The following is a 115,343-nucleotide window of genomic DNA, read 5'->3' on the forward strand; positions in this document are numbered from 1 at the left end:
ACGCGGCCCTGGTTGATGGTCCTGACGAGCGTCGCATTAAAGCGTTGCTAAACGTCTAGGGTCAAAAAAGACGCAGTTGCGTCTGGTTCAAGTTTCACCCGATTACGGGCTAAAAAGCGAAACGAAAAGGAATAGTACCTGATTGTTCCGCCCGTCGTCAAAAAACAAGTCATCTAAAATGCCACGTTCCGTCAATCACGTAGCCTCACGGGCGCGTAGGAAGAAAGTAATGAAGCTAGCCAAAGGATACTTTGGTCGGCGTAAAAATGTTTGGACGGTTGCCAAGAACGCCGTCGAAAAAGGTCTGGGCTATTCGTACCGTGACCGTCGTGCCAAGAAACGCGATTTCCGGAGCCTCTGGATTCAGCGGATCAATGCCGGCGCGCGTCTGCATGGTATGTCTTACTCCGCCTTTATGGGTGCCCTTAATAAATCGGGCATCGAACTCAACCGTAAAGTATTGGCCGATCTGGCCATGAATCATCCGGAAGCATTCGCTGCCGTTGTAGGACAAGTAAAGTAAACAGACCTTTTTAGTACCCGAAGCGGGGAGACAGTAACAGGAGCAGCTGACGTAGGTTGGTTGTCCGGTATTGTTTCCCCGCTTTTTTGGCTACGTCTGAATAATCTTCGTTTTAATACCCACTCGCTCGCCGTCGGTCTGGCGCCCCAGCAGGTACACATCCAGTTCGGCTTCACCCACCCGGAATACCTGGTGCAGCGTCAACGTACTGTCAATGGTTTCTTTCAGTTTCTGAAATCCGGCCGTCCGACTTTTTTCTGCCTCACCGTACCAGTCCTGTTCCGTAAGGACAGGCTCCCAGAAGTCGGCCTCGGGCATTTCCTCAACGTAAACAGCGGGCGGCAGCATCAGCCAGTCTTTGATCTGACTAACGGTGAGGGGCTGATCCTGTTTGAGGTAACAGTGCACGGTTTCGACAGGCTCATCGGACTCGCTGGGATACAGTAAATCGGGAAGTAAAGGATTGATCAATTCACTTGACGACGTATTTTTTAAAACCTCATCGCCACTTTTCGAGTTTTCGTTCGTCATAGGGGAAGTCAGGTTTTTCGCGCCTGGCCTGGCCATCGTTACCCAGTCCATGGAAAAGAACCGTGGCCTGATTAGGCGCGATAAACCTGAAAATAGATACACGTTAAAATTAACGGATTCGGCGGGAAGTATGCTGTTGAATCTGCCTAATTTTAAGGTCGACACCCGGTAATCCGGTTAAACAGACAAAATCATGTTAGAAACATTAATGAACCTGGTGAAGCAGCATGCGGGTCAGGCTGTCATCGACAACCCGGCTATTCCAAACAGCCAAAACGATAGCGTACTGCAAACTGTTGCGGGTAGCATCATGAGTGGTCTGGGTCAGCAGGCCCAGGGGGGTGGTTTGGGTAACCTGCTGGGCATGGTCGTCAACGGGGCCAATGTGCAGCAGAGCCCGGTCACGCAGGGCGTCCAGCAGCATGTGGAGCAAAGCCTGATGGAAAAATTAGGGATTTCGCCCCAGGTAGCCATGTCAATAGCCAGTGCCGTTGTTCCCATCGTGTTAAGTAAACTGATGCACCGCGCGTCGGATCCGAACGACGCCACGGTAGATGGTAATTCGATTCTTGGCGCGGCCACCGGAAAGCAGGGCATCGACTGGATGGGCATGGCCGGATCGGCTATGTCGGATGGCAAACTTGACATGAACGATCTGCTGCGTGTAGCGGGTCAGCAGGGAGGCAGTAGCAGTAACAGCGGTGGACTTGGCGGTATGCTGGGGGGGCTGTTCGGCGGCAAATAAGCGCCAACCGAGGGTTGATCAACAAGGCAGGCCACCCCAGGTCTGCTTTTTTTATCGGGTCAGGAACCACGTGCCCCAGCCATGACCGGGTAAAAGCCCACTCCGATAAAATGTCTGCCATCTATTTCCACTCGCTGGCTGATAAACGCCATTATGGCCCATTCAGGTGGATTATTATGACAATCTGACAGCAATTCCACCTTTTTTTCGGGCTGGCATTTGTATTGATAGATAGGTTATGTCTGTCAGTTTACAACCACAGCATTAAAGAAACTAAATCCAATTATGGGAAAAATCATTGGTATTGACTTAGGCACCACGAACTCGTGCGTGGCCGTGATGGAAGGCAACGAGCCGGTCGTGATCCCCAATTCTGAAGGAGCACGGACCACCCCCTCGGTAGTCGCGTTTATGGACAACGGCAACGGCGAACGCAAAGTAGGCGCCCCCGCTAAACGTCAGGCCATCACGAACCCGAAAAATACGATTTCCTCCATCAAGCGTTTCATGGGTAAGCGCTACAGCGAGGTAACGAACGAAATTAAAAACGTTGCTTACGACGTTGAAAACGGCCCGAACAGTACGCCCCGCGTGCGCATCGGTGATCGTCAATATACGCCACAGGAGTTATCGGCGCTGATTCTGCAGAAAATGAAGCAGACGGCCGAAGACTACCTCGGACAAACGGTAACGGAAGCCGTTATTACGGTACCGGCCTATTTTAACGACGCTGAACGGCAGGCTACGAAAGAAGCCGGGGCCATTGCTGGTCTGGATGTTAAGCGGATCATCAACGAGCCAACCGCGGCTGCGCTGGCCTATGGTCTGGATAAAACCAACCACGATCAGAAGATAGCCGTATTTGACCTGGGTGGTGGTACGTTCGATATTTCGATCCTGGAACTGGGTGATGGCGTGTTCGAAGTAAAATCAACCGACGGGGATACGCACCTCGGGGGAGACGATTTCGACCAGGTAATCATCGACTGGCTCGCCGACGAGTTCAAAAAAGACGAAGCCATCGATCTGCGTCAGGACCCAATGGCCCTGCAACGCCTGAAAGAAGCCGCCGAGAAGGCAAAAGTTGAACTGTCGAGTTCGAACTCAACAGAAATCAACCTGCCGTACATCATGCCGGTAAATGGTATCCCCAAGCACTTGGTCCGGACGCTGAGCCGGTCGAAATTCGAGCAGCTTGCCGATTCGCTGATCCAGCGCAGTCTGGAGCCCTGCCGCCGTGCGCTGAAAAATTCAGGTCTGTCGGCCAGTCAGATTGACGAAGTCATTCTGGTCGGTGGCTCAACCCGGATTCCGAAAGTTCAGGAAGAAGTAGAAAAACTGTTCGGTAAGAAGCCATCCAAAGCCGTTAACCCCGACGAAGCGGTAGCCATTGGAGCGGCTATTCAGGGCGGTGTACTAACGGGCGAGGTGAAAGACGTGCTTCTGCTCGACGTTATTCCCTTGTCGCTCGGTATCGAAACGATGGGTGGTGTGTTCACCAAAATGGTGGATGCCAACACGACGATCCCCAGCAAGAAAGTAGAAACCTATTCGACGGCATCGGACAACCAGCCCAGCGTGGAAATCAACATCCTGCAGGGTGAGCGCCCCATGGCGACCCAAAACCGCCAGTTAGGCCGGTTTATCCTGTCGGATATTCCACCAGCCCCCCGCGGTGTGCCTCAGATCGAAGTAACCTTCGACGTTGATGCCAACGGTATTCTGCACGTAACGGCCAAAGATAAAGGCACGGGTAAAGAGCAGAAAATCCGGATTGAAGCATCGAGCGGTCTGACCGACGCGGAAATTAACCGGATGCGCGAAGAAGCGAAAGCCAACGAAGCGGCTGACAAAGCCGAACGCGAAACGGTTGAAAAAGTGAACGCAGCGGACTCGATGATCTTCCAGACCGAGAAGCAACTGAAAGAATACGGGGACAAGTTGTCGGAAGGCAACAAATCGGCCATCGAAGCCGCGCTGGCAACACTGCGTACGGCCCATGGTAGCCGCGACGCAGCCGGTATCGACAGCGCGCTGGAAGGCTTGAATGCAGCCTGGGCAACAGCCTCGACCGAAATGTACAGCGCAACCAACGGTGCTGGCGCTAACCCGGCCGATGGTGCCGATTTCGCCGGAAACGCGGATGGGGCTGCCAACGGACAAGGTCAGCCCGCGGGCGACAATGTTTCGGACGTACCGTACGAAGAAGTGAAATAATTCAGGAACATCCTGATCATGATCATACAGAAGCCCTTACCGGAAACGGTGAGGGCTTTTTGTTTGCCGGCTCCGGATTGATGGGCCTGCTTCAGGTTGTCGTTGCGCTGGTGTCGGATGACGGAAAAAGGCGTACTTTCGCTCCACTCGACTGGTAAGCTGTCCCTAACGTAACGCTGATGGTAAAAACCAACCCTTATGCGCCTGCCCTGGCGGAGACAAAACCGCACTACAACATACTCGACGGATTACGGGGAGTAGCGGCATTGACCGTTGTCTGTTTTCACGTATTCGAGGCCTATGCCACCAGTCATGTAGACCAGACAATCAACCATGGCTATCTGGCGGTTGATTTCTTCTTTATCCTGTCCGGTTTTGTTGTGGGTTATGCGTACGATGACCGGTGGGAAACGATGACAATTAATGACTTTATCAACCGTCGGTTAATTCGCCTGCATCCTATGGTCGTCATCGGGGCCATAATCGGAGCCCTTCTGTTTTACTTTCAGGGCTGCGCTGCCTGGGACGTGTCGAAGGTATCTGGCATCAGGTTATTTATAGGGACTCTCCTGAATGCTTTTCTGATTGCGGCAGCTCCCGGCTCCGAAATTCGGGGCGTTGGTGAAATGTACCCGCTGAACGGGCCGAGCTGGTCTTTATTTTTTGAATACATCGGCACCCTTCTTTACGCGCTCCTGATCCGTAAGCTTCCGACCAGCGCTCTGGCTATACTGGTTTTGCTGGCCGGTAGCGGATTGGCCGCGTTTGCCATCTGGGGGCCCTACGGTGACCTGTGCGTCGGGTTTTCGCTGACCGAAGACAACATCCTGGGTGGTACGCTGCGTTTGTTGTTTTCATTCCCGGCGGGCTTGCTCCTATCCCGCGTATATAAGCCTGTTCCGGTGAAAGGGGCTTTCTGGATCGGTAGCCTGGCCATCGTTCTTGTTTCGGTCATACCCCGAATTGGTGGGAGTGAAAATCTGTGGATGAACGGGTTATACGACACGATCTGTGTTGTGGTGATCTTTCCGGCGCTCGTTTATCTGGGCGCTTCAGACAAGACAGCGGATCAACGAACGACCAGGACCAGCAAATTTTTAGGGGATATTTCGTATCCGCTGTATATGGTACATTATCCCTTCATCTACCTGTATTATGCCTGGGTTAAAAATGAAAACCTCAGCTTCGAACAGTCCTTCCCCGGTGCTTTAGCGCTTGTGGCTGGTTCGGTCCTATTGGCTTATGGATGCCTGAAACTATATGACGAGCCTGTCCGCCAGTGGTTAACGAAGCGTCTTCTACGCGTAGCGAGGTAGTTTGGGTGAAATCGCCAATAGTTACCGTTGGCGATTTTTTGTTTTCCAGCAGGCACTATGCACGGACTGATTTTATGTCTTTTATCGGAAATGAAAGAGAAGTGGAAAGAGAAAGGTTACGACAGCGGCCCATAGTCCGTAAATGGGTAGAAACGAAACAATACGCTGTTCAACCCGCTCCAGTTGGGTACGATCGTTTACTGTTTTGATCAGCCGGTAGGTAATCAGAACCAGATTGGTTAAAATGAGGAGGTTACCGCCCAGGATCGCCAGTTTGTTCGGCGTAAGTCCCCACGCCGAGATCCGGAACAGAATAGCGGAGAGGGCAATGCCGTTCAGAAGGATGGTCACGATGGCCAGTCCGCACAGCAGCAGGATAGTCAGTCGGCTCGACGACGTTGCAGCCGTCCCGGCAACCGAAAACAGGATAAGGGCCATCACGCCTACCAGGAGACCATTAAACAGCAACAGAAAGTCCCGGTTGTTGTAGGGGTCCTTGCCGGTAAAGACCACCGCAATCAGGTAAATGACCAGCGTGACAAATACCAGGGGCGTAAACACCTTCGCGATAACGGGGGAGACCATGTTGACCAGTTGCGGGTTTGACTGAACCAGGTAGGTGCCCACCATCGGCGCAGCTGCCAGCCCCCATAGGGCAATGTGCTGAAAATAGAAGGTTTCGATCTTCAGGTCAATCAGGTTAAAGAGGCCCAGCGTAATGGCCGTTAACCCGCCCCCGGCGATCAGAATAAGGGTGGTCATGACGACCAGATCGCCGTTGTATCGGAGAAAATGGAGCCGGCCCTGGTCGTTTTTCAGCTGGCCACCGGTGTAGGCAAAACCCAGCAGGGTCCACAAGACCAAGGGCAGATGAATACAGGCGAGTAGCAGGGTGTCACTGGTGTCATCGGCGGGCAAAACGTTCATGTAGAGGGCTGACGCCAAGATGACGGATGCCCCGATCAAGCGGTTAGGCAGGGAAAGTCGCTGTTTCCAGGCGAAGTAGGCCGCCAGAACGGGGAAGACAATAAACGCTATGTTTCGGGAATAGAAGTAATCGGGCCTGAGGGCGAAAAAATCGGGAAATTGGGCCAGCAATCCAGCCAGGAGAGAGGCAACCAGCACAACCATTAACTCCCGACCCGATCCCCAGGCTATAGCGTCTTTCTCGTAGTTTAACCGTTCGTGCCAGATCTGCGCGGTCCTGTTTTCCCGAATGTCGGTATACATACGATTGAACGCGCTCTTGAAGACTGCGCTGTTGTTCCGGTACAAGTGTTCAAGCTGTACGGGGTTCCCCAAATTATTCCTGATTTCTGCTTCCATCGCCGATCTGTGTTACGTTAAAAAATTATATCAATAAATTCAGGATTTTTTTAAAGTACTTTGTAAAACAAAGTAAAGAAACAGAAATCAGATAAACAACATCCTGTCAGGTGGTTATTCGTTTATGAACAAGTTTTTGGCCCCGGCCCGTGATCGGGGTTAAACAGCTGCAGGGGACCACTCCTCAAAAACTTGGTCTATTAGGTGGTCGATCGTAACAATATGCCTGTTATGCGGGTAGAGTAATACGAGCCGGTCATTTCGATACGGTTTACTCAATCAACCATAACTAGTATGACTGCGACAAGAGGCTATGCGGCTCAAACGAAAGACACTGAGCTGGCGCCCTGGGATTTTGACCGGCGAGAAGTAGGCCCACACGATGTTCAATTCGATATTACGTACTGCGGGGTTTGCCACTCCGATCTCCACCAGATCAGGGACGAGTGGGGCGGGGGCATTTTTCCGATGGTACCCGGTCACGAAATTGTGGGCAACGTAGTGGCCGTCGGCAGTGAGGTGACAAAATTTAAGGTTGGCGATCTGGCGGGTACCGGCTGCATGGTCGATTCCTGCCGGGTTTGCGACAGTTGCCAGCACGGTCTGGAGCAGTATTGCACCAACGGGAACACGCTCACCTACAACAGTCTGGAGCAGGACAGGAAAACCCCGACCTACGGCGGTTATGCCAATACGATCGTGGTCAATGAAGATTTCGTGCTTCATATTTCGGACAAACTGGATCTGGCCGCGGTAGCTCCGCTGCTATGCGCCGGCATCACGACGTACTCGCCCCTGCGGCACTGGAAGGTAGGAAAAGGACACAAACTGGCTGTATTAGGGCTGGGTGGTCTGGGGCATATGGGGGTTAAATTCGGGGTGGCGTTTGGGGCCGAGGTAACCGTACTCAGTACATCGCCCAAGAAAGAAGAAGATGCCCGCAAACTGGGTGCCCATAAGTTCATTGTCACCAGCGATCCTGACCAGCTGGCTTCCGCAGCGGGGTATTTCGACTTCATTCTGGATACTGTTTCGGCGGAGCATGACTACAACCAGTACCTGGCTCTGCTAAAAACCGACGGGGTCCATATTTGTGTGGGGGCTCCGCCAACCCCATCGGCGCTACTGGCCTTTAGCCTGATACCCGGCCGGAAAAGCATTGCCGGATCGAGCATTGGCGGCATTGCCGAAACCCAGGAGATGCTAGATTTCTGCGCCGAGCACGACATCGTATCGGACATCGAACTGATTGACATTAAAGATATTCAGCCATCGTACGACCGGATGCTGAAAGGGGATGTGCGGTACCGGTTTGTCATCGACATGGCAACGTTGTAGGGAAATAGCATAGGAGCGAACGGCAGGTACCAAGACAAGCGAATACACTATGGAATACAGTCGATTTGGCAATACGGGCCTGATGGTGTCCCGGATTTGCCTGGGGACAATGACCTACGGGACGCCAACCGAGCGGTGGCCCTGGGCCCTTGCTGAAGAACAAAGCCGCCCATTTATTCAGAAAGCACTCGAATTGGGGATCAACTTTTTCGATACGGCGGATGTGTACTCGGCTGGGATGAGCGAGGAAGTAGTCGGGCGCGCCTTACGGGACTTTGCCCAGCGCGATGAGGTGGTGCTGGCGACCAAAGTGTATAACCCGATGGGCCCCGGACCTAATGCCAAAGGGCTGTCGCGCAAGCACATCATGAGTGCCATCGATGCCAGTCTCAGGCGACTGGGTACCGACTATGTGGACCTGTACCAGATTCACCGCTGGGATAATAACACGCCCATTGAGGAAACCATGGAAGCCCTGCATGACATTGTGAAAGCCGGTAAAGCCCGTTACATCGGTGCGTCGTCGATGTCTAGCTGGCAGTTTGCCAAAGCGCAATATACCGCCGACCTCCGGGGCTGGACCCGGTTTGTGTCGATGCAGCCCCACTACAACCTGGTGTATCGGGAAGAGGAGCGGGAAATGCTGCCTTTCTGCGCCGACCAGCAGATTGCGGTCATTCCCTGGTCGCCCCTGGCGCGGGGCCTGCTGACCGGTGGACGGGGCAAGGCCCGCAACGAAACCGAACGGGCTCGAACCGATGCGTTTGGCAAATCATTGTACAGTGAATCGGACTTTACCATCGCCGATCGTGTTTCTGAGGTTGCTCAGCAGCGGGGTATCCCCAGTGCCCAGGTGGCGCTGGCCTGGATGCTGAGTAAGCCGGTTATTACCGCCCCCATCATCGGGGCCAGTAAACCGGGGCATATCGAGGACGCCGTAGCGGCCTTATCCGTAACGTTATCGGACGAAGAGATCCATCATCTGGAGGAACTGTATCAGCCCCACCCGGTACGGGGTATGTAAGCAGCCGTACACCACGTTAAAAAAACAAAACGGCATTGCCCGCAAGAACTAGCGTCCTAGTTCTTGCGGGCAATGCCGTTTTGTCGTTCTGCCACGGGTTAAATACGAAATTGAGCCGTATAAGCAAATTAATTGAGCCTTGTAAGCAACAAACAGGTATTCTGAGGTCGGATATTTGCCGTATGAAAAACAACGCAACAATTCAGTTGGGTCAACATGGCCCGTTCGTTTCCAAGCTTGGGTTAGGCTGCATGCGCATGTCGTCGATCTGGGGCGGTCCCACTCCTGACGAAGCAGAAAGTATAGCGACTATCCGTGAAGCCCTGGACAGCGGCATTAATTTTCTAAACACCGGCGACTTTTATGGGGCTGGACATAACGAACTGCTGGTAGGCAAAGCCATAAAAGGAAGGCGCGACGATGCCTTCATCAGCGTTAAATTCGGGGCCATCTTTCACAATGGTCAGTGGTTGGGCATGGATCTGCGCCCCATCGCCATCAGAAATTTTATCAACTATTCCCTGACTCGTTTGGGTATCGACACCATTGACCTCTACCAGCCCAGTCGAATGGACAACAGCGTGCCGGTAGAGGATATCATCGGAACGGTTGCCGATTTGATTCAGGAAGGTAAAGTGCGGACCGTTGGCGTATCGGAAATTACGGCGGATCAACTTCGCCAGGCCAACCGGGTTCATCCCATAAGCGCGCTGGAGATCGGTTATTCGCTGGCCGACCGTCAGATCGAACGCGAATTGCTGCCTGCCGCCAGAGAATTAGGCATTGCCGTCGTGGCGTTCGCCAATACAGCCGAAGGCTTGTTGACTGGTGAACTGAAGGCACCGCTGGCTGAAACCGATTACCGGGCTCATTTTTCGCGTTTTCAGGGAGATAACGTACGCTACAACCTGGAAAAAGTTGAGGTCCTGAAACAGCTGGCCAGTACCAAAGGCTGTACGCCGACCCAACTGGCCATTGCCTGGGTAAACGCGCAGGGCGATCTTATTATGCCGCTGGTCAGCATGAGTCGCCGGTCGCGCCTGCCCGAAAACAGGGCAGCGATGGCTATTGTCTTGACGCCGGACGAAATGAATACCCTGAATACTACCTTTGCCCTGGATGCCATCCGTGGCGGTACATACTTACAACGCTAAATGACCAGTCCAGCCGAAATTCTTCCGGGCGTGATCTTCTATTCGTACCTCTCTACTGAACGGAAGGAGAAAGTATGCTTCTGGAACCACCATACGTTCGTGCTGCAGGTTTCGGGTCAGTTCGTCATGGAAACCGCCGGGCAACAGATTTCAATGACGGGGGGCGGCATGCTGCTGATCGGTAGAAATCAGCTGGGTACGCTCACCAAAACACCGCTGCCCGGCGGGAACTATGAAACAATTGTGATCTCCCTACAGGAAGATCTGCTGCGCAAGATTGTCCTGGAAGAAAAGCTCGAAGCCGATCGGAAGTACGTTGGGCCACCCAATATCCTGATTCCACCGAATGAATTCCTGCAGGGGTATTTTCACTCGATTGTTCCGTACGCCCGAAACTCGGGGGCGGCCATGACAGACGAAATGGGTATTCTGAAGGTGAAAGAAATCGTTAAATTACTATTACTAACCCTGCCGGGACTTCGTAACTTTCTGTTCGACTTTTCACAACCGTATAAAATCGACCTGGAAAAGTTCATGCTCAGCAATTTTCAGTTTAACGTTCCCATTGAAAAATTCGCGCAGCTGACCGGCCGCAGCCTGGCAGGCTTCAAACGTGATTTTGTGAAAACATTCGGGGTTCCGCCCCGGCAATGGCTGCTGAATAAACGGCTGACCGAAGCCAAGCACCTCATCGAAACCAAACAGCAAAAACCTTCGGCCATTTACCTGGAACTGGGGTTCGAAAGCCTGTCACATTTCTCCCATTCGTTCAAGAAAAAGTTCGGCGTGGCGCCTACTGCCCTGGCTTCCGGCGTTACCCCTGGTTGAGAATATCGTTGGGCTGCGTTGCCCGCTGAACATCCGCCAGCGTAAGCCCCGCAACCTCGCCAATCACAATGATCGCCGGGTTGTCGATACCCGTTTCGCTGACCCGGTCAGTGATGTCCTGAACGCGGCCAATGACCTGTCGCTGATCGGCCAGGGTTCCATTCTGAATGATGGCCACCGGCGTTTCCGCTTTTCCGCTAGCGGCAAAAACGGCCATGATGTCCGCCAGTTTATGCATCCCCATCAGGATAACGACCGTTGCCGTGGACTGGGCGGCCAGGTGGAGGTCGGCGGAGAGCTGCCCGGCTTTGGTCGTTCCGGTCACGACCCAGAAACTTTCCGAAACGCCCCGGGTGGTGAGCGGGATATTGGCCGAAGCCGGGACCGCATAACTACTCGACAGACCCGGTACGACCTGGGTGTCAATGCCGTACTGGCGGGCAAACTCGATTTCTTCGAACCCCCGGCCAAACACGAACGAATCCCCGCCTTTCAGCCGGACCACGTGGCCGTACTGGCGGGCGTAATGCACAATAAGCGGGTTAATATCCTCCTGCATGCATGAATACGCCCCCCGCCGTTTTCCCACATACACCTTGAGGGCATCGGGACGGCAATAGTCGAGCAGGTCCGGGTGAACCAGGGCGTCGTACATCACCACATCGGCCTGCTGCAACGCCTTAATTCCCTTAACCGTTATCAAATCCGGGTCGCCTGGCCCCGCACCTACGAGTGTGAGTTTCATTTTTGAATGATTGAGTGATTGAATGCCTGAATGATTGACTGATGCCTCCGGATGGTATTCAATCACTCAATCATTCAGGCATTCAATCACTAGTTAACTGTCCTGTGCCTGGCTAAGCTCCTGGAGTTCGGGCGCACCTTCCTGGTCGATCTGTTGGGCGCGGTAGGCCTGCACGGCTTGCAGGAAAGCATCGGCCTGCGCCAGAAACCGCGTAGCGAAGGCTTCGGAGGGTTCTTCTTTATTGATGCTGAAAACCAGTCCCTTAAAGTCGCCTTCTGCTTGGTGAAAAACCGGGCCACCGGGCGACGGTTCGCCGTGTGACGGACCACCGTGCGACGGTCCGCCCGCAAAGGTTTTGTCGAAATCACTCACGATACCATGCTGGGTATTGGTGGGAATATCTCGGCTCATCAGCGCGGCCCGGGCTCCCGTAATAAATACGTTGTAGGTATGGTAGAGGGCATCGGCCCACCGGCTTTCGGCCAGCGCTTCCCGGGCCCAGCCTAGTTTTTCCGTGGCTTCGGTTAGGGTGGTCGCGACCAGGTCAATCAACACGCTGGCGCATTCGCCTATGCCTACTTCGGTCACGTACTGTTCGGTATGATCCCAGTCGATGTAATCGCTGTCCACGAGGGTTTTCAGGTCCGCGAGGGGTTTCAGCAATTGATAAAAGTAGTTTTTACCCTGGCGGGCGTAGTAATCGCTGTAGTATTCGCCATCGAACGCGTTGGCCTCGAAGTCGCGGAGTAAAAACCGCAGCGAGTCGGGGCCGCGTTTGGCCGGAATCTTAATGACTTTATCGGCAATCAACCCTTCTCCCTTGCCATTGAACCCCCCGCCCAGCAACACCTGCAGCGCCGGTAACACATACGCCCCATTTTTCAGGGAGGAGCCATGGTAACCGATATTGGCCACGGAATGCTGGCCGCAGCCGTTCATGCAACCCGAGATCTTGATCTTGATGTCATCGTTAAACACCAGGTCCGGAAACTCATCGTGCATCATGGTTTCCAGCGCCCGGGTAATGCCGTAACTGCTCGAAATGGCGAGGTTACAGGTATCCGTACCGGGGCAGGTCGTGATGTCAGCGGTCGTGTCGAACCCCGGATTGGCCAGGCCCAGCGCATCCAGCGCGTTAAAAACCGCGGGTAAATCTTCGGGACGGATAAACCGCAGCAGGTAGCCCTGGTTGACCGTTACCCGAATGTCGTCGGCGGCATACTGCTTCACCACCGCGGCCATTGCCCGGGCTGTATCCGAGTTCATATCACCCAGTAAGACCCGCACCTGCACGGCATACCAGCCCGGCTGTTTCTGTTCGAAAACGTTGGTTTTGAACCAGGTTCTGAATCGGGAATTGTCACCTTCGGCTGAGCCATTTTCTGGCTGAAAATTACTGACTTCGGGACGATCCGGGTAGCGCTCACTGACCGACGTGGGTAGGTGGTTCACCTGAACCGCTTTATTCTTCAACGCGGGGGTTTCTTCGGTTACCCGGTTGAGCAGTTCGTCCAGTCCGATGTCATTGAGCAGGTACTTCATGCGGGCTTTATGGCGTTTCTGGCGCTCGCCGTAGCGATCGAAGACCCGAATAACCCCTTCAATGAAGGGAATCACGTTGGCTTCTTCCAGGAATTCAGTTGCCGTCTGTGCCGAAAACGGTTGGGCTCCCAGGCCACCGCCCAGCATCACTTTAAAGCCCCGTTTGCCATCCTGCTCCCGTGCTACCAGGCCCACATCGTGCATGTAGCCATACGCCGAGTCTTTTTCGCTGGAGGAAAGGGAAATCTTGAACTTGCGGCCCATATCCTGACAAATCGGGTTGCGCAGAAAATAATCGAAGATATGATACGCGTGGGGCGTAATATCGAACGGCTCCAGCGGGTCGATGCCCGCCCGTGCCGACCCCGTCACGTTACGAACGGTGTTTCCGCAGGCTTCTTTCAGGGTAATACCGGCGTCTTCCAGTTCGGCCCAAAGCTGGGGCGAATCGGCTAGTTTGACGAAGTGTAACTGAATATCCTGCCGGGTGGTGGCGTGGAGGTTACCCGTTGCGTATGTATCCGACAGGTCGGCAATGCGCACCAGCTGATCGGCCGTAATACGCCCATGGGGTAGCTTGATTCGGATCATCTGAACCCCTGGTTGCCGCTGGCCGTATACGCCCCGCGTGAGTCGAAACTTACGGAAGGCCTCATCGGCAATGTCACCCGCGCGAAAAGAACTGATCTTCTGTTCCAGATCCAGTATATCGCGCCGGGCTGCCGGGCTAACGTTGTCGGTCAGTTGAATAGCCATGAGTAAGGTATATTGTCTATAGATTTAATCAACTAATTCAGTAAACCAGAACGCCGGTAAACCCCGGTGTTCTGGTTTATCTGCAAGTATAAGGATTTTTGCCGCTGGTTTAGTTCGGATCCTGCCCAACTTCTGGTTATCGACCATAATAGCGGGTTATGGAAAAATTAGAGTCAGGCCTGACGGGTGAGGTCGGAGGTAACTAGTAAAAAGCCATCGTCGAACCGATTGGCCGAGACCAGCTGGCGGCCCGGTTGGTCAGTCTGCTCAACGGGGAGCTCCAGTTGCAGGGGTGTCCCGGTATCAACCACCTGAACATACTGCGCAAACAGATCGCTTTGCCCGGTACCCCCGTAAAGCGCCTTATAACTGTTTTTGTACAGATCGGCCGCCGATTGTTTGTCGCGCTGGTTCAACTCACGGGTTAGCGGAATCAGCTGAAAATCAACGATGGTGCCGCGCTCATTTCGGATGGACTTAAATAGACGGATCGAAACGGGGGTCTGGGTGAGCACGCGTTGCAGAAAATCGAGCAGGCGTTCCACCTGCTTAGGCTGGGTAACGTCTTCGATTGCCAGCAGAATGGCCGTCTGGCCCTGAAGCCGGGTAACCTTGCGGGCGTTGATGCGGAGAATCTTCTCACCCAGTTCCGAAAACGAGTGGATGAGTTCATACCCCTGGATGAGGGTGTTTTCGGCACTGACCTGGTCGAGAAGTTGGCGCAGCGTCGGACTATCCCACTCCCGGTTATTCAGTTCGTAGATCAGGCGGCCGACCGTTTCTTCGGGTTCCAGCTTGAAGGTTTTGTAAAAGGCCCGGTTGGCACTGCGTACCCGTAGGTCTTTATCCAGAATGATAACGGTTTCGCGGATGGCCCCAAAAATAGTGTCGGAGTAGGCGTAGGCCTCCGATAGCTGATCGTTGCTCATCTGCAATTCCTGGTTGATGACCTGCAGTTCTTCGTTGTTGGACTGGATTTCTTCCTTGCTGGTTTCCAGTTCTTCGTTGATGCTCTGCAGCTCTTCATTTGAGCTGGTAATTTCTTCGTTGGCCGACTGTAGTTCTTCCCGGCCCGCTTCCTGTTCTTCAATCAGGGAACGCATATCATCGCGGAGCGTAGCCAGTTCGTCTTCCAGTTGTTTGATTCGTCGGCTGCGTACCTGGGCCGGTGCCGTGGGAGCGGTCACCGGCGGTGGAATTTCCTCAAAAAAAATCAGGGTGAAGGGTTCCTGGTTGTGGGTGATAAACGGAATCGCCTGGATGGCTACCTGATACGTCTGCTGCCGGACCTGAATCTGTAAACCGCCCTTGGCCACGGGCTGGCCGGTTTTGTTCGCTTTGCTGATGATGCTGCGCAGATCGAAAACCAGTTCGGGCCGGGCCATCTTCAGCAGGTTAAAATTCGCCTTGCCCGGTGCGGGTTCCAGAAACAGACTGGTCGCTCCCCGGAATCGAAGAATCTCCATGTCCTTATCGATCACGACGGAGGCCGGGGTGTACTGACTAACTAATTCATCGACCCGAAAGTCCAAATCGTCCGGATGGCCAGGTGTAAGCATAGAGACAGTAGGGGGAGTAGCCCGTTCGAACGCTTTAGGTTGATTGATTTTGGTGGGTTGATCTGGCGCGGGAGGACCAGCAGACGCTGGTGAAGCGGGGAACGGATCGGTTGTCGATTCGGGCTTCGTGGTCGGATCAATCCCGGCCCGGTTTCGGTCGGGCGGCTCCACCATGGGTATCACGGAGCGAATTCCATTGTTTTTGCGCAGGTAAATTTTGTGGTTTTTGATCACCTGGGCAAACAGGCCCGAAAACGAGCCGGCCGTTTCAGCTTTGCCCAATAACAGATAGCCCGTTGGGTTGAGGGCGTAGTGAAAGGTAGCAATGGCCTTGCGCTGTAAACTGGTGTCGGTGTAGATCAGCAGGTTCCGGCAACTGATCAGATCAATTCGGGAAAAGGGGGGGTCGACAAAGACGTTATGCGTGGCAAACACGCAAAGATCGCGAATGCTCTTGTTGATGCGGTAGCCGTCATGGTCTTTCATGAAAAAGCGTTTCAGCCGGGCGGGGGATACATCGGCCATCTGGCTGGTGGTGTAATGACCCATCCGGGCTTTGATAATGACCCGCTCGCTGAGATCCGTCGCAAAAATCTGAATCGGGAGGTGAAGGTTTCGGTTATCGAGTATTTCCTGGAGCATAATCGCCAGGGAATACACTTCCTCGCCGGTGGAGCAGGCCGGTACCCAAAGCCGGAAGGGCTCAAAGGGCGATTTGGTCTGCAGCAGCTGGGGGAGCAGCACCTGGCTCAGGTAATCCATCGTTTCGGTATCCCGAAAAAAACTGGTGACATTGATCAGCAGGTCATTGTAGAGCAACCCACTTTCTGCCGGATGCTTGCGGAGGTATTCGGTGTAGTCCCGCAGGGTTGGTATTTTATAGATGGCCATGCGCCTGACCACCCGGCGCCAGATCGTGGCCATCTTATAATGGCTAAAGTCGACCCCGATCAGTTTACGGAGCAGCTTTAGCAGGGTATTCAGGTCTTCGCGATCGGTACTGGCTTCGGTCGGCAGCGTCACGTCTTCGTCCGGTTCGGGCACGGCGGTTTGCTGGAGGAGGCCTTTCCGGCGGCTGAACCAGTCGATTTCCAGGGCAATAGCCTCCAGGGAAAGCACTTTATCGACTACCCCCTCACGGATGGCTGCCCGGGGTCTGTCAGCAACCCCGGTCGACTCGTCCTGGGCAACGGTAATCCCCCCCGCCGTTTTGATCGCCCGTAATCCCAGGGTACCATCCGGCGACGTGCCGCCGAGGAGGATGCCAAGGGGAGCCATCCGGCAGTGGTTAGCCAGGGAACTGAAGAACTGATCGATGGGGTGCGTGAGCGGGGTTTTGGGCCGGCGCCCTTTCAGCCGGAACACGCCGTTGATGATTTCGGCCGGTTGCTCGGCCGAAACGATGTAGACGTGATTGGCCCGGATAACGGTTTGGGGCCTGGCTTCCTGAACGGGCAGTTGCGTCGACTGGGTCAGCACCGCCAGCAACTGATCGGGCAGACCGGAGTCTGTGGGCTGGAGGTACACAAAGGCTAGTCCGGTGGTGGGGGTGAGGAGTTGAAGCAGACGGGACACGGCTTCCAGTCCCCCCGTCGATGCGCCGATGGCAACGATGGGAACGGGTGCATCGGCTGGCGGTTGCGGGTTGTGACTGGCTGGCTGATTCATGGTAGTTGGTACGGGGTACTGGGCTCTAAACGACCCCCTGATTCGCTCTAGGCGTCGACGTCATGCCGTTCCCCGGCTTCCTGCCAGTCTTGGTCCATCTCCTGAAATCGTTTGGCCACCTGGGTCAAAAAAGGTTCATCGAGCCTGTTCGGAACGGATTCGGGGTTCGTGATGTCCATTTCACTAATCTTATACGTCTGCTCATACGGTCCGGCTTCGATTTTGACGATATATTTGCCATTCCAGGCGTAAAGACCAATGCGGAAATAAGCGTGCGGGATGTCCTGAACGAAACGCATGACAATAAGGAGGACGGATTAATGATGAGTATTGATTTTATTTTAGCGATGGGGCCTGGTCGGTCCAGGGGAATGCAGCGATGCGTCCGGGTCATTTTCTGGTTACTCATCGGTCTGGCTGGCTTACCGATGGGTTTATCCTGTAAAAACGACACGACCGATGAAGCCGCCCAGTTCTTCCTGCGGGGCAATGGGCAGCTCCAGAAGCGCGAATATAAAGAGGCTATCCGATTTTATTCCGAAGCCATCACGAAAAAGCCGGACTTTGCCGATGCCTATAACAACCGGGGGCTGGCCAAGTTTCGGAACGACGATCGGGAGGGGGCACTGGCCGACTACACCCGGGCCATTCAGATTGACCCTGATTTTGGGACGGCTTACTTCAACCGGGCGGAGGTACTGCTCGAAACGGGGGATGCCGCCGGGAGTGTTGCGGATTTGCAGCGCATCGATCAGCAATACCGTGATTCGACCTTTTACCAGACTCGGCTGGCCGATGCATACGTGCGGCTCAATAACCCCTCGCAGGCGCAGCTGGCCTACGACAAGGCGCTCCGCCTGAACCCCAACAACGTCGAAGCCCTGACCAACCGGGCGGCTTTATACTATAGTCAGAAAGCCTATGCGCTGGCCAGCCAGGACATAAAGCGGGCCTTACTGCTTAACCCCAAACAGGATGCAGCCCTGAACAACCAGAGTTTACTGTTGGCCCACGCCGGCAACCTCCCCGAAGCGCTGACGTATGTTGAGCGGGCACTGGCTGTGCAGCCCCGCCAGCCTTATTACCTCAACAACAAAGCGTACTTGCTGCTCAAACTAAACCGACCGGCCGATGCCCTGCCACTGGTGCAGGAATCGTTGCAGCGGGACGACCGGAATGCCTGGGCCCACCGAACCCTGGGGTTGTATTACCTCGGTCAGAAGCAGGCGGCCCGGGCGCTGACGGCTTTCCGGCAGGCCGAAACGCTGGACGCTTCCGTTGACCAGCTTTATTATTACATCGGTACCGCCGAACGCTCCCTGGGCCACCAGTCGGAAGCCTGTGATGCCTGGTACCGGGGCGAAGCAGCGGGCGATGAACAGGCCAAGCGCGAACGGGCGCTGTATTGCCGGTAGCCCCCTCGAAGACGCCATTAACCGGGAAAAGCCCCGAAACAACCAGAACAAATAAGAATGGTTTCGGGGCTCGCGGCTAAGGTTTGTTAACTATAACTACAGGTTTAGTTTATTTGTATTGCTCCTGCTTTTTGTATCTGCGTTTTATAGGCCATGAACTGTTCCTGGTTCGCTCGCTTGTCGGTGGTGATTTCGAGTAGTCGGGCAGTGGTCCCGGACTGGAAGAAGTCGGGGAGGAGGGCCGTCAGGGTTTCCAGAGAATCGCAGTGGGTATAGACCAGGTTCGCATCGTCGGCGGTATTTTTGGCCGTGTAGCCGTGCGGGGTTTCAAAGAAGGTTTCCAGTTCGGGCTGGCGGGCGGGCCCGTCGATGATCCGGAAGATATGCCCACTGTCGTTATTAAGCAAGACGATGCGAAGGTTAGGCGGTACCGGGGCCGACCACAGTGCGTTGCGGTCGTAGAAAAAGGAAACATCGCCAATGAGTATCGTAACCAGTTGATCGGTCATCAGGGCTGCGCCAACGGCGGTACTCAAACAGCCATCAATCCCGCTGACGCCCCGGTTTGCGCTGACCGGAATCTGCTGGGCTTCGTTCAGCCCGCAGAGGTTGGCATACCGAACGGGCATACTATTGGCCAGGTGAAGCAACGACTGGGGTGGCAGGTGCTCCAGCGTAACTTGTACCGCCGACCAGTCGGTTAGTTGACCAGCCGTTGACAGTGTTTGGTTAATGAGTCGGCTGGCCTGCCGGTCGAGCGTTTGCCAGTGCTGGAGGTAGGCACGGGTCTCTTCGTCTTCATCGCCCTGTAAAAATCGCTGGTAGTCCAGGTCGGCGTAAAGTTTTTCGAGGAAAGATAGCGGGTCGGCAGGAATGAGTGTTGTCAGACTTTGTAGTGAATCATTGATCCGGTCGACGGTGGGCTGGATGTGCCAGTGTCTGTACGCCGGAAACCGCCGAAGAAATGTTTTCAGATTTCGGGTTAGAAACGAGTTCCCCATGGTGAGCAGCAAGGCAGGCTGGAGGGCATGCCCGGTTTGTTCACTCAGTCCAGACAGAATGGTATCGGATCGGGTAATGAACCGTTCGTTTCGGGCCATGTTGCTGACGATCTCACCCACGACCGGAATGCCCATCTCATCACTCAGTTTTCTCAACACGGCGAGCAGGGCCGGGTCGTACGGAATCTGACCAATGGCTATGAGTGTCCGTTCACTCTGTTCCCAGGCGGTCATCAGGTCACGCCAGGTGTCGGCCGACAGGGTGAGCTGGGCCGGACAGGTGTCAATGACCCGAACGGGCTCGGACACAAACGGTTCGTCGGGGCCGGGGTAGAAAGGCTCCCGGAGCGGGACGTTGATGTGGACCGGCCCCGGCGGATGCAGTTGACTGAGATTAATCGCTTCGTTGACCGAACGCTCCACAAACCAGCGGGCGTCCGGATGGGTGTAGTCGGCCGGAAGGTCGTAACTGCGTTTTACGTGCGAGCCGAACACCCCCACCTGGTTCATTGTCTGGCCGTCCTGTTGGTGAAGCCACTCATGGGGTCGGTCGGCGGTCAGGAGCAGGAGAGGAACCTGCCCGAAAAACGCTTCGACCACCGCCGGGGCCAAATTATACACCGCACTTCCCGAGGTACAGATCACGGCTACCGGTCGTCGGGTTTGCAGCGCCATCCCCAGGGCCACAAAGCAGGCGGATCGTTCATCCGCCATCACCCGGGTTTTCAGATGCGGATGACGCGCCACGGCCAGGGTCAGCGGAGCGGAGCGTGAGCCGGGTGAGATCACGACATCGGTAATGCCTTTACGATAAAGAAGTTCGGCAAGGTTGACGATTGGCTGTAAAACGGACATAGGGTAATTGCGACGGGATTCGGGGGTAAAATTCGTCTATTTCTTCCGGTTATCGTGGATATTATTGCAAATGAGGGGTGTTCACGACTGGTGTGCAGACAAGGCTGTTTAGCTGGTGTGGTTACACCGGTCGGCTATCTGTCGCAGATTTTCTGTTACTTTGTTTACTAAGCAGCTGCACATACTGATTCTGGTATAAACGAAGCCGCCGTTGTTCACGTTATAACGATGAAAAAATCACTGCCTGCATGAACCGGATAACCTTTGACAATGAGGATGAGATTCGGGTAAAGTCCTTCGTGGGCGCTTTACTCATCAATGTCCTGCTGGTGGCCCTGCTGTTCCTGGTCAACCTCTCGCACTCCGTGCCGATCCCGCCCCCCATTGAGTTTGTCGAAGTCAACTTCGGCACCGATGCCCGGGGCAGTGGTCGTATCCAGACGTACAATAAAGCGTCGGATTCGCCAAATCCGGTCGATGTGAAAGCGGCTGACAAGCGCCCCACCCCAAAAGTAAACACGACCCCCCGGCTCGAAAAGACCCGGGTTACCCCGTCGCCCAAAGTGGCGGAGGCCAAACCAGCCAAAACGGCGACGGAAAAGCCACTCATTACCAGCAAGGCCGAAAGCCCGGTTACAACGCCTGAGCGGCCCGAACCCAAACGGGTAGAATCGCCCAAAGCCACCGCCCCCGTCGAGCGGGTGGCTCCTCCTGCCCCGACGAAAAAAGTGGAAACGGTTAACAACGATGCTCTTTTCAAGAAGTCATCGGGTGGGGGTGGTTCGAACGGTACCGTCGGGAAAGCATCGGGGTCGGGCGGCAACAACAACGGCGATGACGCCAGTGGAGTCGGGGATAAAGGCAATCCAAATGGAAAGATCAACGCCAAGGAATTTTACGGAACCCCCGGAGGCTCCTCGTCCGGGGTGGCCTTCGATGTGTCGGGCTGGTCGATGGCGAGTCGACCCAGCGTGAATGACGATTCGGATGAAACCGGAAAGATCGTTTTCAAGATTACCGTTGATGACGGCGGAGAGATAACCCGGATTCAGCAATTGCAAAGTACCGTGAGCCCATCGGTGGCTGAGGTATACCGAAAAGCGGTACAGCGGTTACGGCTGCGTCCGAAAGGAGGAACTACTCCGCCCACTGCCACCGGTACCATTACGTTTATCATCAAGTCCAGAGATTAATGCAGTACGCGGAAGCGATCGACTACCTATACAGTCGGCTACCGGTTTTTCACCGGATCGGTGCCAAAGCAATCAAACCCGGTTTAGGGAACACCCTTCGCCTGTGCGAAGCGCTGGGCAATCCCCAGCAGCAGTTTACCAGTATTCACGTAGCGGGCACCAATGGAAAAGGCAGCACATCCCACATGCTGGCGTCCATCTATCAGTCGGCCGGGTACCGGGTGGGGTTGTATACATCCCCGCACCTGCGCTCGTTTACTGAACGCATCCGGATCAATGGCCTGCCCATTCCGGATGATGCAGTCGCCCGTTTTGTGGAGCAGCAACGGGACGTGATTGAGCGCATCGAACCGTCTTTTTTCGAAGTGACCGTCGCCATGGCCTTTGCTTATTTTGCCCGCGAAGCGGTAGACGTTGCCCTGATCGAGGTGGGGCTGGGCGGACGGCTGGATTCGACGAATGTCATAACCCCGGTGGCTTCCGTTATTACAAACATCGGGTACGACCACACCGATATACTGGGGGATACGCTGCCGCAGATTGCCGCCGAGAAAGCAGGGATTATCAAGCCTGGGGTTCCGGTACTCGTTGGGGAGACCCACCCGGAAACGGAAGGGGTATTCCGGGCCGTAGCCGAATCGGTACAGGCGCCCATTTTGTTCGCTGACCACGGTTACACGATCCAGGATACCGGCATTGCGCAGGGTTTACGGCAGGTTCAGGTGTCGACGGATAATCAGTCATCGTATACCCTTACGCTCGATCTGCTGGGGGGATATCAGGTGAAAAACCTCCCGGCGGTGTTGGCCACCATCGATGCCCTGCAAGCCCGATTCCCGGTGTCGCGGGCTGCCATTCAGGACGGCTTAGCCAGGGTGACGGCAGCAACCGGATTAAAAGGCCGGTTCCAAACCCTTCAGGAACGCCCCCGCGTCATAGCGGATACCGCTCATAATGGCCCCGGTCTGGAGGCCCTTTTTCAAACGATCCGGTCGATTCCCTATACTCATCTGCGGATCGTACTTGGTTTAGTCGCCGACAAAGATCGGGCGCATGTGCTGGACGCACTGCCCGAAACCGCTACCTATTATTTCTGTCAGGCGAACACCCCCCGTTCCTTACCCGCTGATGCGCTACAAGCCGAAGCGGCCCTGGTTGGTCGGTTGGGGAGTGTCTTTACCGATGTGAATACGGCTTTATCTGCTGCCATTCAGGAGTCATCGACGGATGATCTTATTCTGATAACCGGTAGTAACTACACGATTGCTGAGTTAACTAATTTATAACCCCCGTGACACGTAGAAAAACCCATCGCTTTCTGCAAAATGCAGCGAGTGCCAATGTAATTGAAGTTGGTAAACCCCTGTACAAAACCATTCGCGGAAACTGGCGAACGGATTATTTTAAAAACAATAACCCCATCGTTCTCGAACTGGCCTGCGGAAAAGGGGAGTACACCGTTGGCTTGGCCCAGGCTTTTCCGGATGTAAATTTTATAGGCGTCGATATAAAAGGAGATCGAATAGCCCGCGGGGCGAAGGCGGCCCAAACGATGGGCCTACAGAATGTAGCGTTTCTGCGGACGGACATTAATTTTCTGACGGAGTTTTTTGTCGCTGGGGAAGTGAACGAATTATGGATAACCTTTCCGGATCCGCAACCCCGCCCCAAGCAGGAGAAGCACCGACTAACCCATCCCCGGTTTTTGTCAACCTACCAACAGTTGCTGGTGGCTGGGGGCACGCTTCATGTAAAGACGGATAATCCGGAATTATTCGCTTACAGTCTTGACCAGGTTAAACAGGCTCAGGCAACCGATTTACAATTTACAACTGATTTATACAACTCCCCATTGAACGATATACATTTGGGAATTAAGACCAAGTACGAACAATTGTTCTTTGACAAAGGATTTACAATTAACTATTTACAATGTAAAATGGGTGTGATTTAATACAATCACACCCATTTGTATAGTTACTTATGTAATTTAACTATGTTGACGATTTATATTGAACTATGTGAATTTACAATAGGTAATCAGTCGTTAACATAGTAATTCTTGGTTAGCCTATTAAAACAGTTTTGCCATCAAGTCAGCTACCCGGCTCGAATAACCAAACTCATTATCGTACCAGCCAACTACTTTCACCAGGGTTCCATTGGCTGCTGTCAGTTTTGAATCGAAAATACAGGAGTGGGGATTGCCGACGATGTCGATTGAAACGATCTCGTCGGTATTGTACTCCAGAATTCCCTTCAGGGTCGTTTCCGATGCCTGCTTGATGGCGTCGTTGATTTCCTGAATGGAGGCTTCCCGCTTCAACACGACTGTCAGATCGGTTAAGGATCCGTCTGGAGTTGGCACACGCATAGCGTTTCCATCCAGCTTACCTTTTAATTGAGGTAAAACAAGGCCTACTGCTTTAGCGGCTCCCGTTGAGGTTGGTACGATTGACAAAGCTGCTGCCCGCGCCCGACGCAGATCCGAGTGGGGTGCATCCTGTAAGTTCTGGTCGGCGGTGTAGGCGTGGATGGTTGTCATGTATCCTTTCTCGATACCGAAAACATCATCCAGTACTTTGGCCATTGGAGCTAGGCAGTTCGTAGTACACGAAGCGTTCGAAATAATCGTTTCCGAACCGGTCAGCGTGTCATCATTTACACCCAGAACCACCGTAGGAATGTTTCCTTTAGCAGGCGCTGAGATGACTACCTTTTTAGCACCTGCCTGCAAGTGCATACCAGCACCGGCTTCATCTACGAAACGTCCGGTTGATTCCAGAACGACGTCTACTTTCAGATCACTCCAGGGCAATTGTTTTGGGTCACGTTCAGCATAAGCATTGATGCGTACGCCATTGACGGTTAAACTTTCGTTGTCTGATGTTACAGTGCCCGTGAATTTGCCATGAACAGAATCGTACTTCAGCAAATGTGCTAAAGTCGCATTATCGGTAAGATCATTGATAGCAACAACGTCAATGTTTTCTTTTTCAAGTAGTCTTCTGAACGACAACCGCCCAATACGGCCAAAGCCGTTAATTGCAACGCGTATTTTTTCCATGTACAGAGAAAATTGGTTTGTTTTCGGGGTCAAATATAACAGATAAAAAAGCCTTTTCTAGTTATATATAATTAGTCGATATCTTTAGTAAAGTAAGTTAGGGAATACTTTAGCAATTAGTAGATTAGTGAAAAAATTTAGTATTTGATAGTAATATACCAATGTTATGCTAATATATTGTAGTATTTAGGCGCGTATTCGCTAAAATCCTTAGTGTTTTGATACTGTTTTGCTAAATTTACCTGATCTTTGTTAGTATTTACTAAAATTTGTTCGTCTAATTACTAAAATAGGGGAAAAGGATTCTTGCTGTTCATCTTAGGATAGATACGTATTCATAATTAGCAAATACTAGCACCAACTACAGTGGACAAATCAATTCAGGTTAGTGAGCACCACAAAATAGTACGATCGTTCAACACTAACCGATTCCGATTAAAAAGCCTTTCAAAGTTAGTTTGACGAGTAGGAGGTATAGATCAATCTAAATAGCAAAATGTGGTTTGATAAGTAGGCCCATAAACCAGTCTGGGCAGCATTTATTGCATTGGTAATACTGTACTCTTAAACCGGAACTGTATGCTTCGTCTTTAAAAGAACAATTGAGTGAATATACTTGCTCTTTCATGAGCAGGAGGTAGGCCCTCTTTACCAAATGATATACAGCCAAAGCTGTCTACTCTTATTACCAGAAGACTATCGACTATCTCCTTAATACCACATAACTGTAGAATATATTCTTCACTGTAAGGGTACAACTAGCAAAGACATATTGACCTTACCCATTTTCAGAACACTAAATCGTGCCTATATTAATCACTGTGACTACTTCTCTTATTAAGCCCTGTTATCTACTTAAGTCGGCTCAGTTTTTGTCTTTTACTCATTGTACACAGGACGTGTATTTAAGTCTACAGGCATTACCTACTGAAGACAGCAATGTAAGGAAATTAGTGCTGATCTTTAGTAGCCGGGCTTAGATGATAAGCCAGATGGAGTAGGACCTAATACACAACAAAGACCAGGGTATGGAGCCTACTTAAGTCAGAACTAGACAAATAGTTAACAAACTTTTTATCTATACTGGAACACGCATTCAATAAAGGGCTAACAGTCATCTTTCCGGCATATAGAATTATTTCGGCTGTTATATTTCAACTATACATGACTTCGTATTACCTTTGAAAAAAGGAAATACCACCCGTTTATAATATCGTTATATAACAATACAAAATTTGGTTGAAAAATTAATTCACTCAAATCCAGATAGTTATATGATAGTTTATAAACTATTACTTTAATTAAATGAACGAAAAAATCGAAGAAATTTGGGCAAACCGCGAATTGCTTTCCAAGCCCGAATCCATTGAATTGATCAAAGACGTAATAAATCAATTAGATAGGGGAGAACTACGAGTTGCGACACCACCCGCTACGGAATCCGATAACTGGACAGTAAATGAATGGGTGAAGAAGGCCATTCTTCTTTACTTTGTTAGTCAGCAAATGAAAGCGGAAGAGGTAGGCATCTTTACATTCAACGACAAAATTCCTCTAAAAAATAATTTTGCCGAAGCAAAAGTCAGAGCTGTGCCACCAGCTGTAGCTAGGTTTGGTTCTTACCAGGCACCAGGTGTTATTTTGATGCCATCCTATGTAAACATAGGTGCTTACGTAGATGAACGGACAATGGTTGACACGTGGGCAACAGTTGGCAGTTGTGCCCAGATCGGGAAAGATGTTCACCTGAGCGGGGGCGTCGGAATAGGTGGGGTACTTGAGCCACCACAGGCTGCACCCGTCATTATAGAAGATGGTGCCTTTATTGGTTCGCGCTGTATTGTCGTCGAGGGTGCTCACATTGGTAAGCGAGCCGTACTGGGAGCAGGGGTTACCATTACAGGATCGTCAAAGATTATTGATGTGACTGGCGACAAACCCGTAGAGTATAAAGGCTTTGTTCCTGCTAACTCGGTAGTCATTCCAGGAAGCTATGCTAAACAATTTCCAGCGGGAGAATTCCACGTACCCTGCGCGATTATTATTGGGCAACGTAAAGAATCGACCGACCTCAAAACATCGCTCAATGACGCACTTCGTGAAAATAGCGTCTCTGTCTAATCCGGCAATACTACTTGTTAGTTTCTTAGCAAGTTGGTAATAATAAAAAATCCCCATATAGATCTATCCGTATGGGGATTTTTTATGTCCTGTATGAACAACCTCTGGCGCGTCGCTATTCACTATTTTTTCTGACAATACCCTTATCATCATTCATAAACTATACACACATGTAATTCACAGATTTATATAATTTACATACATAGAAATATCTGATTGTAAACAACAGTATATTTACATCAATACACCGACCACACTGCTTACTATTTTGTAAATTTATAAATGTAATCATAAATACATTTATATTTGTAACTATTAAATCCCCCTAATGACCGATAGTATGATGAATATAAATGACAAAATTAAACAGATACTACTCGACAAAAATTTAACACCGTCTTACTTCGCTGATGAGATCGGTGTTCAACGATCTAGTATATCCCACATCTTATCAGGACGAAATCGTCCAAGCTTCGATATTATTCAGAAGATCATCCGTCGCTTCCCGGAGCTTGGCTACGAATGGATCATGGAAGATGAAAGTCAACAAGCGAATCCATCCACTTCGTCGAGTTACGGCCGCCCTCAGTCACGGTCGGTTATTGAACGGACGGATCGCTTCAACTCAGTCCCGCCATCATCACCTGGCTCTTATCCAAATCAGTCGCCGGGTATACGAAGCCAGCGGAATGAGATTCCACCGGTCAACATAGCCGAACAATTCCCACCTGACCCATTGCAGGAGCAGGTCGAACCGACGACAAACACTACGAGTAACGTTGACAAAAAAGTGGAAAGGATTCTGATCTTTTATACCGACGGCTCCTTCAAAGAATACATGCCCTCTAATTAGATTCATGCAACGGTCCAACCCGTCTCGCTGTTGTCGTGTTACGTTTCTACACACGCTCAGTTAGCTATTAGGATGAATACTGAGCAGGCGTTTCGCATTCACAAATCGGAAAGCACTAAGCAGTTCCCAATTTGGCTTATCAAACAAGCTTCTGACTCCACCAGAGCCACCGTACTTTTTTTTAGACTAGACCCTTCCAATAGGCGGCAGGTTTGATGGCTCGTTTAGCGTAAGGTACAGACTACAACAGATTACAGTGGACAGAATCAGCCTTGTATCTTATAACTAGTTGGGTATGCTCGAATGGACTAGCTGATCATATCCGTTAATGCTGAACTTGAACGGCTAATCGATTCGAGTTCAGCATTCCAGTGCTACGTTATATTATATTTAATCTGTATGGGGTCAACACCAGCGACGAATCGTTTAGTATAAAAACAGCGTTTTCATGCATTCCAGGCCCTATTCAGCCTGATAATTACCTAACTCCCTGTAAAGCAATAGTTTAGTGTTCCACGTGGATACGTATTAACTAGTATATGAATTACTTCAGTTAGTTTGTTATATAATTTATATTATGTTAAGTAAAGTTAGTAGAAAATAGGGTCGGCGCTTAACAGCACCGACCCTATTCCCTTACTTGCTCTCGATGCAAACGATCTTCTTCTCTTCGTATTGCTTCAGGATGTTTGTCAGGTTCGTCAGGTTGTCATTTACTTCAGCCTCGTCTTTAATCGACTTCGCCTTGGTGAAGTATGGCAACGACTGCTTGAACTTACCACAAACTTTACCATCCAGTTCTTTACCATTCTTGCTGTACTCAGCCATGTCCATCCGGTCAACGCCACGCTTCATTTCTACCGCTTCATTGAAGATGAAAACAGCCGTATTGAAGTTTGCATCAAAGTTATTGGGATCAATAGCCAGTGCCTTGTCCAGATACGTTTTTTCCTGGGCCAGGTTTTCGGCCTTTGTCTGCTTGAGTTCGGTTAAGCGCTTTGCCCCGTCCGATGCACTAGCCGCATTGGCAGCCGCAGCTTTAGCATCGGCTTCCAGCTTAGCTACCTCGACTTTCTGTTCAGCCAAACGCTTCTGCACATCGGCCAGCTGGCGCTTTAATTCAGGCTTCGGCGTCTTTTTAATAGTGGCGCTCAGGCGGGCAATCTCGCTATTGTACGCATCAATGATGCTTTTGCCGTCCGCTAATTGCTTAGCCGTATTCCCGCCTTTTTTGCTGTCACCTTCCAGCTTTCTGATTTCCTCATCAGACTTACGTCCAATGTTATTATAGACAATCGACAGGTTCACCAGATTCTGTACGTTATTGGGATCTTTATCAACCATGGCTTTCATACCCGCGATCGCTTCGTCCATTCGGTTCGACGAGAGCATGATGTTGATCTTTTCGTTAGCCAAATCCTTGTTGGCTGGGGCTAGCGCAATTCCTTTGTCCAGGGCAGCCAGCGCTTTGTCGATCTCGTTGTCGCCCCGGTACAGCATCGCTAGCGAACCGTAGATAGCCGCGTCTTTCCCCCCACCGGCGATGTATTTCTCCAGTTGGGTTTTCGCCGTAGCGTTGTCTTTGATCTGCTGAGCCGCGATAGCAGTGTACAATGGCGCTAACGTATCCTTGGGGTTAATATCTCCCGCGATCGACATGGCTTTCATGGCATCGGCGTAGTTCTTCGACTGGAACTTGGCCACACCCTGTTGCATAAACGCCGTTGCCATAACGGGCGCTTTCAAAGCCTCTTCGGCTTCTTTGGCCAGTTTTCCGGGACCACCTTTCTTGTCCTTGTCCAGTTCGATTACTTTCTTGAAGGAATCATAAGCAACCGTGGCTGCCGCCGAATCTATTTTCATAAATCCACTGGAGGCAATGTTTTCGTAAATTTTAGCCCGATCCATCCAGGTACTGGCTTTGGCAGACGCTTTGGCGTCGGTAATATCCTTATCGCTTTTCTCCTTTTCCTTCTTCGAGGTTTCCATGGCGAGATCGGCCGCGGTATTACCTTGCTGTGCCTGAGCATATACACCTGTTGTCAGGAGACATGCAGCGAGAATGACAAAAACTTGTTTCATGTGTAAACTGGGGTTGTGTTTGCTTATTAAGAAACGAAATTAAGGAATCTGACTGTATAAGTATGCCCTTCCTTAAAATGTTTAAGCCGCCTGACTGATTGATTTTTCAGTACAGGCGGCTTAACTGACCGTATAAAAGCACTATTCCGCAACGATAGGGTCCGGTTCAGCCGCAATAAGCTCCTCTCCTTCTTCCCGTTTGATTTTTGTTACCGACGAGATTTCATCGCCATCGTTTAACTTAATGAGTCGAACCCCCTGGGTGTTTCGGCCAATGACGCTGATGGCATCCACCGGGGTGCGAATGGCAATGCCCGATTTGTTGATAATCATCAGATCATCGTTATCCGCAACATCCAGCACCGCCACCAGCCGGCCTACTTTCTCGGTTACTTTAAGCGTTCCCACCCCTTTTGCACCCCGGTTGGTAATCCGGTAACCATCAATGTCAGAGCGCTTTCCGTACCCGTTCTGTGAGACCACCAGCAACTGCGCGTCGGCCGACGCAATACAGACCATACCAATGACGTGATCGGTCGTGTCGTCCTCATCCAAGGAGATACCCCGTACCCCGGCCGCCGTACGACCCATTGGCCGAACCCGGCTTTCGTGGAAGCGAACGGCTTTGCCCGCGCTGGACGCAATGACAATGTCGTTGTCCCCGTTGGTCATGCAGACACCAAGCAGTTGATCGTCCTCGTCGATCGTAATGGCGATAATTCCATTCTGACGGGGACGGGAGTAAGCCTCCAGCATCGTTTTCTTGATGGTGCCCTTACGGGTACACATCACGATGTAGTTATTGTTGATGTAGTCCTCGTTTTTCAGATCGGTCACGTTAATAACCGCCCGTACTTTATCGTCCGACTCAATGTTGATAAAATTGGCGAGTGGCCGACCTTTTGATACCCGGGACCCTTCGGGAAGTTCATAAACGGGCAGCCAGTATAAACGCCCTTTCTGGGTAAACGCCAGCAGGGTGTTGTGCATGGTTGCCGTGAACAGGTGCTCCGTAAAGTCCTCTTCTTTCGTGGCAGCCGCTTTGGCCCCTACTCCACCCCGTCCCTGCGACCGGTACTCGGTTGTCGGGGTTCGTTTAATATACCCTTCGTGCGAGATGGTGATCACCATGTCCTCATCGGCAATCAACGACAAATCGCTGATGTTGCCATCCCCAAGTGGGTTGATCTCCGTCCGGCGCTCATCACCGTAGCGGGCGCGGATGTCGGTCAACTCTTCCCTAATCACCCGGCGCTTGCGTTCTTCACTGGCCAGAATCTCCTTCAGGTCAGCGATTTCGGTCATCAGCTCATCGTACTCGGCCTGTAGCTTGTCCCGCTCCAGACCGGTCAGCCGTTGCAACCGCATTTCCAGAATAGCTTTCGCCTGGAGATCGCTCAGGCTGAAACGCGACATGAGTCCGGTACGGGCTATTTCCGGATCGCGCGACGAACGAATCAAGTCAATAACCGCGTCGATGTTATCCAGCGCAATCAACAGACCCTCCAAGATATGCGCCCGTTTTTCAGCTTCGCGCAGTTCGTACTGCGTACGACGGGTAATTACCTCGAACCGGTGCTCGACGTAATACTTCATCATATCTTTCAAGTTCAGCATCATCGGACGCCCTTTCACCAGGGCGACATTATTGATACTGAAGGATGATTGCAGCGACGTATGCTTGTACAGGTTGTTCAGGACAACGTTCGGAATGGCGTCTTTCCGCAGGTCATAAACGACCCGCAACCCATCCCGGTCCGATTCGTCCCGGAAGGCCGTGATGCCTTCGATTTTCTTATCGTTGATCAGCTCAGCCGTTTTTTCGAGCATGACGGCTTTGTTGACCATGTACGGCACATCCGTAACGATGATCTGGGTTTTGCCCCGATTTTCTTCGATCGTAGCGTGTGCCCGCATCACAACCCGACCACGACCCGTCAGAAAAGCAGACTTTACTCCTTCCATCCCGTAAATGGTCGCTCCTGTCGGAAAGTCGGGGGCCTTAACGAACTGCATCAGTTCCTCAATGGTGATGTCGTAGTTTTCCAGATACGCCAGAATGCCGTCCACCACTTCCGTGAGGTTATGCGGGGCCATATTCGTGGCCATGCCGACGGCAATACCCGACGAACCGTTCAGCAACAGGTTCGGTAACTTGGCCGGCATAACGGTTGGCTCCTGCAGAGAATCATCGAAGTTCCCCTGAAAGTCAACGGTTTCCTTGTAAATATCGGTTAGTATTTCGTCCGCTATGCGTTTCAGCCGGGCTTCGGTGTACCGCATAGCCGCGGGTGAATCCCCATCAATGGAACCGAAATTACCCTGCCCGTCCACAAGCGGATATCGCAACGACCAGTCCTGCGCCATCCGAACCATGGTGTCGTAAACGGAAGAATCGCCGTGCGGGTGGTATTTACCCAGTACCTCCCCAACGATACGGGCCGATTTCTTATGGGGCTTGTTATAGTTAACCCCCAGTTCTGCCATACCAAACAAAACCCGACGATGAACGGGCTTCAGACCGTCTCGTACGTCAGGCAACGCCCGCGAGATGATAACCGACATTGAGTAATCAATGTACGCACCCCGCATTTCGTCTTCAATGTTGATAGGAATAATATTACTGGGAGTTTCGAGATCGGGAGTTTCGTCCGCCATGTGACAAATGAGTTTCGCAGAAAATTACTATTCCGGCTTACACACTGCGCGTAAACCGCTCTATAGACAAATATACAAAATTTTCAGGAGAAAACAGAAATAATCCCGCAAAACCGCGCTCCTTGGGCGTACGCCAGCCCCAAAAGGGTCCTGTTCCGGCCTAAGAAACAGCTTCTTCTGACAAGTGCATCATCTAAATGAAATACAATTCTATTTCAACTCAAACACACTACCGGTACGGGTTGGGAAGTACAGGGTTGTAGCCTACCTTATTCGGGGGCTGTCGGCCATCCGTAAACCATAAGCCGGTTTATTCTTTAATCCTGGGGTCGAAACTAAACGGCTCGGTTTGCCGCAAACGAATCCGGGAAAAATCGGGATGGGCGGGATTGAGCAGGTAATTGCACTCGTTGGGGATGATCGCTGACGGTACCCGCAAAACAGCGGACCGGCCACTCATCAGCCACTCCCCTCCTACTGGCTGACAGGTTTTGTACTGCTGGTAATCAGCCCAATCCGCAGGCAACGTTTCGGGGTCTATTGTTTCGATCGGTAAGGTATCCGGTATGTCAATCACCATCACCCGGAACAGACTCGCCAGGCCTTCACTCCCCCGGTGAACCACGTTTTCCAGGCAGGCTAAGGCCCGCGTGGCAGCGGTGTATATCACAAACTGGCCCCGACTGTTCCAACGGGCCGCCCCACCGGATGCCACCAGCCGGTCGGCGTAAACGGCTTTCGTAATTCGATAAACGAGCATTAAGCCAGGTCCCCGTAGTCAATTCGGGTCAGTTCGTCCATAACTAAGTCAATACCGCCTGAGGTATGCAACAGGTCGAAGGGAATCTGGTTACCCAGTCCATAGGCGGGCTTATCCATCCAGCGCCGAAAGGCATCAGCCGTACCAAAAACGGACTCGCCCGTTTGAAAGAGCACCATAATTTTGAGCACCTTTTCACTATCCTGGGGATTGAGGCTTTTTTTCTCGCGCTCGTACCGCTGAAACGTCTTGAGCGACGTGTCGAATACCTCGGCCAGGTGCTCCCGTTTGTAGCCGGTCAGATCGGCAATTTCAAAGAAACGGGTAGCCGGCACACCTTTCAGCGCCAGAAAAACGAGTGATATGCGATCAGGTAAAATCATGGCGCAAACATAAGAAATTTGTCCAAAGAACAGAGAATTTTGTCTAAAAATTCCAAACGCACGCTGTGTTCAAAACCTAACGGGCCAAAAATGGTTCTTACTGAAGATTCACTAAACATACATTACGTTATGAAAAAAGTAAGTTTGCTTCTGTTACTCGCCGTGAGCACCCTGAGCTTCCAGGCTTGCAGCGACAAGAAAAAAGAAAGTGACGACAGCGTTGAACACGCTGAAAACGTTAACGAGGCTAAAGAAGACGCCGGTACCGGTCAGTCTGAAGACACCAACGAGTTTGCCGTAAAAGCCGCCAACGGGGGCATGCTGGAAGTAGAGCTGGGTCGCCTGGCGCAGGAAAAAGGCATGAGCAGCGATGTCAAGGAATTTGGGGCAATGATGGTGAAAGATCACTCACAGGCCAATGAGGAACTTAAAACCATTGCTGCTACGCAAAACATTACCCTGCCCACGACCCTGGGTGAAGACGAGCAAAAGCACGTGAACGAGATGGCGAAACTAACGGGCGCTGAATTCGACAAAAAGTACGTGAGCATGATGGTGGATGATCACAAAGAAGACATCGACTTGTTCAAAAAAGCAGCCGAAGATGAAAAAACCAACCCAGCGGTTAAAAGCTTTGCGGCCAAAACATTGCCTACCCTCCAGAAGCACATGGAAAGCATCAACGCTATCGATAAAAAGATCGACTAATTCGTAAACAAATACACCAAGCCCCTGTTATGACTCAACCTCGTACAGGGGCTTTTTTTCAGTAAACGAGTAAACCAGCCAACCAATGAAAACGATTCTATCCGCAACGGCCTTACTTCTGACCATGGGCCTTGCGTTATCGGGACAGGCTCAGTCGACTACGGGTGGCCGTAGTGGCGGATCAACGGCCTCAACGGGTACAGGTTATCTGACGGAAGGAAAACGGCCGGCCGCATCGAGTGCATCCAGCATGACCATCGCCGATGAGGGAGCCTCCCGGGCCTATATGTACGTGCCACCCACCAGCCCGAAAAACCGGACGACCTCCCCAGACGGTTCAGGCGGCACATCGGTTAAAAATCAGTCTACGCCCAGGACTGGCTCGGCCAGCAAAACCGCGACGCCAGGCACCACACCGAAGAAAAAGACGAACTAGGCTGGCCGACGCATCGGTCATGAAACAACAATCGCCGGTATTTTTCTACTTTTGGGGTGATCACTCACCTGATTACTTACCGAATGAAGAAATACCTGGCCTTTGGCCTGACCTTGGAAACAGGCATCGATTTTACCGGGATCTTACAGGAATCGACCGCCGAAACCGACGTCTTTATCACCGAAGGCGTTCTTCCGCAACGGGCTAACCGCCCCACCCGGGTCCAGCGTCGGGGGGTACGCGCCAGAATCGGAATCACGCCAACGGGCTTTGTTCTGAACTGGGCAGGCATCGGCCGTTTTCATGTAGCGAACGGAAACCGGATTACCTACCAGAATGAAGGATCCGATGAAGGAACGCTTCGGCTCTTTCTGCTCAGTGAAGTCATCGGGATTCTCCTGTACCAAAGGGGATTTTTCCTGCTGCACGGAAGCGCCGTTCGGGTAGGCGACGAAGCGGTCGTATTCCTGGGAATTCCCGGCGCGGGTAAGTCGACCACCGCTGCGGCCTTCGGGAAAGCGGGGCATACTGTATTGACCGATGACCTGGTCGCGATACAACTCCTTGATACCAAACCCTTCGTTGTTCCCGCGTTTGGTCAATACAAGATCTGGAAGAATACGGTCGACGGACTAGGCTTCGACGAATCGGCACTGGCTCCCTCCTTCGAAGGTGCCACCAAATTTCTGGTGAATCAGCCACTGACTACGTTTCCCAGAAACCCGATTCCCTTACGGAGTATTACCCTGCTTTACCCGCAAAATTCTCGCAAAAAGAGCGAGCCAATCAGACCCCTGCTGGCCCCGGTCGAACTGCTGAAACATTTTCCCTTACCCGTTCAGTTACTAACCAGCCCTTACCTGCCGGTCCATTTTCAGCAGGCCCTGAGCATCGCCCGGACGGCTACGATCAATCAGCTGAAACGGCCGGATGGGTTTGACGCCTTAGCACACTTTGTGCAGACGTTTAACAAGGATTAACAGGCGCAATCATAAGACCCTTTAGTACGGTTTCCGCATGCTGCCTGGCCAAGGTGCTCAGGTCCGGGGCGTAGTCACCAGCGGCATCGAACACCTCATGGAATAGGAAAGCCATCACCATCGGGCCGATAATCGAGAACGCATGACCCCTGGGATCGCCGGGGCGCACCTCACCGCGGGCCTGTGCTTCAACAATCACGCCTGTTAACAGCGTCAGCATCTGTGATACAACGTTATCCTGCCAGATACGGGCCAGGTCGGGAAAGTTGCGACTCTCACTGATGACCAGCCGGGCCAGGGCTGGCACACGGCTTTCACTCATTCCCCTGGCTACACGCATGAGCAGGACCGGCACGAGTTCGCCAAGCGAACCCTGAAAAGCCGTTGCCACCTGCTCGATTCCCTGCAAGTGCATCTCGACGGCAGCCTGAACAACGGCCCGAAACAAGTCCTCTTTTGTGTCGTAATAGCGATAAAGGGTTCCCTTCACGATACCTGCCCGCTTTGCGACATCGTCCAGCCTGGCAGCGGCAAACCCGTATTCGATAAACACCTGCAAGGCAGCCTCAATGATCTCGGTCGGACGTGCCTCCTTACGCCGACTCCATTTAGGTTTATTGTCCGTCACATCCATTGTTGCTGATAGCCTTATGTTGTTGGATTGATTCCGCGTTCGTTGAAATACTGATTCAGCGTTGCCACTGATCCGGACGGGTCAGCCAGAGCAACATAGGTATCAGGCCGCAGCAGATAGGTTGCCCCCTGCGCAAATCCAGCTTTCTTGTGCTCAGGATGCCAGGCAAAAGCATGAAGTTGAAGCTGATGCTGGCTACACCATGTGGTTAGCTCGGCTGAAGGTTCTCCGTAGATGTGTACCTGCCAGCCAATTATTGAGAGAGGTTCGTAATTGTCTGCACCAGCGAGCGGCACCCAGGGTAACCGGTCTCCCCCCTGAACACTCCCAGCCTTACCGGCGCTTAATGGACTTTCGTGGTAGTTCAGCGTTGTTTGTGAAACAACCCGGAACATATACTCGCGGACCTGTTCGAGTTTATAAGCGACGCTGATAAAGAGCGGAGCTATACGATTGCGCACAAATTCAGCAAAACTGCCCTCCGCTGTCGCAAAAGCAAATAAGCGATCCGTGGTCTCCACAAGCGTGCGGGCAAACGCCTTTCGCTCCGTTTCATAGCTATCAAGCAGGCTGTCGGGCGCCTGCCCCTTTACTACAGCCTTAAGTTTCCAGGCCAGGTTGATGGCATCCATAATGCCCGTATTCATGCCCTGGCCACCGGCTGGACTGTGCACATGGGCTGCATCACCGAGCAGGAAAACGCGGCCTTTTCGGAAGTGATCGGTAATGCGATGGTGGACCCGATAGGTGGAGAACCAGTTCACTTGTTCGATGTTGATATTGAGGGCGTTGATGGCTTCCTGACCCACATCCTCGAAGGTGAGGCTTTCAGGATGCTGAGCGCGTTCGTCACGAACGATGCCAATTAACCGGTACTGATTTGTCTGCGTGTAGGGCATCATCAGGATGAATTCAGATTTTTCGAAGGCTAGCTGAGCTTCTCCGGCCGGATTAACCCCGCTCGCAACAACGTCAGCCACGTAGAATATCTGTTTGTAAGTGCCGCCTTCGAAGCCACTGCCGATTTGATGGCGGATCGGTGATCGTGCGCCGTCGCATCCCACCAGGTACAGGGCTTCGCAGATTTCCTCTTGCCCATCTTTGTGCTTTAACCGAGCGATAACTTGATCCCCTTTATCTTCGAAGGCTAGCAGCTCGGTCTGTCGCTCAACGTCAACGCCTAACGTCTGTAGCCGATCCACCAATAGGCGCTCGTGGCGATCCTGGGGATAAACCAAAACAAAAGGATAAGGCGAGATACGCTGGCCAGCATCCAATAGTTTGACCTGGGCCTGACGTTTACCACCTGCCCACATGTTCATGGCGGGGGTTTTGTAGCCAGCGGCCACAACGGCATCAGCCAGGTCAAGCTGACGGTAAAATTCGAGCGTAAGGGCCTGAACGGCCATAGCGCGTGAAGTCTCGCCGGGTCCGCGGCTCTTATCAATAATCCTGACGCGAATCCCTTGCTTCGTGAGCCACAAGGCATGAGCCAGACCAGTAGGACCAGCTCCCACAATAAGAATATCCGTATTTGCCATATCCGTTTCCTCTCTACTTAATGACTCAAAAGTCATTAATCGGTTAGTACGAGTTCTTAACCGGATGACGGACCCAAAAGTTCAGTTCGGCCATTAGTTAATGACTAAATAGTCATTAACTAATGGCCGAACTGAACTTTTGGGCAATTAACAAGATGTTACCGAGCTGGTCAGGCAGTTGCCGAGCCAGTAAGGCTGTCTCGTGGGGAAAGAATTCGGCGATGTATTAGGTCATAACGCCCGAAAAAGAAATAAAGCGCTGTTGACTAAATCAGCTGAACTGCTGCAATAACGCTTCTACCGTGAGTTTCCGCTGCTCGCCGGTAACCATGTTCTTAACCGTCAGAATACCGGTCTGCACCTCTTCCGACCCGATCAGCACCACAAATGGAATGGCTTTGGCATTGGCATAATCGAGCATCTTTTTCACTTTGGTCAAATCAGGGTACATCTCGGCGGCCAGGTTTGCCGTCCGAAGCCGGCGTAACAGGGGCAACGCAACCGAACGGGCATCAGCATCGAACGGAACAACGAGTACCTGCGTACCCTGCTCGGCACCCGACGGAAACAAATTCAGCTCGTCCATCACGTCGTAAATACGATCCACGCCAAACGAGATACCTACTCCCGACAGGCCCGGCATGCCAAAGGCTCCGGTCAGGTTATCGTAACGCCCTCCCCCGCTGACACTGCCCATGCTCACCCCATTGGCCTTTACTTCAAAAATAGCCCCCGTATAATACGACAGGCCCCGGGCCAGGGTTGGGTCAATCTCAATCTGTGCGGTAGCCAGACCGTACTGATCAACCAGTGAAAGCGTTTCGTTAAGCTCCGCGATGCCTTTCTGAGCAATCGCGGAGGTCGAAAGCCAGGTTTTTAACTGTTCCAGTACCTGAGTTACCCCCGGGGTGGATACCCCGGGGGTTGTAAACGAGAAAAGCGGCTCCAGCTTCACCGTTGTTTCTCGGGAGAAACCCCGTTCCATTAGCTCCTCCAGCACCTTTTCTTTCCCTATTTTATCCAGCTTGTCAATCGCCACGCTCAACGTGCCTTCCTGACCCGGCACCCCGATCACCTGGGCGATACCCGCCAGAATTTTCCGATTGTTAATCTTCACCGTAAAATTCTGAATGGTCAGATTCTGGAACACCTCGTGAATCATCAAGACAATTTCGGCTTCACACAGCAGCGAATCCGTCCCGACGACATCGGCATCACACTGGTAAAACTCGCGGTAACGACCCTTTTGTGGCCGGTCGGCCCGCCAGACGGGTTGCATCTGGTATCGTTTGAACGGCATCGTGAGCGCATTCCGATTCATGACCACGTACCGGGCAAAGGGTACCGTCAGATCGTATCGAAGCCCTTTCTCCGCAATTTTCGGAGTTAGCTTTTTCGAACCCGCAGCCAGATCGAGTTCTGTTACGCTGGCGGCAAAATCACCGGAATTGAGAATTTTAAACAGAAGCTGGTCCCCTTCGTCACCGTACTTACCCGTCAACGTCGACAGGTTCTCCATCGATGGCGTTTCCAGGGGTTGAAAACCAAAGCGTTTGAAGGTTTCCCGAATGGTATTGAGTATAAACAGCCGTTTGCTCATCTGCTCCGGGCCAAAATCACGGGTGCCTTTCGGCAGAGTGGGTTTTTGCATGCCGCAAAATTAATGGACAGGCGTACAGAATAGGCAGAAAATCGCGAATTTTGTCCCGTTCATGCCGCTACGCCCGTGTGTATGCCCTAAGGGAGCGGATGAGCGAGCAATTAGTCCGATAAAAATCGGAGCAAATGGACTATTCTGTCCGAAAAAATCGTATTTTTGCGCTCTGATTTTGAACTGACACGTTAAAAAGATACAATCATGGGAGTAACAGAACTAAAGCGGAAGGCTCGTCGGAACCGGGCCATTGCCAATAACAAGACCAATGCCATTAAACAGTTGCTGCGTAAGCCAACCATCAAGAACGTAGACGTAGAAGCCATCAAAGCTTCGTTTGCCGAGAAGAAAGCAGCGTAAGCGCACCAGCGTTCAGATCACCTACTGACGACTATTTAGCCTCACCCTTACTCGGTGAGGCTTTTCGTTTTGGGCGCAGACGAGCCCATTCACGATCGCGCTTCTTAAGTTCACGACGAACAAACCGACGATAATCCAACTGGGCCCGGTACCGCACGGCCTGGCCGAAGAGCAGCAGGCCACCATTGAACAGGATCAGGCTGTAAACACCCCACAGAAACCACTGCCGAAACGGGGCATCCAGATGCCTTGCCTGAACCGCTTCGCTAAACACACATAGACCAACACTACACAGGAGCAGGCCCAGTGGCGCGACAATCAGCCCCTTTGTTCGGGTACTCATGCGTTTTACTAATCGTTGGCCGGGTGGTTTAGCAAGTTTAGACATAATCTATAGATAGCGCGGGGATTCAGATAAATAACGTTATGAACGCGAATTTCGTTACCATCGCTCCCGTTTTACGTAACATCCAGTGGCATTAGGACGGATAATCGATAGAGGCTCCGGTCTCCCGAAAGTCCTTCGACTCCCGGAGTCGTTTCCAGCCCTCCGTGAGGAAGCCTATGCCATAGCCCAGCAATTGGACAAAGGCAGCGACGACACTCAACAACCCGACGGTCAGACTTTTCTCTTTGCGGGTAGCATCGATCAGGATAAGCAGCGAGAAGACCAGCAGAACCCCTGCCGCCACCCGGAACAGGCCCAAACTAATGAACGCCCACACGGGTACCGAGAGCACAAAAAGCGTAAATAAAGCCGGGAATGCGTGAACCAGCTTGAGTTCGGCGGGATAATACCGGGATATGTTGATGCGCGCCCGCCCGAAAAAGCGTAACTGGCGATAGAACTGCCCGAAGTTTGTCCGCCGTTTGTGGTAAATAAACGCGTCAGGTATCAACCTTGTCTGAAAGCCACGTTCAATGATGCGGATGGCAAATTCAATATCCTCACCCATCCGGCTCAACTTGTACCCGCCAATCGTTTCCCAGACGGTTCGGGACAGCCCCATGTTGAAGCTACGAGGATGATAGGTTCCCCCCAGGTTCTTTTTACTACCCCGAATCCCGCCCGTCGTAAACGGGGACGTCATGGAATAGCTGATCGCTTTTTGAATGGGGGTAAAATCGGGGTGAGCCGCGTCGGGGCCGCCGTAGGCGTCGAGCCAGTTGGTTTCCAGCCGCTGGGAAACGACGGAAAAATAATGTGCGGGAACCAGCGCATCAGAGTCAAAGATGACAAAATAATCACCCCGGGCCCGTTCGAAGCCATAATTCCGGGTAAACCCCTGCCCCGAATTTTCTTTAAAAAAATAGCGGATGTCGAGCTGATGCGCGAACGCAGCCACTACCTCATCCGCTTTGTCAACCGACCCGTCTTCAATCACCAGTACCTCAAATTGCTGGTAAGTCTGTTTGGTCAGACTTACCAGCAATTCGCGGAGTTCGTCCGGGCGATTAAAGACGGGGATAATGATCGAGAAAAACACGACAAATAGAGGATGAGTGATACATTGGGCCGGCCAGTCGCCAAACTAAGGATGCGTCGTTACTCCCCGTTCATCATCACGGCCAGGCTTTCTTCATTAGCCTGAATGATCTGGGCGACCAGGTCATCGGTCAGGGCAACGGACAGGAACAGGCTTTCAAACTGCGAGGGAGCCAGGTAGATGCCCCGCTCCAGCATGGCGTGAAAATAACTGCCGAACTGCGGAATATCGCAGGATTTAGCTTCGGTGAAATTAGTGACCGGCCGTTCCGTCATGAATAAGGTAAACATGGAACCGATGTGGTTGAGCGTATACGGCAACCCCACCTTCTGTAACCCTGCTCGGAAACCGTCGGTAAGCGTCTGCCCGATTTCGTCCAGACGCGTGTACACCTCCGGGTGCTCATTCAGGTGGTGCAGCATGGCTAATCCGGCCGACATGGCAATCGGGTTCCCCGACAACGTACCCGCCTGGTAGACCGGCCCCGCCGGAGCGACCATATTCATAATATCGGCCCGACCGCCGTAGGCACCAACGGGCATACCGCCCCCAATGATTTTCCCCAGGGTCGTCAGGTCGGGGGTGATCCCGAAACGTTCCTGTGCCCCCCCTTTGGCCAGCCGAAATCCGGTCATGACCTCGTCGAAAATAAACACGACCCCGTGTTTATCGCAGAGATCCCGAATGCCCTGTAAAAATCCGGGTTCGGGCAGAACGCAGCCCATGTTACCAACCACCGGCTCCAGGATGATGGCGGCTACCTGGTTGTGGTTTCTGTCGAGCAAGGTATCAACAGCGGCCAGATCGTTGTAGGGAGCGGTAAGGGTATCGGCAGCCGTTGCTTTGGTTACCCCCGGACTGTCGGGGATACCCATCGTCATGGCACCACTCCCGGCGGCAATAAGAAACGAATCGCCGTGTCCGTGGTAGCATCCTTCAAATTTGATAATCTTGTCGCGGCCCGTAAAGCCCCGCGCCACCCGAATGGCGGCCATCGTAGCCTCGGTACCCGAATTGACCATCCGAACCTTCTCGACCGACGGAACCATGTCGACAATCAACTCCGCCATCTCAACTTCCTTGCGGGTGGGTGCCCCAAAGGAAAACGAATGCTGGATCGCGTCGCGAACGGCTTTCTCCACCGGTTCAAAGGCGTGCCCCAGAATCATCGGCCCCCAGGAGTTGATCAGTTCGATGTATTGGCGCCCATCCTCATCGAAGAGATAAGGCCCTTTAGCTGACTTAATAAAGACGGGTGATCCGCCCACCGCCCGGAACGCCCGAACGGGCGAATTAACCCCACCAGGAATCAGGGTTTTGGCTTTTTCAAACAGTTGTTCGCTCGTTGTCATCTTCTGAAAGAGCGAAAGAGCGAAAGAACGAACGAGTGAACATGCCGGGGCCAATTCGCTCGTTCACGCATTCACTCGTTCACTCATTAATTTTAACAAACCGCCCGTCTTCGTATTTTACGATGGGTACGATCTGATTTTCGTTGTTCTCTGTATAATCAAAACCCGACAGCAGGTAATCGTCTGTATCGGAACGCAGGTTGATCCGGGTCCGGGGCGACAGGCCATTCTTAGCCAGTTGCCGCCCGAAAAAAAGCATCATGTCGTACCCTTCGCTCGCGAAAACGGAGGGAATCGTGTTGCGTTTCGCGATGTACTCCTCCTGAAACAGATTGACCGGCTCCCGGGTCGAATCGATAAAGTCGGGGTACAGTAAATACAACTCCCGACGCGTAAAGGTTGACATCGGATTCTGGTAAAAATTGAACGCAGACGCCGTAGCGATCAACGCCCCACTCACCTTCCGGCGACTTAATGCATCGAGCATCCGGGCACCGTCTCCCTCGTTGGCACTGACTAGGAAAACATGCCCGAGACTGATTCCCGCCTGGGTCGGCGCGCTGGCCGGGCGGCTAGCCGCTGTTGGCCCGCCAAACTGCATGGCATCGGCCATGGACTGGGCGTTGCCACCTACTTTCCGAAAATCAACGACCTGGTAATTTTGCCGCTTCATTTCCGCCTGGTAGGCACTGGCCAGCAGCGAGTCTTTGCGAGCCTGACCAAAATAAATAGCCACCCGCCGACCGCCGTTCAGGTTGCGCACCTGCTCGGCCACTTTTTGGGCCTGCTGATTCAGGGAGGGCTGCGCCAGAAAAGACATGGGCTGATTGGCCACCAGGTCACTGCTTGTCGCGATTGGGTTCAGCAGCGGGATATTGTTCTGGTTCGCGTAAGCCGATGCAATTCGGTTGGGTTCGGCATACAGAGGGCCAATGATCAGATCGGTCTGGGCAAAGGCGGGACTGTTCACCAATTCCAGCGCTTTGTTGGCATCATTGTCCAGATCGTAGGCAAAGAGATTGACCGTAATGCCTTCTTCCTGCAATTTGGCTTTGGCTAGTTTTATCCCATTGTACAGATCATACACGTACTGGTTGGCCCGCAGTCGCTTATCCCCGCTGAACTCCTCGACCCGGAAGGGAAACATAACGGCCACATTGTAATACCCTTTGGCCCGCGTGTTTCTGACCGGCTGCGTAACGGCCGTCGTCGATCGGGTACCGGATGCCTGGGCACTAACCGCGGCAGGCGCGGCCGTTTGTGCAGGGGGAACCCCGAAGCGGTTTGTTAGCCGATCCGACAATTCCAGGTCATCTTTATCGCTGGATGTCCGCTGGATCAGGTCAATTAGGAGCAGACCAACGACCCGGTCGCCTGGAAACGCTTTATTAAGTTGTTTGACCCGGTTGAGATCCGTTATACGCGGCAGAAAATGCTGTTCGAGTTTAGTGACTGAAGGCCGCAGGGCGGGATCACGAATCGGCTGAAGGATTGTCAGGGCCTCTTCGTACTGGCCCAGTTCCATATCGTTGGCCGCCAGCAGGTAGCTGGCTTCATCCATCTTGCGCCAGTCCGGAAACAACTCCATAAGCTGTTTGAGCATCAGCCGGGACTGGCTGTAGTTCCGTTGCCGAAATGTAGCCAGAGCATAGTAATAGCTGGCGTAAGGGGCTAAAACGCCACGTTGCTGAATCAGTCCGTTCAGATCTGGTTTAGCCCGTTCGTAATCGCCGGCCTTTACCAGCCGTACCGCCGTCGAATAGCGTCGCTGGTCGTCGGGAGCCCCCTGGGCCGTGGCGAACTGCCAGCTCCCCAGCCCCAAAAGGAAGATTGCCAGCTGCTTACACCAATAAAATTGACCGTTCATATTCAGTTGGGTTAAGACACAAAAGCAACGCTGACGCGTTGCTTTTGTGCATAGAGACAGGCTCATGCCATCAGAAAGCGGTCTCCTGCTCTACTTATTTTTTAGGTTTTGCCCGGCGCTGCGCTTCGTCAGCCTGCTTCCGGGCTTCTTCGGCAGCGGCCAGCTGTTTTTGCAACAGAGCCTGGAAACCACCGGGCTTCTTCCCTTCACCAGCGGCATTTTTACGCCGGTTTTCGTCCAGTACAGCTTTTATTTTATCTTCATCAACAAACCGGCGAATGAGCAACTGCTGCGCAATCGTGACCACGTTCGAGACAAAATAGTAAAATGTCAGACCGGCCGGATACGAGTTCAGGACAAACATGAACATGAGCGGGAATACATAGCTCATGGCTTTCATGTTCACCGGGCCCGGCTGGGTCGGGGTCGTCTGGTTGTTGTAGTACGCGTAAGCAATCGACGAAATGGTCATCAGCACCGTAAACAAACTAAGGTGGCTGCCAATGAACGGAATGGCGGGAAACTTGATGAACGCATCGTAGGTCGACAGGTCATTGGCCCACAGGAAGGACTTCTGACGCAACTCGATCAGGTTCGGGAAGAGCATAAACAGGGCAAACAGAATCGGCATCGTGGCCAGTACCGGCACACACCCGCTCAACGGACTGACGCCCACCTCCTGGTACAGTTTCATCTGCTCCGATTGCTGCTTGGCCATGTCGTCGCCAACCCGCTCTTTCATCTCATTCAACTCTGGCTGCAATACCCGCATTTTGGCCATACTGATGTATGACTTATAGGTTAACGGAGTCAGAATCAGCTTCACGAACACCACCAGCGCAATAATCAGCAATCCGTAGTTGGTGATGAATTTGCCCATAAAGTTGAACACCGGCACAAAAAAGTATTTGTTGATCGGCTTCAGAATGGAGTACCCGAGGTAAACGTTCTGATCGAACTCCGGTGCCACGTTGCCCAGCAACTGGAAATCGTTCGGACCGTAAAAGAACTTGTACTGACCCTTTCCGGCTTTGATATCGGCGATGGGCAGCGTCACGTCGGCAATGGCTGTTTTCACCACGCTGCTATCGGCCGGATCGACCAGGGCTTTAAAGCTGGCTTTCTGAAAAGGGCTGTTCTTAGCCACAAAGCCCGACAGAAAGTACTTATGCTTGATGGTAAACCATTGCACGGGCTCTTCCACCGTAGCTTCCTGGCTGCTTTCCCCTTCGGTAAGTTTCTCGAAACTTTCGTCGGCGGTCAGGTAGTTGATCGTAGCAGCTTTGCGGTTGTTTCCCAGATCATTTTCGTACTGCCGCATTTTATCCTCCCAGAAGAACTGAACATTTCCGTTGGCAACGGTATTGTTCAGCCCGTTCAGTTTCAGGTCGTAATCCAGCACATACCCTTCGGCAGGGATGGTGTACACCTGCTCCACCGATTGTCCGGGAGCAATTTCGGCCCGGAACACGATCTGCTGCGGTTGCCCGCTCACCGTTCCGCTCTGGGTCGTTGTCTGGTAATACAGTTCGTGAAGGTCAACCGCACCCCGATTGGTTGGCAGGTTAAGGACCGTCTGGCTGCTGTTCTCATCGATCAGCACCAGCGGCTTCTGATCAAATGTTTTGTAATCCTTTAAGATAACCTCTTTTACCCGGCCACCCCGCGTGCTGAAGGTAAGTTTGATGTCTTTATTCTCAATAACAATGTCCCGGTTCTGGCCGGTAGCGACGGCGGCAAAATCGCCGAACTGGGCTTTGACGGCGGCTGAGTCGATGGGCTGTCCGGCCGAATCACTCTGGCTGATGCCGGCTGTTGCGGACGAGGCAGTGGTTGGTTTGGTGGTCTGTGTTTGTGTGGCAGCCTGCTTGGGGGGTACAGGTTTTGGTACCAGTAACTGGTAGCCAACCAGCATCGCCAGAATCAGGACAATGCCAATAAGTTGATTACGATCCATTTTTTCGGTTTTCAGTATACGGTTTTCAGTTCAGGACTGCACAGATCGAGCATTTTCTTCGGCGAAAACCCATAAACTGAAAACCGTAAACCATATTAAGATGCAAAATTACGCCAATCTCCCCGCTTAATCAACCACCTCAGCGGTTTCTACACGTACGGTCGACAGATCGGATGTAGATTGGTTTGTGCGTTTTTGCTGGCTAAAGGCATGCGCGGCCTTCACAAACTGCACAAACAGGGGATGCGGGTTCATGACGGTACTTTTTAACTCGGGGTGAAACTGAACACCCACATACCAGGGGTGCCCTTTTAATTCGACAATCTCGACCAGACCGGTATCTGGATTGATGCCCGTTGGCCGCAAACCAGCTTTTTCGAAGGCCTCTAGGTAATCGTTGTTAAACTCATATCGGTGACGGTGACGCTCGCTGATCTGGGTTTTTCCGTAAATATGGTGCGCCAGCGAATCGCGCTTTAGCTTACAGGCATACGCCCCCAACCGCATGGTACCGCCTTTATCGGTCACGCTTTTCTGCGCTTCCATCATGCTGATGACGGGGTTAGGCGTCTGCGGCTCCATTTCGGTGGAGTGGGCATCCTGAATCCCCATTACATTACGGGCGTATTCGATAACGGCCATTTGCATACCCAGGCAGATACCCAGGAAGGGAATACCCTGCTCCCGGACGAAGCGGACCGCGTTGATCTTGCCTTCGATACCCCGTTCGCCGAAGCCCGGTGCCACCAGCACCCCGTCCAGTTCGCTCAGTACATCGGCGCAATGGTGTTCGTCGACCAGGGTTTCTGACTGAATCCACTTCAGTTGTACTTTGCATTCGTTGGCCGCACCCGCGTGGATAAACGACTCGGCAATGGATTTGTACGCGTCGTGTAGCTCGACATACTTACCCACCAGCCCAATCGTAACGGTATCCCCGGGATTTTTGAGCCGTCCTAAAAAGGCTTTCCAGGCATCCAGGTCCGCATCTTTATCGTTATAAAGGTCAAGGACGTAGAGGGCCCGCTGGTCGAGCCGCTCCTTCTGCATGAGTAGGGGTACATCGTAGATCGTTTCGGCATCGAGGGCTTCGATAACGGAACTTACCTGAACGTTACAGAACTGCGCAATTTTCCGGCGAATATCCTGCGGCAGCGGGTGCTCCGTCCGGCAGGCAATGATGTCGGGCTGAACCCCGTTTTCGAGTAACATCCGAACGGAGTGCTGGGTGGGCTTGGTTTTCAACTCCCCGGCCGACCGCAGGTAGGGCACCAGCGTCAGGTGAATGACCAGGGTATCTTTTTCACCCAGTTCAAATTTCAGCTGCCGAACGGCCTCCACGAACGGGAGCGATTCAATATCCCCTACGCAACCGCCAATCTCGGTGATCACAATGTCGTATTCACCCGTTTCGCCCAGTAACCGGATGTTCCGTTTGATCTCGTCGGTGATGTGGGGAACGACCTGTACAGTTTTACCCAGGAAATCGCCCCGGCGTTCGCGGGTGATCACGTTGTTGTAAATACGACCCGTAGTGATGTTGTTGGCCTGCGAGGTGGGCCGGTTCAGGAACCGTTCGTAGTGACCCAGATCGAGGTCCGTTTCGGCCCCGTCGTCGGTTACGTAGCACTCGCCGTGTTCGTATGGATTGAGGGTGCCGGGGTCAATGTTGATGTACGGATCGAATTTCTGAATCGTTACCGTAAGGCCCCGGGCCTGAAGAAGTTTGGCCAGCGAAGACGCGATAATGCCCTTGCCAAGTGATGAAGTTACTCCGCCGGTAACAAAAATATATTTCGCGGATTTTGGTCCCGTAGCTGCCATGATTAAAACCAAATTAGGTCGTTACGGGATGTAAAAGTACGAGAAAAAAGGCGGAATTGGCGAAAAAATAAGGGAAAAATTGACCGGCTTCGGGTAATCACTTGGTCATCAGGTCACTCATTGCGGAAATCTTTATCGGGTTATCGGAGATGTAGGCTATTTATCAGTACGCGTTGATTTTAGTAACTTTGTCTCATGCATAAGCCAGGGCATGCCCATCCCAACTGAATGCCACACCGGCCCAAGTTGCGCTGGCCTGGCTGCTGGCGCAGGGCGATGACATAGCGCCCATTCCCGGTACCAAACGGGTTGCCCGTGTCGGGGAGAATACAGCCACCGACCAGCTGGAACTAACCATCGACCAGCTCGACCGGCTGAACAGCCTCCCCCCGGCCTCTGGCGAGCGCCATGAAGAAGGGGCGATGAAATTCATTGATCGATAAAAATCGGCCTACAAAAAAGTCCCCGGTCAGGCTGACCGGGGACTTTTTTTACCTGAACAATCCCTTCACTTATTTTCCGGGCGTCAGCTCGCGTTCTTCGTAGGCTAGTCCATACTGCTTCAGAACATCGGCGGGTACGCCATCCCACTGGTTGGGAACGTTGCCCACATACCCCAGGTCTTTGATGCCCATCTGGCTGGTGAAGAAGCCCGTGGAAACCATATTCCGCATGAGGGTGAAGAACGATGCGCCCTGCGTCATGTCCGATTTGGCTTTGGCCGGATAGGCGATCTGTTCGACCATGTCGATCTGCTGGGCTTTGGTACACAGCACAAACGATTTGCCGTACCGTTTGGTGCAGGTGTTATCCAGCCAGCGAATCCCTCCGCGCATGGGGGTCTGGTTCTTGGGCTGATCTTTCATCATGAATTCGATGAAGGCCGGCACACCCGCCTGCGAGGCACTCCCCGACCGCTCATCGGCGGGCAGAATAATGTCTGACAGCACCGTTACGGTCTGTAGTTCATGCGGGGTAAAAAACTTTTCGGCATTCAGTTTGGCGTCGCGCTCGGCTTCGAACTTCTGCCGTCCGCCGGGTATCTTCAGGGGCTTGACGTCAGGGGGGGCGGGTACAGCGGCTTCAACCGGATTGACGGCCATGCCAAAACCAGCGAGCGAGAGGGCTTTTAAGGAATCTCTGCGTTTCATAAGTCGGTTCGGTTTTTGGTTTACGGTTTTTGGTTTACGGCGGTCCGTCGCTACGGTGCCGGTTCAGGGAAATCATCGATTAAATAGGCCATTTCAGGTTCATCTACTTTGTAGCGTAAACCGCACACCGGTGATTTTTTTAATGATTGAACCAACCCAAACAACATTTTACCAATACGATCAGTACGAGCACATCGCTCATTAAAACAGTCCGATGGTATATGTTGACGATCAAAGGCTCGATATAATTGAGATTTCACTTCGGTGCCAGAACCGGACGAGTAGCCCAGAAACAAAATAAATTCAGCTCGGTTAGCTCGCCCAAATCCTTCGGCAATATTGTCCATCATGGAACCGCTAGCCCGATTGATTTGATTTTTCAACTCAAAATCTTTCGAGAATGTCCCTTTCTGGGTTAGCCAGTAAATATCATCCGATAATTGACGAGCTAATTGCCAAACGTCCAACTCTTCGAATCGGTTTATCTTAGCCATGTTACTAACATATTCAGGTAAAGCCGACCCACCGAAAACCACATACCACAAACCTTATATATTCTTCTGTTTCACCTGATCAATCAAATATTCGCTGGTGCGCATGGAACTGGCGAGAATGGTCCAGGTTACGTTTTTGTCACCCTGCGATGGGAACGGAGCCGCGTCGACTACAAACAGGTTTTTCACGTCGTGTGCCTGCTGGTATTTGTTCAGCACCGAGTTTTTCGGGTCATTACCCATCCGGGCCGTGCCGACCTCGTGAATAATCTGCCCCGGCGAGGCCAGCCCGTAGTTATTGGCCGCGTTAGGCCGGTCACCCAGGGCAATCCCGCCCATCGAATGGATAATCTCCTCGAAGGTTTCCTGCATGTGTTTGGCCTGCTTTACTTCGTAATCCGACCACTTGTAGTTGAAACGCAGGACCGGAATACCGTATTTATCAACCACGTTCGGATCGATTTCACAGTAGTTGCTTTCGAGCGGTACCGGCTCACCCCGGCCGGCCATACCGACGTAGGCCCCGTAGAACCGGCGATAATCATCTTTCAGACTCGCCCCGTAGCCGCCACCCGGCTTCATTTTCCCATCCCGGCCGGGAATCATCCCGTTCATGGCTTCGATACCCCAGCCGAATCCGTAGGCAGGCATCCCCATGCCCCCCCAGTATTCGATGTGGTAACCGCGGGGGAAATCCAGTTTCTTGTTGTCGAGCCACCAGGGCGTAAAGACGTGCATCCCGCCAACGCCATCTTCGTTGTACCGTTTGCGATCCATCAGGGCCGGAATAAAGGCCGAGCGGCTGGCACCCGTGGAGTCATTGATGTATTTACCAACCACGTTGCTGGAGTTCGCCAGCCCGGTCGAAAAACGACTTGATTTCGAATTGAGCAGCAAGCGCGCTGTTTCGCCCGCGCTGGCCGCTAGGATCACCGATTTCGCCTTGACCGTCACTTCCTGCAGTGATTGCGTATCGACGTAACTCACGCCCGTAGCCAGTCCGGTAGCCGGATCAGTAAGCACCTCGCGGACCATGGCCCCGTTGATGAGGGTTACATTACCCGTTTGCATGGCGGGCTTCACCAGAACCGACGAGGACGAGAAATCGGCATAGGCCTGACAACCCCGGCCGCACTGGCTACAATAAAAACAGGAGCCACGTTCGTTATTGATCGGTTTGGTCAGAATGGACAACCGCGACGGAATAACCGGGATCCCGATACTCCGGGCCCCCTTCCGGATCATCAATTCGTGCAGACGCGGTTTAGGCGCGGGCAGAAAGATACCATCCGGTTCGGACGGCATGTTTTCGATGGAGCCGAAAACCCCGATCATCCGATCGACCCGGTCATAAAAGGGCTTAATATCGTCGTAACCGATCGGCCAGTCTTCGCCAACCCCGGTCATGCTTTTCCGCCGGAAATCATCCGGGGCGAACCGAAGGGAGATACGGCCCCAGTGGTTCGTGCGCCCCCCGAGCATCCGGGAGCGGAACCACTGAAAGTCAGACCCTTTGGCGTTGGTGTAAGGCTCTCCTTCAATATCCCAGCCACCCCAGGCGGCATCGAAATCACCGAATGCGCGGGTGGTTCCGGCTCCCCGGCGGGGCGACTCCCAGGGCCATTTCAGTTGGGTAATGTATTTCGGATCAGCTGGATCAAAATAGCCGCCTGCTTCCAGCAAAACAACTTTGGCACCGGCTTTTGCCAGTGTATAGGCCGCCATACCGCCCCCGGCTCCCGAGCCAACGATGGCTACGTCGTATTGAACCGGCGCTTTTTGAATCTGAAATGAATCCATGTACTAAATGAAGGTTAATTGACTAGTCGGGAGAACAACCCGACAATGACCTAATAAGCAAAAAAATTTAATAACTTCCGTCTAACTAGGATAAGCAGGAAAGCGCGTTTCCATACCTGCCTGGCGGGTAAAAATCAGTCAAATAAATACCAGTCGACCCCAAAGGCGAAGCCCCGGCGCATTTGCAGGTAATCGGGCGCAACGAAATAGCCGGGAGTAATCAGCCCCTGGTTGGCGTGGGTAAGTTTAACGAACAGCCGCGTCCGGTTAATCCGCAGGTTGGCGTATAGATCGGCCAGCACATACCCTTCTACCTGCTGGCGATTCTGGAGGTGGTATTGCTGGGTAAGGGGCATGTAGGCATCGGCATAATACGGCGATTTATAGTGCAGATCGACTCCCGTCTGAATGTAAAGCACCTTGGCGTACAGAAACTCGTACTGAATCCGGGTGTTGACGAAAACCGGCGGCATACGAATAACGTCCGGGCCTTCCTTGGCGGTATAATAGGCTTGCCCTGATACCAGAAACTTCCCGATCTGGAGGTGGTAGCCCAGCCCCGGTCGCACAATACTGATGGGCGATCGTTCCTGCTGCACATTCCCGTCGGTATCAAAATAAACGTAGTTTTTAACCAGGTAGTAATCCAGACTTGGCTCCAGCCGCAGGTTTTTGACGCGTACGTTCAGTTTTCCGTACGCGTACAGGTAGTTGCGCTTGGACAATGTCCCGAGCCCCCGGGTAGCATCCGGCCAAATATACACCTTGCTCTGGAAGCGTTCCTGAATAAGCGTGGGTTCTACGTTCAGGTAGGCTCCACCAGCCGTCAGAAACTTACTGTCTAGCTGCCCCTGAATGCGGTAACTCCCCCCGGCTCCCAACTCCGTTTCCGCCGTTAGCCGCGACAGGCTATCCGGGAAGTAATACCCCAGCCAGCCGCCAACAAACGTTTCGGTTCGGGTCGTTCCGTACGTGTTGTAATTGGTTCGCGAGGTGTTATAAAGCGATGACTGGACATAGTTTCGTACGCGGAGGTAAGCCCGGTAATTAAAGGATGCGCCTTTGTACTGGGCAATGCCTTTGAGGCCAACCTGGTTTTCGAGGAGCCGGAACCGGGCATGCTGCTCCAGGCGGGAGGTATCGCCAAAAATGGGCGGATAGAACGGCAGCGGTGTGGTGCTGCCCAGGGGCGTAATCGACCGATTTAGCTGCAGTGTATCATCCTGGTAGAAATTCTTCTGCACCTGGTAGTCGAACTTTTGGTAAAGCTGAAAGCCCTTGTCCAGTATGTATTCCTGGTAAACGTGCGTGTTGTTCCGAATCTCCCAGCCGTGGGGGCCCTGCGTGTTGGTCGTGCCGCTTCGCAGGCGGGAATCTCCGGTGTAGTTGTACGGGATGAGTTCACCACCGGCGGTCTGCCCCGGTAACACGCCCCCCTGCTCATCAACGCTGTGGTTCATGTTGATGAAATTAGCCAGCAGGGTATATTTGCTGTTTTTTGATCGGTAGTTGGTATGCAGTTGTACGCCCCAATTCTGAGCCAACAGCTTGTACGGGTCATTGTTGCCGCTCGTACCAAATTGCTTTTGCGCCGTAAACCGCTGAACATCAAACCCTACGTTCCAGCGGGGCGATATATTCTGGGCCATGTCAAAACGCAGAATGTTTTGGTTGTTGCCGCCCAGGGCAATGTACATGTCGGTATAGGGCGACTTGGTATCAAAATACTTTACATCCTGGCTCTGGTAGGCGTAGGGCGAGAACACGTAATAGCCCGATTGCGCACCCAGTTGCTGGGGCACCTGCAGAAAAACGGGTCGCATGGCCGTGCCGAGCTCGCCCAGATCCTGGTACATGTTTTTACTCCGCTGCACGTAGGTGAACCGATGCACCTCGTCCATGGTCGTATCGAGGGTATATAATTTCCGGCGGTTGTTGAAGATGTCATCTTCCAGCACGTACCGGGTCGATTTAGGGCCGTAGATGACCTTCGTCGAGTCGTCGATTCCGTTCGTACCGGTTGTTGACGTGGGCATGGCCTGCCGCCCCCCAAACCCGTTCGGGGTCGTGCCCGTACTACCCGGAAATTGCTGCGCCCAGGCGGTGAGCGACACACTTAAACTAAAAATCAGGGCAACTAAACTCCGCTTCATCAGGTCAAAAGTACATTAAAACGGCGGACACCCGCCTGTTTGGCTGGCTCCGTTAAGGATTTTTAAGGCGCGACCGGGTTAAAAACTGGTCAAACCCGGCTTCTTGCCCGGGCAGGAACTGCACCGCAACCGGCAGGTAGTACAGTGGCAAGGTAGCTCGTTCGTGGTCGGTCAGCAGCGTGTCCAGTTTCACCCAGTCTTTTTCCGTCGTTAACAGGGCTGTTTCGGGAGGGAGGCTGGTCAACAGGGTGTCGAGTTCCGTTCGGCTGTACGCGTGGTGATCGGGGAATCGCGCGTGGCGAACCAGCCGGTAGGTTTGCCGGACGTAGTGTTCCAGCGGGTCGGCATTGGCCAGCCCCGATACCAGAACAACCGGGCCGACATCCGTGGCGGCCTGCCGGGTGGCGAAGGAAACGGGCCGGTCGTAGTGTAACCCGGCAAAAAAGATGGGCACGCCGGGCCGGGTGTACGGCCGGATTTTTGCCAAAATCCGCTGCTGTTCGGTGGCAAATAAATCATGGGGGCACTTGGTGACCACCAGAACATCGGCCCGGCGGGCACCGTGCCTCCGTTCGCGCAGCCGACCCGCCGGAAACGGGTAATCGGTGTAAAACGGCCGATGGTAATCCATCAGTAAAATGGTCAGGTGTGGCCGAACGGCCCGGTGCTGGTAGGCATCGTCCAGCAAAACCTGGTCGGTTTCGGGGTGGAGCGCCACAATGGAGCGCAATGCATCGGCCCGCCGTTCGCCCACGTACACCCGGATAAGGGGCGAAAATTTGCGGTAAAGCTGCCGGGGTTCATCCCCAATCGTGGCCGCCGTATCGGTTTCGGAAGCCAGCCGGAACCCGGCCGTTTGTCGCCCGTAGCCCCGGCTCAGGGTAGCCGTTGTTCCGGCCGGACTGGGCGCACAGGCAACTGACCGTTTAATCAAAAATTCGATCATGGGTGTTTTTCCGGTGCCACCAACGGTTAAATTCCCTACACTTATCGTATAAACAGATGCCTGAAAGGATGACAATAAGTGACTGTTAAATAACCAATTACGAATGTCCATCAGTATCCCATACAGCCCGCTGAGGGGAAGGAGGAGCCACGTACCCAGTAAACGCTTCATTAATAATTTCGTAATATTGCCAGCTTGAGCAGTCAAAATTAGTACTTTTAGGACTGGGAAATCCCTTCCTCACCGTTTGGTACAATGAGTTTAAAAGCCGACTACCTGAAATACACGTTGCATTTTCGCTTCGAAGCGGGTACGTCACGCGGCACCCTGACGGAAAAAACGTCGTATGTGATCCGTATCTGCGACGACGACAATCCGTCCGTCATCGGCTACGGTGAGTGCGGGCCCCTGAAGGGACTAAGTTTTGATGACCGGCCCGACTTTGAGGAAATCCTCGATCAGTACTGTGCCGAATTTACGGAACTGGATCTGCAACTCTTCAGCTGGAACATCCCGATCATCCTCAACCAGTTGATCAGCCCGGCTTTCCCGAGTATCCTCTTTGGTTTCGAAACCGCCATGCTCGACTTTCTGTCGGGGGGCAACCGCCTGATTCGGGCCTCTGATTTCAGCGCGGGTCAGCGTTCGCTGCCCATTAATGGGCTAGTCTGGATGGGTAGCCAGTCGTTTATGCGGAAGCAGATCGAGGAAAAACTCCAGGCGGGCTACACAACCCTGAAACTGAAGATCGGCGCGATTGATTTCGAGCAGGAATGTGATCTGCTGGCCATGATCCGCAGCCGTTTCCCGGCCGATCAGATCACGCTGCGGGTCGATGCCAACGGGGCGTTCCAGCCCGCCGATGCCATGGCCAAACTCGAACGGCTGGCGGCTTTCGACCTGCATTCGATTGAACAGCCCATCAAGGCAGGACAGCCGGATCTGATGGCCGACCTGTGCCTGCATTCGCCCCTGCCCATCGCGCTGGACGAAGAACTGATCGGCCAGATGGAATACGTGCACAAATTTCGCCTGCTGAAGAAAATACAGCCCCAGTACATCATTCTCAAACCAACCCTGCTGGGTGGATTGCGCCATTGCGATGAGTGGATCGAGCTGGCCGGGCGGCTGAACATCGGCTGGTGGCTTACCTCGGCCCTGGAATCCAACATCGGATTGAATGCCATTGCCCAGTATACAGCTCAGTTTAAACACCTGTTGCCACAAGGCCTGGGTACGGGGCAACTCTATCACAACAATGTGGATAGCCCACTGGTTGTCGAGAAGGGCCAGTTACACTACGACCCAACCCGGTCCTGGAACCTCAGTCCGCTTTTGGCCGATGCGTCTCACTAATTACGCCCTTATTCATTGAATCTCCCTGCTGATCATATCCGCCTGTTGTTTGGCCTGAAACTTCGCCAGCTTAGACTTGACAAGGGTCTTTCGGTGAGCGAACTGGCCCAGCGATCGGGCCTGTCTATTTCGTACGTTACGGAAATCGAAAAGGGCCGTAAATACCCCAAAGCGGATAAAATTTCGGCTCTGGCCAATGCCATGCAGGTCGATTACGATGCCATGGTGTCGTTAAAGTTAAGCAAGAAGCTGGAGCCTATTTCAGACCTGCTCCGCTCGAAGTTCCTGACCGAAATTCCGCTCGAACTGTTCGGCATTGACCCATCCGATCTGCTCGAACTATTGGCCGAAGCCCCCGCCAAAGTCAGTGCCATGATTCGAACGTTCATGGATATTGCCCTCAGCTACAACATGAGCGTGGAGCGGCTGTACCTGACCATGCTGCGGTCGTACCAGGAAATGCACGACAATTATTTCCCGGAGATCGAAGCCGACGCGGATCGTTTCCTGGCCGAATTTGCCCCGAGTTCCGATCAGCCGGTTACCGAAGCATTACTGATCAATCTGCTCAAAACCCGATACGCTATCCGGATCGACTATTTTGACCCGCTCACGCAGCCGGAACTGGTATCGCTGCGATCGGTTTATCGGCCGGAACAACACACCCTCCACCTCAATGCCGGATTAACCGCTGAACAGCGCTCGTTCATTCTATCGCGGGAGGTCGGATTCCAGTTCATGGCCCTCAAGAACCGACCCTATAGCTACTCGTGGGTCGAAGCGGAGTCCTTCGAGCAAATCCTGAACAACTACAAGGCGTCTTATTTTGCCGGTGCCATTCTGATTCGGCGGGCGGCTCTGGTAGCGAAACTAACGGAGCTGTTTGCCCGTCCCACCTGGAGCAATGACGATTTTCTGACGCTCATCGGAACGTTTAACGCCACCCCCGAACAGTTTTTTTACCGGCTAAGCAACGTATTGCCCAGCGCCTTTGGCATTGATCAGTTGTTTTTCTACCGGTTTAATCATACCCCCGGCCAGAGTACGTTCCAGTTGACTAAAGAAATGCATTTATCGAGGCAACAGGGCCCCCGGGGTATTGTCGACGAGCATTTCTGCCGACGCTGGATTGCCTGGACAATTTTGCAGGAACTCCAGTTCATGCAGCAGAACAAAGGATTCAGTGGTACCCTATGCCGGGCTCAGATTTCCGAATACGCCGACTCGGGCCAGCAGTACCTGATTATATCGGTAGCGCATCCGTTTCAGGCCGTAGGTCACCAGAACATCAGCGTATCGATGTGTTTTGCGGTCAATGATGCCCTAAGAAGCAAGATGAATTTTCTGTCGGCCTCACCGGGCGACGGCCAGCACCCCGCCAGCGAGATCTCATTCCGAGTCGTGAACCAGGCCTGCGAACGCTGCGGTATTTTCGATTGCCGCGAACGGGTGGCCCCCCCCACCGTTTTGCAGAAGAAACGGCAGTTTGCCGCCATGAGAACGGCCATCGAAGCCCTGCGGTAACTCCCGCCAGTACCCCACCCCGGTGGCCGGATTAAACGTCCGATAAAAACCGAACAATCTGCGTTTACATCCGTTTTTTCACCACCTTATCGACCAACAAGCCGAAGTAAAGCCATTTTCTTTACTTTTGGGCCTACTCAACAAGATCAGGACACTCGGCGTACTTCAAACAGCATGACTAGTTCAGACAACAAAATTCTCATTACCGGCGGTGCCTCAGGCATTGGCCTGGGACTTACCGAACGGTTTATCCAGGAAAACAACACCGTTATTATCTGCGGACGACGCGAGGCTGCCCTGGCCGACGTAGCCGCCCGGTTTCCGTCCGTCATCACCCGCGTGTGTGATTTATCCAGTCCGGCCGAACGGCAGGCACTTTACCAGTGGATTCGGGACGAACACCCGGACCTGACGGTGCTGGTGAACAACGCGGGGATTCAGCAGTGGATGTCGGTTTCGGACGATGACTTTTTTGACCGGGCCCAGGCGGAAATTCAGGTCAATATCGAAGCGCCGGTTCATCTGGCTTCGCTGTTTATTAAGCTGCCCGCTCTTACCACGATCCTGAACGTAACCTCCGGGCTGGCCTTTGTGCCGCTTACCCGCGTTCCCGTTTATTCGGCGACCAAAGCGTTTTTTCACTCCTTTACGCTCTCCCTGCGGGCGTTGGTCAGGCCGAAAGGCATCGAGGTAATCGAGCTGATTCCGCCCGCCCTCAACACCGACCTGGGCGGCAAGGGGTTACACGACCAGGCTCCACCCGTCAGCGCGTTTATCGACGCAGTTTTCGCGCAATTGACGCAAGGCAAAGAAGCCGTAACGTTCGGGTTCAGTGAAGCGATGGCCAAAGCCTCGCCCGATGACCTGCGTGCCGCATTCGACCGAATGAATCCCGCCCCCAATCATCCATAGACGATTTCACTTTAAACCAACTCGATTCGTGACGTATTCATTGACCCGGCACCTGATGGTTGCCCTGTTCGGGATTCTCCTGCTTTCGTCCTGTCATCGGCCGACCGCCTATTTTCAGCCCGCTGCCGCTTACCGCGCGGATCCGCCCGCATCGGCACCCCTGAAAATGGCAACAGCCGACGATAAAGCGCCAACCGAACAACTGGTGCAGGCAAACGCGACGCTGGCACAGGTTGACGCGTATGTACGGAACGACCAGCAACTCGCCACCAACGAGCGGCTCACCCACCACCTGAACCGGGCCAGAAACATCCTGGCTTCGCCCCACAAAATCCCGGAACCGAACGCAACGAATGTGGCCGGCCCCTCGGCCCGCAACACCCTGATGGGGCGGTTGCTGGTGACGAAAATCAACCGGCAACTGGGAAAACGCCTGGCTCCCAATCATCCGGAAAAAACCATGCTTGCTCATCGGGGGCAATTGATCGGTGGGCTTGTTTTACTGATTGGCGGCCTCATTCTGCTGATAGCCGGTACCGGAACGGTCGCCTTTATTGGCCTGATTCTCTCCCTGATCGGTGCATTGGGTGTCATCCTGGGCTTTTTCGGGCAGTAATCCATCGCCCGACAACGCAGAATTCCTGACGAACCAGTTAATTCCCTTCGTTCGTCTAAACGCATTACACCATTCTTTTTGCTTTGAAAACAATACATTCCGCTGATAAACATCCCTTTCTGGCAGGTGGTGGCGAGATGGGTCAACTAACCCGTACGTTCGACTGGCACACAACCCCCATTGGCGCTTCTGATACCTGGCCGAATAGCCTGCGAACAACCCTGGGTATCGTGCTGCATTCGGCTTTCCCCATGCTGCTGTTCTGGGGAAAGGAGTTAACGTGTTTCTACAACGAAGCGTATCGCCTGAGCCTGGATAGCCGGGGAAAGCATCCGGCCCTCGGCAAACGGGCTCAGGAGGTGTGGCCCGAAAACTGGCCGTTTATTGGTTCTCTGATCGAGCAGGTCATGACCACCGGCGAGCCCGTCTGGTTCGAAGACCAGCTGTTGCCGGTATCCCGAAATGGTCGGCTGGAGGACGTGTACTGGACGTTCAGTTACAGCCCCGCCTTCGACGATGACGGCCAGATTGGTGGAATCCTGGTAACCGGCACGGAGACGACGGAACGTGTAAAAACGGTGACCAGGCTGCAAACATCGGAACGGCGCTTTCATACCCTTGTGCAGGAAGCGTCGGTCGGTATCGTTGTGCTCAGTGGCGAAGAGATGGTCGTAACGGTTGTCAACAATACCTACGCCCGGTTGGTCAACCGTAGTCAGCAGGAACTAACGGGCAAGCCGCTGTTCACCGTTATTCCCGAAGCGGAAGCGGCTTTCCGGCCCATCATCGAGGGTGTACGCACCAGCGGAAATCCGATTTACCTGTATGGCCAGCCCTATTTTGTTGACGGACACGGCGAAAAGATAGACGGCTTTTTAAACCTCATCTATCAGCCCCATCGGGAAACGGATGGCCGCATTACGGGGGTCATGGTGCTCTGCCAGGATGTGACCGCGCAGAAAAAGGCCGAACAGTCGCTGAAAGAAAGTGAACAGCGGTTTCAGGCCGCGGTTGATGCCGTGCAGGGTATTCTGTGGACCAACAATGCCGTGGGAGAAATGGAAGGCGAACAACCGGGCTGGGCAGGACTCACGGGGCAAACCTACGAGGAGTACCGGGGGTATGGCTGGTCGAATGTCGTTCATCCGGACGATGCTCAGCCGACGCTGGATGCCTGGACAGTAGCCGTTCGGGAGCAGCATCCTTTTGTTTTTGAACACCGATTGCGGCTTAAAGACGGCACGTGGGGCATTTTCTCCGTTCGGGCCATCCCCCTGTTCAATGCCGACCATACCGTTAAGGAGTGGGTTGGCGTTCATACGAACCTAACCGAGCAGCGCCGGATCGAGGTAGCCCTGCGCGAAAGCGAAGCCCGGTTCCGCAATTTGATTGATGTGGCCCCAATCGCTACGGCCATCTTCCGGGGTCCCGACCACATCATTGACCTGGCGAATGACGCGCACCTGACCCTGTGGGGTCGCCGGGCTGATGAGGTGCTGAACAAACCCCTGTTCGACGCCCTGCCGGAAGTCAAGGGTCAGGGCTTCGAGGAAATCCTGGCCCACGTGCTGGCTACCGGCGAACCGTTCTACGCCAACGAACTGCACGCCCCGATTGTGCGAAACGGGCAACTGGAAACCGTGTATTTCAACTTTGTGTACCAGGCCCTGCGGGAAGCCGACGGTACCGTTACGGGGGTCATTGTGGTCGCCAATGAAATCACGGATCAGGTAGGTGCCCGCAAGAAAATCGAAGAAAGCGAAGCGCGCATCCGAAGCCTGGTCGACAGTGCGCCATTCCCCATTGCGGCTTATGTGGGCCGGGAGATGCGGATTCAGCTGGCCAACCAGTCGATTCTGGACATCTGGGGCAAGGGTAACGATGTGATTGGCAAGTGCTACGCCGATATCCTGCCCGAACTGGAGAATCAGGAAATTTTCGCCCAGTTGGACAGGGTTTATACAACCGGCACGCCCTTTCATGCCAAACACCAGCGGGTCGATCTGGTTGTGGACGGTCAGTTGACGCCGTACTATTTTAATTACAGCTTTACGCCCCTGTTCGATGCCAGTGGTCACGTCTATGGGGTCATGAATACGGCGGCCGACATAACCGACCTGGCGCTGGCGAAACAGCGGGTCGAGGAAGCCGAGGCAACCCTGCGCGGAGCCATTGAACTGGCCGAACTGGGAACCTGGGAAATTGACCTGCAAACACGTACGCTTGACTATTCGGAGCGGCTTCGCGGCTGGTTCGGAATTGGCAACGACGAGATCATTACCCCCGAACGGGCTTACCGGCCTGTGCGGATAGACGATCGTCCCCGCGTAATGGCGGCCATTGCCCACGCCATCACGCCCGGCTCCGGCGGGATCTACGACATCGAATACGCCGTAAATCCCGCCGAAACGGGTCGGGAACGGGTGCTTCATATTCAGGGACGGGCGTTTGTCAACGATCAGGGCGAACCCTACAAAGTAAGCGGAACGGCGCAGGACGTTACCGACCAACGGCGGGTACAGTTGGAGCTGGAGCGACAGGTTCAGGAGCGCACCGAAGAGCTGGAAGCCACGAATGAAGAATTGCTGGCCAGCAGCGAAGAATTGACCGCCACGAATGAGGAACTGACCGAATCGAATCAGCTTCTGGTTCATTCCAATGAAAACCTGCAACGGTTTGCCTACGTAGCCTCCCACGACCTGCAGGAACCCCTGCGTAAAATTCAGCAATTCGGGGATCTGTTAAAGGCGGACTACGGCGATCGGTTGGGAGACGAACTGATTTACCTGGAACGAATGCAGTCCGCGGCCAACCGCATGTCGGTGCTGATCCGTGACCTGCTGAACTTCTCCCGCATGTCGACCCAGCGCGAAACCGGCGAACCCGTTTCCCTGAATCAGATCGTGCAGACGGTCTTATCTGATCTGGATTTAGTCATCGAAGAAACCAGCGCGCAGATGCTTATCGAGCCGTTGCCGACGGTGATTGGCGATGCCCTGCAATTAGGCCAGTTGTTCAGTAACCTGTTGAGCAACTCCCTCAAATTTCGTCAGCCGGGCGTAACGCCAGTCATCCGGGTGAGAGCCGACCAGATCGGGGTAGACCAGTTGCCAGCGGATGCCAGGCCTCTGCGCATGGCCCTGACCTACCATCGCATTCAGGTGGCGGATAATGGCATCGGTTTCGACGAAAAATACCTGGATCGCATCTTCCAGGTATTCCAGCGGTTGCACAGCCGGAGTGAGTTTGTTGGTACGGGTATCGGCCTGGCCATCTGTGAGAAGGTGGTTGTTAATCATGGCGGGGCCATAACGGGCACCAGCCAGCCCGGTCAGGGTGCTACATTCAGCGTTTATTTACCGGCTTAGCGGAGGTGGGTCAGGACTGATGTTGACCGCGTTAGCCCGTAACCTTCTTCCATTAATACATCAGAAAAGCAAAAAACACAGCAGGCTGTTTTCGGCCGTGATGTAGTTAAACGGATTCATACCTCATGCGTTTATTTCCCGTTCCAGCCGATCACCCTTACCTGGTGCCCATACAAGCCTGGTATGAAACCTCGTTTCCACCCAATGAACGTCGTCAATTTGGGCAATTGCAACAGCTCCTCGCCTGCCCCGACATGCACCTTTGCGGACTGGTTGACGGAGACGATCTAGTGGGGTTTATCGTGTACTGGCACTGGCCCGACATACTGTTTGTCGAACACATTGCCGTTGACCCCAACCAGCGGGGAAAGCAATACGGCCAACAGGCGATCGGTCAGTTGCTACGACTGGAAAGCCCGTACCATATTCTCGAAGTTGAACAACCGCAGGATACGATGAGTCAACGACGGATTCATTTCTATGAGCGGCAGGGGTTTATGCTGAACCCGTTCCCCTATGCGCAGCCTCCCTACCAGGCAAGCAATCCGGCCATACCCATGCATCTGATGTCGATCCCGGCCATTCCCGACCAGGAAACATGCAGCATCCTGAGCCAGCGCATTAAAGAGCGAGTCTATGAACGGTTTTATTAATGGCGCGATGATGATGGCGCGAGGCTCCAGCCTCGTGTCCATTATTACCCGGCCTCTGGCCGGAATAAATGAACAGATAATAAACACTATTTATTCGCTTCGGCCGGAGGCCGGGTAATAATGGACACGAGGCTGGAGCCTCGCGCCATCATGCATCACAAACTAGCTGAAACAAAAACAGCCCGACCGGTGGCCGAGCTGTTTTTGTTTTTATTGAACTACAACGCTTACGCGTTCTGCTTCATCCGAATGATGTTCAGGGCAGCACCCGCCTTGAACCATTCGATCTGACCTTCATTGTACGTATGGTTTACGGGGAATTCATCCGTCGTACCGTCGGCGTGGTGCAGAACGATCTCGAGCGGACGACCCGGTGCGAATTCGGTCAGGCCGTCGATGTCGATGACATCGTCTTCCTGAATCTTGTCGTAATCAGCTGGATTAGCAAACGTTAAGGCCAGCATCCCCTGCTTTTTCAGGTTGGTTTCGTGAATCCGGGCAAACGACCGAACCAGGATAGCCCGGACACCCAGGAAACGGGGTTCCATGGCCGCATGTTCGCGGGAAGAGCCTTCGCCGTAGTTTTCGTCACCCACCACAATCGACCCGATGCCCGCGGCTTTGTAAGCCCGCTGAACAGCCGGTACTTCACCGTATTCGCCGGTCAGTTGATTTTTTACGCTGTTGGTCTTCTCGTTGTAGAAGTTCACCGCACCAATCAGCATGTTGTTGGAGATGTTATCCAGGTGACCCCGGTATTTCAGCCACGGACCCGCCATCGAAATGTGGTCGGTGGTACACTTGCCTTTCGCTTTGATCAGCAGTTTCAACCCTTTCAGGTCGGTACCTTCCCAGGCCGCAAATGGGGCCAGCAACTGCAACCGGTCGGACGTTGGACTAACGATGACCTGCACACCCGAACCGTCTTCGGCAGGGGCCTGGTAACCAGCGTCATCAACGGCGTAGCCTTTCAGCGGCTGCTCAATGCCCTGTGGTTCGTCCAGTTTCACCTGCTCCCCATGTTCGTTGGTCAGCGTGTCGGTAATTGGGTTGAACGTCAGGTCACCGGCAATGGCGAACGCCGTTACGATTTCGGGCGAAGCCACGAACGCGTGGGTACTGGCGTTACCGTCGTTCCGCTTGGCGAAGTTCCGGTTAAACGACGTAATGATGGAGTTTTTGCGGGTTGGATCGTCCATATGACGCGCCCACTGCCCGATGCAGGGACCACAGGCGTTCGCCAGTACAACCCCACCGATTTCTTCAAAGGTATCCAGCAAGCCGTCGCGCTCAGCCGTAAACCTGACCAGTTCCGAACCGGGCGTAACCGTGAATTCGGCTTTTGTTTTCAGATGCTTTGTCGTTGCCTGAGCCGCTACCGACGCCGATCGGGTCATGTCTTCGTAGCTGGAGTTGGTGCAGGAACCGATCAAACCAACGTCTAGCTTGGCTGGCCAGTTGTTTTCTTTTACCGCTTTGGCGAAATTCGATAATGGCCAGGCCAGGTCGGGCGTGAACGGACCGTTGATGTGGGGTTCCAGTTCCGACAGGTCGATTTCAATCAGTTGATCGTAATAAGAAGCGGGATCAGCATATACTTCGGCATCGGCCCGCAGATTGGCTTTAACCGCATCGGCGGCTGCGGCTATATCGGCCCGGCTGGTTGCTTTCAGGTAATCGGCCATTTTCTCGTCGTAGGCGAAGATCGATGTCGTGGCACCAATCTCAGCACCCATGTTACAGATCGTACCTTTACCCGTTGCCGATAAACTTTCAGCGCCTTCGCCGAAGTATTCAACAATGCAGCCCGTTCCGCCTTTCACGGTCAGGATACCGGCTACCCGCAGAATCACGTCTTTGGCCGATGCCCAGCCGCTCAGTTTACCCGTTAGTTTAACCCCGATAAGTTTCGGCATTTTCAGTTCCCAGGCCAGCCCCGCCATCACGTCGCAGGCATCAGCCCCGCCAACACCAATGGCGATCATACCCAGACCACCCGCGTTTGGCGTGTGCGAATCGGTTCCGATCATCATACCACCCGGAAACGCGTAGTTTTCAATCACCACCTGGTGAATAATTCCCGCGCCGGGTTTCCAGAAGCCAATGCCGTATTTATTGGAAATAGAGGCCAGGAAGTCATATACTTCTTTGTTCTTATTTTTGGCAATGTCCAAATCCTGAACGGCCCCTACTTCGGCCTGAATCAGGTGGTCGCAGTGAACGGTCGACGGAACAGCTACTTGTGGGCGACCGGCCTGCATGAACTGCAGCAGCGCCATTTGTGCAGTAGCATCCTGCATGGCCACCCGGTCGGGGGCGAAGTCGACGTACGCTTTACCCCGCTCGAATGCCTGGGTCGTTTCGCCACTGAAGAGGTGACTGTATAAAATCTTCTCCGACAAGGTCAGCGGTTTGCCCACTGCCTGCCGGGCGGCTTCGACGCGTTTGCCGAGGTTAGCGTAAACGCGCTGAATCATGTCTAAATCAAAAGCCATAGCAAGTAGGAATAAAAAAAACGGATTACTGAAAGGTATACTCTCGTAGAAACAACCAACGAATCCGGAAAATGGATTCCGGTTATGGGGTCAAAATTAGAAGATTCTGACTCGTTTTGGAAATATTCCCACGAATGGATTATAAAGAGTGGCAAACTAAGGGAGAAATGACCTAAATAAGGCACATTTGCGCACCTAAGTAAAACCAACTAAATAATAAACTTATCTTGGCCGTTTAAAGCGCGTTACTCGGTGACCCAACTCTATTTTTGCGACGAAACGAGTACCGTATAGGCACACTTAATTATGAAAAAGAAAACGAGTATTCTCTCCCTGACGGCTCTGCTGGGCCTTGGCATGTTCATCTCCTCCTGCGGCAATGAGGAAAACCCAACCATTACCTCCACAACGACCCGACTCAGCGCTACCCTGAACGGGGCCAGTGAGAAACCAACATCGACGACCTCGACGGCAACGGGAACGTTTGTCGGAAATTTGAACACAACGACCCGTGTCCTGAGCTATACGGTTACGTATCAGGGACTAACCCCAATTGGTGGTCACTTACACAAGATCACCGCAGCCGACGGTACTGGCCCGGTCGATATTCCATTCTCGAGCCTGACTTCGCCGATTAGTGCCACAACCGCTGCGTTGCGCCAGGGTCAGGTTGACAGTCTGCTGGCGGGCTTATATTACGCCAACCTGCACACAAACGCCTACAAGAGCGGTGAGATTCGGGGCGACATAAAAAAACAATAAGGTGCTGTAATGCTTAATTCTCCCAAAGAGCATGGGCAAAAACCATACTACCCTTGGGAGAATTAGACAGACTAATGTGATGTCAGGGGTGGGACAGTCCAATCCGAATCAAACCGATTGTGGATTGATTGAACGCACTTACATAAAATCCTTCCAACGGACGTTTAATCAGCGGGGCTGATGACGCTACCATCGGAAGGATTTTTACGGTCTGTTTCCCATCAAACGGTTATTTTACCCCGTTCGTCAGGAATACAATTCAGTTGCTTACGCGACCGAAATTGTTTGAGCAGGCTTATTGGTCTCTGGATTTTTAGGCAACATCACCGTCAGAATTCCGTCGGTGTAGCTGGCCGAGATACGCTCCGTCAGAACTTTGTCATTGAGTCGAAATTGGCGCTCAAATGACCGGTTGCTGTGTTCCTGATAGGTGTAGTTTCCGGCGTTTACCGAGTCCGGGTTTTCGGCCGGGTCGCTACCCTGGTATGAAATGGTCAGGACGTCGTCTTTGACCGATAGTTTCACGTTTTCCTTGACCAGCCCAGCCGCAAATAAAGAGATCACGTAACTGGTTTCCGTCTCTTCGATATTGACGGGTGGCTGCTGAAAGCCGCCACCGTGACGACCGAACGCCTGCCCGGCCCAGAAGTTGCCGAATTTTCCCCGACCCCACGGACCACCAAAGCCCCGGCGACCCATTGATCCGCAACCGCCTTTAAACGCCGATTGATTAGCACCTGATTGATGCGCTTGTTTGTTATACATGGTTGTGTGTGTTTTTACGTCTTGTGTTTACGCGTTGTTTGTTATTTGTCCAGCTTAATTGATTGGAATGATCCGTTCTCCACGTCCCACACTCATGGGCGAATGATAGGCCGGATCGTCGATGGAAATGATTGATGCTGACTGCCATTCGTTGCGCCCGAAGCGGCCAGCTACCCGGCCCCCCAGCAAACGGGCACCCGCTACCCGAATGACCAGGGCCACGCCCAGTGCCACCAGCAGTACTTTCACAATGAGCGATACCAGAAACAGTACCAGCCCGGCTACCAGCGCTACGCCAGCAATTCTCCAGATGATGTTCATGTTGTGTCAATTTTACTAGTTTGCAAAGGCCTCTCTTCAGTTGCAACCTGGCGGTAACTACCAGTAGCCGCTTCGCTTGTCTGGGCCTTTGGTAAGGATGACGGAGAAAGGTTGCCGTTTACTTTAACCTGAAGCAAACTTTTTTCAGAAACATGGCGATTTGTAGCAACCAGGCCGAATAGTATTCGTTTTTTCATGGAGACATAAGGAAACAATTCCCTGATTATAAGCCACTTATTGTTTCAAAAAAAATTATTACTGAAATAGGATCTGTGGCGTCAGCCGGGTCGCTGGGGCGATTCGTAAACCTGACAGGCGAGGTTTCTCAAAGCCGGGTGATTCAACTAGCTGGTTGACCGGTTGCGACCTGGCCCGGAAAGGTTCGCGGCTTCTATTTGACCACAAGATTGAACAAGTACCCGTTTCTCCCCGATCGGGTCATTCCCTCATTATGCAGCAGCAGACGAAGCCGTAGCGCGCGGGCATACAATACGACCGACAACCTATCCAGATGAATAGTCAGTGGTGTGGTTCAAGGTCATTAAACGAACTGTCTTACCTGATGTAAATCAGCCGACAGCACTGCCAGAACGGGTGAATCTATTTGAGTTTAGCCAAAAAAATACGGACAATGACCAGGGGTCCGGTCAGGGCGCTCCTGCCAGTCGGAAGAATACTCATAATTGCCCAAAAACACGCTTTACTAGCTTATCTACAAGACTTTTACCGCCAAGCTCCGAACTGTAACCGAGTACGTGTTGTTACCTATACATAACCGCTCTGGTAACCCGACCATCCTCCAGTTTTATGTTGTCGCCGATAGTCTGTCTTGCATAAGTCAGTGCTTTTGCGTCTATATTTGGCCTGATTCGTGGTAAATGGCAGCGGAGACAGTTTCAATCTAAATATCGATTATGTCGAAAAACTTAGTCATAGTGGAGTCGCCGGCGAAGGCGAAAACCATTGAAGGCTATCTTGGAAAAGACTTTACGGTGAAGTCCAGTTTCGGTCACGTTCGCGATTTACCCAAAGATGGGTTGGCCGTCGATGTGACGAATGGCTTTCGGCCGTCTTACGAAATTTCGCCCGATAAAAAGAAACTCGTTAGTGAATTAAAAACACTGGCCAAGTCGGCAGAAGAAGTATGGCTGGCGACGGATGATGACCGGGAGGGGGAAGCCATTTCCTGGCACCTGAAAGAAGCGCTCGGGCTGCGCGATAATACGAAACGCATTGTATTCCGGGAGATCACGAAGAACGCCATCCTGAACGCCATCAAATCGCCCCGCACCATTGACGTCGATTTGGTAAATGCCCAGCAGGCCCGGCGAGTACTGGACCGACTGGTGGGATACGAACTGTCGCCCGTGCTTTGGCGCAAGATCAAAGGGGGCAGCACGGGCCTGTCGGCGGGCCGGGTGCAGTCCGTTGCCCTGCGACTGGTCGTTGAGCGGGAACGGGAAATCGACAAACACTCGGCAAAATCGTCGTTCAAGGTTACTTCGCAGTTTATTGTCGACGGCAACAAAGTCCTGAACGCCGAACTGGCCAAGAACTTTGCGACGGCCGACGAAGCCCGCCGTTTTCTGGAAGCCTGCATTGGTGCTACCTTCACCATCAAAAACCTGGAGACGCGTCCGGCCAAAAAAACCCCGGCTCCGCCTTTTACAACGTCAACGCTCCAGCAGGAATCGTCCAGAAAACTGAGTTATCCGGTGGATCGGACCATGCGGATCGCCCAGAACCTGTACGAAGCCGGTAAGATCTCGTACATGCGTACCGACTCAACAAACCTCTCGCAGGAGGCCATTGAGAAGGCCGTGGCCGAAATTGGCTCGGAGTTCGGTGAAAAATACATCCAGACCCGGCAGTTCAAGACCAAGAACGAATCCGCCCAGGAAGCCCACGAAGCCATCCGGCCGACCAACTTCAATGATCGGAACGCCGGTGGCGACCGCGACCAGAAACGCCTGTATGAACTGATCTGGAAACGGGCCATTGCCTCACAAATGGCCGATGCGCAACTGGAACGCACGACGGTAACAATCAGCATCCGGTTTGCGAATGGCGCAACGGCCACCGTTCAGACCCATGTAGATGATAGTCCGTTCGCCGAAACACCCAAAAGCGAAAACCGTAGTTTCCCCAGCGAGTTAGTCGCTCAGGGTGAGGTGATTAAGTTTGACGGATTTCTGCGGGTGTACCTCGAATCGAAAGACGATGAGGACGACGAAGACGCTAAAGGCATGCTCCCTCCGCTTTCCATTGGGCAAACGCTGAACCTGGGCCAGATGAAGGCGACCGAAAAATTCACCCGGCCGCAGCCCCGATACGCCGAAGCCTCGCTGGTGAAGAAACTTGAAGAAATGGGTATTGGCCGTCCGTCGACCTACGCCCCGACTATTTCCACGATCATCAACCGGGGTTACGTGACCAAGCAGGACAAACCCGGTATGGAACGTAAGTACATCGAGTACACGCTCCAGCAAAACCAGATCAGCGAAACCAGCGGAAAAGAGACGTACGGCTCGGAGAAAGCCAAGCTATTCCCCACCAACACGGGCGTTGTTGTGAGCGATTTCCTGCTGGAATACTTTCCCGACATTGTCGATTACAAGTTTACGGCTACGGTCGAAAAAGATTTCGATGAGATTGCCGATGGCCGCATGAACTGGCAAACGATGTTGCAGGGATTTTACGGTGATTTCCACAAGAACATCGAAGAAATTCAGGGATCATCGGGCGTGTCGTTCAAAACGGGCGAGCGGGTACTGGGCGCTGATCCAGCCAGCGGAAAACCCGTTTCGGCACGATTGGGTAAATACGGAGCCTATGTTCAGATCGGCGAAGCCAGCGACGACGAGAAGCCCCGCTACGCCAACCTGCGTGATGGTCAGTTGATTGAAACGGTTACCCTGGACGAAGCCCTGAACCTCTTCACTCTTCCCCGCGAAGTGGGCTTCTTTGAAGATAAGCCGATGGTCATTGCTATCGGCAAGTTTGGCCCTTACGTGAAGCATGACGACAAATATGTATCGCTGACCCGGGAAGACGATCCGTATACGATTGATGTGAACCGGACCATTGAACTCATTCAGCAGAAGCGGGCCGAAGCCATCAGCGAAGCCCTGGGCGAGTTTGAGGGCAAGATCGTGAGCACGGGCAAAGGCCGTTTTGGCCCTTACGTGAAGTTTGATGAGAAGTATATCTCGCTGCCCCGGAATGAATCCCTGGCTGGTCTGACGCTCGAACGGGCCATCGAACTGATCCAGGCGAAGCGCGTTGTGGAAGCCAACAAATACATCAAAGAGTTTCCGGAAAATCCGGCCATAAAGGTTGTCAATGGTCAGTACGGACCCTACCTGGCCGTCGGCAAGCGTAACGTCAAGATCCCCAAAGAGGTTGACCCCGCTACCCTGACGCTGGATGATTGCCTGAAGCTGGCCGGCGATGATCCGGCAGCCGCCAAGGCGCCCGCGAAGAAAGCCGCGGCTAAAGCACCCGCCAAGGCGAAGGCAACCGAACCGAAAGCCAAGAAACCGGCGGCTACGGCCAAAGCAACGACCGCTAAAAAATCAACAACGAAAAAATAAATGCGTAAACCCGAAACATACTCGTTTCGGGTTTTTTGTTGCCCTGTTGCTGCCCGATCGTGGGATAAGCCCCGGAATAGCCTTCTTCACCGGAAGGTTTTTGTTTTTAGCCCATTTCCATAAAATCATCACTAATTTGCCAGCTTAACCAACGCATCGTTGCTTTTGACCGCATGAAGTACCTTCTTTTTTGCCTTTTAGTATCCAGCACCGTACTTGCCCAATCTGACAATCAATACAATTTAATTCCGTTCCCGGCGCGATTCTCCGGTCAGAACGGCCAATTCAGCGTGTCGGCCAGCACGCGGGTGGTAGTGGCTCCGGCAACGGATGCTGCGGTCCGGGCGGTGGCACAAACGTTCGCTAGCCAGCTTAAAGCCGCCAATGGCCTGTCGCTCGGGGTCGCATCAACCAGTCCGGCCCTGGCCAAAGGAGCGCATATTTTCTTCTCACTGAACAAGAAGCTGAACTTGGGCGACGAAGGCTATAAGCTGACCGTGGCACCCGGCAAAGTACTGGCCGAAGCCGCTACCCCAAAAGGCCTGTTTTATGCCGCCCAGACCCTGCGGCAGTTGGTACCCGCCGGACCAGCCGCCACGGCGAGCCTGCCAGCCTGTGCCATCACCGATAAACCACGCTTCGGTTATCGGGGTCTGATGCTCGACGTGGGTCGCCACTTTATGCCGGTAGCCTTCGTCAAGAAGTTTATCGACCTGATGGCGATGCACAAACAGAATACCTTTCACTGGCACCTGACCGACGATCAGGGCTGGCGGATTGAGATTAAAAAGTACCCTAAACTCACCCAGATCGGCAGCAAACGAGCCGAGTCGATTGTGGGTCAGTATTACCAGAACTACCCCCAGCAATTCGATGGGAAGCCCGTAAGCGGTTTTTATACCCAGGCCGAAATCAGCGATGTCGTCCGCTACGCCCAGACCCGGTTTGTGACGATCATTCCCGAAATTGAAATGCCGGGGCATGCCCAGGCGGCTTTGGCGTCTTATCCGGAATTGGGCTGCGACCCCGCCAAAGGCTATCAGGTCTACACGAAATGGGGGGTTTCGGACGATGTGTTCTGCCCGTCGGAGAAAACGTTTGGCTTTCTTCAGGATGTGCTGACCGAAGTAATCGCGCTCTTTCCCGGCAAGTACATTCACATCGGGGGCGACGAATGCCCGAAAACGGCCTGGAAAAACAGCGCGTTCTGCCAGGAGTTGATGAAGAAAAATAACTTGAAAGACGAACATGAGTTGCAAAGCTATTTCGTTCGGCGCATGGAAAAATTCCTGAACAGCAAAGGTCGTTCGATTATCGGCTGGGACGAGATTCTGGAAGGTGGTCTGGCACCGAATGCAACCGTTATGAGCTGGCGCGGTACAGAGGGCGGAATTGCCGCGGCCAAGCAGAAACATACCGTCGTGATGACACCCGGCGGGTTCTGCTACCTCGATCATTATCAAGGCAATCCGGCTACGGAGCCGCTTGCTATTGGCGGCTACCTGCCCCTGGATAAAGTCTATAGCTACGAACCCATGCCGATGGAGCTGTCAGCCGCCGAGCAGAAGTTTATTCTGGGCGTGCAGGGCAACATCTGGACGGAGTATATAACCAACCCCGAGTCGGTGGAGTACATGGCGTTTCCGCGGGCCATTGCCTTGGCCGAAATTGGCTGGATGCAGGCGGGTCCGCACAACTTCGAGGATTTCGCCCAGCGGCTTAAAAACCATTTGCCCAAACTTACCGGCGTCAACTACGCCAAACGGTTGTTCGATATAACGGCCAGCACGCAGCCCAACGACCAGGGGCAGGTTCAGGTGGTCCTGAAGAAACTCGACACCGACAGCCAGATTTTTTACACGCTGAATGGCAAAGAACCAGACGAGCGCAGCACAGCCTATATCGGACCCATTACCCTCACCAAAACGACAACCATCCGCGCAATTACCCAGACCGGAGGGTCCCGGACTGGAGATTCCCAGACGGGCGGGCGTCTTACCCAGACCTTTACACTGCACAAAGGCAAAAACAAGCCTTACACTTATGCTCTGGCGCCGGACCAGGACAGCGACCCTAAACTGACGAAGCTAACAGATGGCGTTCGGGGCGATACCCCCCGCAGCCGTCGCGAATGGGTAAATTTCTCGGGGTCCGATCTGGACCTAACGGTTGATCTTGGCGAGGTAACGAGCGTAACGAAAGTGTCCCTTAACTTTCTGAAGGTTATTCTGGAGAAGGGATTCCCCCCTGCCTCCGTCGACATTGCGCTCTCAAAAGATGGTAATGAGTTTAAAGAAGCGATCGTCCAGCCCGTTACGTACGACCTGAATGGTCCCTGGGATATGGTGCCCGTCGTGGCCGACTTTAAAACAGCACGGGCACGTTACATCCGGATTCGGGCCAGGAACGCGGGCGTCTGCCCGCCCGGCCACCCCGATGCAGGCGCCAAGACCTGGCTCGCCACCGACGAAATTGTCGTCGAGTGACGCAGGGCCTGAGTAACGCAGGCAAGATGTCGGAATGCCGCATCACCGCGTTACTTAGGCACCCCTTTACAACGTATCTTAGCCTTTATGAAAACTCGCAAAAAAATCGTCGTTCTTTCCGGGGCAGGCATCAGTGCGGAGAGCGGCATTCCCACCTTTCGGGCGTCGGATGGCCTTTGGGAAAACCACCGTATCGAAGATGTGGCTACCCCCGAAGCCTGGAAACGGAACCCAACGCTGGTACAGGATTTTTATAATCAGAGACGCAAACAGGCTCTGAGCGTTCAGCCGAATGCGGGGCACCGGGCGCTCGTGACGCTGGAGGAGAAATTCGATGTGACCGTCATTACGCAGAACGTTGATAATCTGCACGAAAAGGCGGGTTCATCAACGGTTATTCACCTGCATGGCGAGCTGTTCAAATCCCGCTCGACGGTTGACGAGTCACTAGTTTACGATATCGAGGGCTGGGAAATAGAAACGGGTGCTGTTTGTGCGAAAGGATCCCCGTTGAGACCCCATATCGTGTGGTTTGGCGAAGCCGTTCCGATGATGGACATCGCCCTGGAAATAGCCGATCAGGCAGATATTTTCATTGTTGTAGGTACTTCCCTGAACGTGTATCCGGCGGCCGGGCTGGTTTATGTGGTTCGGGATGGAGTTCCGGTGTATGTAGTGGACCCAACTATCCCCGACATGCATAAAACGAAAAACGTTACGTTCATTGCCGAACCCGCCACAATCGGGCTGACACAACTGGCCGACAAACTGCTGGCTGAAGCAGACCAAGACTGATGCCCTGTGATACGCACAGCCCGATGTCAGTGGGCCGTGTGGTGGATTGGCTGGTTCTGCGCCAGTACATCGGCAGGTACGGTCAGTGACTTTTTCAGCACGTACTGCGCCAACACCGGAAAATGGTCGGAAAAAGAAATGCCCGATAACGTCTGGCAGGTTTTAATGTGCCAGTCGGCGCTGAAAAACTGCTGGTCTATACGCACACAGTACGGATGCCGGTTGAGGGTAAACCCGAGCCCCTGGCCAGCTTCTTCGAAGGCATTCCGGAAGTTCTGGCTAAGCTTTCCGTACGAGTAGCTAATGGGTGTTTCATTGAAATCGCCACAGATAATGACCGGATACCGGCTACCGGCTACGTAGGATTCAACCTCCCGAAGCTGTTCGTTCCGGTGCTCAAAACCTTCTTTCATCCGCTGAAACGTATCGAGTAGTTCGAGCGCAAAGCGACCCACATGGCCCGTTTTCAAGGCGTCTACAGCCTGGTTGGTCCGTACTCCCATCGACCACAAATGCACGTTGACGACCCGAATCGTATCAGTTCCGTAGGCAATGTCGGCGCACAGAAACCCGTTGATGTTCGGCGCTTTTTCCCGGTCCCAGATCCGGCTATACTGATTCACGATCGGGTATCTGGAAAACAGCGCCAGTCCTATTTCCCGGTTTTTATCGAAGCAGGTCAGCTTTTGCAGTTTATCGGTGTACTGATGCTCGATCTGGGCGTTTGGGGAGTACTCCTGAAAACAGGCAATATCAGCCTTCAGCAGCGATGCATCCAATCTATTCTCCCCACTGGTCGGAAAGGTTTCACTGTTGAAACTCAATACGTTCAGGGTCTGCGTCTGGCTTAAATCTTTATAACCATCCTGCGTACCCACCAGCCTTTTTACGACCACAAACGAGAACAGCACCCAGATGATACCAGCCGCAGCGATCATTTTCTGTTGCTTGTAAAACAGATAAATGCAGGCCGCCAGCCCGCAGGGCATGGCCAGGGGTAAGCTCATCATAATGAAGCCGGGCAGCCAGTGGTTTACGATTGGGTAATAACAAAAGGCCATCGACAGAAAGAGGTAAATGAGGGCGGTATAGGCCGTTGGAAACTGTCGGTATTTGTTGATGAAGCGACGTCCCTCCTCGTGCAGCGTCTTTAGCAGGGGCTGCAGAATAAATGAAAGATGCCCGATTAGTTTTATACCTGTTGACATAGTGTAGCAATTGAGGATAACGACACGGACGGCCCAAGCAGCCCGGTTTACTTGACGACGAAACGGCCATCGCCCATTCGGAAACCTTCCGTATACAATTCGACGGTATACGTACCTGGTTTGTAGGGAGCATCCCGCCGAAACAGGACATCGACCCGCTGGTCAGCGCCATCGAACGGCACCGTCTGACGGGTACTGTAGCCAAGCTCATGGCCCTCAAAAAGCATGACGCCACCCGTGCCGCTTTCGCTCACGACCGCGCCGTTCGCGTCCAGTATACGCACGTACACTTCTTTGCCTGTAGCCGAAGCCAACGGGTTGGCCAGCATCGTAAAGTCTATTTTTAACCGATCAATGCGCGACGCTTTGTAGGTACCTCCCCGGCGCTCTTTGCCGTTGTCGGCAACCGCCATAACCTCAACATTGATGGCTTTCATGGCCGAAGCCAGCGTCACTTTAGTCGTCAGATCGGCATTTTTAAGCGAGTAATCATCAACGGCTTTGGTTAAGGCTGCCCGTTCGTATTTCAGGCCGGTGTTCTCACTGAGAATACTTTCCTTTTCCTCTTCGAGCGCACGGGTCTGGCTGAGCAATGAACCGTTTTCAACTTTAAGCCGCTGGACGCGCGCGTCATTTTGAGCCAGGAAATTCTGGTAGTCCCTGATTTTCAGACTATACTGCTGCATCGAAAAGCTCAGGTCATACTTGAGCCGCTTCTTGTCGGTGATCAGTTGCTGCTTGATCCGCTCCAGCTCGGCAACGTTGCCGCCAAGCCGACGCACCTCCGTAATCTTGGCGTCCAGTACATTAGCGATGGAATCGAGCTTGATTTGCGTAGCAGCAAACTGTTCTACTTTGGCCGTCAGCAACTTCTGCACTTCCAGCGTTTCGTTTCGAGAGCCCAGAAACAGATAGGCTAATAGGGCCAGAATACCTACCAGGGCACCCACCGTTATATTTAGTACACCTTGCTTGTCGTTTGCTACGGTTGCTTCCATTGGCTCGAATGATCGATACAGTACAAAGCAACGACACGGAACTTAAGCACGACTTAAGCTGACCTTAAATCTACCTTAAAATGGAGCGATACTGGGAAGGGTCAGCGTAAAAGTGGTACCGTCGGGCGTTGATTGTACCGTAATATCGCCCTTGTGCAGTTGAGTTACCTGAGCGACAATGGCCAGCCCGACGCCATGGCCTTTACTCGACTGAGCCGTTGAATTACTCCGGAAGAAAGGCTGAAAAATATGAGGCAAATCGGTTGGCCGGATCTGGGCGCCTTCGTTAAAAACGGTTAGGGTTATCTTCCCCCGGCTGGATCGAAAGGTTACAACAGCCGTTTTTGTCGGCGAAAATTTACAGGCGTTGTCGATCAGATTCATGAGTAATACTTGCAATGAAGGCCGGTTTCCCTGAGTAATCAGGGCCTCCTCGTCATCGGGGAAGTCGGCAAAATCGAGTTGAATCTGGTATTCCTCCTGCCATTTCTGCAACTGCGTTTTCGTTTCCCACAGCAACTCATCCATCCGTACCGGTTCTGTCAGCAGGGTATTCGACTGAACCGCAGTGTTGGCCAGTTCCAGCAACGCGTTGGTCAGGTGCGACAGTGTCCGGGTATCTTCCTGTAGCGATTGAAGCGTTCGCTCGTAAATTTCCGGGCTGCGTTTCTGAATGAGGGCCACATCAATCTGCGAATTAATCTTGGTCAGTGGGTTTTTTAACTCATGCGATACATTGGCGATAAACATTTTCTGCGTGTTCAGGGCCTGCTCGATGCGGTCGAGTAGCTGATTGAAGGTGGTAACCAGCTGCCCGATTTCGTCGGCCCGATTCGGGTGCTCGACCCGTTTCTCCACGTTGGCCGGAAAAATAGCGTTGACCTGCTGAATTATACCCGACATCGGAGCCAGCGCCCGGTCGGCGAAAAGCCAGCCCGACATACCCAGCAACAGGATAGCGACCAGCATCATCACAATCAGTATTTTTCTCAGGTCATCCAGCGCTTCCCGACCCGCCTGGTCTATTCCGCTTACAATCACCCAGTTCCCCCCACTTGCCAAATGGATGGCCACAATCTGGTACTCATTTTTGTGCTGGTACCAGGTCTGGGTAGTTGACTTCAGTTGCGGGATAAACTGCTCATGAAACTGGGCGTTGGCCGGATTGGTCGAGAAGAGTACCTGCTTTGTTTTTTCATTATAGACCGAAATATTCTCGTTGAGCAGCGGTTCTTTACCGGCCGCGTCAATGAGTCGCAGTACGGTGCTGTCGGTCTGTTGCAAATCAAACAGGAGCGTCGTGGTCGTAATGGCCCGGTCCTGAAGGCGTTTGTAGAACCGTTTTTCGAGGTAAAGCCGGCTGAAGAAGTAAACCCCAAGCGAGAAGAGCAACAGAACCAGGGTAACGAGGAGAACGAATTGGTACGTGAGCCGGGTTCGGATGTTTATCATGACGACACTACCTTTACGACATAGCCCATGCCAATCTGCGTATGCAGCAATTTGGGCTCAAAGTCTTTGTCAATCTTTTTCCGCAGGAAATTTATATACACCTCAATCACGTTGGTGCCGGTGTCAAAGGTCAGATCCCATAGTTTTTCGGCCAGTTCGACCTTGGAGATGACCCGCCCCTGGTGGCGCAGGAAGTATTCGAGCAGCTGAAACTCCTTGGCCGTCAGCGCAATTTCTTTACCGGCCCGCACCACCTGCTTCGTGTCCGGATTTAATTCCAGATCAGCAATTTTCAGCAAATTAGCGGACTGAGTGACGCTGTTATTCCGACGGGTGAGGGCCCTGACCCGCGCCATCAGCTCCCGAAACTCGAACGGTTTAATCAGGTAATCATCCGCGCCCGCATCCAATCCGATAATTTTATCTTCGGTTGTCCCGAGGGCCGTGAGCATCAAAATCGGCGTCGATACGTTGGCGTCCCGCAGTTTCTGGCAGAGCTCAAGACCATTCATGCCGGGCAGAATGATGTCGGTTATGATCAGGGCGTAAGACGACCGGACAGCCAGTTGAAAACCCATTGCTCCGTCATAGGCAACATCCACATCCCATTGATGTTCCTCCAGTCCCTGCTTAATACTTTGAACCGTTTTTACTTCATCTTCAACAATTAGAATTCTCATGGCACTCCGTTTCTACAGTCGAATGTATGGAATTAATCCAATAGATGGACTTTTTGGGCCATAATGCTTGCCGACTCTATCGAATGATTTAACTTTATGACGCTCGTGCGTCGCCGGGCTACGGTTACCCATCCACCTTAAAAAAACATAGCCCGGCGACGCACGAACGTCATAAACTTGTAGACATGAAACACATTTTTTGGGGGCTCGCTGTGGGTATACTGCTTGTCGGCGTTGGATTTGCCCAATCAACAACACCGAAAACCGCTGGCTTACCCCGAATTGCCATAGCCGGACTCGGCATTGAGTCCAGCACGTTTTCTCCCGCCGTAACGAACGAGGAAGCTTTTCATGCCCGATACGGTCCTGAAGTGTTTAACGCCTACCCGTTCATGATGCCCGTGGCTCCCCTCCGGAAACAGGCCATCTGGCTACCGGCCATCGTAGGGAAATCGCTGCCGGGAGGGGCCGTGACCCGGGAAGCGTATGAGTCGCTGGTTAACAAAACGCTGGATTCACTCCGAAAATATGGCCCTTACGATGGGCTGTATTTTGACATACACGGGGCCATGAGTGTGGTCGGGCTGGACGATCCGGAAGGCGATTTTCTGACCCGTATCCGAAACGTCATTGGCTACAAAACCCTTGTCTCTACCTCCATGGATTTACACGGGAATGTATCGTGGCGGCTGGCGCAGAACTCCGATCTGATTACCTGTTACCGCATGGCCCCTCACGAAGATGCCATGCAAACCAAGGAACGGGCGGTCGTCAACCTGCTGGAGCGCCTTAAAACCGGAAAAGGCAAACCGGCCTACAAAGCCTGGATTCCCGTACCCATTCTGTTGCCGGGCGAAAAAACAAGTACCCGGATCGAGCCGGGCAAAAGCCTGTACAGCAACGTAGAACCCATTGCTGATCATGGCAACGGCATTATCGACGCGGCCATCTGGATTGGCTACGCCTGGGCCGACGAGCCCCGCAACCACGCGGTTGTAATGGTAACGGGCGAGGACAAGACCAAAGTGGGCCAGGCAGCGGAGAAGCTAGCCCTTGCTTTCTGGAATGTCAGAAACCAGTTTGGTTTTGTGGCGCCTACCGGCACGCTGGAAAAATGCCTGGCGAATGCCCTGGCGAGCCAGAAACATCCCTTTTTTATCAGCGATACGGGCGATAACCCAACCGCCGGAGGTGCGGGGGATGTTACCTGGACGTTGACCCAGATTCTGGCTCGGCCGGAGTTTCAGCGGGCGGATGGCCCCTCGTTGATCTATGCGTCCATTCCCGACCCGGAACTGGTCAAAAAAGCGATGGCAGCTGGCGTTGGTGGCTCGGTCGAGGGTGTGGCGGGTGCCCGCGTCGATGCCCGGTTTGCCCCACCGGTCAAGCTGAAGGGTACGGTGGAGTCAATCGTGAAAGGCGACAAAGATGCTGAAGTAGAAGTGGTGGTAAAGGTGGGTAGCGTACATGTCATTGTCACGCAAAAGCGCAAACCTTACCACAAGGAAATCGATTTTACCCGACTGAATCTTGCCCCGCGAAAATCCGACATCGTAGTCGTGAAAATTGGCTACCTGGAACCCGAACTGTACGCCATGCAGGCCGACTGGATCATGGCCCTGACGCCCGGGGGGGTTAATCAGGACCTGGCCCGGCTGCCCTACAAGCGGATCAAACGGCCCATGTTCCCGTTTGATACCACCATGAAACAACCCGACCTCTCGGCCCAGTTCGTTCCCGTATCCGGTGCAGCGAAATAATCCGCCGGGCGGTTGTCTCTACCCGAAAGCTGGTCCGTCAGTTGAACTCAAGAATGCCCATACCTAAGTCAGTGAGTGATACGAGACGTTTCGTTTATGGTAGCTTGATTGTCCTTCTGTCTGGTATGGGCTGGTACTGGGGTAACGGGCTGACGGGAACCTACTGGTATCTAGCCTGGCTGGCGCCCATTCCTTCGTTAATTGGCTCGTTCTATTGCTCGCCAAGAACCAGCTTCTGGCTGGCCTATGCGGCTTACTTCGTTGGTCGGCTAAGCTGGTTCAGTTATCTGGAAACGGTCACGTCGTTCCTGCCTGCCGTGCTGTTAACCCTGGCACTACCTTATGCCTATGCGCGCATTGTTGTCTATTCCAGGCGCGTAATCCTAACCTTCGACACCGGGTATACCGTGCTGGCGTACCCGGTTCTGATAACCAGTTTCGAGTACTTGGTCGTGACCTGTTCACCCGATGGATCGGCTACCAGCATGGCTTATCCCCAGGCAGATGTATTACCCCTTATCCAAATTGCCTCCCTGACTGGCCTACTGGGTATTCCGTTTCTGGTCAGCCTGTTTCCTTCATTTGTTGGCGTTGGCTGGCTGGCTTATAAACGAAGGGAAAACTGGCTAGCCTATTTAGTAGGTTCGGCAATTCTTCTGTTTGGGGCGTTGTTTTTCTTTGGTGTACACCGACTAAGCCGCCAGTCACCCAAATTGGGGACAAAGGTGGGATTGGTTGCTTTGGCAGAAGAGAGGCACTATAAAAGCAACCAAGCTAGCAATCAACAAATTAAGTCCGTCATAAGCGACTACGATCAGGCTATTGCGCCGTTGGCACAGCAAGGAACTACCTTGGTATTGCTTCCTGAAACAGCGTTAAGACTTACCCCGGAAAACAGCCAGACTGTTCTTCATCTGCTCAAAAGCATAGCCTTGCGTCATAGCCTGCAGTTGGTTGTCGGGGTAGCTAACTATAGCCAGACGCAGGCGCGCAACACCGCTTTGGTGATCAGCCCCGATGGTACTGTCGCAGCTGAATACACAAAGAACTACCTGGTCCGTGGGTTCGAGCGTCAGTTCACGCCCGGCCATCAGATTGGACTGTTCTCCCTGGCTGGCCATAAGGCCGGGGTAGCCATCTGCAAAGACCTTGATTTTCCCGGCTACATCTGGGCGTACGGTCAAGAGAAGGTTTCCATCCTGTTTGTTCCAGCCAACGATTTTCGGGTCGATGACTGGCTGCATTCTCGCATGGCGATCCTGAGGGGTGTTGAAAACGGTTTCTCTGTAGTCAGAACAGCCCGGCAGGGACGGCTGACCATTAGTGATCAATTCGGTCGGGTTTTAGCCGAAGCTAACTCGTCGGATGGCAACAAAGCGGCTTTAACTGGCGAGGTTTCATCGGCGCCGGAGACTACGTTCTACGCCAGAACGGGTAATTGGTTTGGTCTGCTTACTCTGCTGGCAGCGGCTTACATACTGTGGCGAATCCGAGTCCGTAGCCGGGACATTCCCCTTACAGCTTGAGTCGAATCCCGACGTTATTCAAACGACCGGTGATCCAGACGCACAGCAAGGCAAACAAAACAGATTTCAGCAGGCCAACGCCCCCCGTCAGCAGTGCGTCGGGCAGATGCAGGTCAAGTAACGTCGTAAAGGCGTAGGCGAAATAGGGAATCAGGTAACACAGGAGGGTATCGGTGCCAGCGGGTTTGATACCCGTAAACCAATGGGCTTTCCCGCCCACATCGACCAGCCAGTAAATAGCCGTAAACGCCAGAATCGTAAAGGCGCTGCACAGAAATAACCAGGCGGGGGTAGCGGCTAGCTTACTCAGTCCCCAGAATGGCCGCGTGTACATCGAAAGACCGATCAGCCCAACGGATAGGCCGATGAACAGAAGTGTCATTTGCCTGTTCTCTCCCCGCTCCCGGTAGTATTGAAACAGGGTTGAGATCACGACGCCCCCCATGGTCAGACCCACGAGCGTTCCGCCACTGATCGCGCTGGGAATGATGGAGATGACTTCGGGCAGTCGATGAGCCGAGGCCACCAGGCTCAACAGGGCAAAGCCAATCCAGGCGGCTACTAAAACCACCAGTCGGTTTCGGGCAAAGACCGTCACCAGCGCAGCGCCCAGATACGACCAGCCAATCAGGCCCAGTATACCCCACCAGTGCGGGGCAAACCGGCTGTTATCCTCCCCTCGGTATACCATCGCCAGCGTAAGCAGCAAGCCAACAACAACGATCTTGGCAATCAGTACATTTCGCTTATCAGCGGTTTTCGGGTAAACACTCCAGAGTCGGATGAAGCAGGCACAAGCCAGTACATTCCAGATGTGTCGGGGCAGTCCCGTAGCCGTTTCATCGATGGATTCGCCGTTGACCAGATAAACACCCATGACCAGCAGCGCCACCGAACGCATCAGCACGTGCCCAATGAGCACCTGATCGGAATCGCCCTTCTGACGGCGGGCGTTAACGGCAAACGGAAGCGACATCCCAACAATGAACAGGAAAGCCGGAAAAACGACATCGGCTAGCCCAATCCCATCGACCCCGCCGGGTACGTGTTCCAGCCAGGCCGGGATGTTCGTTAGCGACCAGAGGTCATTCACGAAAATCATCAGGATCATCGTTAAGGCCCGCAGGATGTCAATGGAATCGACCCGATGGCCCATACCAAGGGGTCGTGCCGATGCAACAGGTACCGTTTGTGGCTGAGTCATAGCGATTTTGGGCTTCTTCCTGGACGATAAAGATAGGTTTAAAACGAAGCAGATCCGATTATCTACCGGACCTGCTTCGTTTTAAATCTATCTCGCTTATTTAACATAAAGCCATTTAGCGTACAGTGCCTTTTGCGCAGCTGTCTGGTTATCGACGGGTTCCAGCCGGTAGCTTACCAGCGGATTCTGCGAGAGGGTAACCGGTATCTCGCGCAGCAGTCCCGCCCGGTTCACTAAAACGTTGATCTTGTCGCCCACACGCCGACCGCTCACCTGGCGGAGCAGATCGTCCCCAACCCGTACGCCATCAATCGAGATGACTTCATCACCCACATTGAGGCCATCCGTGTAGGCTGCCGACCCACGCCGGACACCGGAAATGGTTGATTTACCGTTAGCGACCGTTGTGGCTGCGCCCAGGAAACCATCCTGCTGTTTAGCCGCCACGTTGACCAGTTTCACGCCAACCGGCTCAAAGTACGCGTTGTAGTTGATGGGCTCGGCCGTATTCACGCCGATCGTGAAAAAATCATCTAGCTTACGGCCCGCCACCTGCTCGGCCGCTTTCCGAAACTCGTCGTCCGTGAACCCACGCTTCTGCTTCTTGTAATAGTCAGCGTACAGCAACCGCATCAGATCATCCATGTTGCGTTCGCCATTGCTGGCCGACAAAATCGCCAGATTTAACAGCGTGCCTAAAACACTTCCTTTGCTGTAGTAGGATATGGTCGTATTGGCCGAATTTTCGTTGGGCCGGTATCCTTTGATCCAGGCATCCCAGCTTGATTCAGCGGCCGACTGCACCCGCGTACCCGGCTGATTTTCTATTTCCGTGATGCTGCTGGCAACCAGGGCCAGGTAAGCCTCGGGGCTGTGGAAACCTGCTCTGCGCAGAATGTATTCCTGATAGAATGACGTGCAACCCTCTGACAGCCACAGCATATGGGTGTAGTTCTCGTTCTCGTAATCAAACGGCCCCAGCGCCACCGGCCGGATACGCTTGACATTCCAGAGGTGAAAATATTCGTGCGCCACCAGCGACAGAAACCGTTTGTAATTGGCTTCGGTAGCGTAGGCATTTCGTGTCGTTTCGAGTGTGGTTGAATTCAGGTGTTCAAGACCACCTCCACCCGGCGGAATATGGTGCACAATAAACGTGTACTGTTTACAGGGGTGCTCGCCCACAACTGAGGCAGCCGCTTCACAAACGCGTTTATAATCAGCGGCTAACCGTTGCTCATTGTACTCTACATCCCCAAACATGGCCACCGTATGCGGAACGTTGGAGGCCGTAAAGCTGAAGGTATGGTGGTTACCGATCTCAATGGGCGAATCGACCAGCAGATCAAAATCGGCCGCTTCGTAGGTGTACGTCTGGCCACTCACTGGTTCGAGACCGGTTGCTACGTTTTTCCAGGTTTTGTACGGTTGCACAACCACCCGGAGGGGAATATTTTTCAGCGCATCGTGGTACATGAACATACCGGCGGGCGTCACGTACCCATGATCGGCATCCACAAAACTCGTCCGAACGGTCAGTTCATTGGCGTACACCCGATAACGAACCGTCAGGTTATCGTCGGTGGTGTAGACCCGCCAGGCATTTTTGCGAATTTTCTCGCTGGCAACGGGCTTCCCCCCGGCCGAGGCCGTAAACGCTTCCACGTTTTTGGCGTATTCCCGAATCAGATAGGACCCCGGTGTCCAGACCGGCATTTTGATGTCTATGTACCCATTTTTCTTCGCATTGGTGGCGGCAGCCACGTTCTTCAATTGCATTTCTACCTCAAAATAATGCGTTTGTGGCTCGGGCATCGAGAGCACATACGTTACCCCGGGCAAGGCCGCTGGCGGGTTTTCGTCGTCGATGAGTTTAGGACGGGCAGTTGATGAGAATGGAATAAAAAATGTCCAGACAGTAAGTAAATACAGAAGCCGGGCGTTTTTTTTCATACGGAAACAGGAATACCTTCGTTTTTTGTCCAGATTAGACGTGATATTTGTCAATTATCGGCGAAACTACGACGCAATCGTCTTAAATGATAGTTTCAGGATCAAAGTTTCGACCGGATTGTCGTAGCGATTTTCGGGTGCTGTGCGCCTGAAACCGCTGGGGTAAATCGGTTAAAAGCTGCCCCTGACACGTTGACCTTACATTTTTTCATATGCCCTATTCAACCGCCCAGTTGGGTCAATACCATTTGGTCCGTATCAACAGCAGTCGGTTATTCGTTTTCCTGGCCTTTGGGTTGTTTTTCAGCCTATCGGCTCTGGCCCAGCGAACCCAGAGCTACGCGGAGCCTGACTACCACTACCGGAATGGCCTTGAACTGTTTGAGAAAGCCAACTATGCCGCAGCCCGTTATGAGTTTCGGCAATACCTCGAACCGCGCCGGGGCGACGGCTCACGCACGCTGCTCAACACCGGTGATCAGAATCTGGTCGAGGCTGAATACTACATCGCCCTCACTAGTCTGTACATTGACGAGCCAGGTGCTGAACTGCTCGTAGACCGCTTCGTTAAAAACCACAGCCAGCACCCGAAAGCCGGTCAGCTCTATGGCGATTTAGGTACCTATTACTACAATCGGCAGGATTACTCAAAAGCCATCGACTTTCTGGAGAAAGCCGTAGCGCAGGGCGGCAGCGCAACGCAGCAAACCGGCTACAAGTACCAGCTGGCTCTCTCCTACTACAATACGCAGGATTTGAAAAAGGCGTTGCCCCTGCTCAATGAAGTCAAACTCGATGCAGGGTCAGCCGATGCGCCAGCGGCCTCCTATTACGCCGGGGTCGTCAATTTCCGCAACCGTAATTACAACGAAGCGGTGGCCGACTTCCGACGCGTGGAGAACAATCCGATCTATCAGAACCAGGTGCCCAACTGGATTGCCCAGGCACTTTACCGGCAGCGTCGGTTCGATGATCTTCTGACGTACACCGAACCGCTGCTGAAGCGCAACAACGGGGCGGGCCTGAATGAAGTAGCCCTGTTTACGGCTGAAGTTTTTTATCAGCAAAACCAATTCGCGCGGGCTATTCCCTACTACAAGCAGTATCTCAACGCAACGGGAGCCAAAGCGCCGGGCGCGGTCAAGTTTCGGTACGGCCAGTCGTTGTTCCGTACAGGTTCCTATAATGATGCCATTACGCAACTGAAATCGCTGGCGGGGGGCAAAGACACAACCGCTCAGTACGCAGCTTATACGCTGGGGGTCAGCTACCTGCAAACCCAGAACCCGACCTATGCACTGAACGCCTTCGATCAGGCAGGACGGCTATCCTTCAACCGGGAGATTCAGGAGGAAGCCCGATTCAACCACGCCAAACTGCAACTGGACCAGAACAATGGCGCCGATGCGGTGAAAGAACTGACCGCGTTTCTGAAGCAGTATCCCGACAGCAAGTTTGAGAACGAAGCCAACGAACTGGTGGGTGAAGCGTATTATGCGTCCAATAATTACCCGGCCGCGATTGCCTACATTGAAGGCCTGAAACGGCGGACGTCTAAAATCAACGCTACCTATCAGCGGCTGACCTATAACCAGGGGGTCAACGATTTCAATGCGGAACGCTACCAACAGGCCGTTGCCAATCTGGATAAGTCGTTGAAATTTCCCGTTAGCAATGACTTGCAGCAGGCCGCTCAATTCTGGAAAGCGGAAGCTTACTCGGCTGGCAAGCAGTACGATACTGCCATTCCTTTGTACGCCAGCCTGAAATCGGGCGCGGGCGATTACGCGGCCAAGAGCCTGTATGGCCTGGGGTATGCGTACTACAACAAAAAAGAGTACGCCCGTGCCGTTCCCTACTTCCGGGATTTTGTGAGCAAAGGTGCCACGGCCGATGGTACAGCTCAGATTCAGGATGCCACGATTCGCCTTGCTGACAGCTATTTTGCTACAAAACAATACGAAAATGCCCTGCGCTCGTACGAACAGGCCATTGCCCAGAATGCGCCGGATAAAGATTATGCGTCTTATCAGAAAGCGGTCATTCTGAGTTATGTCGGCCGCGATGCAGAAGCCAAAGCACAGTTCGATCAGGTGCAGCGGCAGTATCCGAATTCGCGTTTTGTGGACGAGTCACTATTTCAGAAAGCGAACGTCGATTTCGAGAAGGGTTCCTATCAGATTGCCATTCAGGGATTTACCAAGTTGATTCAGGACAAGCCTAACAGTTCGCTGGTACCGGCGGCCTTGTTAAAACGGGCCATTGCCTACGGTAACATCCAGCAGTACGACCCGGCTGTAGCCGATTACAAACGCATACTGGATAACTACGGCGACTCCGACCAGGCACAAAGTGCCTTGCTGGGTATTCAGAATACCTTGAATGATGCCGGTCGACCCGAAGAATTTTCGCAGGTACTAGGTCAATACAAAAAGGGAAATCCGGGTAGTACGGACGTAGAGCGGGTTCAGTTTGATAACGCCAAGAACATCTACTCAACGGGTAAATACCAGCAGGCGATTCAGTCGTTCCTGGCCTTTATGCAGGAATATCCGGCCAGTCCCGGCACAAATGAAGCCCGGTATTACCTGGGCGAATCGTACCGGCAAACCGGCGATGTCGCGAATGCCCTTCGCTACTACAACCTGGTGATAGCCGATAATAAATCAGACTTCCTGGTCCGGGCCGCTACCCGGGCGGCTGATCTGGAAAGCAAGCAAAAGAATTACCCCCGTGCCATTCGCAACTACCAGATCATTCAGGGCCGGGCCAACAGCAAAGCCGAGCAGGTTACGGCTCAGTTAGGCCTGATGGACACCTATTTCGTTTATCCTAAACTCGACTCCGCAGCCGCTATCGCCCGCGAAGTTGTAGCGGGTGGAAACGTAGTAGCTGGTGCTCAGAACCGGGCTCAACTAATGCTGGGTAAAGTTGCCCTGGCCAAAAATGATTACAAAACGGCGCAGGCTGACTTTGAGAAAACCATTGCCCTGGCTAAAGATGTCAGTGGCGCGGAGGCTCAGTATTACCTGGGCGAAATCCTGTACCGGCAGAAAAAATACAAAGAGTCCGTGACTACGTTGCTGAAGTTCAACGAACAGTTCAGCGACTTTGAATACTGGAAAGGCAAGGCGTTCATTTTGGTCTCCGACAACAATGTCGCCCTGGATGAACCCGCCCAGGCGAAAGCGGTTCTCAACTCCATCATCGAAAATTCATCCGACCAAACCATCGTTGCCGAAGCTAAAGAAAAGCTCGCTGCGCTGGAATCCAAAAACTAGATCGATGGGACTGTAGATAAGATGTACGATATATATGTAGGATGTAAAGTGACTATACATCCTACATATATATCGTACATCCTACATGCACTTCCGTTGTACATTCACTATGATCGTACGTCCCCTCCTTACCCTCACCTTGCTTTCCTGGTCTACGGTGCTGATTGCCCAACAGACCAAGCCAACGCGCCCTGTCAAAGAAGGCGAAGTGGATAACCAGGAAATAACGGTTGAAAAAAGTCGGAAAATAGAATTACCACCGGCCAACCGGATTTTCAACAAGATCCCGTCGGTTAAGCAATCGGCCGAACAGCGAAAACTGACGTACGAGTTCGAGGACCGAAAATTAATCATCGGCGATCCTAAAATTACCCCCGGCGTGCTGGCTCCGTCCACCACGCAACCCGACGAAACGCCAGCTTACAACAACTATGTGAAGCTGGGGGCAGGGAATTACAGTTCTTTTTTAGGCGAAGGTTTCTTTGGCATCAACAACCTGTCGAACCTGGCGCTGGAAGGGTCCGTTCGGCATTTGTCGTCGGCCATCGGACCCGTTGACGGGAAAAACTCGGCTCAGAGCGACACCCGCGTGCGGGTTACGGGTAAGTATCTGGCCGACGCATTTAAAGTACAGGCCGACCTCGGTTTTGATCGGAACACGTACAATTTCTACGGCTACAGCCGCGAATATGCCGCCCAGTCTTCCTTCAATCCGGATTTGATCAAGCAGCGCCTGAATACAGTAAACGTCAAGCTTGGCATTGAAAACGCCAAATCGGAAAACGCCGTCGATTACTCCCTCCGCACGGGCATTACGTCTTTGAGTGACCGGTTCAACGCCACCGAAACTGACTGGGGAACCAACCTGAATGCATCCATCGGCATTACGGACAATGTGTTCGCGCTGGTAGCCGCTGATGCCTATGTGACCCAGCGATCCGATGGATCTATTGTCGACAACCGGAACCTGTTTCGGGTGAAGCCCACGTTCAAATACACCTCACCCCTGTTTACCATTACGGCGGGTATCAATGCGGTGAACCAAACGGATCAGCGACAGGGTATTAACGACACACGAGCCTTCCCGGTGGTCGATATTGACGTAGCTCCCATCGCGAACATTCATATTTTTGCGGGCGTTGACGGCGATATTAACCGAAACACGCTCCGCTCGTTATTAGCTGAAAATAAGTGGCTTGGCCCGCAAGTTCTGCTGGTTAACACTGTTAAGTCATGGGATATTTACGGGGGTTCGAAAGGAAATATTGGTGGCGGTTTTTCATACGAGGGCAAGGCATCCTACGCCCGTTACCGGAACTTCTCGGCATTCAACAACAGCACGACTGACACCTCAAAATTTTTCGTTTTCTACGATGGCGGGATAGCCAATGTACTGACTCTTTCGGGCCAGCTGGCTTATGCGCAGAAAGACAAGTTTCGTTCTTCGTTAAAAGCCGACTATTTTAACTACAGCCTTGACCGGCTCGAACAGGCCTGGGGACGTCCTCAATTTGCGGCCACCTGGAGTAACTCGTATACGCTGAACAAAAAATTATTTGTAACAGCGGACCTGTATTTTTATCAGGGTATCAAGAACAAAAACTTCACCTCCGGTGTGGTTTATACCCTCAAACCAATCTACGACGCCAACCTGAAAATTGACTATTTCCTGGGTAAACAAGTCTCGGCCTTCGTCTCGTTGAATAATATCTTTAGTCAGAATTACCAGCGGTATTTGTATTATCAGACGCAAGGGCTTAACTTTCTTGGAGGAATCAGTTATTCGTTCTAAACCTTCCACCAACGCACCTATGGCTGCTGTAAAAGACTACCTCAAAAAGCTGCTCTATCAGTACGACTGTGTGGTTATTCCCGAACTAGGAGCTTTTCTTACTCACTATCAACCGGCAGCTTTTACGGAAAATAGCGGCTTGTATTTACCCCCTCGTAAGCGTGTTGCGTTCAATGAGGCCCTTCGTTTCGACGATGGTATTCTGGCTAATTACATCATGCTTCACGAGCCGGTAACCCGCGAAGGTGCTCAACGATACATCAGCCAGTTCGTCAGCGAGGTACGTCAGCAAGTCAATGCAGAAGGCCGATTCGAGATTGACGGTATCGGAACATTCACCCACAATGAGGAAGGCCGCCTACAGTTCGATCCCAGCCTTCGGCATAATTTCTTTGGCGAAGCTTATGGCATGAGTGCGTTGTCAGCCCAGTTGGTTGGTCATAAAACCGAGCCTGTTCTGGACGCCGTACCCGTTACGGCGCTCGGTCCCGTATTGGTTCGGGACGAAGATGTAACGTTGACACCCTACCGCCCGGCACGCCCTTACTGGCGGGTAGCCGCTGCCGCTCTCTTAATCGGTTCACTCGGGCTATTCAGTTATTTTTCGGTTATTAATCCGGGGCAACCATTACAGAGTAGCCTCGACCCCACTAACCTGTTCCGGGTTCCAGCCTCCTGGTTCGCACGTTCCGAAACACCCACTCTCGTTTCTAAACCGGTAGTTATTGCTCCCGTTACTAGACGGCCTGTAGCGATAGTCGAACCGGTTGATACACTGACCGCCCCCGCTTCTGCACCCGCCGAACTGGTGGCAGTATCTCCAGACGTAGCTAAAGTAAAACTTGAACCGACTACCGTTGCTGAGCCTGCTTTAGCTTCCTCCAAACCAGAACTGGCACCTGAAGCAACGGTTACTACCGTTAAGGCTATTCGTACAACGCCTTATTATACCGTTATTGCCGGCGTGTTTCAAAGCAAGCGAAATGCGCTTCGCTTGAAACGGCAGCTACGGAAAGCGGGCTATGCCGATGCCTTTGTCATTATGCCTGAACGTGGTCAAAAAGTGCTTAAGTATAAAGTAGCAGCCTCGGGTTCGGCAGACCGAGAGGAAGCCGTTGCCAGCATGGCAACTGTTAGCGAGTTGGCTGGTTCGACCGCCTGGCTCTATAAAAATTAACTAATTTAATTCAGATGAAAAGGGCAGCTTTACAGGCTGCCTTTTTTTTTATACCAGGCCTGTGAAACATTTTACTAAGCCCCTATTTTATTATTCTGACGCAGGAAGAATGATAAAATAGGCCAATCAGAAGGCCAGGAAAGTTAAACTAGACCCGTTCTCTTTGCTTTTGATGGGATAAAGCAGACTGACAAGTAGAAGTAATTAAAACAAAAACGGCTCCCTCTTTCGAAGGAACCGTTCTGCACACATACAAACAGGAACGTTAGCCTAAGTACGTCTTTAACGCTTTCGACCGCGAGGTGTGGCGTAACCGACGAATGGCTTTTTCTTTTATTTGCCGAACCCGTTCCCGGGTAAGGTTGAATTTTTCACCGATCTCTTCGAGGGTCATAGCATGTTCGCCATTCAACCCAAAATAGAGCGTGATAACGTCCGCTTCCCGTTGCGTCAAGGTCGACAGGGCCCGCTGCACCTCTTTGCGCAGCGAGTCGTTGATCAGACCAGAATCAGGTTTGTCTTCGCCGTCATTTTCCAGTACGTCAAGAAGGCTATTTTCTTCACCCTGCACAAACGGAGCGTCCATCGACACGTGCCGACCTGAAATTTTCAGGGTATCAACGACTTCAGCCGCGGATATTTCCAGCACTGCCGCTAACTCTTCCGGCGATGGTTCCCGCTCAAATTTTTGCTCCAGGTCCGAGAACGTTTTCGAGATCTTGTTTAGCGAGCCAACCCGGTTGAGGGGTAGCCGCACGATCCGGGATTGTTCGGCCAACGCCTGAAGAATAGACTGACGAATCCACCAAACGGCGTACGAGATAAATTTAAATCCACGCGTTTCATCGAAACGTTGTGCCGCCTTGATCAGACCCAGGTTTCCTTCGTTGATCAGGTCACCCAAAGAAAGGCCCTGGTTTTGGTATTGCTTAGCCACCGACACCACAAAGCGAAGGTTTGCTTTCGTTAGTCGCTCCAGCGATAGTTGGTCACCTTCCCGTATTTTCTGGGCTAGCGTTACCTCTTCATCAGGGGTAAGCAGGTCCACTTTACCAATTTCCTGCAAGTACTTGTCTAACGACTGGCTCTCGCGGTTGGTTATCTGTTTTGAAATCTTTAGCTGTCTCATAATCCGTTGTCCCCGGTGGAGTGACTATATAACGCTATCGTTTGACGTTGCATTACACGAAAAAGTAACAATGACTTACGCATTTTTGTTCTCTGGCTTCGGCAGCAAAACTTTACGCGATAAACGATACTTTCCGGTCTTTTTATCCACATCAATCAACTTTACTGTTACCTCCTCACCTACCTGCAAGACCCCGTCCATGGTTTCCAGACGCTCCCACTTAATCTCGGAAATGTGCAAAAGCCCGTCCTTACCCGGCATAAATTCAACGAAGGCACCGAAGGGCTGAATCGTTTTCACTTTACCCACATACGTCTCGCCCACTTCCGGCACCGCCACGATTCCTTTCACACGAGACACGGCTTTGTCCATGCTTTCTTTGCTGGTCGCAAAGATGCTAACCCAACCAGCATTATCGTGCTCATCAATGTTGACAACGGCACCCGAATCTTTCTGAATGTCCTGAACGACTTTACCACCGGGTCCGATAACGGCACCGATCTGGTTGGTGTCGATTTTGATGACCATAGCGCGTGGTGCATGCGGTTTCAAATCCGAGCGAACATCCGCAATGCCCTTCTTCATTTCACCCAGAATATGCAACCGGCCAACGCGGGCCTGTTCCAGCGCCTGCGCCAGCACCTCATACGACAAACCATCTACTTTCAGGTCCATCTGGCAGGCCACGATACCCTTTTCGGTACCCGTAACCTTGAAGTCCATATCGCCCAGGTGATCTTCATCCCCCAAGATATCGGACAGAACGGCGTATTTCTCCCCGTCCGAAATCAACCCCATCGCAATACCCGCTACCGGTGCTTTGATCTTGATACCAGCATCCATCAGAGCCATGGTTCCGGCGCAGACGGTAGCCATCGACGACGAACCGTTCGACTCCAGAATATCCGAAACAATACGGATCGTGTATGGATTTTCTTCGGCGGGCGGCAATACTTTCTTCAGCGACCGGTGGGCCAGGTTACCATGACCGATTTCACGACGGCCAGCACCCCGGTTTGGCTTCACCTCACCCGTTGAAAAACCGGGGAAGTTGTAGTGCAGCAGGAACTTGCTGTATCCCTGGTACATGGTTTGATCAACGATCTGCTCATCCGTTTTGGTACCGAGCGTAACCGTCGTCAATGACTGTGTTTCACCCCGGGTGAAGAGCGCTGAACCGTGAGGACCGGGTAGATAACCCGTTTCAGCCGAGATCTGACGAATCTGATCCAGTTTGCGACCATCCAGACGAGTGCGCTCATCGAGTACTAAACGACGCGAAGCCTCCCATTCCAAATCGTGGAAATAGGTTTTGATCAGACCTACGTTTACGTCTGCGCCTTCCGGGAACGAAGCTAAGTATTCGTCACGAACAGCCTTAAAGCCATCCGAACGTCCTTTCTTGCTTGGATTCTGTTTCAGGGCAACGGCGTAAATTTTATCGTAGGTAGCCGCACGAACAGCGGCACGAAGATCTTCGTCGTGTGTTTCGTGGTTGTATTCCCGCTTCTCCGTTTTACCAACTTTAGCTTCCAGCTCTTTCTGCGCCTGGCATTGTACTTTGATGGCTTCGTGAGCAACCTTTAAGGCTTCCACGACTTCGGCTTCTGAACATTCGTCCATTTCGCCTTCTACCATACAAATATCTTTGGCCGTAGCCGCCACGATCAGGTCGATGGTAGCCCGTTCCAGTTCGGAGGTCTTCGGATTGATCTTGTACTGGCCGTCAATTTTCGCAACGCGTACTTCAGAAATTGGTCCGTTAAAGGGAATATTCGATACCGCCAGAGCCGACGAGGCAGCCAGCGCGGCCAGTGCGTCAGGCTGAACTTCGGGGTCGGCGGAAATCAGGGTGATCATTACCTGCGTATCGGCGTGGTAATTATCCGGAAATATTGGCCGCAATGCGCGGTCAACCAAACGGCTGATCAAAATTTCGTGGTCACCCAGCCGACCTTCACGCCGTTGGAAACTGCCCGGAATGCGGCCAGCCGACGCAAATTTCTCTTGGTAATCAACGGATAAAGGAAGAAAATCAACGCCCTCTTTAGCGTCTTTACTCGATACAACAGTGGCCAGCAACATGGTGTCGCCCAACCTGACAACCACCGCGCCGTCGGCCTGACGGGCCAGTTTTCCGGTTTCGATGGTAATTTCCCGCCCGTCGGGCAGCGCAACGGATTGCGTGGTGATCTCAAACATACAACAGATTTTGAATACGTCCTCTTACAGCTTTAAACCGCTCGGCAGCCTACCCAGCTAACCTTTTTACTTGTACTTACGTGCACTCTCTGCCAATAGAAACAACAAAAATGAGGGAATCTACTGTGTAGCAGATTCCCTTTTTGTTGGTAGTCCTGAATTACTTCCGGAGTCCCAGTGCAGCCAGGATAGCCCGGTACCGCGTAATGTCCTTTTTAAGGAGGTAGTTCAGCAAACGCCGGCGCTTACCAACTAATTTTAATAAACCCAGTTGAGTGCCGTAATCGTGCTTGTGAGCTTTCAGGTGGCCAGTCAAATGACTGATCCGATAAGTAAAAAGCGCGATCTGGGATTCGGCCGACCCGGTGTCAGTAGCACTTTTGGCGTAACCCGAGGTGGAGAAGATCTCCTGTTTTTTTTCGGTCGTTAGATACATCTTCAGACAGCTAATTAAATTGAACTAATGAATTCGGGTGCAAATATAGGAAAAAAAGCGGTACGTTCGTACGTTAAAGCCGTAAGTTCGTGAGCCAGCGGTACGGTCAGCTCCAGCCGGAGACCGTCTTTATGCTTTTCGGCTGACCAGCCAGCGGTTTTTCAGCTTCTCCCAGGCAATCAGGTACACATCTTTATCGAACAGCCGGGAATCGTGTCGGGCGCGTTGCATGAGCAGCAGCCCCAGCGGAAACAGCACAATGTTGGCCATCCAGGCACCAATGGGCACCCATAGCAACCCATCCTTGGCGTACTTGTCGCCGGCAATGGTCAGTACGTACAGGAAGATGAAGAACACGATGGCAATCAACACGGGCAGACCAAAGCCGCCTTTTTTGATGATCGCTCCCATCGACGCCCCAATCAGAAACATCACAAAGACCGATACCGCCTGCGTGAACTTGTGGTGGCTCTCCAGTTCATACCGCCAAACGTTTTTTTCCTTCTCGGTCAGGTACGTTACATTCGACGTAGAGTACGACAAAATACTCTGGGCCTGGTTCAGCGCCATTTGAGCCAGATCGGGGGTAGGTATCGTTTGTTTTTTAAACAGCGAGTCAACCCAGTTGCCGGCCGTAATCTTCTTCTGTTTCAAAATAGCGTCAGCCTTGAACTGGTAATTATAATACTGACGCGACGAGCCGGCGACGACGAGACTGGTGTTGTTGTAGTCTTTCCGCAGAGAATCCGTTAAAGCCGATAACTGCTTGAGGTCTTTCATGTACTCGTGGTACTCAAACTGGTTTTCATCGGTCCGTTTGATACCGAACGACTCCAGACTGATCACAAGCCGGTAGTCCTTGAACCCGTTCCGCATGAACTGAGCCCCCTGGGCCGACGGTCCATTACTGGCATAACTGACGCTGTTGTCCGAGTACTCCTGGTAATCATTGCCATTGAAGAGCTGAAACACGAGGTAGGTTCGGTCTTTATCGGTATACATCCGCCCTGAATCGGCCAGAATGATTTCGCGATTACCCGACTCAATACCACTCGTTGGGTGCTTGTAAATAACCAGCCCTTTGAGCAGGTCACCGGTGGTGCTGTTTTTACCAGCTTTTACCTTGTGGTCGACCTTAATACTATAGCCCGGCAAATCATTGTAGAAGATACCTTCCTTCAGGTTCAGGGTAGCTTTGGCAGTTTTTATATCGTAGAGCAGACTGTATCCTTTCAGGTTGGCCCAGGGTGCTACTGAATTATTGAACCAGAACGAAAACGCGCTGATAAACGTCGCAACGATCAGCAATGGCTGCATCGCCCGGGTAAGCGAGATCCCCGCGCTTTTGAGCGCGGTCAGTTCAAAAAACTCGCCCAGATTGCCAAACGTCATCAAAGACGACAAGAGGACGGCCAGCGGCAGAGCGGTTGGGATAGTCAGTAAGGCAAAGTAAAACAGTAAGCGACCGAAGGTAGCCAGATCAAGGTCTTTGGAGACGAATTCGTCGATGTAGAACATCAGCAGCCGCATCAGGAAGATGAAGATGACGACGCCAAGTGTCAAAAAAAACGGCCCCCAAAACGAGCCGAGCACTAACTTATCTATTTTTTTCATTCTGCTATGCCGCGCAGGCGGACCCGAATGGACAGATACAGAGCAGGTGTTCTGCGTCGATCTGATTTATCTATAATACGCTACACGTAGTACGTATTTTGGGGCTTTCATAGTTCATCGGCGGGCCTCCGTTAACTAATTTTAACTTCCTACAATCTCTTTAAGCTTATCCATCAGGCCATCCCACAGATCCTGTAGCTCCTCTTCGTCGGCGGTTGTCGAGTAGTCGGTGATGCGCAGAAACGTCGATTGCGTCAATTCGCTCTGATCGACCCGAAAGTCGACGTAATTATTATCGGAGCCGGTTTCGGCTGTTTCCAGAAATTCGAAGCGTACCCCCTTATTTTGCCGCATCGATACCTGCCGGGCGATGTGACTTTCGTTGTCCCACTGAAAGTCGAACCGTTGCTCAGGCATCGTATTGACCTTGCTGGCGAACCATTGCGATAAGCCGGAAGCGGTACTGATGTAGGGAAACAGCATTTTGGGAGATGCCCGAAGTTCATATTCGGCGATAAACTTAAATTTCTCCATACGATCGTTGCTTGGAAAGGAGGGGCCTTGGCAAAGGTAAACGATTTTTTTTGCGAAAGTCAACGATTTTTTTTGCTTCGAGTGCATTTTTCCTTACTTTTGTGGAACGAAACGGCGGGGTAGCTCAGATGGTTAGAGCGTAGGATTCATAACCCTAAGGTCGGCAGTTCGATCCTGCTCCCCGCTACTCTTGACTTTATCTCCACTGTCAGCAAAACCCGCCCAAAAGCGGGTTTTGATCTTTATGGACAGCTGATAATCAAAGTTTCCTGGATGTGTCGTCAGACATGCGTTGGCAAACGTCGAATAACATTCCGTCCCCATTCATAAGAAAAGCGTTGACTCGAGATAAGTCAACGCTTTTCTTATGAATGACGTCTAGTTGAAAACTACTGAATCACTACGTTGAAATACGTATCCAGATCAGATGAGCCGGGGGTTGCGGTTCCGTTTTTCGAGTTAGGCTGGTGACGTAAAACAACCTTCAATTGGCCCGATCCGGCAGCACCGGTCTTTATTTCGGTGGATAACCCAACTGGATAGGGACCCGGGGCGGGGTTGCTGTCTTTGTCGGTTAACGTGACGGTTAGCGGTAATCCGGTGCTGGGGGTGTACACAAACAGGTGTTCGTTCAGCTTCTCCCTGATTTCCTCCGTAGCATCAAGCGTGGGCGTCTTTGTTTTGTCCAGCAGCGAAATAGCCCCGGTATAGGTTGTATTCGCTTTTAGGTTCAGCGTCGCCTTGCTGAAATCAGCGGCAGTATTCAGGTTTTCGACGGTCGCCGTTACGATGTCCGTAGACGCTGCTTTGTTCGTCAGGGTCAGGGTGGCCGTTGTGATGGCTTCGTTATCGTCTGTCGGAGCCACGTTTTGTTCGTCCTTCTTACAGGCACCGGCCAGTAGGAGCACCAGACACAGTACGATGATCGATTTTGCAGAGTAGTTCATGTTACTTACGTTTATAGTTTAAATTTTCAGGTTATTTCGTGGTTAAGACACCGTACCCGGGGAGCCAGTTTTATCGTTCGTGACGGGGTCATGACTTGGTAAAAAGGGGTAGTTTGAGCTTTAGCATCAGGTTGCGGCCCGGCTCGTCGGCGAAATAACGGAAGCGGTTCAGGTAGTCGCGGTAAGCCGCATTAGCCAGATTGCTCCCGCTCAAAATGACGCTGATGGGCTGCTTACCCACCTGAGTCTGAAAGCCAACCTCAGCTCCCAACAGGAAATAAGCAGGCGGTGGAGCTGCAAAATCGCCCGTAAAAATGACGACTCCGTTCTCCTGACGACTGGTTACGGCTGGGGCGCGATTTTGCCGGGAGACGTACAGGCCACTGACCGATACATAAACATTGGCTAGTTTTCCCCATTTTGCCCAGTCGTACCGGATGTTGTTGTCAGACCGGTTGGCGGGAATAAATACGAGGTAATCGTGCTCCGTCTGGTTATAGGCAAACAGCAGTGAGTTTTTGGTCGTGAGCGTCAACTGGTCGGTCAGTTTGTAAGTCAGCGATGCGTCGACACCCCGGAACGTTGCCCGCACCTGCGCATACGTATACGATGGGAATGCCCCCCGCTGCCGTACAACCGGAACTGAATCGGGCTTCAGGTAGATGTAATTGTTGATCAGATTGTTATACACTCCGATTTCTCCGCTCAACCGTTTGCCAGCGTAGGCGAGCACGAGGTTACTGTTATACGCCTGCTCGGGCTGTAAGTCAGGGTTACCCCGCTCATAGGCTACTGCGCTCTGGTGCAGACCGTTGGAGTACAGATCAGCGACATTGGGCGCACGCCAGGCCGTGCTGAGGTTAGCCGTGAGGGTTAAATCCGGACGAAGCTGGTAAGCCGCACCCAGCGACCCGTTCGCATTTTGCCAGTTATGCGTTCGGGAATAAGTCTGCCTCGTCACTTCATCCAGGAAATAGGCCCGAAGCCAGCGGTAATCATACCGCAAACCAGCCTCCAGGGTCAGGTTCCCAACGGCATATCGCTCAATGGCGAACAGGCCCGCACCATAATTACGGAAGTTGGGAATCAGAAACAGATACTGCCGGACGTTGCCCTGCGTGATGCCATTGAACCCAACACTACCCGACCACTGCCCGGCATCCCGATGATCACGGTCTTTCGTTTTCACGGGCGCATGCTCCCAGACAAGATCAGCCGTGTGGGTAACCAGTTTGAGGTATAATTCGGGCGTGGTCAGGCCGCTGAACGAGACGTAATCATACTCCCGGCGGGTATTTTGCTGCCGGGCAACCGTCGCCGTCAGCGTGCCTCCTCCGTTGAGGTGGAGGTGCGCCCGGACCTTGAATAGATCATGCTTCACAGCCTGGTACGGCCGGTTGAGTGCGTATGAAAAACCGGGTTGCGACAACGGCTCCGGCCGACTGATGGCGGCATATAAATCGGCCAGACTACCCACCTGAGCACCCGTAAACAACCCTATTTTAGTATCAAACTGGCTGTAAAACAGCTCCACACCCATGTTTTTGTGATCGTAGTGCAGATCGCCCGAGAAGTTGTTTTCGTGGTAGCTGGTATTTTCCAGATAGTAGTGGGGCGTTTTGACATAACCCGACCGTTTGAACGTCCCCTGCAAACGCCAGCTTAACCCCATCAGTTTTTTACCGAACCGGTACGCCGGCGCGGCCCCTTCCATCATGCCGGACACAACGCCCATGCCGCCGTTGGTGGCCCCAACCAGATTTACCTCGCCACCGATGCCGGGTTTAGTGGGCATTGCTTTCGGCTCCACCAGAATAACGCCCCCGATCGCGTCGGAGCCGTACCGGATGCTGGCCGCGCCTTTAATCACCGTCAGGCGAGAGGCCAAAAACTGATCGACCTGGGGCGCGTGCTCGGTTCCCCATTGCTGGTCTTCCTGCCGGATGCCATTGTTCAGAATGATGATCCGGTTACTGTACAACCCGTGAATAACCGGTTTGGAAATACTGGGACCCGTCTGGATGGCGTACAATCCGGCCAGAGTTTTCAGACTTTCGCCCAGCGATTGGCCCCGGGTCTGATCAAGGGCCGCCCCAGACAAGCTTACCTGGGTTTGCAGCAACTGTTGCGCTTCTGAGCGATGCTCGGTCACGACGACTTCCTGTAGCGTCTGGTTGTCCGATTGAAGTTGGACGGGGTTGATCGTCACGATAGGTTCTCGGCCAACCTGAACGGACACCGTGCTAGTCTTATAACCAACAAACTGATAGTCAAGCGTGTATCGTCCGGCGCAGACACGCTCAAGCTGGAAATGACCAACCGAGTCAGCAACGGCGCCTGTTTTTAGCTCGCGAACATAAACGGTTGCCCCGATCAGTGGCTGTTTCGTATCCTGACCCAGCATCTGGCCTTGCAGCCTGGCCACGCACGAATCTGACTGGGCCAGAATCCGTGATGCAACGGCGACAAATAGCCCGATCAGGAAACTTATTTTCTTTGCGTTATTCATTCGCCCTACGGCCTTCGCGACCTTCCCGAAAGCACAACTCTATTTATGCAACAATGTTGCAATATTAAACAAAAATGTAGACTGTACCTAATCAGGCGAGGTAAGGCGAAATTATTTTGGGATTAAAGCTCTGGCTGCGTCCACTGATCCCAACCGACGTTACCCCACCAAAAAAGCCGCTTCAGTTTCCCGGAGCGGCTTATGAGTGGTTAAAGAATCGTTCTTCAATGCAGGACGTCAAACACCAGCTCCCGCAAAATATCGCTTTCGTTCATGGTCGGGCTATCAATGCCTTTGCTGCGAGCGTCGGCCCGACGGATAGCGCTGATAATGCTGGCTACTTTAGGGAGTGGAAACGTGCGGGCAGCGGTCAGGTAATCTTTCACGAAAAACGGGTTAACGCCCAACAGCGGAGCCAGCCCCTTGTCGGTCTGATCCTTGGATGCCTGTACCAGAATAACCTTACTGAAATAGCCGAACAGCTGCGCCAGAATAACGACCAGCGGGTTGTCTTTCGGATTCCGGCCAAAATAATCGACGATTTGATTTGCCTTAACAACATCGCGCTGAACGAGGGCTTTTTGAAGTTCAAATACGTTGTATTCCTTGCTGATCCCGACCAACCGCTCAACCGTTGCCGCCGAAATCTCTTCGCCCACGTGCAGATTAATCAGAATTTTGTCGATCTCACTGGCCAGCCGTTTCAGATCGTTCCCGATGTGGTCGGCCAGCAGCTGGCAGGCTTTCGGACTCACTTTACTTCCCTGTTCGCGGCAGTACTCCCCTACCCAGTCCGGAATTTTATTGTCGTATAACTTTTTGACACCCAACAGTTTTCCCTTCGCCCCGAACGCTTTTACCCACGCTTTTCGCTCATCGAGGGCGGGTTTGCCATCTTCCCGGACGTAACACAGCATGAGTATGGTGCTGGGGAGCGGATTCAGCGCATAATCCTCGAATAAAGTCTGCGTCGCTTTATCGTTGATGCCGTTCATCTGCTGGGCTTCTTTCACCAGAACCAGCTGGCGCTCGGCCATGAACGGGTAGCGTCGGGCGTAGTTGAGTACGGCACCGGCATCGGCATCTTTTCCGAAGAGAACGAATTGGTTAAAGCCACGCTCGGCCACCGGCACCGCCACTTTTTCCAGTTCCTCGGCAATCCGGTCGAGGTAAAACGGCTCATCGCCATGAATGAGGTAAACAGGCGCAATCCGTTTATTACGAATGTCCTTTAGCAACGCGTCTACGGCAGGAATCAAAACTCGTTTATGGTTTATGGTTTGTGGGTAGCGACTGCCAGGGCCAACACTCTTTTCTCTACAAATTTAACTATCTGCTATTATTTCTGGTGAATTAAAACAGGCCGACGTGTTCAGAACCATTCTTGTTGACCAATGGCGAATAAACCAAAACCTTATGTTTGGCTATGGAAGTGAAAGTACATATACCTTTTCAGGACTTACTGACCATAGTTAAGCAACTCTCGCCAGCGCAAAAAGCCAGACGTCAAAAAGAACTGGCTAAAGAGGGAAAACTTGTCACTAAGAAATTCTGCCTAACGCAACTACTGGTCAACGGTCCAGTCTTTATTAACGAGCAAATCAAAATCATTGAGGACACTCGTAGGTAAGCGCACTAATTTATTAACCACAGAGGCCTAGAGTACACAAAGATTGAAGCGATAGCTCTTATTTGTTCTAACTCTGTGCCTCTGTGGTCAATAAATTTACCCTCCTCAATAAGTCAGCGCCGAATCAACACACCCGGATGGGAACCGGTCGCTTGTTGGTCCTTGTAGACCAGTTGCCCGGCCACCCAGACCGCTTCGATACCCGTTGATAACGCTTTGTTGTCGCCAATGCGCGCGTTATCCTGGACCGTATCGGGATTGAATAACACTAGGTCAGCGTAGTAGCCAGGCGCCACCACTCCCCTCTTTTCAAGCCCGAGGTGTTCGGCGGTGAGGCTGGTCATTTTCTGAATGGCCGTTTCGAGGGGCATCACCTTCTGGTCGCGAACGTAACGGCCCAAAATCCGCGTAAAGGCTCCGTACCCGCGCGGATGGCCATCGGTAGCGCCGTCGGAACAGATGTTGGTATGGGGCCAGGTCAGGAAATTAACGACATCAGGCTCGTCCATCGACTTCCCCATAACACCCTCAACGCCATCGACATTCGGGTTCTTCGTCGAAAATTCAGCGGCTTCGGCTACCAGATTCATCAGCGTTTGAGCGGGCTTCTCCCGACGCAGCGAGGCAATAGCACCAACCGTTTTCCCGGCGTAGGCCGGGTTAGCGGCAAACCGTACCAGCACCGACTGCCGGGGGTCAAACAACTGATCGACAGCAAATTCGGCACTGGCCGCGTTCGTATAATCCCGTTTTGGGAAAAGCACCCGCAGCGTCGACATCCAGTAATCATACGGATAACAGTCGGCGGTGATGTTCACCCCCTCCGCACGGGCCTGCTCCAACTGGGCCAGCAGTCGGGTGGATTGGCCCCATTTATCGCGGAGGGCTATTTTCAGGTGTGAAATCTGGACCGGCATTTTCGTAAGCCGTCCAATCTGAATAATCTCATCGACGGCATCGTCCAGCGCAATGTCTTCACTGCGGATGTGGCTTATGTAGCGGCCACCCGAATCAGCCGCGACCTGCGCCAGTTGACTCACTTCATCGCGGCTGGAAAAGAAGGCGCTTTCGTATTCCAGACCCGTCGACAACCCCAGCGAGCCTTTGCCCAACTCGGCCCGAAGGAGGTCTTTCATCCGCAAAACCTCATCGGGTTTTGCCGTCCGGTAAAGTCCGTTGGCGCCCATTACCCACTGCCGCAGCGTGGCCTGACCCGTATAAGTCGCCACGTTAACCGCCACCGGCTGGCGTTTCAGTTGAGCCACCAGCGTATCCATCCAGTAGCTCCCGCCATCCTGCCCGGACACAACCGTTGTAACACCCTGATTCACCACCGCCAACGCATCCGGGTTTGTGTCGAAGCCAGCCACGTGATGGCTGTGGCTGTCAATAAAGCCAGGGGCCAGCACCAATCCGTGGGCGTCGGTTACCGACTCGGCCGGAAAAGGGGTCAGCTCACCTGTTTCCCAGATACGGTTGTTTCGAAGCCGCACAGCCGCTTTACGAGCCGCTACACCCGTACCATCAATAAGCCGGCTGTTCGTAATCAGGCTCGTTTTGGGAATACGGAATGATTTTCCTTCCAGCACATTACGGGCGATACGGCAAGCCAGCCCGTCGCTGCCACTGGTGAGTACAACCAGGGTTTGCTGGGTATCCTGATATCGAACAATTACGTTTTGAAAACCCACCCAGCTGCCGGTATGCGCCAGTACGCGGCCATCGTTTTCCAGGCCCCACCCAAACCCATACGGATACGTTTGCCCATTGTTCAGTTTAACGGGGGTAATGGCCTCCTGATAAACGCCGGGTTTCAGCAGCTTTCCCGTTTTCAGGGCCTGCTCCCAAATGAGTAAGTCCTCCACGGACGAATACACATTCCCATCGCCAATGACTCCGTCCAGCCGGATTAAATCGTTGAGCTGATTTTTGCCGTTCTCGCGCTGAAAGCCGTACACGCGGTTGCGGGGCGTTGTTGTGCTGTTGAGGTAATAGATGTAGGTGTTTTTCAGGTGGAGCGGCTTCGCAATCTGCTGCTCGAAAAACTGCTCTACCGGCATGCCCGATAAAGTCCGGATGAGCGACCCCAGCACGACATAGCCGGTGTTGCTATACTCCCAGCGCGAGCCAGGCTGGAACCCAAGCGGAGGTTTGTGCTCGCTGAGCAACTGTACCATACGGGTATTCGTGAGCGTATCCAGCGGGCTTGTGTACTGCTGGGCCAGATCGAAGTATTCGGGCAGGCCCGACGTGTGTGTGAGCAGGTGCCGGACAGTGATGGTATCGTACGGAAAATCGGGTAAATAAGTCCGTACCTGTTCATCGTAACGCAGCTTGCCCTGCTCGTTTAACTGCATGACCATTAACGCAATGAATTGTTTCGAGAGGGATGCCAGATTGAACGACGAGGCCGTTGTCAGCGGTTCATTGGTGGCGCTGTTTACCACCCCAAAGGCTTTTTTATACCGAACCGAACCTTTCTCGGCTACCAGCACCACCCCGTTGAACATGGCCTGCCCATGCAGCGTTGTCAGCACGGAATCCAACGTCTTCAACCGGGCGGTCAACGGCTGACGGATTGACTGGGCCATTAACTGGCCGGTTACCATACCAAAGAGAATGGCGGGCAGAATGAATCTCATGGTCGTTTGTGTTTGGTGGGTACGGGTAGTATAGTCGATTGTTTGACAGCGTACAACGCGATGGAGCTGCTGTAGACGCGTATCATGGGGAGTTTGGCCATTTGCTGCAGAAAACTGGCGTACGCTTTAATGTCGCTCATGACCACTTTCAGCTGATAATCAATGGTCCCGGCCAGATGGTATGCTTCCAGCACGTCGGGCATCTGGCGAATATAGTTTTCGAATGCAGCGATGTTGTCCGGCGTGTAATCGGGCATGGACACGTTGCAGAAAACGATCAACGGACGGCCTATTTTGTCCTGGTTCACCAGGGCCACATAGGCCTCAATAACGCCGTCGCGCTCCATTCGTTTGATGCGTTCGAAAATGGGCGTCGTAGTCATGCCCAGCTCTTCGGCCAGTTCTTTAATGGTGCGTTTCGCGTCGCGTTGTAAAAGTGTCAATAAGTAAAAATCTGTATCATCGAGCATAGGGGTGGCGAATGGATTTCTTTTTACCCAGAAACACAACCAATAAAAAAGAATATTATTCTATAATAATCACTATTTGCACACGTATCATCCATTTATCGTCAATTATAAGAATAAATTTATAGTTTTAGCTGAATAAAAAGCATAATTATCTGATGAGTAACCATGCCATTCTGCTTACTGATGGCCTACTGACCACCACCGATGCGAAGACCGCTCATGGCCTGATTCGGGGTACCGATCGCTACACCATTACGGGTGTAGTCGATGCCCCGACAGCCGGGCAGGACGCGGGCACGATCCTCGACGGGCAATTCAGAGGCATTCCCATTTTCTCCTCCGTACAGGAAGCCCTGTCAACCCTGGGTCAGGTTTCGTTCGCCATTGTGGCGGTGGCAACGAGTGGCGGCATCCTACCGCCGGCCATGATCGACGATATTACCCAATGCCTTGAAAAGGGGCTGTCGGTGGTAAACGGGCTGCACGAATTTCTGAGCGAAAAGCCCCATTTGGTTGCACTGGCCTGCGAATATGGCGGCACACTAATTGACGTCCGGCGCCCGAAACAGCGCCACGAACTGCATTTCTGGACGGGCGAGATCAATCAGATCACAGCGCCCATTATTGCGATCATGGGCACCGACTGTGCGCTGGGGAAACGAACCACGGCTCGCCTGATTCAGGAAGCCTGCAGCCACCATAACCTGAACGCGCAGATGATTTATACCGGTCAAACCGGCTGGTTACAGGGTATTCCGTACGGGTTCATTTTTGATTCGACCCTGAATGATTTTGTTTCCGGGGAACTGGAGCATGCGTTGGTCTCGTGCTGGCGGGAAACCGATGCTGATGTATTACTCATTGAAGGGCAGGCCGCTCTCCGAAACCCCAGCGGCCCCTGCGGGGCCGAGTTTCTGGTATCGGGCAATGCGCGCCATGTGGTGCTGGTGCACGCCCCCAAACGGACTCACTATGACCATATTCCAGCCTGGGGCCGCATAAGGTCCGTCGAATCCGAAATTGACCTGATTCGGTGTTATGGATCGGCCGTTATCGCGCTGGCCCTCAACACCGAAGGATGCAGCCGCGACGAAGCGTTTGCTTTCCAGAAACAGTACGCCGATCAGCTTGGCATCCCTGTTTTATTACCGCTCGAAGAAGGCGTCATGTCCCTCTTGCCCATCCTTCAGAACCTTACCGCTTCGGCTCATGCGCATTAACGCCGTCCGCGCTTACCGCCGGAACCTGGCTCTAACCAAGCCATATACCATTGCCTACCAGACCACCTCGGCGGTAGAAAATATCTTTCTGGAGATCGAACTGGCCAACGGCCTGGTTGGTCTCGGTGCGGCCAACCCCGACCCGGAAGTAGTGGGTGAATCGCCGGAGCAGACGCTGCACAACCTGCAGCATGAGTGGATGACGAGCCTGGTCGGTCGGGATATCCGGCTGTTCAATGCCCTGATCGACGAAGCCCGGCATCAGTTTCCGAATGCGCCTGGTACGCTGGCCGCGGTAGACATCGCTTTACACGACGCCTTCGGCCTCTACCTGGGTGTTCCCATTGTTCAGTTTTATGGTCAGAAACACCGATCGCTGCCTACCTCCGTGACCATCGGCATCATGAACGTTGCGGACACCCTGAGGGAAGCGGCTGGCTACACCGAACAGGGATTTCGGGCCCTGAAAGTGAAAACGGGGCTCGATGTAGACGAAGATATTGAGCGTATTCTGAAACTCCGGGAGACGTACGGCACGGCCCTGACCCTGCGCGTTGATGCGAACCAGGGCTACTCCCTGAGTGATCTGAAACGCTTTCTGACGGCAACCCAATCGGCTGCGGTAGAACTCATCGAGCAGCCATTGCCCGTTGGTCAGGAACTTGAGCTAGTCGGCTTACCGGCGGAAATTCGCCAGTTGTTAACCGCCGATGAATCGCTGAAAGATGCCCGAACGGCCTCGGTACTGGCGCATCATCCGCGCCCCTTCGGCATTTTTAATATAAAACTAATGAAGTGCGGAGGGATTCGTTCGGCCCTCGACCTGGCAACCATCGCTCAATCGGCGGGTATTTCCTTATTTTGGGGCTGCAACGACGAAAGTCGGATCAGCATTACAGCCGCTTTGCACGCTGCTTTTACCTGCCCCAATACCCGCTACCTAGATCTGGACGGTAGCCTGGACCTGGCCGAAGACGTCGTTTCAGGCGGATTCATGCTGGAAGATGGGCTCATGCAGCCAACCAATCAGGCTGGACTAGGGCTCGACCGGAACAAGATCAGGTAGCCGACGTTGCGCTGAGCCGATGAAGCTCTTCCCTCGCTGACCGGATCTGGTATATCCTGAATTCTCATCATTCGTCTAATTATTCGCTGTCCGGCATGCCCAAACTTGCTCGTTCTCTTGGTTTACGTTCTGCTATTGTCCTGGTTGTTAGCGGCATTGTCGGCTCCGGGGTTTTCAAAAAGGTAGCTCCTATGGCGGCCGAACTGGGGTCTCCCCTGCTGGTGTTGTCTTGTTGGGTGATGGCGGGCGTTGTCAGTCTAGCCGGAGCCTTAACCTATGCCGAAATGGCGGGACTGTTTCCGCAGTCGGGGGGCGAGTACCTTTATTTCAAGAAACTATACGGTCGTTTATTCGCCTTCTTATACGGGTGGGGTGCCTTTATGGTCGTGCGAACCGCTACCATTGCGGCTCTGGCGTATGTGTTTGGTCAGTCGCTGATCACGCTGCTCGGCTCACCGGGCGCGTCCACCGAATTTGTCGTAAAGCTCATTGCCACGTCGCTGATTCTCTTTCTGAGCTTTGTCAATTACCGGGGCGTGTCGTTTGCGGAGGGCCTCAGTCGCTTTCTCATCTACCTGACTTTTGCCGCTATCCTGCTTATTGCGGTTCTTGGTTTTCTGGCCCCGATGGGCAGTATAAACCATTTGACTCAATCGACCCGAACACCGGTCCCAAACGGGCATGGAAGCCTGCTGGGCTCTTTGATTGTTGCCTCACTGGGGGCGTTTTGGGGCTACGATGGCTGGAATCAGATCGGTTATATTGGGGAAGAAATCAAAAATCCGCAGCGCAACCTACCCATTGCTCTCGGCGTAGGTACCAGCCTGGTTATCACGATCTATGTCTTGTTGAATGCGGTGTATCTGTACGTGCTGCCCATCGACGCGCTGGCACAACTAGCCAGCACACCCGGTAAAATTGCGGCTGTGGAAGTCGTGCGGCAGGCCGCTGGCTGGGGAGGAGCCCTGTTTATTTCTGTATTGATTCTGGTCACGACTTCCAATTCAACCAACGCATCGATTCTGATGCCCGCCCGTGTTTTCTACGCGATGGCGCGCGATGGCCTGTTTTTCAGAGCAGCCGCGGTTATTCATCCCCGCTACAAAACCCCATCGGTAGCCATCCTGCTACAGGGGAGTTGGTCTATTGTGCTGGTCTGGTCGGGGAGCTTTGACCAGCTTACAGATATGCTCGTGTTTGCTTCCTTTATTTTCTATGGAGCAACGGCCGTTGGAGTCATGCGGCTTCGGTATAAACAACCCGATTTAGTGCGTCCCTACCGCGTCATCGGCTATCCGTTTGTTCCTTTGTTCTTCCTGACCTGCTGCACCCTGCTGGTCATCATGACCCTCATTAATCAACCGCGCGAAGCCCTGACCGGCCTGGGTCTAATAGCCACAGGGCTACCGTTCTATTGGTGCTGGCGCAACCGCCCGCCCGTTGTGTCTGAAGACAAGCCCCATTTGTCGTAATATATCATCCTGTCTGGCCAGCGCAGGTACCACTGGCTTATATTTGCCTTCGTTTTTTATCCACCTACGATCTCGGCCGGTTCATCTTTCACTACAATCACCGGATTAATTTCGCTTGCTTATGGTACTTTTTCTGACCGCCAGAGACCAGAATTTCCAAATCCGGAAATTCTCCTGCCAACTGGACAAACTGGAGATTGCTTTCGAGTTTCTGAGTGATATCGTCGCCAAGGGCAGCACCTTATTGCAGGCTTATATTATCGATGAGGGCAACCGAACAGAATTGCCGCTTCCTATTTTTGATGGCGGGCCATTCATGGTCGCTATGCAGGAATTAGAAAATGAATGGCAGACCTTATTAAATGAGCCAGCCTTGTCAACGCCTTCCCAGAAATCACTGCTCGTTCCGTTGATTCAACAGCGGGCTCAACAATACGAAACGAAAATTGCGAGTTACGAAAAGCTGATCAAGCGCCTGGAACAACTGCTTGTGCGTACCCAGGAAAACTTCTCTACCGGCCCGATAAAATCACAGGTCATCAGCCAGTACGAAGCGATGATCAACAAAAATCAGGTGTGGCTGATAAAGGCCCAGATTTCTCATCAGGTTATACTAAATCGACTGAGCCAGCTATCGGCCTGAGCCCCCCTCCCAATTGGGTTTTCTTCCATAATTTATTACTATAAGTCGTCATTTTAATGCTGACTGGCGGGAGTGATTTTGCCTTGTCAACATAGCAAGTAAGCTCTGATAACCAGAGCCTTAATTTCGTAAAAAATATTTTTTACATGATTTTTCTACGGCAGATCACGCAAATGTTAACGGCGGGTAATTCTCCTTGTGTTTCTGTTTGATCCGTTAATTAGCCAGCTGCAAACCCGCTACTCTTGCTGATAATACAGAGCCGAATGCTCTCACACAAGTACCCACTTGGTAAAACGAATTAGCCTACCTACTGGTAAGTTTCACGCAAAAAGGCTTGGCTCTGAGCAAACAAATTAGTAATGATAAAATCAGACAGTGCTCCAGGTTATCCGGTTGGTGGAACCACCCAAACCTGCGGATAAATAATTTCAGGCAACAATATTTCAGGGCTATAACTACCCGGAAAGACGTAAATGAATTATCGAAATCGGTATTCATCTTTCTGTTCCCGGGCAAGTAATCTATTAGCATTATAGGACATAGCTGATTTCGCTATGCGTAGCTAATTGTTGTGGTCACTGTTTTTTGATAAAGCATAATAGAAATTTTTTACTATTTCCAGCTTCTTGTAATTGATAAACAAAATTAATCCCAAAAACCCATCGTTGGGTACATAATTATTGCTCAAAATTTACCAGAAGGCTTGTTTTAAAGGCTTTTACAGAGCCTACAAGACAGACGTCATTAACGCATAATCATCTGTAAATCAAAAGAAAAGAGGCCTTGTATAATCTGGTTTATAGGTATAAAGTCCTGCATAGCTTTCCTAACTTTACCAGTTGTTCGTTTGTAAATTCATGGTCTTAATTAAAACCCACGCGACGCAAAAATATTGAAACCTAATAGTCTTTTTTTTGTTGGTTGTTAAAACGTAGTTTTTCTTTTTTAGTAACAAGACTTGCTATATTTGCCCGTCTGTATCAAAAAACAATTTACATACTGTCGATGAAAGCCAAACAAATACGATTCTTTTCTCCTGACGAGAACAGTGAATCCACAAAAAAAACCGAAAAGAGTGTCGCGAAATCTACCCCCGTAACGGGCTATATTTCGTCTACGGGTAAATTAGTCTTTCCAGCGAAAACGATCAGCCAATTAGGATTCGATCCGGCCAATAATCGGTTCAAAGTTGGAACCCAGGACGGGAAACGTAAAATCAAATCACTGTATCTGATTCCAAGCGACGAAGAACAGGATCAAACGTTCGAACTTGCTCAGGGAGCTAAAAGTTACGGAATCTCGTTGCCGTTCATTCTTCAGAGAGGTGGTATCGACTTCGCTGAAACTAAATATACCTTTACGGTCAAACCTTTCGATTACGAAGAAGGCGTAACTGGATTCGAACTGAAATTAGGTAGTGAAAGTCCAAAGCCAGAATACACCGGTAAACCACGTGGTCGGAAAAAACAAAATCCGGCAGCAGAATAATCGGACACATGACTTTGACGCGTATGCGTCCGGCTGAATCCCAATTAAAAAAGGAAACGAATCAACGTTCGTTTCCTTTTTTAATTGGGATTCAGCTTTTTCATCAATCTATATCTGTACTTCATTGGTGTCGCCATCAATACGTCAGGATTATTCAGCCGATTCTCAGCTATTTTTTTAGGACTTTAGCACGTGTAAATAAACGGGGCTACACACGTGTCTTGTTTTTACGTAGTCGATTCTTTCACAAAGAACGCTATCACGGCTCCTAACGAAAGGACCGATTACATTAGATTATTTGGTCTGAACACGCTATATTACTTCACGAGAACAAAGACCTCAGCGTGTAGTTTTTTATCTATGACCCGTAATCAACTCGATGATTTAATTGGCCAGGGCGAACATACCCGGCTCGAATTTAAACGTTCCCTTTCGTCAGCTTACCGGATAGCCCGGACGTTGGCGGCATTCGCGAATACATCAGGTGGCACACTGCTGATTGGCGTTACTGACCTGGGTAAGATTATGGGGGTGCCCTCCGAATTCCGGGAGATGGATAAACTGGAAGAAGCCGCCGACCGGCTGGTTGAACCTTCCCTCGCGATCAGTTACGAAACACTGGCACCCGATGGACGGCTGGTTTTAATTATCACCGTGCCGGAAAGCAGCGAGAAGCCTCATTATGTGATCGATGAATCGGGAAAACGAACCATTTACGTCCGGGCCAAGGATAAATCCGTGCCCACCAGTAAGCTTATTATCACCCCCGAAATGGCCGACCGTGAGTTGCTCAAGTCGCCCATGGCCCGAACCCTGATTCAGTACCTCCGCAAGAATGATTACATCACGCCGGATAAGTTTGGTAAACTCATCAACATCTCCGATTACCGGGCCACCAAGCTTCTCCGGCAACTCGCCGAACGGGGCCTGCTGATTTTAATCGATAAACCACGACCTGTTCGGTATGCGCTCAAACTAGCTGAGTGATCCATGTTGTATCTTTGCGGCCATGACGACGCAGCAACAACCGGTTACCAGAGAGACAGTCACGACATTTTTCAAAGGTCTTCAGGACCGTATTTGCCAGTCACTGGAGACCGCCGATGGAGGAGCCACGTTTCGGGAAGATGAGTGGCATCGGCCCGGCGGGGGCGGGGGCCGGTCGCGCCTGCTAACGAATGGAGCCGTTATCGAGAAGGGTGGCGTCGGTTTTTCGGCCGTACACGGCGAGGCAACGGAGGCTACCCTGCGTACCCTGAATCTGACAGAACCCGCTGAATTCTACGCTACGGGCGTTTCCATTGTGCTGCACCCACGAAATCCCGGTGTACCCATCATCCACATGAACGTGCGGTATTTTGAAATGAGTACGGGGCATAACTGGTTCGGCGGGGGCATCGATCTAACCCCTCACTATGTACTTCAGGAAGACGCGCGCTGGTTTCATCAGGCTCTGAAGGACGTTTGCGACCAGCACGATCCGGGTTATTACGCCAAATTCAAACCCTGGGCCGACGATTATTTTTACATACCCCATCGGCAGGAAACGCGCGGAGTAGGCGGTATTTTCTTCGATTACTTAAAGCCGTCGGACGACTCCGACAAGGCCCGGCTGTTCGGGTTTGTACAGGCGGTTGGCAACTCGTTTGCGCCTATTTATACGCACTTCATGGACAAAAACCGGGACCTTCCCTTTAGCGAAACCGAAAAAAACTGGCAACTGTTGCGCCGGGGCCGGTACGTTGAATTTAACCTGGTTTGGGATAGAGGCACCAAATTCGGTCTTGAGACCAATGGCCGTACAGAATCCATTCTGATGAGCATGCCCCCGCAAGCCAACTGGGTTTATGATTTTCAGCCAGAAGCCGGCAGCCCGGAGGAACAAACGTTGAGCCTTCTAAAAAAAGGCATCAATTGGGTCTGAGCCGCTGATAGAAATAGTTGATTAGGCAGTGTCCGTGGTTCGCATCCTTAATGTGGTGTCAGTTTCTTCAAACTGACACCACATTAAGGATGCTATATAGTGTCTTTATGACCCGTAGAAATGGGAAAAACGCCCTCCCCTCTACCTGATGACGAGTTAATTTACTGGCTCGCTTAAAATATGCTGCCACTCCTGTTCCAGACGGAGAATGGACGTCGAAAACGGAGCACCCTTGAAGACATGCGCCGGCAGCTTTATGCGTTTTTCGTCGTCGAGCAGCTCAACGCTGATCAGTTGTTCATCCGAAGCAATAAGATTCAGAAAATCAAAGGCAACTTCTATCTTGGTCAACCAGCAGGAAAATTCCCGGAGTTGATTTTTGCTGTCGATTGTCGTGATAAATAAAATCATGAGACGGACTAAATAAGAGGGAACTGCAATGATTAGTCTTTGTTGCCAGTACTGCAATATTATTTACTTTTTGGCGCAGACATACCTTCACTCATATCTACAGCCTTACTCATTGGAATAGTTCCCCCGGCAACCAAACAGAGAACACAAAAGCAACGTCATGTTGCCACATTCCGGGAGTACCCTACGTACTGTTGTTTAGCAGCCCGCTACTAGCTGGTTTAGTGACCGGAAGTCGATCCCTGTGGGCAAAAGTAAGCAAAGATAAATCACGCACGCATAGGCGGATAGTTCCAGGCAAGCTACAGACTAAACCTATCTGGAGACAATTTTTCCATTTAGCCTATGGGTTTTCTGCATATGAATGTCCGTATACCTATATTTAAGATCATATTTTCTTTAGTAAAGTCGGGCTAATCAGATCAGGTTCAATTCCGTAGGAGTAGCCAGTACGGCCCGAGAACGCATACACCAATCTAGTCGCACCAGAGGAATGAACGAAGGATTCAATACGGCTTGCTTATGCGCATCTTTACCTTTTGGCTTCTAGCCTGGTCATTTCTTCTGGGTTTATCGTTCGCAGCACAGGCAACCCACCAGGTTGGGGGGCAGCTGGAAATGCGGGCGGTGGGGGATGTTCCGGGGCATTTTCGCGTCATCGTCACTCAATATCTGGAAAGCAGCCCACAGGCAGACCGGCAGACGGGTGGCACGCTGGGCATCTTCCGAAAACGCGACAATGTGGAGATGATGCGGTTTTCTACCCGCGAAACGGGGCAACGGCAACCGGTTATTTATGCCAACGGATACTGCGCGGAACAACGAAATCTTAAGTTTATTGTGGCCACGTTCGAGGCCGACATTCAGCTTGCACCCGGTACGTACAACGACAGCCAGGGGTACTACATGTCGTATCAGACCCGCAACCGAAACGGGGGTATCAACAATATCGTCAATCCGATTCAGACAGGGTACACCTTTTACCTTGAGTTTCCGGCCTTGCTGCAAAATAACCAGTTGTTTATTAACTCATCCCCTCATTTTGAGCCCATTAACGGCGAGTACGTTTGTCTGGGTAATCCGTTTACCTTTCCATTTGGTGGTACCGACCCTGATGGCGACGAGCTGCGGTATTCTATGGTAACCCCCCTTAACCAGAAGGCCATTTCGGGGCAAAACAACAATACGCAGAACGGGGTGTCGGCAGCGCCTTATCCGGCTGTGAGCTGGCTTTCCGGCTTTGATGCCAACAACGCGATACCGGGCAACCCTACGCTGCAAGTCAACGCCCGAACGGGTGAACTGTCGGTTACGGCAACGCA

Annotated in this window: 92 protein-coding genes and 1 tRNA gene (2 of these 93 running past the window's edge); 46 read left to right on the forward strand and 47 right to left on the reverse strand. The window is 52.5% G+C overall.

What is annotated here, in order from left to right; genetic code table 11:
* Positions 1 to 59 carry the end of a 50S ribosomal protein L35 gene (gene rpmI, locus ACYU87_RS00770; RefSeq protein WP_012926783.1) on the forward strand. 136 nt of this gene lie to the left of the window's left edge, so 59 of the gene's 195 nt are visible here — the last part of the coding sequence; the start codon falls outside the window, past its left edge; the stop codon is at positions 57 to 59.
* A 119-nt stretch (positions 60 to 178) separates the two neighbouring features.
* Complete coding sequence (rplT, locus tag ACYU87_RS00775; protein ID WP_046574083.1) at positions 179 to 523, forward strand: 50S ribosomal protein L20; 345 nt, start codon at positions 179 to 181, stop codon at positions 521 to 523.
* A gap of 90 nt (positions 524 to 613) precedes the next feature.
* On the opposite strand, the gene ACYU87_RS00780 is transcribed toward rplT, so the two are convergent.
* The gene (locus ACYU87_RS00780) at positions 614 to 1,054 is read right to left on the reverse strand and encodes a nuclease A inhibitor family protein (RefSeq protein WP_461132114.1); all 441 of its coding nucleotides are present in this window, start codon (positions 1,052 to 1,054) and stop codon (positions 614 to 616) included.
* A gap of 49 nt (positions 1,055 to 1,103) precedes the next feature.
* Between ACYU87_RS00780 and ACYU87_RS00785 the strand changes: the two genes are divergently transcribed.
* The 4 genes from ACYU87_RS00785 (at position 1,104) to ACYU87_RS00800 (ending at position 5,332) form a co-directional block, all read left to right on the forward strand.
* Positions 1,104 to 1,226 (forward strand): hypothetical protein, encoded by a 123-nt coding sequence (locus ACYU87_RS00785; RefSeq protein WP_461132115.1) that lies wholly within the window; start codon positions 1,104 to 1,106, stop codon positions 1,224 to 1,226.
* 21 nt (positions 1,227 to 1,247) lie between these two features.
* Complete coding sequence (locus ACYU87_RS00790) at positions 1,248 to 1,799, forward strand: hypothetical protein (RefSeq protein ID WP_461132116.1); 552 nt, start codon at positions 1,248 to 1,250, stop codon at positions 1,797 to 1,799.
* A 285-nt stretch (positions 1,800 to 2,084) separates the two neighbouring features.
* The gene (gene dnaK, locus ACYU87_RS00795; RefSeq protein ID WP_461132117.1) at positions 2,085 to 4,016 is read left to right on the forward strand and encodes a molecular chaperone DnaK; all 1,932 of its coding nucleotides are present in this window, start codon (positions 2,085 to 2,087) and stop codon (positions 4,014 to 4,016) included.
* 179 nt (positions 4,017 to 4,195) lie between these two features.
* A complete protein-coding gene (locus ACYU87_RS00800) occupies positions 4,196 to 5,332 on the forward strand; it encodes an acyltransferase family protein (RefSeq protein ID WP_461132118.1) in 1,137 nt (378 codons plus the stop codon).
* A gap of 81 nt (positions 5,333 to 5,413) precedes the next feature.
* Here the strand turns inward: ACYU87_RS00800 and ACYU87_RS00805 are convergent, their stop codons facing one another.
* On the reverse strand, positions 5,414 to 6,658 hold the full coding sequence (locus tag ACYU87_RS00805) for a hypothetical protein (protein ID WP_461132119.1): 1,245 nt from the start codon (positions 6,656 to 6,658) through the stop codon (positions 5,414 to 5,416).
* A 294-nt stretch (positions 6,659 to 6,952) separates the two neighbouring features.
* Between ACYU87_RS00805 and ACYU87_RS00810 the strand changes: the two genes are divergently transcribed.
* The 4 genes from ACYU87_RS00810 (at position 6,953) to ACYU87_RS00825 (ending at position 11,002) form a co-directional block, all read left to right on the forward strand.
* A complete protein-coding gene (locus ACYU87_RS00810; RefSeq protein WP_461132120.1) occupies positions 6,953 to 7,996 on the forward strand; it encodes an NAD(P)-dependent alcohol dehydrogenase in 1,044 nt (347 codons plus the stop codon).
* Between the two features lie 49 nt (positions 7,997 to 8,045).
* Positions 8,046 to 9,020 carry an aldo/keto reductase gene (locus tag ACYU87_RS00815; protein WP_461132121.1) on the forward strand — a complete coding sequence of 325 codons (975 nt, stop codon included), beginning with the start codon at positions 8,046 to 8,048 and terminating at the stop codon, positions 9,018 to 9,020.
* Positions 9,021 to 9,202: 182 nt separating this feature from the next.
* Positions 9,203 to 10,174, forward strand: coding sequence for an aldo/keto reductase (locus ACYU87_RS00820; protein WP_461132122.1), 972 nt, complete (start codon positions 9,203 to 9,205; stop codon positions 10,172 to 10,174).
* Complete coding sequence (locus ACYU87_RS00825; protein WP_461132123.1) at positions 10,175 to 11,002, forward strand: helix-turn-helix domain-containing protein; 828 nt, start codon at positions 10,175 to 10,177, stop codon at positions 11,000 to 11,002. It abuts the gene before it with no gap.
* Here the strand turns inward: ACYU87_RS00825 and cobA are convergent.
* The 4 genes from cobA to ACYU87_RS00845 all read right to left on the reverse strand — a co-directional run bounded on the left by cobA (position 10,989) and on the right by ACYU87_RS00845 (position 17,571).
* Positions 10,989 to 11,747, reverse strand: a complete 759-nt coding sequence (cobA, locus tag ACYU87_RS00830) for a uroporphyrinogen-III C-methyltransferase (RefSeq protein ID WP_461132124.1) — start codon at positions 11,745 to 11,747, stop codon at positions 10,989 to 10,991. The two genes, ACYU87_RS00825 and cobA, sit on opposite strands and share 14 nt — an antisense overlap.
* A 93-nt stretch (positions 11,748 to 11,840) precedes the next feature.
* The gene (locus ACYU87_RS00835; RefSeq protein ID WP_461132125.1) at positions 11,841 to 14,045 is read right to left on the reverse strand and encodes a nitrite reductase; all 2,205 of its coding nucleotides are present in this window, start codon (positions 14,043 to 14,045) and stop codon (positions 11,841 to 11,843) included.
* A 173-nt stretch (positions 14,046 to 14,218) separates the two neighbouring features.
* Entirely contained in the window at positions 14,219 to 17,272 is a 3,054-nt protein-coding gene (locus tag ACYU87_RS00840) for a CheR family methyltransferase (protein ID WP_461132126.1), read from the reverse strand.
* A gap of 47 nt (positions 17,273 to 17,319) precedes the next feature.
* Entirely contained in the window at positions 17,320 to 17,571 is a 252-nt protein-coding gene (locus ACYU87_RS00845; protein ID WP_461132127.1) for a hypothetical protein, read from the reverse strand.
* Between the two features lie 129 nt (positions 17,572 to 17,700).
* Between ACYU87_RS00845 and ACYU87_RS00850 the strand changes: the two genes are divergently transcribed.
* Positions 17,701 to 18,687, forward strand: a complete 987-nt coding sequence (locus tag ACYU87_RS00850; RefSeq protein WP_461133608.1) for a tetratricopeptide repeat protein — start codon at positions 17,701 to 17,703, stop codon at positions 18,685 to 18,687.
* Between the two features lie 104 nt (positions 18,688 to 18,791).
* Here ACYU87_RS00850 and menD read toward each other — a convergent pair whose 3' ends face one another.
* Complete coding sequence (menD, locus tag ACYU87_RS00855; RefSeq protein ID WP_461132128.1) at positions 18,792 to 20,543, reverse strand: 2-succinyl-5-enolpyruvyl-6-hydroxy-3-cyclohexene-1-carboxylic-acid synthase; 1,752 nt, start codon at positions 20,541 to 20,543, stop codon at positions 18,792 to 18,794.
* A 248-nt stretch (positions 20,544 to 20,791) separates the two neighbouring features.
* On the opposite strand from menD, the gene ACYU87_RS00860 reads away from it, so the two are divergent.
* Genes ACYU87_RS00860 through trmB form a run of 3 tightly spaced genes read left to right on the forward strand, consistent with a single transcriptional unit; the run spans position 20,792 to position 23,690 of the window.
* Entirely contained in the window at positions 20,792 to 21,736 is a 945-nt protein-coding gene (locus ACYU87_RS00860; RefSeq protein WP_461132129.1) for a hypothetical protein, read from the forward strand.
* Positions 21,736 to 23,022, forward strand: a complete 1,287-nt coding sequence (locus tag ACYU87_RS00865; protein WP_461132130.1) for a bifunctional folylpolyglutamate synthase/dihydrofolate synthase — start codon at positions 21,736 to 21,738, stop codon at positions 23,020 to 23,022. Before ACYU87_RS00860 ends, ACYU87_RS00865 begins: the two co-directional genes overlap by 1 nt.
* Positions 23,023 to 23,027: 5 nt before the next feature.
* Positions 23,028 to 23,690 carry a tRNA (guanosine(46)-N7)-methyltransferase TrmB gene (gene trmB, locus ACYU87_RS00870; RefSeq protein WP_461132131.1) on the forward strand — a complete coding sequence of 221 codons (663 nt, stop codon included), beginning with the start codon at positions 23,028 to 23,030 and terminating at the stop codon, positions 23,688 to 23,690.
* Positions 23,691 to 23,810: 120 nt separating this feature from the next.
* Here the strand turns inward: trmB and gap are convergent, their stop codons facing one another.
* On the reverse strand, positions 23,811 to 24,803 hold the full coding sequence (gap, locus tag ACYU87_RS00875; protein ID WP_461132132.1) for a type I glyceraldehyde-3-phosphate dehydrogenase: 993 nt from the start codon (positions 24,801 to 24,803) through the stop codon (positions 23,811 to 23,813).
* Between the two features lie 1,305 nt (positions 24,804 to 26,108).
* On the opposite strand from gap, the gene ACYU87_RS00880 reads away from it, so the two are divergent.
* Positions 26,109 to 26,924 (forward strand): 2,3,4,5-tetrahydropyridine-2,6-dicarboxylate N-succinyltransferase, encoded by an 816-nt coding sequence (locus ACYU87_RS00880; protein ID WP_461132133.1) that lies wholly within the window; start codon positions 26,109 to 26,111, stop codon positions 26,922 to 26,924.
* 343 nt (positions 26,925 to 27,267) lie between these two features.
* A complete protein-coding gene (locus tag ACYU87_RS00885; RefSeq protein WP_461133609.1) occupies positions 27,268 to 27,777 on the forward strand; it encodes a helix-turn-helix transcriptional regulator in 510 nt (169 codons plus the stop codon).
* 636 nt (positions 27,778 to 28,413) lie between these two features.
* On the opposite strand, the gene ACYU87_RS00890 is transcribed toward ACYU87_RS00885, so the two are convergent.
* From ACYU87_RS00890 to parS, 4 genes are all read right to left on the reverse strand, one after another.
* On the reverse strand, positions 28,414 to 29,859 hold the full coding sequence (locus ACYU87_RS00890; RefSeq protein ID WP_461132134.1) for a tetratricopeptide repeat protein: 1,446 nt from the start codon (positions 29,857 to 29,859) through the stop codon (positions 28,414 to 28,416).
* A 141-nt stretch (positions 29,860 to 30,000) separates the two neighbouring features.
* A complete protein-coding gene (gene gyrA, locus ACYU87_RS00895; RefSeq protein ID WP_461132135.1) occupies positions 30,001 to 32,517 on the reverse strand; it encodes a DNA gyrase subunit A in 2,517 nt (838 codons plus the stop codon).
* 310 nt (positions 32,518 to 32,827) lie between these two features.
* Positions 32,828 to 33,277 carry an RES family NAD+ phosphorylase gene (locus tag ACYU87_RS00900; protein ID WP_461132136.1) on the reverse strand — a complete coding sequence of 150 codons (450 nt, stop codon included), beginning with the start codon at positions 33,275 to 33,277 and terminating at the stop codon, positions 32,828 to 32,830.
* Positions 33,277 to 33,660 carry a type II RES/Xre toxin-antitoxin system antitoxin gene (gene parS / locus ACYU87_RS00905; RefSeq protein ID WP_461132137.1) on the reverse strand — a complete coding sequence of 128 codons (384 nt, stop codon included), beginning with the start codon at positions 33,658 to 33,660 and terminating at the stop codon, positions 33,277 to 33,279. Before parS ends, ACYU87_RS00900 begins: the two co-directional genes overlap by 1 nt.
* 129 nt (positions 33,661 to 33,789) lie before the next feature.
* On the opposite strand from parS, the gene ACYU87_RS00910 reads away from it, so the two are divergent.
* The 3 genes from ACYU87_RS00910 (at position 33,790) to ACYU87_RS00920 (ending at position 35,784) form a co-directional block, all read left to right on the forward strand.
* A complete protein-coding gene (locus tag ACYU87_RS00910; RefSeq protein ID WP_461132138.1) occupies positions 33,790 to 34,368 on the forward strand; it encodes a DUF4142 domain-containing protein in 579 nt (192 codons plus the stop codon).
* 85 nt (positions 34,369 to 34,453) lie between these two features.
* Positions 34,454 to 34,804: a hypothetical protein gene (locus ACYU87_RS00915; protein WP_461132139.1), complete on the forward strand. Its 351-nt coding sequence runs from the start codon at positions 34,454 to 34,456 to the stop codon at positions 34,802 to 34,804.
* Between the two features lie 83 nt (positions 34,805 to 34,887).
* The gene (locus ACYU87_RS00920) at positions 34,888 to 35,784 is read left to right on the forward strand and encodes a serine kinase (protein WP_461132140.1); all 897 of its coding nucleotides are present in this window, start codon (positions 34,888 to 34,890) and stop codon (positions 35,782 to 35,784) included.
* Here ACYU87_RS00920 and ACYU87_RS00925 read toward each other — a convergent pair.
* From ACYU87_RS00925 to hisS, 3 genes are all read right to left on the reverse strand, one after another.
* Positions 35,771 to 36,412: a TetR family transcriptional regulator gene (locus tag ACYU87_RS00925; RefSeq protein WP_461132141.1), complete on the reverse strand. Its 642-nt coding sequence runs from the start codon at positions 36,410 to 36,412 to the stop codon at positions 35,771 to 35,773. The genes ACYU87_RS00920 and ACYU87_RS00925 overlap by 14 nt on opposite strands.
* Positions 36,413 to 36,432: 20 nt before the next feature.
* The gene (locus tag ACYU87_RS00930; protein ID WP_461132142.1) at positions 36,433 to 37,995 is read right to left on the reverse strand and encodes an FAD-dependent oxidoreductase; all 1,563 of its coding nucleotides are present in this window, start codon (positions 37,993 to 37,995) and stop codon (positions 36,433 to 36,435) included.
* Between the two features lie 235 nt (positions 37,996 to 38,230).
* Positions 38,231 to 39,610 (reverse strand): histidine--tRNA ligase, encoded by a 1,380-nt coding sequence (gene hisS / locus ACYU87_RS00935; protein ID WP_461132143.1) that lies wholly within the window; start codon positions 39,608 to 39,610, stop codon positions 38,231 to 38,233.
* Positions 39,611 to 39,817: 207 nt separating this feature from the next.
* Between hisS and ACYU87_RS00940 the strand changes: the two genes are divergently transcribed.
* A complete protein-coding gene (locus tag ACYU87_RS00940; protein ID WP_012926602.1) occupies positions 39,818 to 39,973 on the forward strand; it encodes a hypothetical protein in 156 nt (51 codons plus the stop codon).
* Positions 39,974 to 40,004: 31 nt separating this feature from the next.
* On the opposite strand, the gene ACYU87_RS00945 is transcribed toward ACYU87_RS00940, so the two are convergent.
* From ACYU87_RS00945 to ACYU87_RS00970, 6 genes are all read right to left on the reverse strand, one after another.
* Positions 40,005 to 40,316 carry a hypothetical protein gene (locus ACYU87_RS00945; protein WP_461132144.1) on the reverse strand — a complete coding sequence of 104 codons (312 nt, stop codon included), beginning with the start codon at positions 40,314 to 40,316 and terminating at the stop codon, positions 40,005 to 40,007.
* Positions 40,317 to 40,452: 136 nt separating this feature from the next.
* On the reverse strand, positions 40,453 to 41,460 hold the full coding sequence (locus ACYU87_RS00950; RefSeq protein WP_461132145.1) for a glycosyltransferase family 2 protein: 1,008 nt from the start codon (positions 41,458 to 41,460) through the stop codon (positions 40,453 to 40,455).
* A 59-nt stretch (positions 41,461 to 41,519) separates the two neighbouring features.
* Entirely contained in the window at positions 41,520 to 42,812 is a 1,293-nt protein-coding gene (hemL, locus tag ACYU87_RS00955) for a glutamate-1-semialdehyde 2,1-aminomutase (protein WP_461132146.1), read from the reverse strand.
* 79 nt (positions 42,813 to 42,891) lie between these two features.
* The gene (locus tag ACYU87_RS00960) at positions 42,892 to 44,679 is read right to left on the reverse strand and encodes an ABC transporter substrate-binding protein (RefSeq protein WP_461132147.1); all 1,788 of its coding nucleotides are present in this window, start codon (positions 44,677 to 44,679) and stop codon (positions 42,892 to 42,894) included.
* 94 nt (positions 44,680 to 44,773) lie between these two features.
* Positions 44,774 to 46,636, reverse strand: a complete 1,863-nt coding sequence (gene yidC / locus ACYU87_RS00965; RefSeq protein ID WP_461132148.1) for a membrane protein insertase YidC — start codon at positions 46,634 to 46,636, stop codon at positions 44,774 to 44,776.
* 126 nt (positions 46,637 to 46,762) lie between these two features.
* A complete protein-coding gene (locus tag ACYU87_RS00970) occupies positions 46,763 to 48,460 on the reverse strand; it encodes a CTP synthase (protein ID WP_461132149.1) in 1,698 nt (565 codons plus the stop codon).
* 281 nt (positions 48,461 to 48,741) lie between these two features.
* On the opposite strand from ACYU87_RS00970, the gene ACYU87_RS00975 reads away from it, so the two are divergent.
* Positions 48,742 to 48,903: a hypothetical protein gene (locus ACYU87_RS00975; RefSeq protein WP_461133610.1), complete on the forward strand. Its 162-nt coding sequence runs from the start codon at positions 48,742 to 48,744 to the stop codon at positions 48,901 to 48,903.
* 69 nt (positions 48,904 to 48,972) lie between these two features.
* Here the strand turns inward: ACYU87_RS00975 and ACYU87_RS00980 are convergent, their stop codons facing one another.
* From ACYU87_RS00980 to lpxK, 5 genes are all read right to left on the reverse strand, one after another.
* The gene (locus ACYU87_RS00980) at positions 48,973 to 49,611 is read right to left on the reverse strand and encodes a gluconate 2-dehydrogenase subunit 3 family protein (RefSeq protein WP_461132150.1); all 639 of its coding nucleotides are present in this window, start codon (positions 49,609 to 49,611) and stop codon (positions 48,973 to 48,975) included.
* A gap of 50 nt (positions 49,612 to 49,661) precedes the next feature.
* On the reverse strand, positions 49,662 to 50,105 hold the full coding sequence (locus ACYU87_RS00985; RefSeq protein ID WP_461132151.1) for a four helix bundle protein: 444 nt from the start codon (positions 50,103 to 50,105) through the stop codon (positions 49,662 to 49,664).
* Between the two features lie 54 nt (positions 50,106 to 50,159).
* On the reverse strand, positions 50,160 to 51,905 hold the full coding sequence (locus ACYU87_RS00990) for a GMC family oxidoreductase (protein ID WP_461132152.1): 1,746 nt from the start codon (positions 51,903 to 51,905) through the stop codon (positions 50,160 to 50,162).
* Between the two features lie 134 nt (positions 51,906 to 52,039).
* Complete coding sequence (locus tag ACYU87_RS00995) at positions 52,040 to 54,058, reverse strand: putative porin (protein WP_461132153.1); 2,019 nt, start codon at positions 54,056 to 54,058, stop codon at positions 52,040 to 52,042.
* A 52-nt stretch (positions 54,059 to 54,110) separates the two neighbouring features.
* Positions 54,111 to 55,175, reverse strand: a complete 1,065-nt coding sequence (lpxK, locus tag ACYU87_RS01000; protein WP_461132154.1) for a tetraacyldisaccharide 4'-kinase — start codon at positions 55,173 to 55,175, stop codon at positions 54,111 to 54,113.
* Between the two features lie 84 nt (positions 55,176 to 55,259).
* Here lpxK and ACYU87_RS01005 point away from each other — a divergent pair, with 84 nt between their 5' ends.
* The 6 genes from ACYU87_RS01005 to ACYU87_RS01030 all read left to right on the forward strand — a co-directional run bounded on the left by ACYU87_RS01005 (position 55,260) and on the right by ACYU87_RS01030 (position 63,433).
* Positions 55,260 to 56,360, forward strand: coding sequence for an o-succinylbenzoate synthase (locus ACYU87_RS01005; RefSeq protein ID WP_461132155.1), 1,101 nt, complete (start codon positions 55,260 to 55,262; stop codon positions 56,358 to 56,360).
* Positions 56,361 to 56,375: 15 nt separating this feature from the next.
* A complete protein-coding gene (locus tag ACYU87_RS01010) occupies positions 56,376 to 57,884 on the forward strand; it encodes a helix-turn-helix domain-containing protein (protein WP_461132156.1) in 1,509 nt (502 codons plus the stop codon).
* A gap of 174 nt (positions 57,885 to 58,058) precedes the next feature.
* Positions 58,059 to 58,796 (forward strand): SDR family oxidoreductase, encoded by a 738-nt coding sequence (locus ACYU87_RS01015; protein ID WP_461132157.1) that lies wholly within the window; start codon positions 58,059 to 58,061, stop codon positions 58,794 to 58,796.
* 28 nt (positions 58,797 to 58,824) lie between these two features.
* The gene (locus ACYU87_RS01020) at positions 58,825 to 59,412 is read left to right on the forward strand and encodes a hypothetical protein (protein ID WP_461132158.1); all 588 of its coding nucleotides are present in this window, start codon (positions 58,825 to 58,827) and stop codon (positions 59,410 to 59,412) included.
* Positions 59,413 to 59,549: 137 nt separating this feature from the next.
* Positions 59,550 to 62,780, forward strand: a complete 3,231-nt coding sequence (locus ACYU87_RS01025) for a PAS domain-containing sensor histidine kinase (RefSeq protein WP_461133611.1) — start codon at positions 59,550 to 59,552, stop codon at positions 62,778 to 62,780.
* 125 nt (positions 62,781 to 62,905) lie between these two features.
* On the forward strand, positions 62,906 to 63,433 hold the full coding sequence (locus tag ACYU87_RS01030) for a GNAT family N-acetyltransferase (RefSeq protein WP_461132159.1): 528 nt from the start codon (positions 62,906 to 62,908) through the stop codon (positions 63,431 to 63,433).
* Between the two features lie 227 nt (positions 63,434 to 63,660).
* Here ACYU87_RS01030 and ACYU87_RS01035 read toward each other — a convergent pair whose 3' ends face one another.
* Entirely contained in the window at positions 63,661 to 65,928 is a 2,268-nt protein-coding gene (locus ACYU87_RS01035) for an aconitate hydratase (RefSeq protein WP_461132160.1), read from the reverse strand.
* A gap of 306 nt (positions 65,929 to 66,234) precedes the next feature.
* Here ACYU87_RS01035 and ACYU87_RS01040 point away from each other — a divergent pair, with 306 nt between their 5' ends.
* Entirely contained in the window at positions 66,235 to 66,690 is a 456-nt protein-coding gene (locus ACYU87_RS01040) for a CHRD domain-containing protein (protein WP_461132161.1), read from the forward strand.
* A 267-nt stretch (positions 66,691 to 66,957) separates the two neighbouring features.
* Here the strand turns inward: ACYU87_RS01040 and ACYU87_RS01045 are convergent, their stop codons facing one another.
* From ACYU87_RS01045 to ACYU87_RS01055, 3 genes are read right to left on the reverse strand one after another with little or no spacing between them, the layout of a single operon-like run.
* Entirely contained in the window at positions 66,958 to 67,455 is a 498-nt protein-coding gene (locus ACYU87_RS01045; RefSeq protein ID WP_461132162.1) for an Hsp20/alpha crystallin family protein, read from the reverse strand.
* Between the two features lie 54 nt (positions 67,456 to 67,509).
* The gene (locus ACYU87_RS01050; RefSeq protein WP_461132163.1) at positions 67,510 to 67,776 is read right to left on the reverse strand and encodes a hypothetical protein; all 267 of its coding nucleotides are present in this window, start codon (positions 67,774 to 67,776) and stop codon (positions 67,510 to 67,512) included.
* Positions 67,773 to 67,973, reverse strand: coding sequence for a hypothetical protein (locus ACYU87_RS01055; RefSeq protein ID WP_461132164.1), 201 nt, complete (start codon positions 67,971 to 67,973; stop codon positions 67,773 to 67,775). The genes ACYU87_RS01050 and ACYU87_RS01055 overlap by 4 nt, the downstream gene beginning before the upstream one ends.
* A 717-nt stretch (positions 67,974 to 68,690) precedes the next feature.
* Between ACYU87_RS01055 and topA the strand changes: the two genes are divergently transcribed.
* The 3 genes from topA to ACYU87_RS01070 all read left to right on the forward strand — a co-directional run bounded on the left by topA (position 68,691) and on the right by ACYU87_RS01070 (position 74,650).
* The gene (topA, locus tag ACYU87_RS01060; protein ID WP_461132165.1) at positions 68,691 to 71,369 is read left to right on the forward strand and encodes a type I DNA topoisomerase; all 2,679 of its coding nucleotides are present in this window, start codon (positions 68,691 to 68,693) and stop codon (positions 71,367 to 71,369) included.
* A 173-nt stretch (positions 71,370 to 71,542) separates the two neighbouring features.
* Positions 71,543 to 73,855: a beta-N-acetylhexosaminidase gene (locus tag ACYU87_RS01065; protein ID WP_461132166.1), complete on the forward strand. Its 2,313-nt coding sequence runs from the start codon at positions 71,543 to 71,545 to the stop codon at positions 73,853 to 73,855.
* 87 nt (positions 73,856 to 73,942) lie between these two features.
* Entirely contained in the window at positions 73,943 to 74,650 is a 708-nt protein-coding gene (locus tag ACYU87_RS01070) for an SIR2 family NAD-dependent protein deacylase (protein ID WP_461132167.1), read from the forward strand.
* Positions 74,651 to 74,676: 26 nt separating this feature from the next.
* Here the strand turns inward: ACYU87_RS01070 and ACYU87_RS01075 are convergent, their stop codons facing one another.
* The 4 genes from ACYU87_RS01075 to ACYU87_RS01090 all read right to left on the reverse strand — a co-directional run bounded on the left by ACYU87_RS01075 (position 74,677) and on the right by ACYU87_RS01090 (position 78,988).
* Complete coding sequence (locus tag ACYU87_RS01075) at positions 74,677 to 75,858, reverse strand: endonuclease/exonuclease/phosphatase family protein (RefSeq protein WP_461132168.1); 1,182 nt, start codon at positions 75,856 to 75,858, stop codon at positions 74,677 to 74,679.
* 47 nt (positions 75,859 to 75,905) lie between these two features.
* On the reverse strand, positions 75,906 to 76,856 hold the full coding sequence (locus ACYU87_RS01080) for a hypothetical protein (RefSeq protein ID WP_461132169.1): 951 nt from the start codon (positions 76,854 to 76,856) through the stop codon (positions 75,906 to 75,908).
* 75 nt (positions 76,857 to 76,931) lie between these two features.
* Positions 76,932 to 78,308 carry a sensor histidine kinase gene (locus ACYU87_RS01085; RefSeq protein WP_461132170.1) on the reverse strand — a complete coding sequence of 459 codons (1,377 nt, stop codon included), beginning with the start codon at positions 78,306 to 78,308 and terminating at the stop codon, positions 76,932 to 76,934.
* On the reverse strand, positions 78,305 to 78,988 hold the full coding sequence (locus tag ACYU87_RS01090; RefSeq protein WP_461132171.1) for a response regulator: 684 nt from the start codon (positions 78,986 to 78,988) through the stop codon (positions 78,305 to 78,307). Before ACYU87_RS01090 ends, ACYU87_RS01085 begins: the two co-directional genes overlap by 4 nt.
* Before the next feature lie 185 nt (positions 78,989 to 79,173).
* Here ACYU87_RS01090 and ACYU87_RS01095 point away from each other — a divergent pair, with 185 nt between their 5' ends.
* Positions 79,174 to 80,748 carry a M81 family metallopeptidase gene (locus ACYU87_RS01095; protein ID WP_461132172.1) on the forward strand — a complete coding sequence of 525 codons (1,575 nt, stop codon included), beginning with the start codon at positions 79,174 to 79,176 and terminating at the stop codon, positions 80,746 to 80,748.
* Between the two features lie 71 nt (positions 80,749 to 80,819).
* Positions 80,820 to 82,274, forward strand: coding sequence for an apolipoprotein N-acyltransferase (locus ACYU87_RS01100; protein ID WP_461132173.1), 1,455 nt, complete (start codon positions 80,820 to 80,822; stop codon positions 82,272 to 82,274).
* Here the strand turns inward: ACYU87_RS01100 and ACYU87_RS01105 are convergent.
* Positions 82,264 to 83,478 carry a DUF5009 domain-containing protein gene (locus ACYU87_RS01105; RefSeq protein ID WP_461132174.1) on the reverse strand — a complete coding sequence of 405 codons (1,215 nt, stop codon included), beginning with the start codon at positions 83,476 to 83,478 and terminating at the stop codon, positions 82,264 to 82,266. The two genes, ACYU87_RS01100 and ACYU87_RS01105, sit on opposite strands and share 11 nt — an antisense overlap.
* Positions 83,479 to 83,574: 96 nt before the next feature.
* Entirely contained in the window at positions 83,575 to 85,431 is a 1,857-nt protein-coding gene (locus ACYU87_RS01110; RefSeq protein ID WP_461132175.1) for a M61 family metallopeptidase, read from the reverse strand.
* A gap of 212 nt (positions 85,432 to 85,643) precedes the next feature.
* On the opposite strand from ACYU87_RS01110, the gene ACYU87_RS01115 reads away from it, so the two are divergent.
* The 3 genes from ACYU87_RS01115 (at position 85,644) to ACYU87_RS01125 (ending at position 91,681) form a co-directional block, all read left to right on the forward strand.
* Positions 85,644 to 88,712, forward strand: a complete 3,069-nt coding sequence (locus ACYU87_RS01115) for a tetratricopeptide repeat protein (protein ID WP_461132176.1) — start codon at positions 85,644 to 85,646, stop codon at positions 88,710 to 88,712.
* A 109-nt stretch (positions 88,713 to 88,821) separates the two neighbouring features.
* Entirely contained in the window at positions 88,822 to 90,504 is a 1,683-nt protein-coding gene (locus ACYU87_RS01120; protein WP_461132177.1) for a TonB-dependent receptor, read from the forward strand.
* Positions 90,505 to 90,523: 19 nt separating this feature from the next.
* On the forward strand, positions 90,524 to 91,681 hold the full coding sequence (locus ACYU87_RS01125; RefSeq protein WP_461132178.1) for an HU domain-containing protein: 1,158 nt from the start codon (positions 90,524 to 90,526) through the stop codon (positions 91,679 to 91,681).
* Positions 91,682 to 91,946: 265 nt separating this feature from the next.
* Here the strand turns inward: ACYU87_RS01125 and ACYU87_RS01130 are convergent, their stop codons facing one another.
* From ACYU87_RS01130 to ACYU87_RS01150, 5 genes are all read right to left on the reverse strand, one after another.
* Complete coding sequence (locus tag ACYU87_RS01130) at positions 91,947 to 92,810, reverse strand: sigma-70 family RNA polymerase sigma factor (RefSeq protein WP_009282104.1); 864 nt, start codon at positions 92,808 to 92,810, stop codon at positions 91,947 to 91,949.
* A gap of 75 nt (positions 92,811 to 92,885) precedes the next feature.
* Positions 92,886 to 95,012 carry a polyribonucleotide nucleotidyltransferase gene (locus ACYU87_RS01135; protein WP_461132179.1) on the reverse strand — a complete coding sequence of 709 codons (2,127 nt, stop codon included), beginning with the start codon at positions 95,010 to 95,012 and terminating at the stop codon, positions 92,886 to 92,888.
* Positions 95,013 to 95,172: 160 nt separating this feature from the next.
* Positions 95,173 to 95,448: a 30S ribosomal protein S15 gene (gene rpsO / locus ACYU87_RS01140; RefSeq protein ID WP_461132180.1), complete on the reverse strand. Its 276-nt coding sequence runs from the start codon at positions 95,446 to 95,448 to the stop codon at positions 95,173 to 95,175.
* A gap of 129 nt (positions 95,449 to 95,577) precedes the next feature.
* Complete coding sequence (locus tag ACYU87_RS01145; RefSeq protein WP_461132181.1) at positions 95,578 to 97,062, reverse strand: LptF/LptG family permease; 1,485 nt, start codon at positions 97,060 to 97,062, stop codon at positions 95,578 to 95,580.
* A gap of 141 nt (positions 97,063 to 97,203) precedes the next feature.
* The gene (locus ACYU87_RS01150) at positions 97,204 to 97,596 is read right to left on the reverse strand and encodes an START-like domain-containing protein (protein ID WP_461132182.1); all 393 of its coding nucleotides are present in this window, start codon (positions 97,594 to 97,596) and stop codon (positions 97,204 to 97,206) included.
* 113 nt (positions 97,597 to 97,709) lie between these two features.
* On the opposite strand from ACYU87_RS01150, the gene ACYU87_RS01155 reads away from it, so the two are divergent.
* Positions 97,710 to 97,783, forward strand: a tRNA-Met gene (locus ACYU87_RS01155).
* A 202-nt stretch (positions 97,784 to 97,985) separates the two neighbouring features.
* Here ACYU87_RS01155 and ACYU87_RS01160 read toward each other — a convergent pair.
* The 3 genes from ACYU87_RS01160 to holA form a co-directional block, all read right to left on the reverse strand.
* Positions 97,986 to 98,543: a hypothetical protein gene (locus ACYU87_RS01160; protein ID WP_461132183.1), complete on the reverse strand. Its 558-nt coding sequence runs from the start codon at positions 98,541 to 98,543 to the stop codon at positions 97,986 to 97,988.
* Between the two features lie 88 nt (positions 98,544 to 98,631).
* A complete protein-coding gene (locus tag ACYU87_RS01165; protein ID WP_461132184.1) occupies positions 98,632 to 101,052 on the reverse strand; it encodes a TonB-dependent receptor in 2,421 nt (806 codons plus the stop codon).
* Positions 101,053 to 101,276: 224 nt separating this feature from the next.
* A complete protein-coding gene (gene holA / locus ACYU87_RS01170; RefSeq protein WP_461132185.1) occupies positions 101,277 to 102,311 on the reverse strand; it encodes a DNA polymerase III subunit delta in 1,035 nt (344 codons plus the stop codon).
* A gap of 167 nt (positions 102,312 to 102,478) precedes the next feature.
* Between holA and ACYU87_RS01175 the strand changes: the two genes are divergently transcribed.
* Positions 102,479 to 102,682, forward strand: coding sequence for a hypothetical protein (locus tag ACYU87_RS01175; protein WP_461132186.1), 204 nt, complete (start codon positions 102,479 to 102,481; stop codon positions 102,680 to 102,682).
* Positions 102,683 to 102,795: 113 nt separating this feature from the next.
* Here ACYU87_RS01175 and ACYU87_RS01180 read toward each other — a convergent pair whose 3' ends face one another.
* Together ACYU87_RS01180 and ACYU87_RS01185 are read right to left on the reverse strand one after the other, a co-directional pair.
* Positions 102,796 to 105,324 carry a serine hydrolase gene (locus tag ACYU87_RS01180; RefSeq protein ID WP_461132187.1) on the reverse strand — a complete coding sequence of 843 codons (2,529 nt, stop codon included), beginning with the start codon at positions 105,322 to 105,324 and terminating at the stop codon, positions 102,796 to 102,798.
* Positions 105,321 to 105,794: an Lrp/AsnC family transcriptional regulator gene (locus ACYU87_RS01185; protein WP_461132188.1), complete on the reverse strand. Its 474-nt coding sequence runs from the start codon at positions 105,792 to 105,794 to the stop codon at positions 105,321 to 105,323. Before ACYU87_RS01185 ends, ACYU87_RS01180 begins: the two co-directional genes overlap by 4 nt.
* 155 nt (positions 105,795 to 105,949) lie before the next feature.
* On the opposite strand from ACYU87_RS01185, the gene ACYU87_RS01190 reads away from it, so the two are divergent.
* From ACYU87_RS01190 to hemF, 7 genes are all read left to right on the forward strand, one after another.
* Complete coding sequence (locus ACYU87_RS01190) at positions 105,950 to 107,014, forward strand: DUF1611 domain-containing protein (RefSeq protein ID WP_461132189.1); 1,065 nt, start codon at positions 105,950 to 105,952, stop codon at positions 107,012 to 107,014.
* Positions 107,004 to 108,080: a mandelate racemase/muconate lactonizing enzyme family protein gene (locus ACYU87_RS01195; protein WP_461132190.1), complete on the forward strand. Its 1,077-nt coding sequence runs from the start codon at positions 107,004 to 107,006 to the stop codon at positions 108,078 to 108,080. The genes ACYU87_RS01190 and ACYU87_RS01195 overlap by 11 nt, the downstream gene beginning before the upstream one ends.
* A gap of 95 nt (positions 108,081 to 108,175) precedes the next feature.
* A complete protein-coding gene (locus tag ACYU87_RS01200) occupies positions 108,176 to 109,552 on the forward strand; it encodes an APC family permease (protein ID WP_461132191.1) in 1,377 nt (458 codons plus the stop codon).
* Positions 109,553 to 109,673: 121 nt separating this feature from the next.
* Positions 109,674 to 110,195: a hypothetical protein gene (locus tag ACYU87_RS01205; protein WP_461132192.1), complete on the forward strand. Its 522-nt coding sequence runs from the start codon at positions 109,674 to 109,676 to the stop codon at positions 110,193 to 110,195.
* A 1,008-nt stretch (positions 110,196 to 111,203) separates the two neighbouring features.
* The gene (locus tag ACYU87_RS01210; protein ID WP_461132193.1) at positions 111,204 to 111,686 is read left to right on the forward strand and encodes a hypothetical protein; all 483 of its coding nucleotides are present in this window, start codon (positions 111,204 to 111,206) and stop codon (positions 111,684 to 111,686) included.
* Positions 111,687 to 112,046: 360 nt separating this feature from the next.
* Positions 112,047 to 112,673, forward strand: coding sequence for an RNA-binding domain-containing protein (locus ACYU87_RS01215; protein ID WP_461132194.1), 627 nt, complete (start codon positions 112,047 to 112,049; stop codon positions 112,671 to 112,673).
* Between the two features lie 22 nt (positions 112,674 to 112,695).
* Positions 112,696 to 113,610 (forward strand): oxygen-dependent coproporphyrinogen oxidase, encoded by a 915-nt coding sequence (hemF, locus tag ACYU87_RS01220; protein WP_461132195.1) that lies wholly within the window; start codon positions 112,696 to 112,698, stop codon positions 113,608 to 113,610.
* A 156-nt stretch (positions 113,611 to 113,766) separates the two neighbouring features.
* On the opposite strand, the gene ACYU87_RS01225 is transcribed toward hemF, so the two are convergent.
* Positions 113,767 to 114,021 carry a hypothetical protein gene (locus ACYU87_RS01225; protein WP_461132196.1) on the reverse strand — a complete coding sequence of 85 codons (255 nt, stop codon included), beginning with the start codon at positions 114,019 to 114,021 and terminating at the stop codon, positions 113,767 to 113,769.
* 522 nt (positions 114,022 to 114,543) lie between these two features.
* On the opposite strand from ACYU87_RS01225, the gene ACYU87_RS01230 reads away from it, so the two are divergent.
* A protein-coding gene (locus ACYU87_RS01230; protein ID WP_461132197.1) for a gliding motility-associated C-terminal domain-containing protein crosses the window boundary here: on the forward strand, positions 114,544 to 115,343 show its 5' end (the start). It continues 1,579 nt past the right edge of the window; only the first 800 of its 2,379 coding nucleotides appear in the window; it begins with the start codon at positions 114,544 to 114,546; its stop codon lies beyond the right edge, outside the window.

This window comes from Spirosoma lituiforme, from assembly GCF_054776635.1.

What these genes read in the sequence shown, in the direction of transcription:
- gyrA (WP_461132135.1), bottom strand. Translation starts at nt 32,517, where the DNA reads ATGGCGGACGAAACTCCCGATCTCGAAACTCCCAGTAATATTATTCCT.
- menD (WP_461132128.1), bottom strand. Translation starts at nt 20,543, where the DNA reads ATGTCCGTTTTACAGCCAATCGTCAACCTTGCCGAACTTCTTTATCGT.
- ACYU87_RS00970 (WP_461132149.1), bottom strand. Translation starts at nt 48,460, where the DNA reads ATGGCAGCTACGGGACCAAAATCCGCGAAATATATTTTTGTTACCGGC.
- ACYU87_RS00800 (WP_461132118.1), top strand. Translation starts at nt 4,196, where the DNA reads ATGGTAAAAACCAACCCTTATGCGCCTGCCCTGGCGGAGACAAAACCG.
- ACYU87_RS01065 (WP_461132166.1), top strand. Translation starts at nt 71,543, where the DNA reads ATGAAGTACCTTCTTTTTTGCCTTTTAGTATCCAGCACCGTACTTGCC.
- ACYU87_RS00995 (WP_461132153.1), bottom strand. Translation starts at nt 54,058, where the DNA reads ATGAAGCGGAGTTTAGTTGCCCTGATTTTTAGTTTAAGTGTGTCGCTC.
- ACYU87_RS01225 (WP_461132196.1), bottom strand. Translation starts at nt 114,021, where the DNA reads ATGATTTTATTTATCACGACAATCGACAGCAAAAATCAACTCCGGGAA.
- ACYU87_RS01125 (WP_461132178.1), top strand. Translation starts at nt 90,524, where the DNA reads ATGGCTGCTGTAAAAGACTACCTCAAAAAGCTGCTCTATCAGTACGAC.
- ACYU87_RS01145 (WP_461132181.1), bottom strand. Translation starts at nt 97,062, where the DNA reads ATGAAAAAAATAGATAAGTTAGTGCTCGGCTCGTTTTGGGGGCCGTTT.
- ACYU87_RS01090 (WP_461132171.1), bottom strand. Translation starts at nt 78,988, where the DNA reads ATGAGAATTCTAATTGTTGAAGATGAAGTAAAAACGGTTCAAAGTATT.
- rpsO (WP_461132180.1), bottom strand. Translation starts at nt 95,448, where the DNA reads ATGTATCTAACGACCGAAAAAAAACAGGAGATCTTCTCCACCTCGGGT.
- ACYU87_RS01045 (WP_461132162.1), bottom strand. Translation starts at nt 67,455, where the DNA reads ATGTATAACAAACAAGCGCATCAATCAGGTGCTAATCAATCGGCGTTT.
- lpxK (WP_461132154.1), bottom strand. Translation starts at nt 55,175, where the DNA reads ATGAAGCGTTTACTGGGTACGTGGCTCCTCCTTCCCCTCAGCGGGCTG.
- ACYU87_RS00785 (WP_461132115.1), top strand. Translation starts at nt 1,104, where the DNA reads ATGGAAAAGAACCGTGGCCTGATTAGGCGCGATAAACCTGAAAATAGA.
- ACYU87_RS00815 (WP_461132121.1), top strand. Translation starts at nt 8,046, where the DNA reads ATGGAATACAGTCGATTTGGCAATACGGGCCTGATGGTGTCCCGGATT.
- ACYU87_RS00900 (WP_461132136.1), bottom strand. Translation starts at nt 33,277, where the DNA reads ATGCTCGTTTATCGAATTACGAAAGCCGTTTACGCCGACCGGCTGGTG.
- ACYU87_RS01085 (WP_461132170.1), bottom strand. Translation starts at nt 78,308, where the DNA reads ATGATAAACATCCGAACCCGGCTCACGTACCAATTCGTTCTCCTCGTT.
- ACYU87_RS01175 (WP_461132186.1), top strand. Translation starts at nt 102,479, where the DNA reads ATGGAAGTGAAAGTACATATACCTTTTCAGGACTTACTGACCATAGTT.
- gap (WP_461132132.1), bottom strand. Translation starts at nt 24,803, where the DNA reads ATGGAAAAAATACGCGTTGCAATTAACGGCTTTGGCCGTATTGGGCGG.
- ACYU87_RS01120 (WP_461132177.1), top strand. Translation starts at nt 88,822, where the DNA reads ATGATCGTACGTCCCCTCCTTACCCTCACCTTGCTTTCCTGGTCTACG.
- ACYU87_RS01165 (WP_461132184.1), bottom strand. Translation starts at nt 101,052, where the DNA reads ATGAATAACGCAAAGAAAATAAGTTTCCTGATCGGGCTATTTGTCGCC.
- ACYU87_RS00810 (WP_461132120.1), top strand. Translation starts at nt 6,953, where the DNA reads ATGACTGCGACAAGAGGCTATGCGGCTCAAACGAAAGACACTGAGCTG.
- rplT (WP_046574083.1), top strand. Translation starts at nt 179, where the DNA reads ATGCCACGTTCCGTCAATCACGTAGCCTCACGGGCGCGTAGGAAGAAA.
- ACYU87_RS01075 (WP_461132168.1), bottom strand. Translation starts at nt 75,858, where the DNA reads ATGTCAACAGGTATAAAACTAATCGGGCATCTTTCATTTATTCTGCAG.
- ACYU87_RS00920 (WP_461132140.1), top strand. Translation starts at nt 34,888, where the DNA reads ATGAAGAAATACCTGGCCTTTGGCCTGACCTTGGAAACAGGCATCGAT.
- ACYU87_RS00825 (WP_461132123.1), top strand. Translation starts at nt 10,175, where the DNA reads ATGACCAGTCCAGCCGAAATTCTTCCGGGCGTGATCTTCTATTCGTAC.
- ACYU87_RS01215 (WP_461132194.1), top strand. Translation starts at nt 112,047, where the DNA reads ATGACCCGTAATCAACTCGATGATTTAATTGGCCAGGGCGAACATACC.
- ACYU87_RS01190 (WP_461132189.1), top strand. Translation starts at nt 105,950, where the DNA reads ATGAGTAACCATGCCATTCTGCTTACTGATGGCCTACTGACCACCACC.
- ACYU87_RS01055 (WP_461132164.1), bottom strand. Translation starts at nt 67,973, where the DNA reads ATGAAAAAACGAATACTATTCGGCCTGGTTGCTACAAATCGCCATGTT.
- ACYU87_RS01180 (WP_461132187.1), bottom strand. Translation starts at nt 105,324, where the DNA reads ATGAGATTCATTCTGCCCGCCATTCTCTTTGGTATGGTAACCGGCCAG.
- ACYU87_RS01105 (WP_461132174.1), bottom strand. Translation starts at nt 83,478, where the DNA reads ATGACTCAGCCACAAACGGTACCTGTTGCATCGGCACGACCCCTTGGT.
- ACYU87_RS01030 (WP_461132159.1), top strand. Translation starts at nt 62,906, where the DNA reads ATGCGTTTATTTCCCGTTCCAGCCGATCACCCTTACCTGGTGCCCATA.
- hemL (WP_461132146.1), bottom strand. Translation starts at nt 42,812, where the DNA reads ATGACAACGAGCGAACAACTGTTTGAAAAAGCCAAAACCCTGATTCCT.
- ACYU87_RS00890 (WP_461132134.1), bottom strand. Translation starts at nt 29,859, where the DNA reads ATGAAACAAGTTTTTGTCATTCTCGCTGCATGTCTCCTGACAACAGGT.
- ACYU87_RS00945 (WP_461132144.1), bottom strand. Translation starts at nt 40,316, where the DNA reads ATGAGTACCCGAACAAAGGGGCTGATTGTCGCGCCACTGGGCCTGCTC.
- ACYU87_RS01025 (WP_461133611.1), top strand. Translation starts at nt 59,550, where the DNA reads ATGGGTCAACTAACCCGTACGTTCGACTGGCACACAACCCCCATTGGC.
- ACYU87_RS00980 (WP_461132150.1), bottom strand. Translation starts at nt 49,611, where the DNA reads ATGAAACGCAGAGATTCCTTAAAAGCCCTCTCGCTCGCTGGTTTTGGC.
- parS (WP_461132137.1), bottom strand. Translation starts at nt 33,660, where the DNA reads ATGATTTTACCTGATCGCATATCACTCGTTTTTCTGGCGCTGAAAGGT.
- ACYU87_RS00790 (WP_461132116.1), top strand. Translation starts at nt 1,248, where the DNA reads ATGTTAGAAACATTAATGAACCTGGTGAAGCAGCATGCGGGTCAGGCT.
- ACYU87_RS01200 (WP_461132191.1), top strand. Translation starts at nt 108,176, where the DNA reads ATGCCCAAACTTGCTCGTTCTCTTGGTTTACGTTCTGCTATTGTCCTG.
- hemF (WP_461132195.1), top strand. Translation starts at nt 112,696, where the DNA reads ATGACGACGCAGCAACAACCGGTTACCAGAGAGACAGTCACGACATTT.
- ACYU87_RS01135 (WP_461132179.1), bottom strand. Translation starts at nt 95,012, where the DNA reads ATGTTTGAGATCACCACGCAATCCGTTGCGCTGCCCGACGGGCGGGAA.
- ACYU87_RS01095 (WP_461132172.1), top strand. Translation starts at nt 79,174, where the DNA reads ATGAAACACATTTTTTGGGGGCTCGCTGTGGGTATACTGCTTGTCGGC.
- ACYU87_RS00835 (WP_461132125.1), bottom strand. Translation starts at nt 14,045, where the DNA reads ATGGCTATTCAACTGACCGACAACGTTAGCCCGGCAGCCCGGCGCGAT.
- hisS (WP_461132143.1), bottom strand. Translation starts at nt 39,610, where the DNA reads ATGCAAAAACCCACTCTGCCGAAAGGCACCCGTGATTTTGGCCCGGAG.
- ACYU87_RS00780 (WP_461132114.1), bottom strand. Translation starts at nt 1,054, where the DNA reads ATGACGAACGAAAACTCGAAAAGTGGCGATGAGGTTTTAAAAAATACG.
- ACYU87_RS00930 (WP_461132142.1), bottom strand. Translation starts at nt 37,995, where the DNA reads ATGACTTTTGAGTCATTAAGTAGAGAGGAAACGGATATGGCAAATACG.
- ACYU87_RS01015 (WP_461132157.1), top strand. Translation starts at nt 58,059, where the DNA reads ATGACTAGTTCAGACAACAAAATTCTCATTACCGGCGGTGCCTCAGGC.
- ACYU87_RS01130 (WP_009282104.1), bottom strand. Translation starts at nt 92,810, where the DNA reads ATGAGACAGCTAAAGATTTCAAAACAGATAACCAACCGCGAGAGCCAG.
- ACYU87_RS01160 (WP_461132183.1), bottom strand. Translation starts at nt 98,543, where the DNA reads ATGAACTACTCTGCAAAATCGATCATCGTACTGTGTCTGGTGCTCCTA.
- ACYU87_RS00960 (WP_461132147.1), bottom strand. Translation starts at nt 44,679, where the DNA reads ATGAACGGTCAATTTTATTGGTGTAAGCAGCTGGCAATCTTCCTTTTG.
- ACYU87_RS00880 (WP_461132133.1), top strand. Translation starts at nt 26,109, where the DNA reads ATGAACGAAAAAATCGAAGAAATTTGGGCAAACCGCGAATTGCTTTCC.
- ACYU87_RS01040 (WP_461132161.1), top strand. Translation starts at nt 66,235, where the DNA reads ATGAAAAAGAAAACGAGTATTCTCTCCCTGACGGCTCTGCTGGGCCTT.
- ACYU87_RS00820 (WP_461132122.1), top strand. Translation starts at nt 9,203, where the DNA reads ATGAAAAACAACGCAACAATTCAGTTGGGTCAACATGGCCCGTTCGTT.
- dnaK (WP_461132117.1), top strand. Translation starts at nt 2,085, where the DNA reads ATGGGAAAAATCATTGGTATTGACTTAGGCACCACGAACTCGTGCGTG.
- ACYU87_RS01110 (WP_461132175.1), bottom strand. Translation starts at nt 85,431, where the DNA reads ATGAAAAAAAACGCCCGGCTTCTGTATTTACTTACTGTCTGGACATTT.
- ACYU87_RS01195 (WP_461132190.1), top strand. Translation starts at nt 107,004, where the DNA reads ATGCGCATTAACGCCGTCCGCGCTTACCGCCGGAACCTGGCTCTAACC.
- ACYU87_RS00860 (WP_461132129.1), top strand. Translation starts at nt 20,792, where the DNA reads ATGAACCGGATAACCTTTGACAATGAGGATGAGATTCGGGTAAAGTCC.
- ACYU87_RS01205 (WP_461132192.1), top strand. Translation starts at nt 109,674, where the DNA reads ATGGTACTTTTTCTGACCGCCAGAGACCAGAATTTCCAAATCCGGAAA.
- ACYU87_RS00865 (WP_461132130.1), top strand. Translation starts at nt 21,736, where the DNA reads ATGCAGTACGCGGAAGCGATCGACTACCTATACAGTCGGCTACCGGTT.
- topA (WP_461132165.1), top strand. Translation starts at nt 68,691, where the DNA reads ATGTCGAAAAACTTAGTCATAGTGGAGTCGCCGGCGAAGGCGAAAACC.
- ACYU87_RS01050 (WP_461132163.1), bottom strand. Translation starts at nt 67,776, where the DNA reads ATGAACATCATCTGGAGAATTGCTGGCGTAGCGCTGGTAGCCGGGCTG.
- ACYU87_RS01080 (WP_461132169.1), bottom strand. Translation starts at nt 76,856, where the DNA reads ATGGAAGCAACCGTAGCAAACGACAAGCAAGGTGTACTAAATATAACG.
- ACYU87_RS00910 (WP_461132138.1), top strand. Translation starts at nt 33,790, where the DNA reads ATGAAAAAAGTAAGTTTGCTTCTGTTACTCGCCGTGAGCACCCTGAGC.
- ACYU87_RS00990 (WP_461132152.1), bottom strand. Translation starts at nt 51,905, where the DNA reads ATGGATTCATTTCAGATTCAAAAAGCGCCGGTTCAATACGACGTAGCC.
- ACYU87_RS00840 (WP_461132126.1), bottom strand. Translation starts at nt 17,272, where the DNA reads ATGAATCAGCCAGCCAGTCACAACCCGCAACCGCCAGCCGATGCACCC.
- ACYU87_RS00845 (WP_461132127.1), bottom strand. Translation starts at nt 17,571, where the DNA reads ATGCGTTTCGTTCAGGACATCCCGCACGCTTATTTCCGCATTGGTCTT.
- ACYU87_RS01115 (WP_461132176.1), top strand. Translation starts at nt 85,644, where the DNA reads ATGCCCTATTCAACCGCCCAGTTGGGTCAATACCATTTGGTCCGTATC.
- ACYU87_RS01070 (WP_461132167.1), top strand. Translation starts at nt 73,943, where the DNA reads ATGAAAACTCGCAAAAAAATCGTCGTTCTTTCCGGGGCAGGCATCAGT.
- ACYU87_RS00850 (WP_461133608.1), top strand. Translation starts at nt 17,701, where the DNA reads ATGGGTTTATCCTGTAAAAACGACACGACCGATGAAGCCGCCCAGTTC.
- ACYU87_RS01150 (WP_461132182.1), bottom strand. Translation starts at nt 97,596, where the DNA reads ATGGAGAAATTTAAGTTTATCGCCGAATATGAACTTCGGGCATCTCCC.
- cobA (WP_461132124.1), bottom strand. Translation starts at nt 11,747, where the DNA reads ATGAAACTCACACTCGTAGGTGCGGGGCCAGGCGACCCGGATTTGATA.
- ACYU87_RS00985 (WP_461132151.1), bottom strand. Translation starts at nt 50,105, where the DNA reads ATGGCTAAGATAAACCGATTCGAAGAGTTGGACGTTTGGCAATTAGCT.
- ACYU87_RS00805 (WP_461132119.1), bottom strand. Translation starts at nt 6,658, where the DNA reads ATGGAAGCAGAAATCAGGAATAATTTGGGGAACCCCGTACAGCTTGAA.
- ACYU87_RS01005 (WP_461132155.1), top strand. Translation starts at nt 55,260, where the DNA reads ATGAGTTTAAAAGCCGACTACCTGAAATACACGTTGCATTTTCGCTTC.
- ACYU87_RS00940 (WP_012926602.1), top strand. Translation starts at nt 39,818, where the DNA reads ATGGGAGTAACAGAACTAAAGCGGAAGGCTCGTCGGAACCGGGCCATT.
- ACYU87_RS01185 (WP_461132188.1), bottom strand. Translation starts at nt 105,794, where the DNA reads ATGCTCGATGATACAGATTTTTACTTATTGACACTTTTACAACGCGAC.
- yidC (WP_461132148.1), bottom strand. Translation starts at nt 46,636, where the DNA reads ATGGATCGTAATCAACTTATTGGCATTGTCCTGATTCTGGCGATGCTG.
- ACYU87_RS01035 (WP_461132160.1), bottom strand. Translation starts at nt 65,928, where the DNA reads ATGGCTTTTGATTTAGACATGATTCAGCGCGTTTACGCTAACCTCGGC.
- ACYU87_RS00915 (WP_461132139.1), top strand. Translation starts at nt 34,454, where the DNA reads ATGAAAACGATTCTATCCGCAACGGCCTTACTTCTGACCATGGGCCTT.
- ACYU87_RS01210 (WP_461132193.1), top strand. Translation starts at nt 111,204, where the DNA reads ATGAAAGCCAAACAAATACGATTCTTTTCTCCTGACGAGAACAGTGAA.
- ACYU87_RS00885 (WP_461133609.1), top strand. Translation starts at nt 27,268, where the DNA reads ATGAATATAAATGACAAAATTAAACAGATACTACTCGACAAAAATTTA.